The organism is Bacteroides sp. AR29 (genome assembly GCF_900217715.1).
GTDB classification, from domain to species: Bacteria; Bacteroidota; Bacteroidia; order Bacteroidales; family Bacteroidaceae; genus Bacteroides; species Bacteroides uniformis.
Genome location: NZ_OBMS01000012.1, coordinates 1 through 115,343, shown reverse-complemented (window position 1 = coordinate 115,343; position 115,343 = coordinate 1). Strand labels below are relative to the sequence as shown.

87 protein-coding genes, 2 tRNA genes and 2 pseudogenes (1 of these 91 running past the window's edge) are annotated in these 115,343 nt (G+C 45.7%); 37 read left to right on the top strand and 54 right to left on the bottom strand.

The window, feature by feature from the left end; all coding sequences use genetic code 11:
- Positions 1 to 478, bottom strand: partial view of an agmatine deiminase family protein gene (locus CSD97_RS09900; RefSeq protein ID WP_005837171.1) — the start only. Its footprint begins 638 nt before the window's first position; 478 of the gene's 1,116 nt are visible here — the first part of the coding sequence; its start codon is at positions 476 to 478; its stop codon lies beyond the left edge, outside the window.
- A 138-nt stretch (positions 479 to 616) separates the two neighbouring features.
- Positions 617 to 1,153: a DUF2148 domain-containing protein gene (locus tag CSD97_RS09895; RefSeq protein WP_098032343.1), complete on the bottom strand. Its 537-nt coding sequence runs from the start codon at positions 1,151 to 1,153 to the stop codon at positions 617 to 619.
- 92 nt (positions 1,154 to 1,245) lie between these two features.
- Here CSD97_RS09895 and CSD97_RS09890 point away from each other — a divergent pair, with 92 nt between their 5' ends.
- Together CSD97_RS09890 and CSD97_RS09885 are read left to right on the top strand one after the other, a co-directional pair.
- Positions 1,246 to 1,869 (top strand): ATP-binding cassette domain-containing protein, encoded by a 624-nt coding sequence (locus tag CSD97_RS09890; protein WP_005827815.1) that lies wholly within the window; start codon positions 1,246 to 1,248, stop codon positions 1,867 to 1,869.
- A gap of 11 nt (positions 1,870 to 1,880) precedes the next feature.
- Complete coding sequence (locus CSD97_RS09885; RefSeq protein ID WP_005827813.1) at positions 1,881 to 2,690, top strand: ABC transporter permease; 810 nt, start codon at positions 1,881 to 1,883, stop codon at positions 2,688 to 2,690.
- 2 nt (positions 2,691 to 2,692) lie between these two features.
- Here CSD97_RS09885 and CSD97_RS09880 read toward each other — a convergent pair whose 3' ends face one another.
- Both CSD97_RS09880 and CSD97_RS09875 read right to left on the bottom strand, forming a co-directional pair.
- Positions 2,693 to 3,103: a DUF4891 domain-containing protein gene (locus tag CSD97_RS09880; RefSeq protein ID WP_009038384.1), complete on the bottom strand. Its 411-nt coding sequence runs from the start codon at positions 3,101 to 3,103 to the stop codon at positions 2,693 to 2,695.
- Between the two features lie 24 nt (positions 3,104 to 3,127).
- Positions 3,128 to 3,904: a DUF4377 domain-containing protein gene (locus tag CSD97_RS09875; RefSeq protein ID WP_098032342.1), complete on the bottom strand. Its 777-nt coding sequence runs from the start codon at positions 3,902 to 3,904 to the stop codon at positions 3,128 to 3,130.
- 188 nt (positions 3,905 to 4,092) lie between these two features.
- Between CSD97_RS09875 and CSD97_RS09870 the strand changes: the two genes are divergently transcribed.
- The 8 genes from CSD97_RS09870 to CSD97_RS09835 all read left to right on the top strand — a co-directional run bounded on the left by CSD97_RS09870 (position 4,093) and on the right by CSD97_RS09835 (position 14,974).
- On the top strand, positions 4,093 to 5,187 hold the full coding sequence (locus CSD97_RS09870) for a Nif3-like dinuclear metal center hexameric protein (RefSeq protein ID WP_005827806.1): 1,095 nt from the start codon (positions 4,093 to 4,095) through the stop codon (positions 5,185 to 5,187).
- A gap of 5 nt (positions 5,188 to 5,192) precedes the next feature.
- Positions 5,193 to 6,032: a C4-type zinc ribbon domain-containing protein gene (locus CSD97_RS09865; RefSeq protein ID WP_005827804.1), complete on the top strand. Its 840-nt coding sequence runs from the start codon at positions 5,193 to 5,195 to the stop codon at positions 6,030 to 6,032.
- A gap of 145 nt (positions 6,033 to 6,177) precedes the next feature.
- Positions 6,178 to 7,344 carry a PCMD domain-containing protein gene (locus CSD97_RS09860; protein WP_098032341.1) on the top strand — a complete coding sequence of 389 codons (1,167 nt, stop codon included), beginning with the start codon at positions 6,178 to 6,180 and terminating at the stop codon, positions 7,342 to 7,344.
- A gap of 25 nt (positions 7,345 to 7,369) precedes the next feature.
- Entirely contained in the window at positions 7,370 to 8,152 is a 783-nt protein-coding gene (locus CSD97_RS09855; RefSeq protein WP_098032345.1) for a porin family protein, read from the top strand.
- Positions 8,153 to 8,245: 93 nt separating this feature from the next.
- Positions 8,246 to 9,679: an efflux transporter outer membrane subunit gene (locus CSD97_RS09850; RefSeq protein WP_098032340.1), complete on the top strand. Its 1,434-nt coding sequence runs from the start codon at positions 8,246 to 8,248 to the stop codon at positions 9,677 to 9,679.
- Positions 9,680 to 9,704: 25 nt separating this feature from the next.
- Positions 9,705 to 10,808, top strand: coding sequence for an efflux RND transporter periplasmic adaptor subunit (locus CSD97_RS09845; protein WP_098032339.1), 1,104 nt, complete (start codon positions 9,705 to 9,707; stop codon positions 10,806 to 10,808).
- A gap of 25 nt (positions 10,809 to 10,833) precedes the next feature.
- A complete protein-coding gene (locus tag CSD97_RS09840) occupies positions 10,834 to 13,947 on the top strand; it encodes a multidrug efflux RND transporter permease subunit (RefSeq protein WP_098032338.1) in 3,114 nt (1,037 codons plus the stop codon).
- A 136-nt stretch (positions 13,948 to 14,083) separates the two neighbouring features.
- Positions 14,084 to 14,974: a CblA family class A beta-lactamase gene (locus tag CSD97_RS09835; RefSeq protein ID WP_005837179.1), complete on the top strand. Its 891-nt coding sequence runs from the start codon at positions 14,084 to 14,086 to the stop codon at positions 14,972 to 14,974.
- A gap of 30 nt (positions 14,975 to 15,004) precedes the next feature.
- Here the strand turns inward: CSD97_RS09835 and CSD97_RS09830 are convergent, their stop codons facing one another.
- Positions 15,005 to 15,454: a type I restriction enzyme HsdR N-terminal domain-containing protein gene (locus CSD97_RS09830; protein WP_044467574.1), complete on the bottom strand. Its 450-nt coding sequence runs from the start codon at positions 15,452 to 15,454 to the stop codon at positions 15,005 to 15,007.
- Positions 15,455 to 15,518: 64 nt separating this feature from the next.
- Between CSD97_RS09830 and CSD97_RS09825 the strand changes: the two genes are divergently transcribed.
- The 5 genes from CSD97_RS09825 to CSD97_RS09805 all read left to right on the top strand — a co-directional run bounded on the left by CSD97_RS09825 (position 15,519) and on the right by CSD97_RS09805 (position 20,520).
- Positions 15,519 to 16,295 (top strand): AMP nucleosidase, encoded by a 777-nt coding sequence (locus tag CSD97_RS09825; RefSeq protein ID WP_005837181.1) that lies wholly within the window; start codon positions 15,519 to 15,521, stop codon positions 16,293 to 16,295.
- Between the two features lie 42 nt (positions 16,296 to 16,337).
- On the top strand, positions 16,338 to 17,357 hold the full coding sequence (holA, locus tag CSD97_RS09820) for a DNA polymerase III subunit delta (protein WP_005837183.1): 1,020 nt from the start codon (positions 16,338 to 16,340) through the stop codon (positions 17,355 to 17,357).
- Between the two features lie 908 nt (positions 17,358 to 18,265).
- Positions 18,266 to 18,727: a helix-turn-helix transcriptional regulator gene (locus tag CSD97_RS09815; RefSeq protein WP_098032337.1), complete on the top strand. Its 462-nt coding sequence runs from the start codon at positions 18,266 to 18,268 to the stop codon at positions 18,725 to 18,727.
- 117 nt (positions 18,728 to 18,844) lie between these two features.
- Entirely contained in the window at positions 18,845 to 19,621 is a 777-nt protein-coding gene (locus CSD97_RS09810) for a dihydroorotate dehydrogenase electron transfer subunit (RefSeq protein ID WP_098032336.1), read from the top strand.
- Entirely contained in the window at positions 19,609 to 20,520 is a 912-nt protein-coding gene (locus CSD97_RS09805) for a dihydroorotate dehydrogenase (RefSeq protein ID WP_005827775.1), read from the top strand. Before CSD97_RS09810 ends, CSD97_RS09805 begins: the two co-directional genes overlap by 13 nt.
- Positions 20,521 to 20,613: 93 nt before the next feature.
- Here the strand turns inward: CSD97_RS09805 and trmD are convergent, their stop codons facing one another.
- Positions 20,614 to 21,291 (bottom strand): tRNA (guanosine(37)-N1)-methyltransferase TrmD, encoded by a 678-nt coding sequence (gene trmD, locus CSD97_RS09800; protein ID WP_005837186.1) that lies wholly within the window; start codon positions 21,289 to 21,291, stop codon positions 20,614 to 20,616.
- An 89-nt stretch (positions 21,292 to 21,380) separates the two neighbouring features.
- Here trmD and ligA point away from each other — a divergent pair, with 89 nt between their 5' ends.
- Positions 21,381 to 23,378, top strand: coding sequence for an NAD-dependent DNA ligase LigA (ligA, locus tag CSD97_RS09795; RefSeq protein ID WP_098032335.1), 1,998 nt, complete (start codon positions 21,381 to 21,383; stop codon positions 23,376 to 23,378).
- Between the two features lie 103 nt (positions 23,379 to 23,481).
- A complete protein-coding gene (gene dapA / locus CSD97_RS09790) occupies positions 23,482 to 24,375 on the top strand; it encodes a 4-hydroxy-tetrahydrodipicolinate synthase (RefSeq protein ID WP_005827769.1) in 894 nt (297 codons plus the stop codon).
- Between the two features lie 494 nt (positions 24,376 to 24,869).
- Here the strand turns inward: dapA and CSD97_RS09785 are convergent.
- The 5 genes from CSD97_RS09785 to CSD97_RS09765 all read right to left on the bottom strand — a co-directional run bounded on the left by CSD97_RS09785 (position 24,870) and on the right by CSD97_RS09765 (position 32,283).
- Positions 24,870 to 24,943: transfer RNA gene (locus tag CSD97_RS09785), tRNA-Arg, on the bottom strand.
- Positions 24,944 to 24,966: 23 nt separating this feature from the next.
- Positions 24,967 to 25,040 (bottom strand) — tRNA-Arg (locus CSD97_RS09780).
- A gap of 75 nt (positions 25,041 to 25,115) precedes the next feature.
- On the bottom strand, positions 25,116 to 27,413 hold the full coding sequence (locus tag CSD97_RS09775; protein ID WP_057097898.1) for a patatin-like phospholipase family protein: 2,298 nt from the start codon (positions 27,411 to 27,413) through the stop codon (positions 25,116 to 25,118).
- 181 nt (positions 27,414 to 27,594) lie between these two features.
- On the bottom strand, positions 27,595 to 29,643 hold the full coding sequence (gene htpG, locus CSD97_RS09770; protein ID WP_005837191.1) for a molecular chaperone HtpG: 2,049 nt from the start codon (positions 29,641 to 29,643) through the stop codon (positions 27,595 to 27,597).
- A 111-nt stretch (positions 29,644 to 29,754) separates the two neighbouring features.
- Complete coding sequence (locus CSD97_RS09765; RefSeq protein ID WP_005837192.1) at positions 29,755 to 32,283, bottom strand: ATP-dependent Clp protease ATP-binding subunit; 2,529 nt, start codon at positions 32,281 to 32,283, stop codon at positions 29,755 to 29,757.
- 301 nt (positions 32,284 to 32,584) lie between these two features.
- Between CSD97_RS09765 and gyrA the strand changes: the two genes are divergently transcribed.
- A complete protein-coding gene (gene gyrA, locus CSD97_RS09760; protein WP_016273790.1) occupies positions 32,585 to 35,113 on the top strand; it encodes a DNA gyrase subunit A in 2,529 nt (842 codons plus the stop codon).
- 30 nt (positions 35,114 to 35,143) lie between these two features.
- The gene (locus CSD97_RS09755; RefSeq protein WP_005837195.1) at positions 35,144 to 36,385 is read left to right on the top strand and encodes a tetratricopeptide repeat protein; all 1,242 of its coding nucleotides are present in this window, start codon (positions 35,144 to 35,146) and stop codon (positions 36,383 to 36,385) included.
- Between the two features lie 187 nt (positions 36,386 to 36,572).
- On the opposite strand, the gene CSD97_RS09750 is transcribed toward CSD97_RS09755, so the two are convergent.
- The 19 genes from CSD97_RS09750 to tsaD form a co-directional block, all read right to left on the bottom strand.
- Positions 36,573 to 37,703, bottom strand: coding sequence for a universal stress protein (locus tag CSD97_RS09750; RefSeq protein ID WP_098032334.1), 1,131 nt, complete (start codon positions 37,701 to 37,703; stop codon positions 36,573 to 36,575).
- A gap of 80 nt (positions 37,704 to 37,783) precedes the next feature.
- Positions 37,784 to 38,059, bottom strand: a complete 276-nt coding sequence (locus tag CSD97_RS09745; RefSeq protein ID WP_085929906.1) for a DNA-binding protein — start codon at positions 38,057 to 38,059, stop codon at positions 37,784 to 37,786.
- A gap of 249 nt (positions 38,060 to 38,308) precedes the next feature.
- Complete coding sequence (locus CSD97_RS09740) at positions 38,309 to 39,154, bottom strand: tetratricopeptide repeat protein (RefSeq protein WP_022402395.1); 846 nt, start codon at positions 39,152 to 39,154, stop codon at positions 38,309 to 38,311.
- A gap of 10 nt (positions 39,155 to 39,164) precedes the next feature.
- A complete protein-coding gene (locus CSD97_RS09735; RefSeq protein ID WP_005837196.1) occupies positions 39,165 to 41,009 on the bottom strand; it encodes a BatD family protein in 1,845 nt (614 codons plus the stop codon).
- A gap of 21 nt (positions 41,010 to 41,030) precedes the next feature.
- Positions 41,031 to 41,741: a tetratricopeptide repeat protein gene (locus CSD97_RS09730; protein ID WP_044468212.1), complete on the bottom strand. Its 711-nt coding sequence runs from the start codon at positions 41,739 to 41,741 to the stop codon at positions 41,031 to 41,033.
- Positions 41,738 to 42,766 carry a VWA domain-containing protein gene (locus tag CSD97_RS09725; RefSeq protein ID WP_022402392.1) on the bottom strand — a complete coding sequence of 343 codons (1,029 nt, stop codon included), beginning with the start codon at positions 42,764 to 42,766 and terminating at the stop codon, positions 41,738 to 41,740. The genes CSD97_RS09730 and CSD97_RS09725 overlap by 4 nt, the downstream gene beginning before the upstream one ends.
- An 80-nt stretch (positions 42,767 to 42,846) precedes the next feature.
- On the bottom strand, positions 42,847 to 43,830 hold the full coding sequence (locus CSD97_RS09720; protein ID WP_005827750.1) for a VWA domain-containing protein: 984 nt from the start codon (positions 43,828 to 43,830) through the stop codon (positions 42,847 to 42,849).
- Positions 43,831 to 43,925: 95 nt separating this feature from the next.
- Positions 43,926 to 45,005: a hypothetical protein gene (locus CSD97_RS09715; RefSeq protein WP_016273797.1), complete on the bottom strand. Its 1,080-nt coding sequence runs from the start codon at positions 45,003 to 45,005 to the stop codon at positions 43,926 to 43,928.
- A gap of 7 nt (positions 45,006 to 45,012) precedes the next feature.
- Positions 45,013 to 45,882 carry a DUF58 domain-containing protein gene (locus CSD97_RS09710; RefSeq protein WP_005827747.1) on the bottom strand — a complete coding sequence of 290 codons (870 nt, stop codon included), beginning with the start codon at positions 45,880 to 45,882 and terminating at the stop codon, positions 45,013 to 45,015.
- 168 nt (positions 45,883 to 46,050) lie between these two features.
- Entirely contained in the window at positions 46,051 to 47,046 is a 996-nt protein-coding gene (locus CSD97_RS09705) for a MoxR family ATPase (RefSeq protein WP_005827745.1), read from the bottom strand.
- Positions 47,047 to 47,239: 193 nt separating this feature from the next.
- Complete coding sequence (locus tag CSD97_RS09700) at positions 47,240 to 48,421, bottom strand: HU family DNA-binding protein (protein ID WP_005837202.1); 1,182 nt, start codon at positions 48,419 to 48,421, stop codon at positions 47,240 to 47,242.
- Positions 48,422 to 48,447: 26 nt separating this feature from the next.
- On the bottom strand, positions 48,448 to 48,720 hold the full coding sequence (locus tag CSD97_RS09695; RefSeq protein ID WP_005827742.1) for an HU family DNA-binding protein: 273 nt from the start codon (positions 48,718 to 48,720) through the stop codon (positions 48,448 to 48,450).
- A 78-nt stretch (positions 48,721 to 48,798) separates the two neighbouring features.
- The gene (rimO, locus tag CSD97_RS09690) at positions 48,799 to 50,097 is read right to left on the bottom strand and encodes a 30S ribosomal protein S12 methylthiotransferase RimO (RefSeq protein WP_009038370.1); all 1,299 of its coding nucleotides are present in this window, start codon (positions 50,095 to 50,097) and stop codon (positions 48,799 to 48,801) included.
- Positions 50,094 to 51,053: a signal recognition particle-docking protein FtsY gene (gene ftsY, locus CSD97_RS09685; RefSeq protein ID WP_005827738.1), complete on the bottom strand. Its 960-nt coding sequence runs from the start codon at positions 51,051 to 51,053 to the stop codon at positions 50,094 to 50,096. Before ftsY ends, rimO begins: the two co-directional genes overlap by 4 nt.
- Before the next feature lie 250 nt (positions 51,054 to 51,303).
- A complete protein-coding gene (locus CSD97_RS09680; RefSeq protein ID WP_005827735.1) occupies positions 51,304 to 51,462 on the bottom strand; it encodes a DUF4295 domain-containing protein in 159 nt (52 codons plus the stop codon).
- Positions 51,463 to 51,476: 14 nt separating this feature from the next.
- Entirely contained in the window at positions 51,477 to 51,665 is a 189-nt protein-coding gene (rpmG, locus tag CSD97_RS09675) for a 50S ribosomal protein L33 (RefSeq protein WP_002560155.1), read from the bottom strand.
- Between the two features lie 20 nt (positions 51,666 to 51,685).
- A complete protein-coding gene (gene rpmB, locus CSD97_RS09670; protein ID WP_004291052.1) occupies positions 51,686 to 51,946 on the bottom strand; it encodes a 50S ribosomal protein L28 in 261 nt (86 codons plus the stop codon).
- Between the two features lie 121 nt (positions 51,947 to 52,067).
- A complete protein-coding gene (locus CSD97_RS09665) occupies positions 52,068 to 52,535 on the bottom strand; it encodes a CinA family protein (RefSeq protein ID WP_008664496.1) in 468 nt (155 codons plus the stop codon).
- Positions 52,536 to 52,548: 13 nt separating this feature from the next.
- The gene (gene tsaD / locus CSD97_RS09660) at positions 52,549 to 53,571 is read right to left on the bottom strand and encodes a tRNA (adenosine(37)-N6)-threonylcarbamoyltransferase complex transferase subunit TsaD (RefSeq protein WP_005827731.1); all 1,023 of its coding nucleotides are present in this window, start codon (positions 53,569 to 53,571) and stop codon (positions 52,549 to 52,551) included.
- A gap of 204 nt (positions 53,572 to 53,775) precedes the next feature.
- On the opposite strand from tsaD, the gene CSD97_RS09655 reads away from it, so the two are divergent.
- Entirely contained in the window at positions 53,776 to 58,248 is a 4,473-nt protein-coding gene (locus CSD97_RS09655; RefSeq protein WP_098032333.1) for a translocation/assembly module TamB domain-containing protein, read from the top strand.
- Between the two features lie 157 nt (positions 58,249 to 58,405).
- Here CSD97_RS09655 and dnaB read toward each other — a convergent pair whose 3' ends face one another.
- Positions 58,406 to 59,977, bottom strand: a complete 1,572-nt coding sequence (gene dnaB, locus CSD97_RS09650; protein WP_022402387.1) for a replicative DNA helicase — start codon at positions 59,975 to 59,977, stop codon at positions 58,406 to 58,408.
- Between the two features lie 297 nt (positions 59,978 to 60,274).
- Here dnaB and ispE point away from each other — a divergent pair, with 297 nt between their 5' ends.
- Positions 60,275 to 61,108, top strand: coding sequence for a 4-(cytidine 5'-diphospho)-2-C-methyl-D-erythritol kinase (gene ispE / locus CSD97_RS09645; RefSeq protein WP_022402386.1), 834 nt, complete (start codon positions 60,275 to 60,277; stop codon positions 61,106 to 61,108).
- 83 nt (positions 61,109 to 61,191) lie between these two features.
- A complete protein-coding gene (locus CSD97_RS09640; RefSeq protein ID WP_005837209.1) occupies positions 61,192 to 61,686 on the top strand; it encodes a PepSY-like domain-containing protein in 495 nt (164 codons plus the stop codon).
- 69 nt (positions 61,687 to 61,755) lie between these two features.
- Here the strand turns inward: CSD97_RS09640 and purT are convergent, their stop codons facing one another.
- Both purT and CSD97_RS09630 read right to left on the bottom strand, forming a co-directional pair.
- The gene (gene purT / locus CSD97_RS09635; protein ID WP_057089426.1) at positions 61,756 to 62,922 is read right to left on the bottom strand and encodes a formate-dependent phosphoribosylglycinamide formyltransferase; all 1,167 of its coding nucleotides are present in this window, start codon (positions 62,920 to 62,922) and stop codon (positions 61,756 to 61,758) included.
- Positions 62,923 to 63,060: 138 nt separating this feature from the next.
- Positions 63,061 to 64,578 carry a DUF4301 family protein gene (locus tag CSD97_RS09630; protein WP_098032332.1) on the bottom strand — a complete coding sequence of 506 codons (1,518 nt, stop codon included), beginning with the start codon at positions 64,576 to 64,578 and terminating at the stop codon, positions 63,061 to 63,063.
- 105 nt (positions 64,579 to 64,683) lie between these two features.
- Between CSD97_RS09630 and CSD97_RS09625 the strand changes: the two genes are divergently transcribed.
- A complete protein-coding gene (locus tag CSD97_RS09625; protein ID WP_005827714.1) occupies positions 64,684 to 66,903 on the top strand; it encodes a RelA/SpoT family protein in 2,220 nt (739 codons plus the stop codon).
- Positions 66,904 to 66,919: 16 nt separating this feature from the next.
- Positions 66,920 to 67,291 (top strand): diacylglycerol kinase family protein, encoded by a 372-nt coding sequence (locus tag CSD97_RS09620; RefSeq protein ID WP_005827712.1) that lies wholly within the window; start codon positions 66,920 to 66,922, stop codon positions 67,289 to 67,291.
- Here the strand turns inward: CSD97_RS09620 and CSD97_RS09615 are convergent.
- The 3 genes from CSD97_RS09615 to CSD97_RS09605 all read right to left on the bottom strand — a co-directional run bounded on the left by CSD97_RS09615 (position 67,267) and on the right by CSD97_RS09605 (position 69,770).
- Positions 67,267 to 68,244, bottom strand: a complete 978-nt coding sequence (locus CSD97_RS09615) for an MFS transporter (RefSeq protein ID WP_034523184.1) — start codon at positions 68,242 to 68,244, stop codon at positions 67,267 to 67,269. The genes CSD97_RS09620 and CSD97_RS09615 overlap by 25 nt on opposite strands.
- The gene (gene panB, locus CSD97_RS09610) at positions 68,225 to 69,046 is read right to left on the bottom strand and encodes a 3-methyl-2-oxobutanoate hydroxymethyltransferase (protein ID WP_034523185.1); all 822 of its coding nucleotides are present in this window, start codon (positions 69,044 to 69,046) and stop codon (positions 68,225 to 68,227) included. Before panB ends, CSD97_RS09615 begins: the two co-directional genes overlap by 20 nt.
- A 76-nt stretch (positions 69,047 to 69,122) precedes the next feature.
- On the bottom strand, positions 69,123 to 69,770 hold the full coding sequence (locus CSD97_RS09605) for an HAD family hydrolase (RefSeq protein WP_005827705.1): 648 nt from the start codon (positions 69,768 to 69,770) through the stop codon (positions 69,123 to 69,125).
- Positions 69,771 to 69,888: 118 nt separating this feature from the next.
- Here CSD97_RS09605 and CSD97_RS09600 point away from each other — a divergent pair, with 118 nt between their 5' ends.
- A complete protein-coding gene (locus tag CSD97_RS09600) occupies positions 69,889 to 71,244 on the top strand; it encodes an MATE family efflux transporter (RefSeq protein WP_005837216.1) in 1,356 nt (451 codons plus the stop codon).
- A 129-nt stretch (positions 71,245 to 71,373) separates the two neighbouring features.
- Here CSD97_RS09600 and CSD97_RS19235 read toward each other — a convergent pair.
- The 5 genes and pseudogenes from CSD97_RS19235 to CSD97_RS09575 all read right to left on the bottom strand — a co-directional run bounded on the left by CSD97_RS19235 (position 71,374) and on the right by CSD97_RS09575 (position 80,209).
- Positions 71,374 to 72,466, bottom strand: a pseudogene (locus CSD97_RS19235) (FtsX-like permease family protein).
- A gap of 19 nt (positions 72,467 to 72,485) precedes the next feature.
- Positions 72,486 to 74,810: an ABC transporter permease gene (locus tag CSD97_RS09590; RefSeq protein WP_087333140.1), complete on the bottom strand. Its 2,325-nt coding sequence runs from the start codon at positions 74,808 to 74,810 to the stop codon at positions 72,486 to 72,488.
- A gap of 50 nt (positions 74,811 to 74,860) precedes the next feature.
- A complete protein-coding gene (locus tag CSD97_RS09585) occupies positions 74,861 to 77,164 on the bottom strand; it encodes an ABC transporter permease (protein ID WP_098032331.1) in 2,304 nt (767 codons plus the stop codon).
- 21 nt (positions 77,165 to 77,185) lie between these two features.
- Entirely contained in the window at positions 77,186 to 77,869 is a 684-nt protein-coding gene (locus CSD97_RS09580) for an ABC transporter ATP-binding protein (RefSeq protein ID WP_057097889.1), read from the bottom strand.
- A 24-nt stretch (positions 77,870 to 77,893) separates the two neighbouring features.
- A complete protein-coding gene (locus CSD97_RS09575) occupies positions 77,894 to 80,209 on the bottom strand; it encodes an FtsX-like permease family protein (RefSeq protein ID WP_035448587.1) in 2,316 nt (771 codons plus the stop codon).
- Positions 80,210 to 80,492: 283 nt separating this feature from the next.
- Between CSD97_RS09575 and CSD97_RS09570 the strand changes: the two genes are divergently transcribed.
- From CSD97_RS09570 to CSD97_RS09545, 6 genes are all read left to right on the top strand, one after another.
- Complete coding sequence (locus tag CSD97_RS09570) at positions 80,493 to 81,299, top strand: metallophosphoesterase (RefSeq protein ID WP_008664467.1); 807 nt, start codon at positions 80,493 to 80,495, stop codon at positions 81,297 to 81,299.
- Positions 81,274 to 82,011: a hypothetical protein gene (locus tag CSD97_RS09565; protein ID WP_005827685.1), complete on the top strand. Its 738-nt coding sequence runs from the start codon at positions 81,274 to 81,276 to the stop codon at positions 82,009 to 82,011. Before CSD97_RS09570 ends, CSD97_RS09565 begins: the two co-directional genes overlap by 26 nt.
- 307 nt (positions 82,012 to 82,318) lie before the next feature.
- On the top strand, positions 82,319 to 83,689 hold the full coding sequence (locus CSD97_RS09560; RefSeq protein ID WP_057097888.1) for a sigma-54 dependent transcriptional regulator: 1,371 nt from the start codon (positions 82,319 to 82,321) through the stop codon (positions 83,687 to 83,689).
- Positions 83,679 to 84,986 (top strand): ATP-binding protein, encoded by a 1,308-nt coding sequence (locus CSD97_RS09555; protein WP_035448591.1) that lies wholly within the window; start codon positions 83,679 to 83,681, stop codon positions 84,984 to 84,986. The genes CSD97_RS09560 and CSD97_RS09555 overlap by 11 nt, the downstream gene beginning before the upstream one ends.
- A 94-nt stretch (positions 84,987 to 85,080) precedes the next feature.
- Positions 85,081 to 86,532 (top strand): potassium/proton antiporter, encoded by a 1,452-nt coding sequence (locus tag CSD97_RS09550; protein WP_005827676.1) that lies wholly within the window; start codon positions 85,081 to 85,083, stop codon positions 86,530 to 86,532.
- Positions 86,533 to 86,647: 115 nt separating this feature from the next.
- Positions 86,648 to 88,315, top strand: a complete 1,668-nt coding sequence (locus CSD97_RS09545; RefSeq protein WP_005837229.1) for a long-chain fatty acid--CoA ligase — start codon at positions 86,648 to 86,650, stop codon at positions 88,313 to 88,315.
- Between the two features lie 343 nt (positions 88,316 to 88,658).
- Here CSD97_RS09545 and CSD97_RS09540 read toward each other — a convergent pair whose 3' ends face one another.
- From CSD97_RS09540 to CSD97_RS09510, 7 genes are all read right to left on the bottom strand, one after another.
- Positions 88,659 to 90,812 carry a glycoside hydrolase family 97 protein gene (locus CSD97_RS09540; RefSeq protein ID WP_098032330.1) on the bottom strand — a complete coding sequence of 718 codons (2,154 nt, stop codon included), beginning with the start codon at positions 90,810 to 90,812 and terminating at the stop codon, positions 88,659 to 88,661.
- Positions 90,813 to 90,833: 21 nt separating this feature from the next.
- Positions 90,834 to 93,332: a TIM-barrel domain-containing protein gene (locus tag CSD97_RS09535; RefSeq protein ID WP_005837231.1), complete on the bottom strand. Its 2,499-nt coding sequence runs from the start codon at positions 93,330 to 93,332 to the stop codon at positions 90,834 to 90,836.
- A gap of 34 nt (positions 93,333 to 93,366) precedes the next feature.
- A complete protein-coding gene (locus CSD97_RS09530; protein WP_098032329.1) occupies positions 93,367 to 95,172 on the bottom strand; it encodes a glycoside hydrolase family 66 protein in 1,806 nt (601 codons plus the stop codon).
- Positions 95,173 to 95,185: 13 nt separating this feature from the next.
- Positions 95,186 to 96,682: a SusF/SusE family outer membrane protein gene (locus CSD97_RS09525; RefSeq protein WP_016273861.1), complete on the bottom strand. Its 1,497-nt coding sequence runs from the start codon at positions 96,680 to 96,682 to the stop codon at positions 95,186 to 95,188.
- Between the two features lie 19 nt (positions 96,683 to 96,701).
- Complete coding sequence (locus CSD97_RS09520) at positions 96,702 to 98,192, bottom strand: RagB/SusD family nutrient uptake outer membrane protein (protein WP_009038353.1); 1,491 nt, start codon at positions 98,190 to 98,192, stop codon at positions 96,702 to 96,704.
- A 14-nt stretch (positions 98,193 to 98,206) separates the two neighbouring features.
- A complete protein-coding gene (locus CSD97_RS09515; protein WP_098032344.1) occupies positions 98,207 to 101,209 on the bottom strand; it encodes a TonB-dependent receptor in 3,003 nt (1,000 codons plus the stop codon).
- 249 nt (positions 101,210 to 101,458) lie between these two features.
- Positions 101,459 to 103,117, bottom strand: coding sequence for a DUF6377 domain-containing protein (locus tag CSD97_RS09510; RefSeq protein WP_008664452.1), 1,659 nt, complete (start codon positions 103,115 to 103,117; stop codon positions 101,459 to 101,461).
- A gap of 206 nt (positions 103,118 to 103,323) precedes the next feature.
- Between CSD97_RS09510 and CSD97_RS09505 the strand changes: the two genes are divergently transcribed.
- From CSD97_RS09505 to CSD97_RS09495, 3 genes are all read left to right on the top strand, one after another.
- The gene (locus CSD97_RS09505) at positions 103,324 to 104,625 is read left to right on the top strand and encodes a GNAT family N-acetyltransferase (RefSeq protein WP_098032328.1); all 1,302 of its coding nucleotides are present in this window, start codon (positions 103,324 to 103,326) and stop codon (positions 104,623 to 104,625) included.
- 35 nt (positions 104,626 to 104,660) lie between these two features.
- Positions 104,661 to 105,128: a hypothetical protein gene (locus CSD97_RS09500; RefSeq protein WP_044467875.1), complete on the top strand. Its 468-nt coding sequence runs from the start codon at positions 104,661 to 104,663 to the stop codon at positions 105,126 to 105,128.
- Positions 105,129 to 105,374: 246 nt separating this feature from the next.
- Positions 105,375 to 105,818, top strand: coding sequence for an Hsp20/alpha crystallin family protein (locus CSD97_RS09495; RefSeq protein WP_005827646.1), 444 nt, complete (start codon positions 105,375 to 105,377; stop codon positions 105,816 to 105,818).
- A gap of 78 nt (positions 105,819 to 105,896) precedes the next feature.
- On the opposite strand, the gene CSD97_RS09490 is transcribed toward CSD97_RS09495, so the two are convergent.
- From CSD97_RS09490 to CSD97_RS09465, 6 genes are all read right to left on the bottom strand, one after another.
- Complete coding sequence (locus CSD97_RS09490) at positions 105,897 to 107,033, bottom strand: acyltransferase (protein WP_098032327.1); 1,137 nt, start codon at positions 107,031 to 107,033, stop codon at positions 105,897 to 105,899.
- Between the two features lie 312 nt (positions 107,034 to 107,345).
- A complete protein-coding gene (locus tag CSD97_RS09485; protein ID WP_098032326.1) occupies positions 107,346 to 108,461 on the bottom strand; it encodes an ABC transporter permease in 1,116 nt (371 codons plus the stop codon).
- Positions 108,462 to 108,573: 112 nt separating this feature from the next.
- Positions 108,574 to 109,677, bottom strand: a complete 1,104-nt coding sequence (locus tag CSD97_RS09480) for an ABC transporter permease (RefSeq protein ID WP_016273869.1) — start codon at positions 109,675 to 109,677, stop codon at positions 108,574 to 108,576.
- A 47-nt stretch (positions 109,678 to 109,724) separates the two neighbouring features.
- Positions 109,725 to 111,182 (bottom strand): ATP-binding cassette domain-containing protein, encoded by a 1,458-nt coding sequence (locus CSD97_RS09475; RefSeq protein ID WP_055288630.1) that lies wholly within the window; start codon positions 111,180 to 111,182, stop codon positions 109,725 to 109,727.
- The gene (locus tag CSD97_RS09470) at positions 111,160 to 112,050 is read right to left on the bottom strand and encodes an HlyD family efflux transporter periplasmic adaptor subunit (RefSeq protein ID WP_009038348.1); all 891 of its coding nucleotides are present in this window, start codon (positions 112,048 to 112,050) and stop codon (positions 111,160 to 111,162) included. Before CSD97_RS09470 ends, CSD97_RS09475 begins: the two co-directional genes overlap by 23 nt.
- Before the next feature lie 34 nt (positions 112,051 to 112,084).
- Positions 112,085 to 113,347 (bottom strand): TolC family protein, encoded by a 1,263-nt coding sequence (locus CSD97_RS09465; RefSeq protein WP_098032325.1) that lies wholly within the window; start codon positions 113,345 to 113,347, stop codon positions 112,085 to 112,087.
- A gap of 1,168 nt (positions 113,348 to 114,515) precedes the next feature.
- Here CSD97_RS09465 and CSD97_RS09445 point away from each other — a divergent pair.
- The 3 genes and pseudogenes from CSD97_RS09445 to CSD97_RS09435 all read left to right on the top strand — a co-directional run.
- On the top strand, positions 114,516 to 114,731 hold the full coding sequence (locus CSD97_RS09445; protein WP_098032323.1) for a hypothetical protein: 216 nt from the start codon (positions 114,516 to 114,518) through the stop codon (positions 114,729 to 114,731).
- An 11-nt stretch (positions 114,732 to 114,742) separates the two neighbouring features.
- Entirely contained in the window at positions 114,743 to 114,964 is a 222-nt protein-coding gene (locus tag CSD97_RS09440; RefSeq protein WP_098032322.1) for a hypothetical protein, read from the top strand.
- Positions 114,965 to 114,977: 13 nt separating this feature from the next.
- Positions 114,978 to 115,250 (top strand): annotated as a pseudogene (locus CSD97_RS09435) (PcfK-like family protein); the annotation flags it as partial.
- Between the last annotated feature and the right edge of the window lie 93 nt (positions 115,251 to 115,343).

The following is a 115,343-nucleotide window of genomic DNA, read 5'->3' as shown; positions in this document are numbered from 1 at the left end:
CCGACTCCACCGCACGACGCGTAATCAAATTATCCTTATCGGATGCAAACTTCAATCCCCACCCGTTGAACTTAAAGTCGAGCAGAGATACACCGTCAGCATCCAGTAGGGTGATGGCTCCATGGTCGCGTGCCCAAGTATCATTCGTCTCACACTTCAGGAAACGGACATTTTCCATATTCACCCTGCCGAGAATCTGTTTCTTCACCTCATCCGGTTCTGGGGTTACAATCAGCAATGTCTCCCGGGCGGCTATTTCGTGGGCAATGGCTACAAAACATTCCTGCACTTCGTCCAACATATAGGTCCAGTCTGTACCCGCATGGGGCCATGTAAGCTGTATGCCGCTTTGCAAAGCCCATTCGGCAGGCAAGTGGGGAGCACGTGTCTCTACCTGAAAAGTCATATTCTTGCCAAAACGCACCTGACAGTCCTTCTCTGCGGCACCACCCAGCGGCAGTCCTACAAAATATCCCATATTATTTATCTTTTCTAATTCGTTACTTTTTAAGTTAGCAGAGAGAGGGAGAATAAACCTTAGGTTTAGAATTGCCAAACCTCTACTTCAGACTTCTAAACCTCTACTCTATGATTGTAAACCTCTACTCGTCAATTATCACTTATCTTCCTTCGGTTTCCGGTCGAAGAACGGATTCTTGGAGGATGCACTCACCGGAATGGCAAAGACTGTCTTGCATTCTTTCAGCCAATCCAAACGCTGGGCGGCAAGTCCGGCAGAAAACATCACACGGGTATCCACCCTCAAATCGGCAGCCATGGCACAAGCCGAACCTACAGCTATCCCTACATCCACCGTATTCAAAGCACAAGGTACTCCCTCCGGACGACCGGCACAAGTGGGAAAACCGCAGTGTCCGCAATTCAAACTTTGCGTCTGCTCGCGCGTACCTATTATAATTACACATTCAGCCTGCAAAATGTTGTCCGCATCACGGAGAAAGAACTTCATACCGTGCTCTTCAACCATAGCGACCATCTTTTCAGACAGCTTCTTAATGTCTTCACCCGTAACCAGCGCAGCTTCAATCACATCAATACCTTTTCCTTTCGGTGCCGTGCGCGCAGCAGTCAGCATTTGCCTTGCCACGTCAAGCACATGTTCGTGGCGGCAATCCCGTTCATTCTGTATCATAGTCTTTCTTTCCTGAATTAATTAGTGCGTCAAAGATAGCACAAATATTTTTTTGCACTATCTTTGCGATACAGAAAGATTAAAGGAACACCATGCTGCAAATAGAAAATGCCAGTATCGCCTACGGCAACGATATACTTTTCTCGGGTTTCAACCTGCAATTGGAAAGGGGAGAGATAGCCAGTATCTCCGGCCCTTCGGGATGCGGAAAGTCGTCACTGCTGAATGCCATACTTGGATTTACTCCGTTAAAAGAAGGACGCATCGTCTTGAACGGCATTCTGCTGGATAAAGGAAACGTCGACGTTGTCCGTAAGCAGACTGCATGGATTCCACAAGAACTGGCATTGCCGCTGGAATGGGTAAAGGACATGGTACAATTGCCCTTCGGTTTAAAGGCAAACCGGGGTACACCCTTTTCTGAAACCCGTTTATTTGCATGTTTCGAGGATTTGGGTCTGGAACAAGAGTTATATTACAAACGGGTGAACGAAATATCCGGAGGCCAACGCCAACGGATGATGATAGCCGTAGCCTCAATGATTGGCAAACCACTGACCATTGTCGATGAACCGACTTCCGCTCTCGACTCCGGTTCCGCGGAAAAAGTACTCTCTTTCTTCCGCAGGCAGACAGAAAATGGAAGTGCCATACTGACCGTATCCCATGACAAAAGATTCGCCAACGGATGTGACCGACATATAATCATGAAATAACATACACACTATTGGGAACCATAGATATATCATACCTCAGCCTGGGCATCGGATTATTGCTATTATTAATACCGCTGTTTTACATCTGGAAGTTCAAGACCGGACTGTTGCGCGCTACTGTGATAGGTACAGCACGCATGATTGTCCAGTTGTTCTTCATCGGCATATACTTGAACTACCTCTTTTTATGGGATAACCCGTGGATAAACTTTCTATGGGTAATTGTCATGATATTTGTAGCATCGCAGACGGCATTGGCACGAACACAATTGAAGAGGAAGATTCTGCTCCTGCCCATATCCGCAGGTTTCTTATGCAGTGTAGTATGTGTAGGCTTGTACTTTATCGGAATAGTACTGAGAGTGGAAAACGTATTCAGCGCCCGGTATTTCATCCCTATTTTCGGCATACTGATGGGCAACATGCTATCCAGTAACGTCATAGCCCTCAACACCTATTATAGTGGACTGAAACGGGAACAACAGCTTTACCGGTATCTTCTCGGCAATGGTGCTACAAAAGCGGAAGCACAGGCACCTTTCATCCGCCAAGCCATCATCAAATCCTTCAGTCCGCTGATTGCCAATATATCCGTGATGGGGCTGGTTGCTTTTCCGGGAACCATGATTGGCCAGATATTGGGTGGCAGCAGCCCGAATGTGGCCATCAAATATCAGATGATGATTATGGTCATCACCTTTACCGCCTCCATGCTGTCACTGATGATTACAATCTCTCTGGCTTCCCGCAAGTCGTTCGATGCCTACGGCAAGCTACTGCCGGTGATGGTAGAGAAGAAGGGAAAAAAGGAGCATAAATAACTTCAACGGTGGTGGGCATCCAGTTTTCCGGGGAGATAGCGTAGCTGCACATATTGTACGCCCGGTTTCACAAAGCCGCTGTCCAACATCACTTTCTTTACACGGAATTCTTCAAGCCTATACTGCAGGTAACTTTTGATGCGTTGACTTTGCGGCTTGGTATATGCCAGCAGATTAACTTTTCCCAGCGAATCAATCTCTACCCTTGCCTTGACGGTGCGTAGAGAAAGAGGACCGTCTTTTTTCTTAGCCTGATAATCTTTATCCTTGTCTACCCAAAAGATAGCCGTAGCCTTGGGAGTAGTATCTACCGGCTCCTCCATATCCTCAGATACATCTTTACCGGAACGGTTCGTATCCTGACAAGACAATAACGATAAAAGGAAAAGAAACAAAACAAGTAATGTTTTCATAATAAAGGAGAATAATGTGTCCAACTAATCAAACGTACCCGATGAAGCATATATTATCGGATATATAAAATGTTCTTCACCTTCCGTTTGCGGTTGTTCAAACAATTGTTTGTAGATAGGTTCCGGCTCTGTTTCAGAGAAAAAATCTGCATCAGCAGGATAAATACCATAATACCACCAGGGAGTTCCTTCCATATTATAAGGCTCAATACCCTCGATTACAAACTTATATAATCCAACTGTATCACCATCTTTTATAATGCTTGTATAGGTTCCATAATTGGTCCCCATATTATATCTCAATCCTTTTAAAGGAGCATATTCTTCTTCAGTAAACTCGCCTGCTACATATTTTTTTCTTTTGCATGCAAAAGGAATCTCATATTTTCCTCCATCAGGAGAAAGAATAAAAGGATTGGGTCCATCAACCTCTATTGTATATTCATATTCTACTCCGAATTTTGATAACACCTCGACCAGTTCGTATGCAATATTACTGGCATCGGCGGGAGGGTTGAGCAAAGTTGTTTTTTTCACCAATAAGGTGTATTCATACCCCTTGCTATAATCAAACCCGGCAATTCCTAAAAAGTCCAACGCTTCATATTCATTTTTACCTTCCTCCTTTACCAACATACAATCAATGAAATGATCACTTCCCCAAGGCTGGTAAGTGCCAATCTCGGAAGAGACCTTCATTTTAATGTTTTCTACATTGTCTTGTGGAGTATCACTGTTACAAGAGGTCACACCAATTATAATCAAGAGCGATAAAATTCCGAATAGTTTTTTAGTTTTCATAGATTTAGTTTTATAATAATCGCTCGCAAAGATAGTCTTTTTCGTGATAAAACATTTTTCGATAAGAGTTTTTGTTGGAAGAAAACCGTCTATTACTCAAATTTGTTACTGATATTTTATAAAAAGAATAAAAAACATTCTCAATCCATTGCTTTTTACTATATTTGCAACCAAATTTTCTGTTCACAATGAAAATTAAGGAATTAGTAAGCGCCCTTGAACGGTTCGCGCCTCTGCCATTGCAAGACGGATTTGATAATGCCGGCCTGCAAATCGGATTGACAGATGCGGAAGCAACAGGGGCTTTGTTGTGTCTTGACGTTACTGAAGCTGTACTGGATGAAGCCATTGCATTGGGATATAATGTGGTTATATCACATCACCCTCTCATTTTCAAAGGGTATAAATCCATCACGGGCAGGGATTATGTGGAACGTTGTATCTTGAAAGCCATCAAGAATGACATCGTTGTTTATGCTGCGCACACTAACCTGGATAATGCACCGGGAGGAGTGAACTTCAAGATTGCCGAGAAAATCGGTTTGAAGAATGTCCGTATCCTGGAAGCCAAGGAAAATGCGCTGGTAAAGCTGACCACATTTGTACCGACCGCCCAAGCGGAAGACGTGAGGAAAGCCTTGTTCGACGCTGGATGCGGCAATATCGGCAACTATGATTTGTGCAGTTATAACATGGAAGGCGAGGGGACATTCCGAGCCCGGGAAGGTGCCACCCCATACTGTGGAGCGATAGGGGAGCTGCATACCGAACGTGAAGTACGTATTGAGACAATCATACCCGCCTACAAAAAAGCGGCAACTGTCAAGGCACTGCTTGCGGCACATCCATATGAAGAACCGGTCTATGATATTTATCCCTTGCAAAACTCATGGCCACAAGCCGGAGCCGGTGTCATTGGCGAATTGGAAGTACCGGAGACAGAACTTGAATTCCTGAAACGGATAAAGAAAACCTTCGAAGTAGGGTGTCTCAGACATAACAAACTCCTCGGGCGGGAAATACAGACTGTTGCATTATGTGGCGGCGCCGGCGCTTTCCTAATGCCGCTTGCCATCCGCAACCGTGCAGATGTCTTTATCACCGGCGAGATAAAATACCATGACTATTTCGGACATGATACCGATATATTATTGGCTGAAATAGGGCATTATGAAAGTGAGCAATATACGAAAGAAATATTTTATACAATAATCCGGGATTTGTTTCCTCATTTTGAGGTTCAGATGACCAAAGTGAATACAAACCCCATAAAATACATGTAAGTAAAATGGCTAAAGAAGCAAAAAAAGATCCTCAGGAATTAACCGTAGAACAGAAGTTGAAAGCTTTGTTCCAATTGCAGACAATGCTGTCCAAAATCGATGAAATCAAGACGTTGAGAGGTGAACTTCCACTGGAAGTACAGGACTTGGAAGACGAAATAGCCGGTCTGAGTACCCGTATAGACAGAATCAAGGCAGAAGTTGCCGAGTTGAAATCCTCCATTGCAGGAAAGAAAGTTGAAATTGAAACCGCAAAGGCTTCTGTAGCTAAATATAAAGACCAGCAGGACAACGTACGCAACAACCGCGAATATGACTTCTTAAGCAAGGAAATCGAATTCCAGACATTGGAAATCGAACTCTGCGAAAAGCGTATCAAGGAATTTGCCGCACAAGAGGAAGAAAAATCTCAGGAAGTAGCAGAAAGCACTGCTGCTCTGGAAGAAAGACAAAAAGACCTCGACGTAAAGAAGAGCGAACTGGACGAAATCATCTCCGAGACCAAGCAAGAGGAAGAGAAGCTGAGAGACAAAGCCAAAGAACTGGAAACAAAGATTGAACCCCGTCTGCTTCAGTCCTTCAAACGTATCCGTAAGAATTCACGCAATGGACTGGGTATTGTATACGTACAGCGTGATGCTTGCGGTGGTTGCTTCAACAAGATTCCGCCCCAGAGACAATTGGACATCCGCTCACGCAAGAAAATTATCGTTTGCGAATATTGTGGCCGTATCATGATTGACCCGGAATTAGCAGGTATAACTCCCGAACAGAAAGTGGAAGTTGTAAAGGAAAAGCCAGTAAGAGCCAAAAGAAAAATCGTACATATCGGCTCAGATAATTAAAAATAGAACATTTTCTATATATAAAACGGCAATAGTAAAGCACCTATTGCCGTTTTTTTGTTAAATAAGCTCATAAAAACCTGCTATTAGAGAAAAAAGAAGTAGTTTTGTTGCTTGAAAAATTAATAGAATTAAATTAAAAAGCATGAGACTAAACAAATTATTCATACTCTATTCACTTTTCGGAATATTGATGGCATCGTGCATAAAAGATGAAGCACCCAATGCTGAAGCTGATATAACAGGCATCTCTTTTGAAGAAGATGTACTGGCAAGCGCTCGTTTCAATTTAAATCCGTCTTACAATGATAATCTGCAGGCCTACCCCATATTAGTAAAAGTAAAAGAGGGCACTCCTTTAAACAAACTATCCCCCCTGTTTGAGTTGACGCCGGGCGCTACCATTAGTCCGGAAAGTGGTAGTGAACACGATTTCTCTGACGGAAAAAGGGTAAAGTATACCGTAACTTCCGAGAACAAGGCTTGGCAGCGAGTATATTCCATCGGTGTACGCGAACAATCGGTATCAGACATCCCAAATGAATTCCATTTTGAAGACATACGACTTATCAATGGAATTAACCCCAAATACAAATATCAGGAGTTCTATGAAGAACAAGACGGATTGGAACTGACATGGGCCAGTGGAAATGAAGGATTCAACTGGGCAGCCAGTTCATCAGCTACTGAAAATTACCCTACGTCACAATATGACAATGGTAAAAACGGAAAGTGTGCCAAATTAGAAACTCGGCTTACCGGCTCTCTGGGAGCAATGGTAGGTATGCCGATAGCTGCCGGAAATTTGTTTATCGGTGAGTTTGATATGACGAATGCTCTCACCAGCCCATTGAAAGCCACACATTTCGGCACTCCTTTCTGTTATAAGCCCTCACGTCTAAAAGGTTGGTACAAGTACAAAGCCGGTGAACGTTTTTATGAAAACGGCGGATACACCGACCGTAAAGATGTGATGAACATCTATGCAATCTTTTATGAAGGCGAAAGTTACAACGAAGCAGGAGAAGTTACGGAAGTAATATTGGATGGAAATCTGCCAAACCAGAACTATGAACATCCCAGTATGGTAGCTTTAGCTCTAATATCCAATCCCCACGAAACCGATGATTGGGAAGCTTTCGACATTCCTTTTGACTATCAGAGATATGGAAAAGAAATAGATGAAACCAAACTGGCAAAAGGAAAATATAAACTAAGTATCATTTTTGCATCCAGCAAGGACGGGGCAACTTTTGAAGGTGCGCCCGGAAGTACCCTTTTAGTGGATGACGTGGAACTGATTTTCGAATAAGAACCATATAGAATTGGAATACAACATGATAAAGAAAATATTAGCATTCATCGCATTGGTAGGTTGTATGCAAACTGCCATATACGCTCAAGAGAATCAGAATCGTACGCTTATAAACGCTGCCCTGCACGGATGGGAATATGAGATAAGAGCCGGTGTCAGCATCGGTGGTACTTCTCCGCTTCCATTGCCCGTAGAAATACGGAGTATCGATGCCTACAATCCTACTTTAGCTCTTATGCTGGAAGGAAATGCCATCAAGTGGTTGGGAAAAACTAAAAAATGGGGAGTAATAACCGGTGTAAGACTGGAAACCAAAAATATGATTACCAAAGCGACAGTAAAGAACTATGGCATGGAAATCATAGGAAATGACGGTAACCGCTTGAAAGGTAACTGGACGGGAGGAGTAAAAACCAAAGTACGCAATGCCTACATTACTGTCCCCGTACTTGGAGCATATAAAGTCAACTCACGATTGCGAGCCAAAGCAGGTGCATATGTATCCTACCTGATGGATGAGGAATTCTCCGGATATGTATATGAAGGTTATCTGCGTGAAGGTAATCCTACCGGAAAGAAAGTCAACTTCTCCGACGGTGCCATTGCCACTTACGACTTTTCGGATGATTTGCGCAAGTTTGCCTGGGGCGTGCAAGCTGGTGTAGACTGGCGTGCCTTCAAACATCTGAGTGTATTTGCCGACCTTACATGGGGATTGAATGATATTTTCAAGAAAGATTTCAATACAATTACCTTTGCCATGTATCCCATCTACTTGAATGTGGGTTTCGGGTATGCCTTCTAAGATACTCGGGTATACCGAGTAAATACTCATAAACAAATAAAGGTTTAGGTTGTTATCAATCCCATAAAAAGATAACCACCTAAACCTTTATTTATGAATATAAAAGTTTGGAGCACTGCGTTGCTCATATTATGCCTATGTCCTGCGGCTATGGCACAGAAAGCCAACCGCTATCTTGAGAAACCACTCCCACAAGGCTGGGGAAAGGACGCCTCCCATGCCATTCCCGGAGATGACAATCTGTTCAGCGGACAGATACCACCCATTGACGACAAGTGGTGGAAAGCATTCGATGACCCGATGCTGGATTCACTGATTACAGTAGCCTCCACTCAAAACTATTCCGTACTTTCTGCCATGGACCGTATGGATATGGCCAAAGCCAACCTGCGGATAGAACGCGGCGGCTTTTTCCCTTCCATCTCATTGGACGGAGGATGGGCACGGCAGCAAAGCAGCAGCAATGTCAACGCACTTCCGCAATCCATTACCGGTGCATACAGCACCTCGCTCAACGCCAGTTGGGAACTGGACGTATTCGGAAGTATCCGCCAACGGGTAAAGGCACAGCGGGAAACCTTCATGACAAGCAAGGAGGAATATACCTCCGTCATGATTTCCCTCTGTGCCCAGATAGCCTCTGCCTACATCGGACTCCGCGAACTGCAGCAAGAACTAAGTGTAGTGACCCACAATTGCCATACCCAGGCAGCCGTACTCAACATCACCGAAGTACGCTACAAAACCGGACTGGTATCCAAGCTGGACGTCTCGCAAGCCAAATCCGTATATTACAGTACCAAAGCCTCCATCCCACAACTGGAGGCAGGCATCAATCAATACATCACGACACTCGCAATCTTACTCGGTACTTACCCCCAGCATATCCGCCCCATATTGGAGAAGCCCGGCAAACTGCCCGACTATATGGAACCCATAGGCATCGGTATTCCTGCCGACCTGCTGCTCCGCCGCCCCGATATACGGCAAGCCGAACGCCAAGTCAACGCGCAGGCGGCAACACTTGGCGCATCCCAAAGTGACTGGCTGCCGCAAGTGTTCCTGAAAGGTTCCATCGGCTATTCCTCCCATGACTTGAAGGACTTGACTAAACGGAACAGTATGACATTTGAAATTGCTCCAAGCATCAGCTGGACCTTATTCAGCGGTACCAAACTGGTGAACGCTACCCGTCTGGCACGTGCCCAGCTCGATGAATCCATTCACCAGTTCAACCAGACAGTGCTTACCGCCGTGCAGGAAACAGATAATGCCATGAACTCCTACCGCAACTCCATCCAACAGATTGTTGCCATGCGCGAAGTATGCAACCAGGGAGAAGAAACGCTAAAGCTCTCCCTCGATTTGTACAAACAAGGGCTTACTCCCTTCCAGAACGTACTGGACGCACTACGCTCACTCCTGACATACGAAAATCAACTGGTGCAGGCACAAGGCAGCTCCTTGCTGCATCTGATAGCCTTATACCAGGCATTGGGAGGCGGATATGAAATGAATCAGAAATAAGAATATAAACTAAACCGAACCGTATATGAAAAATCAAATGTACATCACCCTGCTCATCCTGCCATTGCTGGCAACGGGATGCGGGGGAAGGAAAGAAACGGCACAAACGATGCCCATTCCCGAGATAAGCGTGGCCCGTCCGACAGTGCAGAACATCACGCTGACAAAAGAATATCCGGGCTACCTGACTTCTGAAAAGACCGTAGACCTGGTAGGCAGAGTCAGCGGAACCTTACAGACCATCTCTTACGCTCCCGGCAGCCGGGTACGCCAGGGACAAGTGCTTTTTGTCATCGAACCGACAGTCTATCAAGACAATGTGCGGCAGGCAGAAGCAGAACTCAACACTGCCCGCGCCAACCTGGAATACGCCCAAAACAACTACACACGTATGCAGGAGGCCGTGAAAAGCGATGCTGTAAGCCGTATACAAGTGCTGCAAGCACAATCCGACGTGGCAACCTCGCAGGCTGCAGTGAGCAATGCGGAAGCAGCCCTGAACACGGCACGCACCAATCTGAGCTACTGCACCGTCCGTGCCCCCTTCGACGGCACCGTAAGCCGTAACCTGGTGGATGCCGGAGGCTATGTAGGCGGCAGCGTGCAGCCCGTCACACTGGCAACCATCTACAAAGACGACCATTTGTACACGTACTTCAATGTAGCAGACAACCAATGGCTCTCCATGCTGATGCAGCAAGGGGACAGCATTCCCCGGCAAGTAACCGTCAGCCTGGGCAAAGACGGGCTTCTCACTTATCCTGCACAACTGGATTATCTTTCGCCCAACGTAGACTTGAACACCGGAACTCTGAACATCCGCGCCCGTCTCGACAATCCTAAAGGACTTCTGAAAAGCGGCCTCTACGTCAGCATCATCTTGCCCTACGGAGAGCAACAGCAGGCCATCCTGCTGCCGGATGCCTCCATCGGCACCGACCAGCTGGGGAAATACATATACGTAGTCAACGATTCGAATATAGTGCGCTACCGCCATATAGAAACCGGACAACTGATAGGGGACAGCCTACGCCAGATAAGGGCAGGCATCACTCCCCGGGAACGCTACGTCACCAAAGCGCTGATGAAGGTAAGGGATGGAATGAAAGTACATCCCATCGACAACTAATATGAATTGATTAATACCAAAGCCTATGTTTTCAAAATTCTTCATAGACCGTCCTATCTTTGCTACCGTATTGGCGCTGCTCATCGTCGTAGCAGGACTGGTCACACTGGGTATCCTGCCCATTGCCCAATATCCGGACATCACACCACCCACCGTGCAGGTCAGTGCCGTATATCCCGGAGCCAATGCGCAGACGGTAGCACAAACCGTCGGCATTCCCATCGAGCAGCAAGTCAACGGAGTGGACGGAATGCTTTATATGTCCTCCAACTCCAGCTCATCGGGCGCTTACTCGCTTACCATTACTTTTGCCGTAGGCACGGACATTGATATGGCTACCGTACAAGTTCAGAACCGGGTCAGCGTGGCCCAGTCGTCACTGCCTACTCCCGTTGTGGTACAAGGTGTCACGGTGCAGAAACAGTCATCGAACATCGTGATGTTCCTCACGATGACGTCGGACAGCAAAGACTACGACGGACTTTACCTCAGCAACTATGCCAAGCTGAATCTTGTGGACCAACTGACGCGTGTGCCCGGTGTGGGTGCCGTCAATGTGATGGGAGCAGGGGACTACTCCATGCGTATCTGGCTCGACCCTGCCGCCATGCGCATCCGCTATCTTTCGCCGGCCGATGTATACCAAGCCATCCAATCACAGAATGTGGAAGTCAGCGCAGGTAACGTAGGGCAACCCATCGGCACAGACAATAAAAATGCCTATCAATACAGCCTGACCGTAAAAGGGCGCCTTACCTCGCCCGAAGAGTTCGGCAACATCATCCTGCGTACCGAAGCCGGAGGGAAGATACTCCGTCTGCGCGACGTGGCGCACATCGACCTAGGCTCGGCCTCTTACAGCGTAGTATCCCAACTGGACGGGAAACCCACCGCTGCCATCGCTATCTATCAGCAACCTGGCAGCAACTCGCTGGACGTTTCCAAAGGAGTAAAGGCAAAAATGCAGGAACTCTCGCAAAATTTCCCTGCAGGCATACAATACAATGTAACCCTGGACACTACGGATGTCATTCATACTTCCATAGACGAAGTGATGGTGACGTTCCTTGAAACAACCCTGCTGGTAGTTCTCGTCATCTTCCTGTTCCTGCAGAACTGGCGGGCGGTCGTCATTCCCTGCATCACTATTCCGGTATCACTCATCGGCACACTGGCCGTCATGTCCTTGTTCGGCTTCTCCATCAATACGCTGACACTATTCGGACTGATACTTGCCGTGGCCATCGTGGTGGATGATGCCATTGTGGTGGTGGAGAACTCCACGCGTCTGCTGGACACGGGGCGCTACACCTCCCGCCAGGCTGTGACCGAAGCGATGGGAGAGATTACCGGACCCATTGTCGGGGTAGTGCTGGTGCTGCTTGCCGTATTTATCCCGACAACACTCGTCAGCGGCATATCAGGACAACTGTATAAACAGTTTGCCTTGACCATTGCAGCCAGCACCGTACTTAGCGGATTCAACTCACTGACCCTTACTCCGGCACTCTGTGCCTTGATGCTGCAACCTACCCGGCCTTCCAAAAATCCCCTATATCGGGGGTTCAACCATCTGTACGACAAGACACAAGGAGTCTACGACCGGATAGTGGAGTACCTGCTCCAACGCCCTGTCGCTTCCATCGTTTCATATGCGGTTTTCACATTGATTGCTGTCCTGCTGTTTGTCAAATGGCCGTCCACATTTGTTCCGGAAGAAGATGACGGCTATTTCCTCGCAGTGGTACAGCTTCCCCCTGCATCGAGCCTGGAGCGCACCCAAGCCGTAGGAAAGCAGATAAATAAGATTCTCGATTCTTACCCCGAAATAAAGGACTACATCGGCATATCCGGCTTCTCCGTGATGGGAGGTGGAGAGCAAAGCAATGCGGCCACTTACTTCATCGTACTGAAAAACTGGAATGAACGCAAGGGAAAGGAACATACGGCTGAAGCCGTAGTACAGCGCTTCAATATGGAAGTATATGGCATCCAGGAAGCAGAGATATTTGCCATGGTCCCGCCTGCCATCCCCGGACTGGGAGCTACCGGAGGCCTGCAACTCCAATTGGAAGACCGCCACAACCTCGGCGCCACCGAGATGCAGCGTGCTGTAGAGACCTTGATGGAGCATTACCGCAATTATCCGGCACTGGCATCGGTCAGCAGCCAGTACCAAGCCAATGTACCGCAATATTTTTTGAATATAGACCGCGACAAGGTACAGTTGATGGGTATCCCGCTGAACAGTGTATTCACCGCCTTGGGTTACTATATGGGGGAGGCCTACGTCAACGACTATGTACAGTTCGGACACATCTACCAAGTGAAATTGGGGGCGGGCGACCGTGCCCAGCGTGTCATCGACGATGTTCTGAAATTGAGCGTTCCCAATGCATCGGGAGAAATGGTACCTTTCTCTTCCTTCACCCGGGTGGAAGAGCAGTTAGGCATGGACCAGATAAACAGATATAACATGTACTCCACAGCAGCCGTGACCTGCAATGTGGCTCCGGGCAGTAGTTCGGGAGAGGGTATCCGGCAAATGGAAAGTCTAATCAAAGAGCATCTCGGAGACGAGTTTGGCTATGAATGGACTTCGGTAGCCTATCAGGAGACGCAGGCGGGAACCACGACGACTGTCGTATTCGTCATGGCACTGCTGGTTGCCTTCCTTGTACTCGCCGCACAATACGAAAGCTGGACCAGTCCGGTAGCTGCCGTAATGGGACTTCCGGTTGCACTGCTCGGTGCCATGCTGGGATGCTATGTCATGGGGACTCCGGTCAGCATCTACACACAAATTGGAATCATTCTGCTTGTCGCCTTGTCTGCCAAAAACGGTATTCTGATTGTGGAGTTTGCACGTGACTTTCGTGCACAAGGCAATTCAATCCGCGATGCGGCATTCCAGGCCGGACATATCCGCCTGCGACCTATTCTGATGACATCGCTTGCATTCGTATTCGGGGTTATGCCGCTGCTTTTTGCAACCGGAGCAGGGGCGGGAAGCCGTATTGCACTGGGAGCCGCCGTAGTGTTCGGTATGGCACTGAATACCTTGCTTGCCACGGTCTATATTCCTAATTTCTACGAATTGATGCAGAAGTTGCAAGAGAAGTTCAGTAAGAAACAATAGGGAGGATGAGCTACAAGTTATGGATTATGGTTATAAGCTATCACACTTATAGCCCATAATCCATAACTCATTTTAGCAACTTGCTGCTAAAAGTTGTATCTTTGCGTGCGAATTGCCTCTTAAAGAAATTGAAGTTATGAAAGCATATTTCATCGCCATACTTACCTTATTCACTTGTATAGCTACCGTCGTCCGGGCGCAGCAAATGTCTGAACTTAAAAACCGGATTGACAGTCTGCTCAATGGCAAGAAAGCCACCGTTGGTATAGCCGTATGGACAGACAAAGGAGACATGCTCCGGTATAACGACCATGTACACTTCCCCTTGCTCAGTGTATTCAAATTCCATGTGGCACTGGCCGTACTGGACAAGATGGATAAGCAAAGTATCAGTCTGGACAGCATTGTTTCCATAAAGGCATCCCAAATGCTGCCCAATACCTACAGCCCCCTGCGGAAGAAGTTTCCCGACCAGGATTTCACGATTACGCTTAGGGAACTGATGCAATACAGCATTTCCCAAAGCGACAACAATGCCTGCGATATCTTGATAGAATATGCAGGAGGCATCAAACATATCAATGACTATATCCACCGGTTGAGTATCGACTCCTTCAACCTCTCGGAAACAGAAGACGGCATGCACTCCAGCTTCGAGGCTGTATACCGCAACTGGAGTACTCCTTCCGCTATGGCCCGACTACTGAGAACGGCCGATGAAAAAGAGTTGTTCTCCAACAAGGAGCTGAAAGACTTCTTGTGGCAGACCATGATAGATACTGAAACCGGTGCCAACAAACTGAAAGGTATGTTGCCAGCCAAAACCGTGGTAGGACACAAGACCGGCTCTTCCGACCGCAATGCCGACGGTATGAAAACTGCAGATAATGATGCCGGCCTCGTTATCCTTCCCGACGGCCGGAAATACTACATTGCCGCCTTCGTCATGGACTCATACGAGACAGATGAGGACAATGCGAACATCATCGCCCGCATATCACGCATGGTATATGATGCGATGAGATGAGAGAGGCAAGGGGGCTATTGGTAGCTCCTCCTATAAGTTTTGATACTCGGGTATATCCTGCAGAAAAGTATAGCTGTTGTGCTCGTAATCTATGCGGCAACAATAATGCTGAAGCCCGTTGCTGACAATCAGATAATCCACTTTCAGCACCATGTTGTAGCGGGTAATCTGGTCGAAAACCTTTTGGGTGATTTCTATTTCAGGTGCCTTGTATTCCACAATCATCCGGGCGGTAAGGTCGCGCCGATAGAGCACTGTATCACAGCGTTTCTTTGTACCGTTCAGCTGTACCTGCACCTCATTTGCCATAAGCGCCTGCGGATACCCCTTGTGAGCAAGAAGAAAGTGGACGAAGTGCTGCCGCACCCATTCTTCAGGGGTCAAGGCGACATAACGACGACGGATTATATCGAAAATAACATTTTTTCCGTTCCTTGCGGCAATTTTAGCATCGAATGCTGGTAGGTTTAACGATAACATTTACTACATTTGTAAGTTAAATAATGGTTCCCGTCTTTTGGGAACACAAATTTAATGAAATCTTATGAAAACAAAAGAAGAAATCGTAGCCAATTGGCTGCCCCGTTACACAAAGCGTAACCTGGAGGATTTTGGAGAGTACATTCTGTTGACCAACTTCAACAAGTACGTAGAGATTTTCGCAGAAAAGTTCAATGTTCCCATTCTCGGTAAAGATGCCAACATGATATCTGCCAGTGCAGAAGGAATGACCATCATTAATTTTGGTATGGGAAGTCCTAATGCCGCCATTATCATGGACTTGCTGAGTGCTATCAGGCCCAAGGCATGTCTGTTTCTGGGTAAGTGCGGCGGTATAGACAAGAAAAATAGAATAGGGGACCTCATCCTTCCCATTGCCGCCATCCGTGGCGAGGGTACCTCCAACGACTACTTCCCACCTGAAGTCCCGTCACTCCCGGCATTTATGCTGCAACGTGCCGTTTCTTCTGCCATCCGCGATTATGCCCGTGACTACTGGACCGGTACCGTATACACCACCAACCGCCGCATTTGGGAACATGACGAGGAATTCAAAGAATATCTGAAGAAAACCCGTGCCATGGCTGTCGATATGGAAACAGCAACCCTATTCAGCTGCGGTTTTGCCAATCATATTCCCACGGGAGCCCTTCTGCTGGTTTCAGACCAACCGATGATTCCGGAAGGTGTAAAAACCGATAAAAGCGACAATCTGGTGACCCAGAATTATGTAAAGGAGCATGTTGAAATCGGCATCGCATCCTTGCGCATGATTATTGATGAAAAGAAAACCGTAAAACACTTGAAGTTCGACTGGTAATCCGTTACGGGACATCCCCTCGTATAGCATTTACTTTATTATATGGCAAAACAAGAAACAACCTGTGATGATATTCTAAAAGAGTTGAGAGCCAAGCAATACCGCCCCGTCTACTATCTCATGGGCGAGGAATCGTATTACATAGACCTCATCTCCGACTATATTGTAGACAACGTTCTCACTGACACCGAAAAGGAATTCAACCTGACCGTAGTCTACGGTGCAGATGTCGATATAGCCACTGTCATCAATGCGGCCAAGCGCTATCCGATGATGTCCGAACGCCAGGTCGTAGTCGTAAAGGAAGCGCAGGCCATCCGCAACATGGAGGAGCTTTCATACTACCTGCAAAAACCGTTGAACTCCACCATTCTTGTTCTATGCCACAAACATGGGGTGCTGGACAGAAGAAAGAAGCTGGCGGCCGAAATAGAGAAGGTGGGAGTTCTATTCGAATCCAAGAAGGTGAAGGATGCCCAGTTACCGGCATTCATCACCTCATACATGAAGCGCAAAGGTGTAGACTTGGATCCTAAAGCCACCTCCATGCTTGCCGATTTCGTAGGTACGGACCTCAGCCGCCTTACAGGAGAACTGGAAAAACTGATTATAACTCTTCCAAAAGGTCAGACACGCGTCACCCCCGAACAGATAGAACGTAACATCGGAATCAGTAAGGATTATAATAACTTTGAACTTCGCAGTGCCATTGTAGAAAAAGACATACTAAAGGCCAATAAAATAATAAAATATTTTGAAGAAAATCCGAAAACAAACCCTATCCAGATGACTTTATCTTTACTTTTCGGCTTCTTCTCCAACTTGATGTTGGCTTATTATGCACCCGAAAAGACGGAGCAGGGTATTGCCAGTTTCATAGGATTAAAGACTCCCTGGCAGTCGCGCGAATACCTAAGTGCCATGCGCCGTTACAGCGGAGTAAAGACCATGCAGATAATCGGAGAAATTCGATATGCAGATGCCAAATCCAAAGGAGTAGGAAATTCCTCCCTAAGCGATGGAGATATCCTCCGGGAATTGGTCTTTAAGATTCTACATTAACTTCCATACAGCATCCTTTTCCATAAAAGGGGAAAAAGCATAAAACAGACTGATTTGATATCATTATGTCATTTTTAGGGGGATTTATCCCCCTTTTTCTATTTCGGTCCTTAGCATAGACAGTAAAATAGGAGATAATAATCATATTTACAGCAAATTACGTTCATTTATAAGCTCTGAGAATCGTGTTTTTATAACGAATCGACCAATTATACAGAAATAAAGCAAGGATTTAAGTCTTGAAGACTAGAAAATAAATAAAGCATCTTATTTTCTTATTTATGTCACATCTTTTCTCCTTTAGTAAAAAGAAGAGATGGAGCAATTCAGCTTTAAATCGTCATATATGAAATCTGTTACACTTTTCAAGAGTACAATAGTTGTAATACACAACTAGGATAATTGACTATTGTGAATTTAATACATTACATAAATATCTATATGACGGACGTATTATAACATATGTAATATTATACTTGAAAACACAAATGTAATAAGTAATATTTAATATCGCAAACTGATGGTTTACAAAATAATAGAGTAGGGGTTAACCCATATAATTATAAGCAATAAATATATATATATCAATTACATACGACGATTAATCAAATTATTAAATTATATATTATATAAAATGAGCGACAAACAAATGTAATACAGCATTTACCATCAAAAAACAACTATATAATATGCTAATAACTAGACAAATATATTATTTTATTAAACTTACGATAAACACCTATTTTACTCGTAATTTGTATTATAGCATTTGTAATGATGAATATTGTAATAACAGCATTTCATTTGTGAACTTTAAAATATTACATTTTTAATTTGCTTTTGTGATGTCGTTTTTTTACTTTTGTAATCCAATAAATAACATGTACAATTGTAATAACACATAAACCATGAGTATAAAAGACAGGTTCAAAATGGTTATGGACCGGGAGAAACTGACAGCAGGAGCTTTTGCCGAGAGTATCGGCGTGGCCCAAGCCACCATTTCTCACATCTTGGGTCCGCGTAACAAATATCCAAGTACGGAAGTCATTCTCCGATTGCATCAACGATACAACGACATAAACTTGGAGTGGCTGCTTACCGGAAAAGGTAATATGAGTAATAATCCGGATTCACCCGAAAACGATGGATTCGACTATCCTTTATTCGCCGAGAATCCGGAAAATCTGTCCAACGGGCCGGAAGAATCTAAAAATCGCAAGGAAATTGCATTAGAGACAGCCCTAAAATCGCCTAAAGAGATTGTAAAACAAGAGATTATCTACAAAGAAAGACCTCCCAGAAAAATCACAGAAATAAGAATTTTCTTTGATGACAATACCTACGAGACTTTCAAATCGGAAAATTAAGGAATGAGAATGGAAATAGACTAACGCCCCGGCATAAAAAAGAAACGGGTTCATTTTATTCTGCACTCGGTTTACACTATCTTTGCACCCGAAAGAAAAACATCCCTCTTTATAGATATGAAAAAGTATATTTTAGATCTGACAGTGACAGAGAACCTCCGCTTGCATGCCAACTACGTGTTGTTGAAGCTGACTTCTCCATCCCCACTTCCGGAAATGCTTCCGGGACAATTTGCAGAGATTCGCGTGGACGGCTCGCCTACCACTTTTTTGCGCCGCCCCATCTCCATCAATTATGTAGATAGACAACGGAACGAGGTCTGGTTCTTAATCCAACTTGTAGGCGACGGAACCAAGCGATTAGGAGAAGCAAAAGCAGGCGATATAATCAATGTAGTGCTTCCGTTGGGAAACTGCTTCACAATGCCTGAAAAGCCCTCAGACAAGCTCTTATTGGTAGGTGGAGGTGTAGGTACAGCTCCTATGTTATATTTAGGCGAACAGCTCGCCAAGAAAGGTTGCAAGCCAACATTCCTGCTGGGTGCCAGAAGTGACAAAGATTTGCTTCAATTGGAACAATTTGCCGCCTATGGCGAGGTGTATACCACCACCGAAGATGGCAGCCACGGAGAGAAGGGATACGTAACACAACACTCCATATTAAATAAGGTGTACTTTGAGCAGATATATACTTGCGGCCCCAAACCGATGATGATGGCAGTAGCAAAGTATGCCAAAAGTAAAGGCATCAGTTGCGAAGTATCTTTGGAAAATATGATGGCGTGTGGCATAGGCGCTTGTCTATGCTGTGTAGAAAATACCACGGAAGGTCATTTGTGCGTATGTAAAGAAGGTCCGGTTTTTAATATAAACAAACTATTATGGCAGATTTAAGTGTAAATATTGGTGAATTACAAATGAATAATCCGGTGATGACTGCATCCGGAACATTCGGATATGGTGAAGAATTCGCCGATTTCATCGAACTATCGCGAATAGGCGGTATTATTGTAAAGGGAACCACTCTTCACAAACGTGAAGGCAATCCATATCCGCGCATGGCAGAGACTCCTTCGGGTATGTTAAACGCTGTGGGACTGCAAAATAAGGGTGTTCATTACTTTGTTGAACACATCTATCCCCGCATCAAGGACATTCAGACCAACATGATTGTGAATGTTTCGGGTTCTGCCATCGAAGACTATGCCGAAACAGCCGCAATCATTAATGAGCTTGACAAAATTCCTGCCATAGAATTGAACATCTCTTGCCCCAACGTGAAGCAAGGAGGAATGGCATTCGGTGTTACCGCCAAGGGCGCCGAAGAAGTGGTGAAAGCCGTGCGCTCAGTTTACAAAAAGACACTTATCGTAAAGCTCTCCCCGAACGTTACCGACATCACTGAAATAGCCCGCGCAGCCGAAAATGGCGGTGCAGACAGTGTTTCCCTCATCAATACCCTGCTGGGAATGGCTATAGACGCGGAACGCAGGCGTCCGATACTCTCCACTGTAACCGGTGGCATGTCCGGTGCGGCCGTGAAACCCATTGCCTTACGTATGGTATGGCAAGTAGCCAAAGCGGTAAAAATCCCCGTCATAGGCTTGGGAGGTATCATGAACTGGAAAGATGCTGTGGAATTCATGCTTGCAGGTGCCTCCGCCATCCAGATTGGTACGGCAAACTTCATTGATCCGGCGGTTACAGTGAAAGTGGTAGAAGGAATAAATGACTATCTTAACAGACACGGTTATCAGTCTGTAAAGGATATTATCGGTGCACTCGAGGTATAAAGAATAACAAGAGATCGCCATTCGCAATATATATTCATAAAAAAGGACATTCATTGACGAATGTCCTTTTTCTTTTTATTTACATCAGTAAACTTACTCTCCCAACAAATCCGGACGCAATCTACGGGTCCTTTCCAACGACTGTTGCAGCTCCCATTCCTTAATCTTGGCCTCATGTCCGGAAAGTAAAATATCCGGAACCTTCCATCCATTGTAATCAGCGGGACGTGTATAGACCGGTGCGGCCAGCAGATTGTCCTGAAAAGAATCTGAAAGTGCAGACTGCTCATCGGAAATCACTCCCGGAATGATACGGACGATGGCATCTGCCATGACAGCCGCCGCCAGTTCTCCGCCAGTCAACACATAGTCGCCGATACTGATTTCCTTGGTAATGAGATGCTCGCGAATCCGGTAATCTATCCCTTTGAAATGCCCGCAGAGAATGATGAGATTCTGGGCAAGGGAAAGAGTATTTGCCATCGGCTGATTGAACTGCTCACCATCGGGGGTCGTAAAGATAACCTCGTCATAATCCCGCTCGGCCTTCAAGGCGTTGATACACCGCTCTATCGGCTCTATCTTCATGACCATTCCGGCAAAGCCGCCAAACGGATAATCGTCTACACGACGGTACTTATCTTCCGTATAATCACGAAGATTATGGATATGTATCTCTGCAAGCCCTTTATTTTGAGCACGTTTCATAATGGAACAGTTGAAGAATCCCTCAATCATCTCCGGCAAAACTGTGATAATGTCAATACGCATATAACTTTATTTTAGCTATTTCAAGCTGCAAAAGTACAAATATTCGGGGAGAAACCCGTATTTTTGCGTTCAAACAATCCGGAAACCCTATGACTGTAAAAGAAAAAATAGACCGGCTCCGTGCGGAATTACACCAGCACAACTACAATTATTATGTGCTGAATGCTCCTGAAATATCCGACAAGGAGTTTGACGACCTGATGCGCGAGCTACAAGACTTAGAGAAAGAACATCCTGAATACCAAGATGATAATTCGCCCACGATGCGTGTAGGAAGTGATTTGAATAAGAACTTCACACAAGTGGCACACAAATATCCCATGCTTTCATTGGGAAACACTTATTCCGAAAGTGAAGTGACCGACTTCTACGAACGGGTAAAGAAAGCGTTGAATGAGGATTTTGAAATCTGCTGCGAGCTGAAGTATGACGGTACTTCCATCTCGCTGACTTACGAGGATGGCAAACTGGTGCGTGCCGTCACCCGTGGCGACGGCGAAAAGGGCGATGACGTGACGGACAATGTAAAGACAATCCGAACGATTCCACTGGTCCTCCATGGGGATTATCCTAAATCATTCGAAATCAGAGGGGAAATCCTGATGCCCTGGGTGGTTTTCGAAGAACTGAACCGGGAAAAGGAAGCACGTGAGGAACCGCTTTTCGCCAATCCGCGCAACGCTGCTTCCGGTACCTTGAAGTTGCAGAATTCCGCCATCGTAGCATCCAGAAAGCTGGATGCTTATCTCTACTATCTATTGGGAGAGGAATTGCCCTGCGACGGCCATTACGAGAATCTGCAAGCCGCCGCCAGCTGGGGATTTAAAACATCAGAGCACACCAGAAAAGCCCACAGCCTGGAGGAAGTCTTCGAATACATCAATTATTGGGACACGGAGCGTAAGAACCTTCCGGTAGCTACTGATGGTATTGTACTAAAAGTCAACAGCTTGAGACAACAAAAGAATTTGGGATTCACAGCCAAGTCCCCCCGGTGGGCCATCGCATACAAATTCCAGGCAGAACGTGCACTGACACGCTTGAATAGGGTTACCTACCAAGTAGGACGTACCGGCGCAGTCACTCCGGTTGCCAATCTGGCCCCCGTACAACTGTCCGGCACCATTGTGAAACGTGCCTCCCTGCACAATGCAGATATTATCGAGGGGCTGGACCTGCATATAGGCGACATGGTGTATGTGGAAAAAGGCGGTGAAATCATCCCCAAAATAACCGGTGTCGATAAGGATGCCCGCAGTATGCTTATCGGTGAAAAAGTGAAGTTTATCACCCATTGTCCCGAATGCGGCAGCAAACTGATACGTTTTGAAGGAGAAGCAGCCCACTATTGCCCCAATGAAACCGCTTGTCCTCCGCAGATTAAAGGGAAAATAGAGCATTTCATCAGCCGCAAAGCCATGAATATAGACGGACTGGGACCTGAAACAGTAGATATGTTCTACCGATTGGGACTGATAAAGGATACTGCAGATTTATACCAGCTCAAAACCGATGACATCAAGAACCTGGAACGGATGGGCGAAAAATCGGCAGAAAACATAGTCAACGGTATTGCGGCAAGTAAAGAAGTGCCATTCGAAAGAGTGCTCTTTGCACTGGGCATACGCTTCGTGGGAGAAACGGTTGCCAAGAAAATAGCCAAGTCCTTTACGGACATCGAAGAGCTGGAAAACGCAGACCTCGAAAAGCTGAAAAACATCGATGAAATCGGTGAAAAAATAGCGCAAAGCATTATAACCTACTTCTCCAATCCTGCCAACAAAGAGCTGGTGGAACGGCTGAAATCGAACGGTCTGCAACTCCACCGGACGGAAGAAGACCTCAGCGGATACACCGACAAACTGGCGGGCCAGTCCATTGTCATCAGCGGCGTATTCACCCACCACTCACGGGACGAATACAAAGAGATGATTGAAAAGAACGGTGGGAAAAACGTCGGCAGTATCTCCTCCAAAACCAGCTTTATCCTGGCCGGAGAAAATATGGGACCTGCCAAACTGGAGAAAGCGCAGAAACTGGGGGTAAAGATTATGAGCGAAGATGAGTTTTTGGCATTGCTATCCTAACAAATTTCCACAAAAAGCTTTTTTATGGCTTATATTTGTAGGGTAAATCGAAAAAATTCGTACTTTTGCGAGTCATTTAATTAGAGATTACTTTATAATACTCATGATACAGACAAGATTGAAAGGAATGGGGGTAGCGCTGATTACTCCATTTAAAGAGGATGAAAGCGTTGATTACGATGCGTTGATGCGTTTGGTAGACTATCAACTTCAAAACAATACCGACTTTTTATGTGTGCTCGGCACCACGGCAGAAACTCCGACTCTGACTGAAGAAGAGAAAAAGAAAATCAAGAAAATGGTCATCGAGCGAGTGAACGGAAGAATTCCTATCCTGCTGGGCGTAGGTGGAAACAACACCCGGGCCATAGTGGAAACACTGAAAAATGACGATTTCACCGGAGTAGATGCCATTCTATCCGTCGTTCCATATTACAACAAGCCATCGCAAGAAGGTATATATCAGCATTATAAGGCCATTTCTGAAGCAACGGATTTGCCGATTGTGCTTTATAATGTCCCCGGTCGTACCGGCGTGAACATGAAGGCAGAAACAACCCTGCGCATTGCACGTGATTTCAAGAATGTGATAGCCGTCAAAGAAGCTTCGGGCGACATCACGCAGATGGATGACATCATCAAAAACAAACCGGCCAATTTCGACGTTATTTCGGGCGATGACGGCATCACCTTCCCTCTGATTACCCTGGGGGCCGTCGGCATTATCTCGGTCATCGGAAACGCGTTCCCACGTGAGTTCAGCCGTATGGTACGTCTGGCACTGCAAGGGGACTATGCCAATGCATTGACCATTCACCACAAATTTGCCGAATTATTCAAGCTTCTGTTTGTAGACGGCAACCCTGCCGGAGTAAAAGCCATGCTGAATGTAATGGGAATGATTGAGAACAAGCTCCGCCTGCCATTGGTGCCGACCAGAATCACTACTTTCGAAGCCATGCGCAAGATTCTGGATGAATTGAACATCAAATGCTAAGGCCTTATACCGCCCCTATAGGATATTAATTTCCAGCATACAACATATTAATATCAGATATGCAAGGAGTTAATTTTGTGGAAACACGGAATTAACTCCTTCTTTTTTTCCTATGTGACTATATTTATCAGTACAATAATCCCAAAACAGTCTACTGATTACGTTATAAAGCAAAAAGACATCTGGTTAAATCGAGAAAAAGACGTCTCTAGCTCAATCAAGACAAGACTATTATTTCAGCTAATCTATTAGTTCACAACACTGAACACTTTGTTTCAGCAGAGAAAAACACTTTGTTTTTATATGATGGAACAAAGTGTTCTGTCAAGGGAAACAAAGTGTTCTCCATAATGAAACAAAGTGTTTAGTTAAGGGAAACAGTTTGTTTCATTATAGAGAACACGCGCCAGTGCCATACAAGGGGAGAACATCAACTATATGCCATTGCTGTAAAAACAAAGAACCTCCGCAAGTTTTCTTGCGGAGGTTCTTTGTGATCGCGACAGGATTCAAACCTGTAACCGGCTGATCCGTAGTCAGCTACTCTATTCAGTTGAGCTACGCGACCCTTAAAAAAATTATGAAAACTTGTGACCGCGACAGGATTCAAACCTGTAACCGGCTGATCCGTAGTCAGCTACTCTATTCAGTTGAGCTACGCGGCCTCTTTGTTTAACGGGTGCAAAGATACGTACTTTTTCCGAATTAGCAAACGATATACAAACTTTTTTTGAAGAAATTTATTCGACAAAGCGATAATTAAACAACTGCCAGCCAATGGTCATCCCCACATTCCACTCCCTTCTCGGTGAGCTATAATGATTTACATAAGCAGAGATGGCTCCGAAGGGCAAATGACAAATAACAGAAACTTCTCCCATATACTCAAAGCGGGAGAATGCTTTTCCATAATATGCTTTATTCAATGCATTCTTTTTTATCGGAAAAATCGGTGTAAAGCCATAAAATTCTGTCCGGAACTGGAACATGTCGTTCAAAACATATATGGGTTTGATACCGGCAGCCACATACTGGTTGGCACGAAAAGCTTCATTGTACATCAGTTTACTATGCGGAGTCGGTGCAAATTCTCCTGCCTGCATCATGGTTGCCGTATAATTCTCAGAGAAATTCTTCGATGAATACAGTGCTTCTGCCATCCATCCCAGGGTGAATTTCGGCCCCATCGTGTGATATGCCTCTTTCATATAAGAGATTTGTAACCATGATTGCCGCTCTTGCGGAGAAGGACTGTACCCTTCTTGCGGATTCCCCGGTTCAAATCTTTCCCTCCCGGTAAATACCTGGGCTATCAGTTTCTCCAGATAACCTTTTGTCGCGTATTGCCGCGTATTTAGGGTGCTCCCATAGAAACCGATGGAACCTCCCAAAAGTTTGTAGGTACTTCTGTCCGAACGGTCCTTATCGAAATCTATTACGCTGGATTGAAAGTAGTTATCTTCCAGTTGGCCATATCCCAGACTGAACTCCGCACGCTTATTGGCCAAAAACGGCAAGGCAACCATCAACTTCACAAAACGTTCGTCCTTTGAATTGAATGAAGGTTTGTCATTCCTGGAAAACAGCTTGTCCTTCTTGTAGTAATCGAAGGTACTGATTGAAGCAATAAAACGAAAGGACGTAGGTATGTTGGTAGGCAAATCAATCTTACCCATCAACTGGGCATTATTATAAATCTTACCCAACTGACCGTCAAAAGTGATTTCCTTGGAATAATAATTCAAGTTCTGATATCCTATTCCCAAATAGATTTGATTTGAGCTCGTGGTAGAGACACTGCCCCCCAGACGCACGGAAAAATTATCCTCCATCTTCACCTTCAAATGCAGCTCATACAAATCGGATTCCGAATCATACACAGCATGAGGAACTATTTCCGAAATCATATTATCTGCCAGCAAACGAAAATACCCGCGCTTCAAGTCTTCATAAGTAAAGACTTCATGCTCTTCATCATGGAACTCTTTTTTGATGTAGGCTTGCTGTTGGGCATTCGCCCCTTCAATAATAATATCCCGAAAACGGAATTGAGGCAGGTTACTCCGGAAGACAAGGCGCCTCAAACGCACATTATCAGCATTCACCCTACGGTGAACACGGCTTTTGATGGAATCCATCATATTAAGAGTACGGTTGTAGCCTATATCGTGCAATTCCTGCAGACGGTCAAAATCCAGCAGGTTGACATCATCGTACTTGAAGGTCATGACTATGCCCAATGAGTCCGGAATGGAATAATCGGTCTTCTGCATAATCATATTCTCCAATTGGCTCATCAGGTCATTCTCCTTCGGCTTACCGGGATTTGCCGCCACCACACTGCCAATGATGACATCCGGATGAAAATCCTCCCGCATCACATCCGTAGGGAAATTATTGTAAATGCCGCCATCATAAGCAAGCGTACTGTCTATTTCTATCGGTTTGAAGACAAATGGAAAGCTCATGGAAGCACGTACCGCATCTCCCAAATCCCCTTTACTCAATACCAATGGCTTTTTATTGTACACATCGGATGCTATACAGCGAAAAGGAACAAACAGTTTGTTGAAATTACCGCCACATGCAGCCGTAGCACGTGCAAACAATTCCACAAATACCAGGTTCATCTGTATGGGGTTGACCATGCTTGTGGGAAGTATCTGGGGCTTTATATGCAGCGAGTCCCTAAAAGCAAAACGGATATTAAAAAATTCCGGTGAAGGACGATTCTTCTTAAAATAATACTCGTATTTAGGCTCCACTTTGCCCGAATACCAACGCTTAAAGTCGGGAGAGCGCAACAGCGCCTCCATATCGTCCGGGGAATACCCCATAGCATACAGAGAACCGATGATAGCTCCCATAGAGGTTCCGGTTATATAATCAATGGGGATATTATTCTCTTCCAAAGCCCGGATAATGCCTATATGAGTCATGCCTTTTGCTCCACCGCCACTCAGTACAAGCCCCACTTTCTGAGCTTGTAAAATAAAGCCACATAGAAGAAACGAAAAAAACAATAAAACTCTTTTCATAACTATGCTATTCCGAGTAAGATAAATGTTCATTGCCCCAAATATAAACAATAGTTTCTAAAAATGCCGTATTCAACGAAGAAAATCACACCCTAATTGGTGAAAATGAATAAAAAAAGGGTATTGCGACTCCGAAGAATCACAATACCCTTGCATATATTAAATGCAAATTTAAAGGGGCTTATTTTATCAGGTCAATGCTTCTCTTGACAAAGTTGTTCAAAGCTTCACCTTTCAACATACCATTCTGCAGCAGTGCCAAATCTATCAGTTGACGGACAACCTTATTCTTGGCAGCATAATCGGCGAAGATGCCTTCTTTCTGTGTTTTCAGTTCGTCCCACTTCTTATCCAGCTCATTCACTTTATCCTTTTCGGCAGTCGGTATATCCTCATCTTTCTTGCCTTCCTGCTTCTTTTTCAGGTCAGTACGCTGCTTGTTCACTTCATCCATCTCTGCCTGAACCGGAGCAACGGCAGCAGCACATTCCTTATCTTCATCTGCCAGAACTTCTTTTACCAGCTTATGGTCTGAATTCAATACCAGGTTAAACATATCCGGCATTTCGCCATAGAAGCTCATTCCAGCCTGGATATTCGCCATTTCCTTCATACGGCGCATGTACTCGCTCTGAGTTATCATGATAGGAGTGGCATTTTCGCCCAAAGCCTGCGCCGTGATGTTGAACTCCGTCTTATCCATCTTGGGCAACTGGCTCTTGAAGATGGAAGAAAGAACTTCCTGCTTGCCGGCTTCCAACGCTTCATTCTTCTTGTCTTCCTTGACAATCAGATTATCAATAATATCGCTGTCTACACGAGTGAAGCGAACCTTTTCGAACTTCTGTTCCAACATGCTCACCACCGCAATGTCCAGCTGTCCATCCATCAACAGCACATTGTATCCTTTATTCGTAGCGGCCTCTATGTAGCTGTATTGTTCATCTTTATTGTTGGCATACAGATAAATCAGATTTCCATCCTTATCCGTCTGGTTATCTTTAATCAACGTCTTATACTCTTCGAAAGTATAATATTTGCTGTCTGTATCGGTGAAAAGGGCAAAATCCTTGGCTCTATCATAGAAATCTTCCTGCGTAAGCATTCCGTAGTTGATGAAGATTTTCAAGTCATTCCACTTTTCCTCAAACTGTTTACGGTCATTCTTGAAGATAGACTGCAAACGGTCTGACACCTTCTTCGTGATATATGTAGAAATCTTCTTCACGTTGGCATCGCTCTGCAAATAAGAACGGGAAACGTTCAATGGAATGTCCGGTGAATCGAGCACACCATGCAGCAGGGTCAAGAAGTCGGGAACAATACCTTCCACCGAATCCGTCACATATACCTGGTTGCAATAGAGCTGAATCTTATTCTTGTTCAACTCGATGTTGCTCTTCACTTTGGGGAAGTACAGAATACCGGTAAGGTGGAACGGATAATCCACATTCAGATGAATCCAGAATAAAGGTTCGTCGGACATAGGATAAAGGTCACGGTAGAACTTCTTATAATCTTCATCTTTCAATTCGCTGGGTTTCAGCGTCCACAACGGGTTGGAATCATTGATGATATTATCCTCGGCAGTTTCAACCTGCTTGCCGTCTTTCCATTCTTTCTTCTTGCCGAATGCAACCGGGATAGGGAGGAAGCTGCAATACTTCTTCAACAAAGAGGAAATGCGCGCTTCTTCAAGGAATTCCTTGCAGTCATCGTCTATGTAAAGAACGATATCCGTACCACGTTCTGCCTTATCAGTGTCTTCAATCGTAAACTCCGGACTGCCATCGCATGTCCACTTTACAGCCTGGGCGCCTTCCCGATAGGATTTAGTGATGATTTCGACTTTCTTGGCAACCATAAAAGCCGAATAGAAACCCAATCCAAAATGGCCGATGATGGCGTTGGCATCGTTTTTATATTTCTCAAGGAAGTCATTGGCGCCAGAGAAAGCTATCTGGTTAATATACTTGTCTATTTCTTCAGCCGTAAGACCTATACCATGGTCGGACACCGTAATGGTATCTTTTCCCAGCGAGACATGTACGGTTAAATCGCCAACTTCACCCTTGAACTCACCGATAGAGGAGAGTGTTTTCAGCTTCTGTGTAGCATCAACCGCGTTAGAAACCAACTCACGGAGAAAAATTTCATGATCACTATACAAGAACTTTTTAATGACGGGGAAGATATTCTCAGTAGTTACCCCAATATTACCTTTTTGCATACTACATTTATATTTTTTAGATTTATATTTTTAATTATTCCGGCAGATATAGCACAAAAAAAATGCCAGCCCATAAGGACTGACATTTTGACGGTTTTTATAAAGAACAGCTTATGCCTTCCTGATGCTCAGCTCGTCTTTTTCTTTGTCTACTGATACGTTTACCGTATCACCCGGCTGTAACTCCTCCGCCACTATCAGCTCGGAAAGTCCATCCTCCAAGTGGTTCTGAATGGCGCGCTTCAATGGGCGCGCACCAAACTGTACATCGTACCCTTTCGAAGCAAGGAATGTCTTTGCATCATCCTCCACAACCAGCTTGTAACCAATTGCTTCAACCCGTTCGTACAAACCTTTCAGCTCAATGTCCACAATCTTTGTGATGGCCTCCAAAGAGAGCTGGTCGAAAGTAATGATTTCATCCAAACGATTCAAGAATTCGGGAGCAAAGGTCTTGTTCAGAGCCTTTTGTATCACGCTGCGCGAATGTTCATTGTCATCCGTGCGGTTTTGCGCCGCAAAACCTACGCCACGGCCAAATTCCTTCAACTGCCGCGTACCGATATTGGAGGTCATAATGATAACCGTATTCTTGAAATCGATGGTTCTGCCATAATTGTCAGTCAAACGGCCTTCATCCAGTACCTGAAGCAAGATGTTGAACACGTCCGGATGGGCTTTCTCAATCTCATCCAGCAAGACAATGGAATACGGCTTGCGACGCACCTTTTCAGTCAACTGGCCGCCTTCCTCATAGCCCACATATCCCGGAGCGGCACCAATCATACGAGATACGGTGTATTTCTCCATATACTCGCTCATATCGATACGTATCAAGGCATCGGCAGAGCCAAACATATATTTTGCCAATTGCTTTGCCAAATGCGTCTTACCCACACCAGTAGGGCCAAGGAACATAAAGGTTCCGATGGGATGGTTCGGGTCTTTCAACCCTACACGGCTACGCAAGATTGCTTTGGTAAGTTTCTCTATCGCAGCATCTTGAGCTATCACCTTCGCCTGTAGTTCTTCCTTCATTCCGGCCAGTTTAAGTCCTTCTGCCTGCGCCATGCGCTGTACGGGTACACCGGACATCATTGAAATAACATTGGCTATTTCCTCTTCACCTACCGTTTGGCGGTCATCCTTCAAACGGGCTTCCCACTCAACCTTCATCTCCTCCAAGCGGACAGAAAGTTCCTTCTCACGGTCGCGGTAGCTGGCAGCCAGCTCAAAATTCTGTGACTTTACAGCTTCAGCCTTCAGGCTACGTGCCTCTTCAATCAGCTTTTCCTGTTCCTCAATTTCTTTCGGAACATTAATATTCGTCAAATGCACACGCGAACCCGCCTCGTCCAAAGCATCAATAGCTTTATCCGGGAAGTTGCGGTCGGTTATATAGCGTGCTGACAACTTGACACATGCTTCCAGGGCTTCATCCGTGTAGCTCACGTTATGATGGTCTTCATACTTCTCCTTGATATTCTTCAATATCTGAAGCGTTTCTTCAGCTGTGGTAGGCTCTACAATCACCTTTTGGAAACGACGTTCCAAAGCACCGTCTTTCTCGATATTCTTTCTGTATTCATCGAGAGTGGTAGCTCCAATACACTGGATTTCACCACGCGCTAAAGCTGGTTTCAGCATATTGGCAGCATCCATGGAACCGGCAGCAGCACCGGCACCTACAATCGTATGGATTTCATCGATGAAAAGGATGACATTCGGATTTTTCTGCAACTCGTTGATGATAGAGCGGATACGTTCCTCAAACTGACCACGGTATTTTGTTCCCGCCACCACAGAGGCCATATCAAGCATCACCACGCGCTTTTCAAACAAAATGCGCGAAACTTTCTTTTGCACAATACGCAATGCCAAACCCTCTACGATGGCAGATTTTCCGACTCCAGGTTCACCGATAAGCACTGGATTGTTCTTCTTACGGCGGCTCAAGATTTGCGCCAGACGTTCAATCTCGCGTTCGCGACCCACAACCGGGTCCAGCTTGCCTTCTTCGGCAGCCCGCGTCATGTCTACGCCGAAATTGTCCAGCACAGGAGTATCATTGGACGGCTTTCTGGATGCAGCCTGTGCAGCCGAAGCCGAACCAGCCCCCCCAGTACGGGAGGAGCGGGACATATTCATATCTTCTTCATCCTCTTCATCATCCTCGGTGAATCCCATTCCCGCATTCGGATTGGTCGATTTCATCGAAAGCTGTTCAAATACAGCCTGATAATCCACCCGGTGTTCTTCCAAAACAGTTGCAGCAAGATTGTCGCCATCTTTCAAAATAGCCAGCAATACATGTTCCGTATCGGCAGTTGCACTTTTCAGCAAACGCGCTTCAAGCATACACATCTTCAATATCTTAGCCGTCATCGGGGACAAGGGCACTTCAGCGTCCGGCAAGAGAGTATCGTCCTCGGCATCCTTTAGGAAACCCTCCAGACGACTTTTTACTCGTTTTAAATCTATATCAAGTTTCAACAATATTTCAATAGCTTTTCCTCCGCCATCACGCAGCATGCCGAGCAGAAGGTGTTCCGGACCAATATAGCGATTTCTCAATCGATTGGCTTCTTCCTTGCTATAAGTAATTATGTCTGAAACTCTTTGTGAAAATTGATTGTTCATATTTTATAATTCTCCTCAATTAAAAAGGTTATCCACGACAAAGATACGCATTTATTAATTCAGCGTATCATATTTAACTGATTTAATAGTATACAAATCCCGTGCCATAAATTTCAAATCTGTTTTTCCACTTTATACCTTATATATTAATAGCAATTTGGTGAGGAATGGAGGGAGTACTTCCATATTTATGTTGCAGGCAACAAAGTTTATGGAGGAAAACTTTTGTATATCGTAAAAAAGCAGTACTTTAGCGTGGTTTTTCACGAACCCGAAAATGTATAATTAATAATCTTTTTAAATGCTTGAACAAGACAGAATTATAAAGATTAACATCGAGGAGGAAATGAAGTCATCGTACATTGACTACTCTATGTCGGTCATTGTTTCACGTGCCCTTCCGGATGTTAGAGATGGTTTTAAACCCGTTCACCGAAGAATTCTTTTCGGAATGATGGGATTAGGAAATACCTCCGACAAACCTTATAAAAAATCAGCCAGAGTTGTAGGTGAAGTATTAGGTAAATATCACCCTCATGGCGACTCGTCCGTTTACGGAGCTCTTGTACGTATGGCTCAGCCTTGGGCAATGCGTTACATGTTGGTAGATGGACAAGGTAACTACGGTTCAGTAGACGGTGACAGTGCTGCTGCCATGCGTTATACAGAGTGTCGTTTGCGAAAAATTGGTGAAGACATGATGACAGACCTTGAGAAAGAGACTGTTGACATGCAGAACAATTTCGATGACTCTTTGCAAGAGCCTACCGTCATGCCGGCCCGTATTCCGAATCTTTTGGTAAATGGTGCATCTGGTATTGCCGTAGGTATGGCTACCAATATGCCGACCCATAATCTATCTGAGGTTATTGACGCTTGTATTGCATACATCGAAAACAATGACATCGATATAGAAGAGCTGATGACGTATGTCAAAGCTCCTGATTTCCCGACCGGAGGCTATATATACGGTATGAGCGGTGTTCGCGAAGCCTATCTCACGGGACGCGGACGTGTCATAATGCGTGCTAGAGCCGAAATTGAGACTGGTTCGACGCACGATAAAATCGTTGTGACAGAAATTCCCTATGGTGTCAACAAAGCTGAATTGATTAAGAATATAGCCGATTTGGCCAACGAAAAGAAAATTGAAGGTATTGCCAATGCTAATGACGAATCCGACCGTGAAGGTATGCGTATCGTTATTGATGTAAAACGTGATGCAAATGCCAGCGTTGTACTCAACAAGCTCTACAAGATGACAATGCTGCAGACATCTTTTGGTGTGAACAATGTTGCATTGGTACATGGCCGTCCACGTCTGCTGAATCTGAAGGATTTGATAAAATACTTCGTTGAGCACAGACACGACGTAGTCATCCGCCGTACTCAGTATGATTTGCGCAAGGCCAAAGAACGTGCACATATTCTGGAAGGATTAATCATTGCATCTGATAATATCGACGAAGTAATCAAGATTATCCGTGCTGCTAAAACCCCGAATGATGCTATATCAGGTTTGATGGAGCGATTCCAACTCAGTGAAATTCAGTCACGTGCCATTGTTGAAATGCGTTTGCGTCAGCTCACAGGATTGATGCAAGACCAGCTGCACGCCGAATATGAGGAAATTCAGAAGCAGATTGCTTATTTGGAAGAAATCCTTGTCAATGACGAACTCTGCCGCAAAGTCATTAAAGATGAACTGATTGAAGTAAAAGAGAAGTATGGTGACGAACGTCGCTCGGAAATTGTCTATTCATCAGAAGAATTCAATCCGGAAGACTTCTATGCAGATGATGAAATGATTATCACCATCTCGCACATGGGATACATCAAACGCACACCGCTGAGCGAATTCCGTGCGCAAAACCGTGGTGGGGTAGGCTCCAAAGGTACCGAAACCCGCGATGCAGACTTTGTAGAGCATATTTATCCTGCAACCATGCATAATACCATGATGTTCTTTACACAGAAAGGTAAGTGTTACTGGCTGAAGGTATACGAAATCCCCGAAGGTACTAAGAATTCGAAAGGTCGTGCCATCCAGAATTTGTTGAATATCGACTCTGACGATGCTGTAAACGCCTATTTGCGCGTGAAGAACTTGAACGACCAAGAATTTATCAACAGCCATTATGTATTGTTCTGTACTAAGAATGGTGTCATTAAGAAAACATTGCTTGAGCAGTATTCACGTCCTCGCCAAAATGGTGTAAATGCTATCACTATCCGTGAAGACGACCGTGTAATCGAAGTGCGTATGACAAACGGCGACAATGAAATCATCATTGCCAACCGTAACGGACGTGCCATTCGTTTCCATGAAAGTGCTGTGCGCGTTATGGGACGTACTGCCACCGGTGTACGTGGTATGACATTGGATGAAGACGGTCAAGACGAAGTAGTAGGTATGATATGCATCAAAGATCCTGAAGCGGAAACAATTATGGTTGTATCGGAACAAGGATATGGCAAACGTTCGGATATTGAAGATTATCGCAAGACCAATCGTGGAGGTAAAGGTGTGAAAACAATGAATATCACCGATAAAACGGGTAAATTAGTAACTATCAAGTCTGTTACAGATGAAAATGACTTGATGATTATTAATAAATCCGGTATTACCATCCGTCTGAAAGTCGCCGATGTTCGTATCATGGGACGTGCTACACAAGGTGTGCGTCTAATCAACCTTGAGAAACGTAATGACGAAATCGGCTCTGTATGTAAAGTCACTTCAGAAAATGAAGAGGAACTTATAGAGGAGGGGGAAGAAAATACCCTTGAAAGCCCTCAGAACGAGGTAAACAATGAAAATGAAGAATAGACATAATATTAATTTAAATTTTCTACAATCATGAAAAGAGTATTATTTTCAATGGTTTTACTACTTGTCGCAAGCTTTACTTTCGCCCAAGAAAAGAACGTAAAAGAGGCTAAAAGTATTGCTAACGGAGTAAATCCTGACTTTGCCAAAGCAGAGGAACTGATAAATCAGGCTTTAACCAATCCCGAAACAAAGGACAATGCCGAAACGTGGGATGTAGCAGGTCTTATCCAAAGAAAAAGAAGTGAGAAAGAAATGGAAAATGCCTATCTGAGAAAACCTTATGACACTCTTCAGGTATATAATAGCGCATTGAACATGTGTAAATTCTACTTCAAATGTGACGAATTGGCACAAATTCCCAATGAAAAGGGCAAAATCAAGAATAAATATAGAAAATCTAATTCTGCTACAATTTTAGCAGAACGCGGTAATCTGATCAATGGCGGTATCCAATTCTTTAATTTGGCCTCACAGAAAGAAGGCGATGCAGCCAATGAAGACAATAAAAAAGCATTAGATTTCTTTGCAACATACATTGATATTGCTATCAACCCGATGTTTGAAAAGGAAAATCTATTACAAACAGATACTGTATTACCCCAAATAGCATATTATGCAAGTTTAGCAGCTGCTAAGATGGAAGATTATCCTAGTATTTTGAAGTATGCTCCTTATGCGCAAGATGATAAAGAAGTTGGGAAATACGCAATGGAATTTATCTCTACTGCATTGAAAGCTGAAGGTGATACTGTTAAATGGATTGCTTCTTTAAAAGAAGGTATCCAGAAATATCCTGAACATTCATTCTTCTTCGGTCATTTGATTGATTATTATAGCAATAACAACAAATATGACGAAGCTATGCAGTTTGCTGATGATATGTTGGCTAAAGATCCTAACAATACATTCTATTTGTATGTAAAAGGCTACCTTTATCACAATATGAAGGACTATGATAAAGCTATTGAATTCTATAAAAAAACTATAGAAGTAGATCCTAATTATGCAGAAGCATACTCTAATTTAGGCTTAATTTACTGCTTACAAGCACAAGATTTCTCAGAAAAAGCAACTACAGATATTAATGATCCGAAGTATAAAGAAGACCAGGCTACTCTGAAGACTTTCTATGAAAAGGCAAAACCTTATTATGAAAAGGCAAGAGAACTGAAACCTGATCAAAAAGATTTGTGGTTAAATGGTCTGTATAGAGTGTATTATAATTTGCAAATGGGCCCTGAATTCGAAGAAATTGAAAAGTTGATGTAATACTTTCATAATAATAAAAGCCTAATTAAATTATTAATTAGGCTTTTATTATTGTTATATCATTAAGTAAAGAATGTTATTTCTTAAGTGAGGGAGAGAAGAAATTAAAATTAGATTAAATTATTCCAGCGCTATATTAAACATAATACTGATATTGAACAGAAACCATATTATCCATATTCAACACCTAATTCGGTCTTCCATAAATTACCAACAATGGTGTATCAGAATGGAAAATCATCTTTCTGGCAATGCCAGGGTTAAATAAGCGCGAAAATATATTTCTTTTATAAGAAGTTAATGTTATAATATCAATATGATTACTCTTGATATAACTGTCTAAACTACTAAGCAGATTATCGTTCTTTACCACATCATAGTGTATTTCCAATTGTGGATATTGTTTTTGAAAATATTCCTTAATACCAGCCAGTTTTATTTCATTCCATGTATTCTGAACATCTGAAAGATGTATCAGAGACACTGAAAACTTAAATGATTTCAGATTATTTATTAGTGAATCAAAAGCTATTAAATCACGTTGATCAAAATTAGTAATGAATGCAATACGCTTAGCCTCAGAAAATTGCTTGAATGGAGTATTTTCAGGAATGGCCAATACCGGTACACGGCTACGTTCAATCACTTCAGCCGTTACACTACCGATCAAATCAATATCCTTCTGACTTTTACCACGAGTTCCCATTATGATAATGCGTGGTCGATATTCCTTGGTATAGCGGAGTACCTCTTCTTCAGGAATACCTTCACGCAAGACACAAGTATATTTAATATCTGGAAACTCGCCGGAAGCTACCTTCTCTTTTACTTTATTAGATAATGCATTCAAATCAGCATGAACTTTTTGTAAGATACTCCTTACATTCTCCTCATCACTTAGCTGATAGTTAAATACGTCTCCGTATGGCAAAGAAGTTGCATATATAGGAGTAAAATAAACATGTAGCAAAACAACTTCTGCACCTATATTCTGAGCGAAATTGAAACCGAACTCGCAAGCCTTCAAAGAATAATTGGAAAAATCCACTGGAATCAGCACTTTATTACTAACCTTCTCCAGTTTAGGTGACTTCCCCCCCACTACCTCTTCAGATAACCACGCAGAGCTTTCAGTAATTTTCAGAGCATGAGGTAAGTCACTCTCCTTAATACGTACACGTACGCCAGAAGAAACAACCGGTTGTATCTGGTTTACATTGTGAATATAAGTCTCAATACCTTCATTTTCAAGAACATTTTTCAATATTTGAGCTTTCGCGTACGTTAAGATTGCCAAAGTAACTAATTTATCTTCCATATATCATTGATTTTGAGATTAAAACAAACAAGAAATCCCAATTGTTGTCAGCAATTGGGATTCTATCTAACTTTCTCTTCTTAAGCTCGAACAGCTTCTTCAGTCTTACCTGCCATTTCATCTAAAATTTTTAAAGCTCGCTCTAAAACAGTAGTATCATCAATCATAACCAATCCACCATCTGGTCCAGGTTCCAAGTGAATCCCAACACTTTTCCCCTCCTTAAAATTGTGTCCACCGAAAAAATTTCTTACAGTGTCAACATTCAGTCCAAGTTCATCGGCTATTCTATGCATACTACCACTAGGCAATGAGTCTTTAATCTTACGTAATTCATTAAATGTTATTGTTCTCATATTCATAAATTTAATGGTTAATACTCTGTACTTTTTATTATCACGCTATAAACTTAAGGAAAAAAAAGGATAAAACAAACTATTTCTTTATCTTTTTTCAAAAAGAATATTGCCTCTCCAAAAAATAATCATTTTCAAGTATGCAGAATTATAAGTACAGAGAAAAAGCTCCTAAAAATAGACAGAAACAGCTCGTATAAAGCAGAATTATCGGGTTTATACGAGCTGTTTTTAGAATACAGGGAAAATTTAAATACCTTCTATGGCAGAAGCTGGAACCCACCCTACTTTACCATCTTCCAAACGAATTTCTTTCCATTCACGCATAGAGTTGTCTTTTATCTCAACTTTACGTCCCTCATGAAGAATGAACAGACTTGTACCACTTTCACTGGGAGTACTACGCACTGTGACACTAGGTGCCAACACTATAGCTTCGTTACGTTCCATCAGTTCGCCTTTTTGCTGAGCAGCAAACACATTACTCAATATAACAAGAACCAGGAATACTATTCCTGCAATAAATCCCACTTTCTTTCCCGTAATCTGTTTTGAAAAGAAAAAGAGATAGAACGAAACGAGTAATAGTACAAAGAACACAATCCCCAACTTAGCCCATGCGTCTACGCTAAGACAATTAATCAACGATTTAGTCCAAGATACAAAGAAAACCTCAGGAATTGGGATTACCTTATCGATTGTCTTAGAACGTGCTATCTCCAAATTTGCACGAATATCAGCATTACCAGGTTCCAACAACAAGGCACGCTCATAATTCAATATAGCTCTTGCTATATCATCTGCCTTATAATAACTGTTGCCAAGATTATAATAGACCTCTGCAGCCTCTCCCTTCTTTAACAGATTCTCATATATTTGAATGGCAGAAGCATAATCATTCCGTATATAAGCGCTGTCACCTTCAGCCTTTGTCACATTGCTTTCTTGCCTTGCAGCAGAGAATTCCGCATGTGAACCGACGGATGTAGAGTCACTAGCAGTCTGTAATGTATCTACAGATGCAGAATTCTGCCCATAGGCAGTAATTGCCATCACTAGACTAAGAGTAAAAAACAATATTTTATTCATTACCATTTCCTCCTGATTAATGTTTTATCGAGTTTTCCATTTTACTGATAACTTCCAAAGAAGCTGAATATACCTTATCCATAGCCTGGTTATCATCACCCGGAGCAAAGCGGGCAAACTCACAGTTATTCAATGCATCGAGGAATTCCTTTATCAACGCATCATTCACACCATAATTACGAAGTTCCTCTTCGATATTATCCTTAGACAAACGGGATACCGGAATGTTCAGTTTATCACTGATATACCCCCAAAGAGCCTTCAAAACCTCATCATAAAACGCATCTTTCTTATTCTCAGCCAATAATTTACCAGCTTGTTTCATACGTTTCACCGCCACTTTATTGGCTTTCTTGGTACGCATCTTTGCTACATTTGCATTGGCTGCTATTTGCTTACGATAGATGATAAAGAATGTAATGAATGCAATACCCGGTATCAAATAAAGCAACCAATACGTCAACGAACCGAAGAAGAAATCACCTTTGGGAGACAAAGTAACATTATTCTGCTTGATAAAACGAATATCCTCGTTCAATACTTTCAACTCTTCCTTGCTTGTAAAGTTTGCAATAGTCTGAGCAGCATTGCCTGCTCCCTTTTCCACATGCAATTCATACTCTTCCGTAGTCAACGTTTTATACGAACGGGAATTAATATCAAAATAACTGAACTTTACGGCAGGAATCTTATAAGTTCCCGCATTACGAGGAATTGCCAGATACTCAATGACCTTGCTACCGGAGAGGCCCGAATTTGTCAGACGGAATTTATTGTCCACCTTCGGATCATATACTTCAAAATCCTCGGGGAATTTAACTTCCGGATTAGAGAGCAATTTCAGATTACCGGTACCAGAAATGACAAGTTTGACAGTAACAGCATCATTGGTCTTGACATTTGTACTATTGATAGAAGAAGTTATATTGAACTCTCCCACTCCTCCCGAAAAATCGGCTGGCTTACCTGCCGGCAAGGGCTTTACGTCAATTGTCAGTTGCGGAGTCAAAATTGTCTTTTTAACTTCTACGTAATTGCTTCCTCCATTGAAAAATGCCTCGAACGGATCAGCAACTTGTGTAGCCTTTGCAATGGAAGCATCAAAGCGTGCTGCATCAATTGTCAGCTTACCGGCTTGTTGCGGGAACAACACAAACTGACGATAGATTGTAGACTGATAATTTCTACCTTTATAATGCTCCAATCCCCATCTTCTGTCATTAGGCAATTCTACTTCCTGAGAATGGAATCCTTTGAAGTCGGGCAATTTCACATTATCAAACATACGTAAGTCCACCAAGGTATATATCTTGTATGTCAGCAGAAAAGCCTCTTGTTCATACACCGTCATCTTACTGGCAGTAGCTGTAATAAACAAATCACTATTCGATACAGATGTCCCGGAAGAAGCGCGGCTGGCAGTGCCCTCACTCTGTTTGCCACCATTTCCAGAAGCTCCATTAGCAGCCTGATCTGCCGGAAGAACCCTTACTTGTACAGAATTCGAAACCATTTGGTTACCATCAGCAGTGATAGTGGCTCCTGGAATAGTAAAATCACCTTCTGCAGTCGCCATTAAAATATAAGTGAACGTAATACTGCTGGTTGAAGTCGTCTGCCCATTAATCATCTGCACGCTACTCTGTTGCGAGCGGCTAGGCCCCATCAACACATCAAATCCCTTCATAGAAGGAGCACGAAAATCCCTTACCTTTTGTGTAGTCACCGTATACGACAGTCTGAACTGGTCTCCTACCGCCACAGCGTCAGGAGCGGACGCAGTAAACGATACCTTGCCATCGGCAAAGGCATTCATACTGACTGCAATCAGTGCTATCCATAAGAAAACTATTTTTCTCATATATTATTCCTATTATGTTTGTTACCAATCTTTTTCCAGACGACCTCCTTGAAGTACCTGCTGCTTTTTCACTTTATCCTGCACATCCTTCTCGTCTTGCATGACAGAGTTCAATAGCTGCTCGGCATTTTCCTTAGACATCTCATTATCTTTCTTTTCCGGCTGAGAAGGTTGTTGTTGCTGGTCTTGATTCTGTTGCTGGTCTTTCTGCTGATCCTGCTGTTTATCCTGCTCCTTCTGTTGGTCCTGTTTATCCTGATCTTGATTCTGATCCTGGTTCTGCTGCTGGTCTTGCAACTGTTTCTGTGCCAAAGCAAGGTTATAGCGCGTTTCATCATCTTTCGGATTATTGCGTAACGACTCCTTATAGGCTTCTACCGCCTTTGCATAATCCTTCTGAGAATGAAAGATGACTCCCATATTATGATAAATCTGTGCTAAGTTCGATTTGTCCTTTTCTATCTTGGTAGCTCCCACATATTGCTCCATCGCTTCCTGCAGCTTGTTCTGCTGGGTCAATGTATTTCCCAGGTTGAACATGGAAACCGTTGACTTCGGGTTTACCTCCAAAGCCTTCCGATAGTTCACTTCTGCATCCACATATACGCTATCCTTAAAAAAACGGTTTCCCTTACGGATATAATCGCGTTCCGCCTTCTGTGCAGAAGCTGAAGCTGCCACTAACAGCAGCAAAACTATTCCAATATATTTTTTCTGTAACATACGCATCATTTCTTATTAGAGAATAAATGAATGTTGCGGAACAGAGGATTCTTGCGCTCCAATATCAACATCTCAGTCAGTAACAACAGCAGAATAATCCATGCCACTGCCTGAAACTGTTCATTGAATTCCGTGTACACCTGTGTTTCCACATCTGCCTTTGCCATCTTGTTGATTTCCTGACTAATCGCTTTCTGTGCACCATTGGTATTGTCTACGCGCACATAAATACCATTTCCTGCCTGAGCAATTTCCTGACACATCTGCTCATTCAAGCGAGTAACGATTACATTACCTTCACGGTCACGACGATAATCATTAGTACCCTCTATTGGAATGGGGGCACCCTCAGGCATACCTACCCCTAATACATTGACCTGGATACCTTTCTCAGCAGCAGCCTTAGCAGCTTCTACGGCACCACCTTCATGGTTTTCACCGTCGGTGATGACAATAACAGTACGTCCCACTCCTTCTTGAGGTGTAAAACTCCGGGCAGCCAGATTTATTGCAGCTCCAATTGCCGTACCTTGCTTGGAAATCAGCGAAGGATCGATGGACTCCAAAAACATCTTGGCAGAAATATAATCACTCGTAATAGGCAACTGGGTAAATGCGTCACCTGCAAAAACAATCATACCGACCTTGTCATTCTGCATCTTATCTACCAACTGCGCCACCAGCCGTTTTGCCTTCTGCAAGCGGCTTGGCTGTACGTCTTGTGCCAGCATGGAATTGGATATATCCAACGCAATCATCACTTCCACTCCCTGGCGTTTTACCGTCTCCAGTTTGGAACCAAACTGCGGACGTGCCAGCAGTACCGTGAACAACCCGATAGCCGCAAAAACCAACCAAAACTTCACATCCGGACGGTATTTGGAAACATCCGGCATTAGCTGTGCCATCAGTATAGGGTCACCAAATTTACGAATGGCTTTCCTCCTCCGATAATTGGAGTACAAGTAGAAGGCCGCCAATAAAGGCAGCAGCAGCAACAAGTACAAATATGCAGGTTCTTCAAATCGAAACATCTTTTTATTTACAATTTAGCAATTTACAATTTACAATTTGGCTACGCAATGACTGATACACTAAAAGACATTCTCCGTTTTTACGGTATCTTCTTCAATATAGAGTTGCGTAACAGTACCTCCAGTAATACACACAAGAAAGCAGCCAACGCAAACCAGCGGTACTCTTCCTGGCGCTTGCTGTATTCTTTTACATTCAATTTTGTTTTCTCCAGCTTGTCTATCTCCTCGTACACTTCCTTCAACTTCGAGTTGCTGGTGGCACGGAAATAGTTACCTTCCGTTGTTCCGGCAATCTGTGTCAAAGTCTTTTCATCAATTTCGACGGGCATATTGACATATTGCACTGTTCCGCCTACCGGATAAGGATAAGGAGCCATACCATTGGTTCCTACCCCAATAGTATAAACGCGAATGCCAAAACTCTTGGCTATTTCAGCAGCCGTCAAAGGAGAAATATCACCTTTATTATTGACACCGTCCGTCAGCAGAATAATGACTTTCGACTTTGCCTTGCTATCCTTCAAACGGGTAACGGCATTGGCAATACCCATACCGATTGCCGTTCCGTCTTCAATCAGCCCACACTTCATATCTTTAAGCAAGTTCAACAATACGGCATGGTCTACTGTCAACGGACATTGCGTAAAGCTTTCTCCAGCAAACAAAGTTATACCTATATTGTCATTCGGACGTCCGTTAATAAACTCTGCCGCCACATCCTTCGCCGCTTCCAACCGGTTAGGTTTCAGGTCTTCGGCCAGCATACTGGTAGAAACGTCCATAGCAAGCATGATATCAATACCCTCAATCTCACTGTTCTGCCAGCTATCGGTGGTTTGCGGACGTGCCAAAACAAGAATAATCAGTATCAAGGCAATTATCCGCAATACAAACGGTACATGCAACAAATAGTTCTTATAGCTTTTAGGGGTATGGGCATACACACGGGCATCCGAAATCTGAAGCGTAGCTTCACTATTCTTCCGCTTCATAATATACCATACTATATAAGGTATAAGCAACAGCAGCAAAAATAAATATTCAATATTGGCAAAAACCATATTTATGTACGATTTAACGATTTACAATTCAGCTTCGCTCCAAACATCCCTCACTTTTCACTCATGTATATCCGATTGAAGTCACTTTTCCTGTATTAAGCAAAATAATTATACAACTCCAATCCGATATATATCAATGAACTGACAAGGGCTACAGCCAACACTACAATACCCGTTCCCAGCAAAATCTTGGTACGCAAAGAACGTTTCTCGATAATGGTAATCTCCGTAGGCTGCGGCTTGGCATTCTCCTCTTCTTTCTCCTTGGTTTCATTAATAAAGTCAATGGCATTAATCAGGTTAGCGTCATTTTCGTTCATCAATGGATTATGCTTGGCAAATTTCACCAAATCAGCAGTCTGGAACAATTCACGCAAATCCGATATTGCTTCCTTATCTTTCATTTCCAGCAACTTATCTATGATTTCCGTAGAAGTCATTTCCAAAGCATTGAAACCAAAACGGTCTTTTATATATGTACGAAGAGCATCGGTCAATTCCGTATAATATTCCTTCGGTTCCCCTTTCTGCCATACCTTCTCATTCTTGATACGTTCTATCTCCTGCATAGCCAACTGATGGGGAGGCAGCTTAGGTTCTACCTTCACCTTACGGATAATAGGCTTATTGTCGAAGAAGCGCATTATCAGATAGACAAGTAATATCCCTATCGGGATAATCAGCGCACCACAAGCCATAAGACCATACCAGTCTTCCCAGGCAAAAGGCGCTTGCATCACTGTTTTGGGACCGAAGAACTGTTCCGGATTCTCCGGGTCTAACGGGACATTCACCGAATATACTTTCAAGGCCAACGCTTTGGAGCGATACTTCTCATTATCCACCGTCACTTCCATAGGCGGCAGATAATAAAGAGCCGAGTCGAAAGAGGTAACTGTATACTCTTGAGTTATCAATGCACGCCGGCCATCATTCAGCAGTTGCGTATCAGGCTTGGCCACATCAATAATTTCAACCCCATTCACCAGCGTATCGGTATATACCGGGAATATGGCACGCTTATCGGCATCCAGAGATACTTGAAGCTTTATCTTTGCCTGCTCTCCAATAAGAATCTGCAAAGAGTCAATCGTAGCATCTACCGTTACCGACTGGGCTACTACCCTTCCCGACCATGCTATCAATAACGCTATCAGAAATAAATATCTTTTCATTTTCCGATTAATTTCGTTTCGCAAACAAATTCATCAATGCCTTGACATAATCCTGGTCGGTACGTACCGACACATTGTCGACATTACTCTTGGTAAACGTTTCATTCAATTCCGCCTGCTTGTTCACCCACCAATCATGATGGGCACGGCGCACGGCACGCGAGGAGGTGTCAATCCACTGCTCATGTCCCGTCTCGGCATCCCTAATCTTCATCAGTCCCACGGGTGGCAATTCTTCCACACGACGGTCGTACACCTGAACGGCAACCAGGTCATGCTTACGATTGGCAATGGTCATGGCGTTCTTGAAACTTTCCTGGTCGATGAAGTCGGACAAGACAAATGCCGTGCAACGGCGTTTCATCACATTCGTCAGATATTCCAATCCCAAACGGATGTTCGTCCTCCGGCTTTCCGCATGAAAATCTATCAGTTCGCGGATGATGTAAAGTATATGCTTACGTCCCTTCTTGGGCGGAATAAACTTCTCAATCCGGTCCGAAAAGAAGATGACACCAATCTTGTCATTATTCTGAATGGCAGAGAATGCCAGTGTAGCGGCAATTTCCGTCACCATATCCTTCTTCATCTGCTTTACCGTACCGAACTCCAAACTACCGGAAACATCTACCAACAACATCACTGTCAATTCGCGCTCCTCCTCAAACACCTTGACGTAAGGCTTGTTGAAGCGGGCGGTCACATTCCAGTCAATGTCGCGTATGTCATCGCCAAACTGATACTCGCGCACCTCGGAGAATGCCATACCTCTACCCTTGAAGGCAGAGTGATACTGCCCGGCAAAGATATTGTTGGACAATCCGCGCGTCTTTATCTCAATCTGACGGACTTTCTTCAAAAGTTCTGTTGTTTCCATTGATTTATTTTAATAATCTCATTTAAGCACACAAGCGCAATTTAGTTTATAACAGAAACTTCCCTATGAAAAGGGGTGAGGTTTTCGGTACTCAACCCTAAGGTTTACGACGCTAAACCTCAGGTATAGGATTGTAAACCTCAAGTTTACGAAAACCTCTATTATGCGTTAGGGCACTTCAACCTTGTTCAGTATCTTGCTGACGATTTCATCAGATGTCATATTGCTGGCTTCCGCCTCGTAAGTCAAGCCGATACGGTGGCGAAGTACGTCGTGTGCCACAGCGCGCACATCCTCCGGAATGACATAACCGCGACGCTTGATGAACGCGTAGCTACGAGCAGCCAAGGCCAAGTTGATGGAAGCACGGGGCGAACCGCCGAAACCAATCATGTCTTTCAGTTCTTTTAAATCATATTTTTCCGGATAACGGGTAGCAAATACAATATCAACAATATATTTTTCTATTTTCTCATCCAGATACACCTGGCGAACCACTTTACGAGCCTCAATAATTTCGTCTGCCTTCAAAATGGGCTTCACTTCAAATTTATCACCATTGATATTCTGACGGATAATCAGTTTCTCCTCTTCCAGCTTCGGATAGTCTATTACGACTTTCAGCATGAAACGGTCCACTTGCGCTTCGGGCAGCGGATAAGTACCTTCCTGCTCGATAGGATTCTGTGTGGCAAGCACCAGGAATGGTTTGGGCAACCCGAAAGTTTCATTGCCGATAGTAACTTGACGTTCCTGCATGGCTTCCAGCAAAGCACTCTGTACTTTGGCCGGAGCACGGTTGATTTCATCGGCCAAAACAAAGTTTGCGAAGACCGGACCTTTTTTTACTTGGAACGTTTCATCCTTCTGGCTGTAAACCATTGTACCTATTACGTCGGCAGGCAACAAGTCAGGCGTAAACTGAATGCGGCTGTATTGCGCATCAATCAACGAAGCAAGCGTCTTGATAGCTAAAGTCTTTGCCAAACCGGGCACACCTTCCAACAACACATGTCCATCGGACAACAAACCAATTAACAACGACTCTACCAGATGCTTTTGTCCTACAATGACCTGGTCCATACCTGTGGTAAGATTGGTAACGAAAGCACTTTGTCTTTCAATCCGCTCATTCAGTTCGCGGATGTCAATTGTTTCAGCCATAAATCAATCTATTTTTTAATGTTTAATTTCTTCATTTATCCGGTTTTGAACCGGCAATTATTTTTTTCGCTCCCAAAAGTACGGGAATAAATTAACCATACCAACTAATTTTTATTAAAAAACTATGCGAAACCTTTTAGATTAAACTACTTTCATAGAGTTTAGTATTTAACAAAAAAGAAGCAGTAATTTTTTACTGCTTCTTGGCTAATTTCGGTATCTTGATAGTGGTACCATAAGGTACATTATCCGGATTCTTGATTACGCCGGGATTATGCTTCACGATATAAGGCCAAAGAGCTTTTGTCCCATAAAAACGAAGCGCTACCCTAGTCAGCGTTTCCCCTTCCTTGATGGTATAAGTGGTTTCTGTTCCCACAATCGTATACCCCACAGAATCCGGTTCAAACGGTGCAACTGTCTTTTTCTGCTCTTTTTTAGGAGCGGGAGACTGTGCCTGTACATTTTCCTTTGGAGTTGTTGTAAGCGCAGGAGTTGTTGTAGCAACAGTTTCTGCCACAGTATCTGTCCGGGCAGGAACTACAACATCTTTTGAAACAATGCTGTCTGTCAAGGCAATATTGTCTTGACCGGCAGGGACATCCACCTTTTCAGTAACAGATTCCTTCACATCCGAGTCTGCAACCTCTTCTACAAGAGGCTTTGCAGTAAGTTTGTCAAGCAAGTCCGGATAATACATGAAAGCTACGGCACCACCACACAACAACACTACAAATACAACGATGCCTATAAAATATTTCATAGTCGAAGAATCTGCCGTATCTTTTATCACTGGCTCAGACGGTTCCGGTTCAACAGCAACTATATTTTCAGGCATTGCTTCAGGTTCAGTTTTTTCCGGTTTCTCCTCTTCAACTTCCGGTTCGGGCTCAACTAACGGCTCTTCGACTACAGTTTCCACCAAAGGTTCTTCTATCGTGGCTTCTTCCACTAAGGCAACCTTCTCCTCCACCTCTTGTTCCGGAGTTTTGATTTCAGTATCTTCATCATCTTCACTGTCATTTTCCTGCAGGGTGTCCTCAAGCACCGTAGCGTCATTCAAAACTACAGTTTCAAAATGCGAAAATGGTCTATTGATAATATCTTTCAAAGCCGGTTCCGGTGTAAACGACACTTTTGTATGCCCTTGTATCTCAAACCTTTCCCCCGTATTCACATTAACGCTTTCACGACTCCCGACATCTATCAGCTTGAAAGTCCCCAAACCTCGTATCTTCACATATTTGTCCTTCTCCAAAGACTCCTCAATCAGCTGGAAGAATTCTTTCACAAAACTATCCGCATTCTTCTTGCTCATGCCATGCCTTTCAGCCAGCGTGTCAATCAGGTCTTGTATGTTCAGTTTCTCATTCATAATACGGGAGATTTTTTAAAAGCCGGTTACTTAAACTTATCCTTTAACAATGTACTCGGCTTATAGGTCAACACCAATTTGGGAGGCACCAGCATACGTTGCTTTGTAGTCGGATTCACAGATATACGCTCTGCCTTCTTTTTCACTTCGAATGTACCGAACCCTTGTATAGAGATAATATTCCCCTCCTCCAACTGCCGTGTCATATCTGCCAGCAATGAAGCAACCAGCTCAGAAGTATCTTTCAATGTGTACCCTAACCTCCGCGACAATTCAGAAGTAAACTCTTTGTTATTCAAAATGTAAGCCTTTAAATTGAACTACGGTGCTATATTAGCAAATCTTCTTCACATATGCAAGAAGATAAGGAAAAATCTTTAAATTATTCGTCCAAAAAGGTCGAAATCATCGGAATTTACTATCTCTACGTGGTAAAAGTTACCTATATGCAACGCCCTGTCTCCACGCTCAATCAAAACCTCAGGATCCACTTCGGGAGAATCAAATTCTGTACGTCCAATATAATATTCGCCTTCCAGCCGGTCAATGATTACTTTCATCTGCCTGCCTACTTTCTCCGCACTCAACTCCCCTGAAATGCCTTGTTGAATAGACATTAACTCATCCAAGCGCGCTTGTTTCACTTCCTGGGGAATAGAATCCTCATATTCAGCAGCGGCATACGTCCCTTCTTCTTCCGAATACGCAAAAGCCCCCATTCTATCGAAACGCACTTTACGGACAAACTCTTTCAGCTCCTCAAAATCGGCTTCAGTTTCTCCTGGATGCCCCACCATCAGTGTAGTACGGAGATGAATACCGGGAACCTCCTCACGGAATTGTTCTATCAGCTTATACGTCTCATCCTTCGTCACATGGCGACGCATCTTTTGCAGCATATTGTCACTGATATGTTGCAGGGCAATATCCATATATTTGCATACATTGTCACGCTCGCGCATCACACGGAATAAATCAGTCGGAAAATGTGCCGGATAGGCATAATGCAAGCGTATCCACTCCACTCCGGGAATATCCGAAATCCGCTCAACAAGCTCGGGCAACATTTGCTTCTTATATAAATCTACTCCGTAATAGGTCAACTCCTGGGCTATAACCTGGAATTCCTTTACACCCCGTGCAACCAAATACTTCACCTCGTCAAGTATCTCCTCCATCGGGCGCGACACATGCCGTCCCGTAATGATGGGAATAGCGCAATAAGAACATTTACGGTCACACCCTTCGGATATCTTCAAATAGGCATAATGCTTGGGAGTGGTCAATGTGCGCTCTATGTGCAGCTCGTCATGATAGGCCTTTCCCAAATCCTGCAACAACTCTCTCCAATTGAATTTACCATAGAATTTATCCACCTGGGGAATTTCAACGGCCAATTCCTTCAGATAACGTTCCGAAAGGCAACCCATTACATAAAGCTTCTCCAAGTTTCCTTCCTCCTTGGCCTGCGCAAATTCCAGAATCATATTAATGGATTCCTCCTTGGCGTCACCGATGAAACCGCAAGTATTGATTACGGCAATCTGTCCCTTCGGTCTTTCCGCATCATGTGTCACATGGAATCCCACTTCCTCCAACTGACGCATCAAATGTTCCGAATCCACCAGGTTTTTAGAACATCCTAAAGTGATGATATCTATAGTCTTCCGTTTCATGCATTCTCCCCGAACAGTGAATCAACAAATTCCTTTTTACGGAACACCTGCAAATCTTCCATGCCTTCACCCAATCCAATATATTTAACCGGAATTTTAAACTGGTCTGAAATGCCGATGACTACGCCACCCTTGGCTGTTCCGTCCAACTTTGTAACAGCCATTGCCGTAACCTCCGTTGCCAGAGTGAACTGCTTGGCTTGCTCGAATGCATTCTGCCCGGTTGAGCCATCCAACACAAGCAACACCTCATTCGGAGCATCAGGGACAACCTTCTTCATCACATTCTTGATTTTCGTCAGTTCATTCATCAAACCGACTTTATTATGAAGGCGTCCTGCCGTATCTATAATTACCACATCGGCATTATTGGCAGTTGCGGAACTCAGTGTGTCAAAAGCGACAGAAGCCGGGTCAGCACCCATTTTCTGCTTCACAACAGGCACACCTACCCGTTCACCCCATATCACCAACTGCTCCACAGCAGCAGCACGGAAAGTATCGGCAGCACCCAGATAAACAGACTTTCCGGCTTTCTTGAACTGATAAGCCAGTTTGCCAATCGTAGTAGTCTTCCCTACACCATTGACGCCCACTACCATAATGACGTATGGTTTCTTCGCAATCGGTGCTTCAAAGTCATCCACATCCTCCGAATTATTCTCTGTAAGCAACGCTGCAATTTCATCACGTAAAATATGATTCAGCTCAGTGGCATTCATATATTTGTCGGCTGCTGCACGCTTTTCGATACGTTCAATAATTTTCAGTGTCGTTTCCACGCCCACATCCGAAGTTATCAACACCTCTTCCAGGTTATCCAATACTTCATCATCAACTTTTGACTTTCCTGCCACGGCACGCGCAATCTTGCCAAATACACTTTCTTTGGTCTTAGATAATCCTTTATCTAATGTTTCCTTTTTTTCCTTGGAGAAAAAACTAAAAAATCCCATACACTAATTATTTTTATGCAACCTGTTTTCGCATTCCCTGCAAAGATAGTGCAAACCGGATGCAGAATAAAATGAACCCGTTCATTTTTTATGCTGAGGTGCAGCCTATCTTCGCATTTTCAGCAAAGATATAACAAAACTGACGAATATTAAAAACTTCGTCCTCTTTTTAAAAAGAAATCCCCTTACCGGAAATACCGACAAGGGGATCTTTATAAGTCATCAGCGCTTTACAGCCACTGTATTTATCTTATTTCTTAAAGAAGTTCTGAACATCTTCATTACGGACCATCTGTTCATCAAAGATGTAAGCACCAGTCTTAGGAGACTTCACCATTTTGATAACCTTTGTATAAGAACGTCCTTCTTTGCTTCCTTCGTGCAAGGTTGCTACCGCTTTCTTTGCCATAAGTTATAGATTTATTATTTAATTTCTTTATGTACTGTCACTCTCTTCAGAATCGGGTTGTATTTCTTCAACTCCAATCTCTCTGTGGTATTCTTTCTGTTCTTCGTCGTAATATAACGAGAAGTACCCGGCATACCGCTATCCTTGTGTTCTGTGCATTCCAGAATCACCTGTACTCTGTTACCTTTTGCTTTCTTTGCCATAATCAGTATTCTCCTCTACTTTAGCCAATAACTTTAATGCTTTTCCAATCACAATAACCTTTAGCTACCGCATCTTTCAAAGCAGCGTCCAGTCCTTTCTTATTAATAATGCGCAAACCATTAGCGCAAATGCTAAGGCTGATCCAGCAATCCTGCTCTACATAGTAGAACTTCTTGTTAAACAAGTTCAAATCAAAGGTTCTCTTTGTTCTTCTCTTTGAGTGTGAAACATTGTTGCCAATCATGGCCTTCTTTCCGGTAATTTGACAAATCTTTGACATTTCTATCTTAATTTTATAGTTTTCTTTTTTGCCTATTTCAAACAGAGCGCAAAGTAAGCACTTTTATCGTTACCAAACAAGTTTTTCTTAAAATAATTCACTGTATGATAGCATTTTTTCCTCATTTCAGCTTCTCACAAAGCAACAAAAGGGCATTTTGAATTGCTTTTTCCACATTTCCCTTTCTTCCCTCGTCTCCCTCCTGCTTCATGGTAACGATTTCATTTTTATAGGCAGCGGCTATCCACACCGTACCCACCGGTTTTTCCGGAGTCCCACCTCCAGGACCTGCAATACCGGAAGTAGCCACTGCACAATCTGTTTTCAGCGTTTTCATCGCACCTTTCACCATTTCTGTAACAGTTTCGCGACTTACTGCTCCATGTTTTTCCAAAGTTTCGGCAGATACATGCAGCAAAGACATCTTTATTTCATTGGAATACGCCACTATACTACCATTAAAGTATTCCGAACTGCCGGGAACGGAAGTAATCAGAGCGGCAATCCCTCCACCCGTACAACTTTCTGCGGTGGAAAGGGACAATTTCTTTGCTTTCAGCAGCTCTCCTACCTTTTCTTCCAACTTCATACCTTATTATATATTATCCTAAAGTTACGCGTGAATAAGCAGGTGCTTCCATCGGACAAAAATCCTTATCCATATACTTGAAGTATCCGGTAATGGCAATCATGGCAGCGTTATCCGTTGTGTAGCTGAACTTCGGAATAAATATTTTCCAACCATACTTCCCGGCATGCTCACGGAAAGCATTACGCAATCCGTTATTGGCAGAAACGCCTCCTGCAACAGCCACTTCCTTTATTTTATATTGTTTGGCAGCTTTGCGCAACTTATCCATCAAGATATCTACAACGGTAGCTTCCAGTGATGCCGCCAAATCCGTCTTGTGATGTTCGATGAAATCGGGGTCGTCCTTCATCCAGTCGCGCAGAGAGTAAAGAAACGAGGTCTTAAGTCCGCTGAAACTATAATCCAACCCTGGAATATGCGGTTTGCTGAACGAGAAGGCTTTAGGATTACCTTGCCGAGCCAGTTTGTCAATAATCGGACCACCCGGATATCCCAATCCCATTACCTTCGAGCATTTGTCAATGGCTTCACCGGCGGCATCATCAATGGTCTGCCCCAAAATTTCCATATCGTTATAGGCTTTCACCAAGATAATCTGTGAGTTTCCACCGGAAACCAGCAAGCAGAGGAAAGGAAATTCCGGCTGCACATTATCTTCACCTTCTGCTTTAATGAAATGAGCTAACACATGACCAGTCAAATGATTAACATCAATCATAGGAATACCTAATGAACGGGCAAACCCTTTGGCGAAAGATACCCCCACCAACAACGACCCCATCAATCCCGGTCCACGCGTAAAGGCCACAGCACTCAATTCCTCTTTGGTTACTCCGGCGCGTTTCAATGCCTCATGCACTACCGGAACTATATTTTGTTGGTGCGCGCGGGAAGCCAGTTCAGGCACTACCCCGCCGTATGCTTCATGCACAGCTTGGCTGGCCACCACATTCGAAAGCAGATAACCATCTTTGATGACAGCTGCAGAAGTGTCATCACAAGAAGATTCTATTCCCAAGATTATTGTACTCATAATGTTTATTTACGTTTAAACGCTGCAAAAGTAGTGATAAAAGTACGATTCATAACGTATTATTTCATATTTTTGTTGGCTGATTATAAAAATTAACCGCCTATCAGAAAGCTAAAAAAAACAGTACGCTGGGTACTCGGTATTGTATTGGGATTGTATATCGGTACCATATTGTTGCTAAACATTCCATCCGTTCAGCGACAAATGTCTGTATTTGTTGCCAATGAACTGGCTTCCATACTGGACAGCAAGATTTCCATCGGGCGAATAAACATAGGATTGCTGAACCGCATCATCATCGACGATCTGCTCCTGGACGACCAGTCCGGCAAGGAAATGCTGAAGGTGACCCGTCTTTCCGCCAAATTCGATATTCTCCCCCTATTCAGCGGCAAAATATCCATCAGTAACATACAATTGTTCGGCTTTAACATCAATCTGAGCAAGCAGACTCCCAAGGATAAACCTAATTTTCAGTTTGTACTCGACGCATTCGCATCCAAAGATACGGTTCAAAAGAAAAATAACCTGGATCTCCGTATCAATTCCTTACTGATACGCCGCGGAAAGGTTTCATATGATGTGCTGTCCGAGAAAGAGACTCCGGGAAAGTTCAATCCACAGCATCTCCGCTTGCGTAACATTATTGCAAACATCTCCCTAAAAGCATTGCAAAATGATTCTATCAATGCTGCCATCAAGCGTCTGAGCATCGAAGAAGAACATTCCGGATTTGAATTGAAGAAACTAAGCCTAAAGGTTATCGGCAATGACCAACGGATGAAAATCGAAAATTTCGCCATCGACCTCCCCAACACCTCTTTGGCAATGGATACTATACACATGGATTATGACAGTCTGGGGGCGTTTGACAATCTTGCCCAAGATGTCCGTTTCTCATTCCATTTGCTGCCCTCTCAAATCGCCTTGCAGGATTTATCGGCTTTTGTTCCGGCTTTTGGTTCCTTCAAGGAAAAATTGCAAGTAGAGGTACAGACAGACGGCACCATCAATCAACTGAATTGCCCGCACCTTTCCGTCTCTGTCGGAAATCATTTTTATCTGAGGGGAGACGTATCTCTACAAGACCTTTCCCATCCGGAAAATGCTTATATATTCGGTAATTTGTCCAATTTGTACGCAGACCCGGAAGGAATTGCCTTCTTTGTCCGGAATTTCAGCAAGAACTATAATGGAGTACCTCCCGTCCTGCAACACTTAGGAACGGTTTCCTTCCGTGGAGAAGTCTCGGGCTACTTCACAGACCTCGTAACTTACGGACAAGTACGCACTGACATCGGAACCATCCAAACTGACGTAAAACTAAGTTCTAACAAAGATAAAGGTTATTTTGCCTATTCCGGTGCAGTGAAAACCAAAGAGTTTGAGCTGGGCAAGATGCTGGGTAACAAAAAACTGGGTAAAGTAACTTTCAATCTGGATGTCAACAGCAGCCATTACGAAAACCAATACCCGTCCGTACTGCTGAAAGGGCTGGTTGCCTCCATTGATTACAGCGACTACAATTACGAAAATATCACCCTAGATGGAGAATACAAGCAGGGAGGCTTCACGGGAAAAATCGCCTTGGATGACACCAATGGTTCTGTTATTTTGAACGGTACCATCAATACCGCCAGTCGGGTACCGACTTTCAACTTTCAGGCAAGCATCGACAAATTTCGTCCTCATGCCCTACATCTGACACCCAACTATGAAGATACGGAAATATCAGTCAAAGTCAAGGCGGACTTCACCGGCGGTTCCATTGACGAGATGAACGGTGAAATCAACATTGACAGCTTATCGTTCGCAGCTCCGGAAACACAATACTTCCTGGACAACCTGAAGATATCCGCCATAAGAGAAAGCGAAAACCAGAAACGGCTGACCATCCAATCCAACTTTCTCCAAGGTAGCATAGAAGGCGATTATTCTTATCGTACCCTGCCTGCCAGTGTACTGAATATCATGCGTCGTTATATCCCCGCCTTGATTCTGCCAGACAAGAAACCCATAGAGACGGAGAACAATTTCCATTTCGACATGCACATTTACAATACGGAACTGCTCTCCACCGTCTTTCAGATTCCGGTAAAAGTATATACCCATTCCACCATTAAAGGATACTTCAATGACAAGGCACAGCGGCTCCGTGTAGAAGGCTATTTTCCCCGTCTCCGCTATGAAAACAAATTCATCGAATCCGGAATGTTCCTTTGCGAGAATCCCGGTGACCAGTTCCATACACGCCTACGCTTCAGCAACCGCAAATCAAGCGGCGCTGTCAATATAGCTTTAGAAGCGCAAGCCCAGAACAACAGCATACAGACCACGCTGAACTGGGGTAACAGCAGCACTGTAACCTACAGCGGGAAACTCGCCGCCGTCGCCCACTTCATCCGTGAACAGAAAGAAGCGAATGAAAACAAGAGGAAACTTCCCCCCTTAAAAACCGTCATTGATGTCCAGCCCACCAACGTGATACTGAACGATACGCTATGGGATATACATCCCTCCCAAGTGGTACTCGACTCCGGCAAAGTGTATGTCAATGATTTCTACTTCAGCCATAAAGACCGGCACTTGCGTATCAATGGTATCGTTTCACCACAACCCGAAGATACAGTACGTCTGGATTTGAAGGAAATCAACATCGGTTATGTGTTCGACATTGCAGACCTCGGAGTCAATTTCAAAGGAGAAGCCACCGGTCCGGCTTTCGCCAGCGGAGTACTGGAAAAACCCGTCATGAGCACCGATTTGTTTATCCGCAACCTCGGATTGAACGAAGGCTTGCTGGGGGACGCCAACATACACGGAGAATGGCATCACGATGTGAAGGGCATCTATCTGGATGCCCATATCCAGGAGAAAGATATCGCCAAAAGCCATGTGTATGGCTATGTCTATCCCTTGAAGCCCACCAGTTCATTGGATCTCCAAATTGAAGCGGGCGGTACCAACTTGAAGTTTATACATCATTATATGAGCAGCATCACGCCCGAATTCAACGGACGTGCCACCGGCCATGTACATTTCTATGGCAAATTCAAGGCTCTCACCATGGAAGGGCGTGTATTCGGCGATGCTTCCATGAAGGTAGACGTGCTCAACACCACTTTCTCCGTCAAAGACAGCATCTACATCGAGCCCGGCGGGTTGACCTTCCGCAACAACCGCATTTTCGACACGCAAGGGCATCAAGGCAGCATGAGCGGCTATCTGCACTATCAGCATTTCAAGAACCTGGAGTACCGTTTCAATTTCAATGTCAACGACATGCTGGTGATGAATACCAAAGAATCACCGGACTATCCCTTCTACGGCACCGTCTACGGTACGGGAAATGCCACTATTGCCGGTAATGCCCAAGATGGCGTTAACATTGACGTTGCAATGACTACCAATCGCAACACCACCTTTACCTATATAAAGGATAACGTATCTACAGCAGTCAGCAACCAGTTCATCAAGTTTGTGGACAAAACGCCACGCCGTGCCGTACAAGACTCTGTCCGCCTTTCCGACTACGAGATTGCCCAAAAGGAAATCGAGGAAGAGAAAGAGAGCGACACTGACATCCGGTTGAATCTCTTGGTAGACGCCACTCCCGACGCTACCATGAAGATTATCATGGACCCTATCGCTGGCGACTATATCAGTGGACGGGGAACCGGAAATATCCGTACTGAGTTCTTCAATAAAGGAGATGTAAAGATGTTCGGCAGTTACCGGATAAGCCAGGGAGTCTATAAATTCAGTCTGCAAGAGGTTATCCGAAAGGACTTTATTATCAGGGATGGGAGTACCATTACATTCAACGGTTCGCCGCTGGATGCCACTCTGGACATAAAAGCAGGCTATACGGTCAACTCAGCATCCTTAAATGACCTAATGCCCAACGAGGCAACCTCCGGCTACATCAGCCAGACAAATGTAAAAGTGAACTGTATGATGGACCTTACCGGACAATTGACTTCACCCGATGTAAAATTCGACATCGAGCTGCCCAACGAACGCGATGAAGTGCAGGCCATTGTCCGTAACTATATTCCTACCGACGAGCAAATGAACATGCAGATACTCTATCTGTTGGCTATCGGCAAGTTCTATACCCCGGAAAACTTAGGAGCCACCCAGAATTCGAATATGATGTCCAGTGTTGTTTCATCCACCCTTTCCGGACAGTTGAATAACGCTTTATCGAACATTCTCGATGTCAATAACTGGAACTTCGGCACCAATTTCAGTACCGGTGAAAGAGGCTGGACAGACATGGAGTTCGAGACTATGCTTTCAGGACAATTATTGAATAACCGACTACTTATCAATGGTAATTTTGGTTATCGTGATAATCCGATGGCAAATACCAATTTTGTGGGAGACTTTGAAGCGGAATGGCTCGTCAACCGTTCCGGAGACATCCGCCTGAAAGCGTACAACGAAACGAACGACCGCTACTACACCCGGACAAATCTGACAACACAAGGTATTGGCATTATCTTCAAAAAGGATTTCAACAAATGGAGTGAGCTCCTTTTCTGGAACAGATGGAAACTCAAGCGGCTGAGAAAGGAACAAGAAATAAAGCAAGATACCCTATCCACTGATAAAATAAACACAGAACAGCAGATGCCCGAGGCACAATCAAAACGGAAAAGGGAGCAAAAGTAAGATTGACGTTCTTACTGTCCACATTGAAGGTTTTAGAATAAGCAAATAGGCCCGAATACAGCATTTTAAATGGCTACACCCTTTGTACCTAAAGGTGTAGCCATCACTCTACGATAGTATAGGCATTCAAGGCAAAGGGTGTAGCCATAAAAATACATCAGAAAGGCAATGGCCCGTCCGCCCCCACACCTCCAAACGGGTTGTCCGTCTGTGGCGGAAAATCAGCAGCCGATGGAGGTGGCGGTGTTGCCGTACTTCCGATAGGCGCATTCATACGTGAACCAAATGTAGCTCCTCCACCCTCCGTCGGAGGTGGAATAACCATATCATCCTCGGGATTCTGGAAACGGGTGTACTGTCCGATAAACCTCAGACGCACATCCCCCACGGCACCGTTACGGTGCTTTGCTATGATGATTTCCGCCATACCGCGCAAGTCACTGCCATCGGCAGAAGTATAAATCTTGTAATATTCGGGACGGTGGATGAAGCAAACCATATCGGCATCCTGCTCGATGGCACCGGATTCACGAAGGTCACTCAACTGGGGACGCTTGCCTTCCTCGCCTTCACGGTTCTCCACACCACGGTTCAACTGCGACAGAGCGATGATAGGAATGTTCAGCTCCTTGGCCAAACCTTTCAATGAGCGCGAAATGGTACTAACTTCTTCCTGACGGCTACCGAAAGACATTCCGCTTGCATTCATCAGCTGAAGGTAGTCGATGATGATAATCTTTACTCCGTGCTCACGTACCAAACGCCGTGCCTTCGTACGGAGTTCGAATACCGACAAAGAAGGCGTATCGTCCACATAAAGCGGAGCATCCAGCAAGTCACGCAGTTTGTAATCCAACTGCTGCCATTCATAGTCCGCCAACTGACCACTCTTGATTTTCTCACTCGGAATCTCGCACACGTTGGATATCAAACGGTTCACCAGCTGCACGTTACTCATTTCAAGCGAGAACAGCGCTACGGGATTGCGGAAATTCACGGCAATGTTTTTCGCCATGGAAAGTACGAACGCCGTTTTACCCATGGCAGGACGGGCTGCAATAATGATGAGGTCGGACTTCTGCCATCCGGAAGTCATCTTGTCCAGCTTGGTATACCCACTTTCCAAGCCACTCAAACCATCGGTACGGGCAGCAGCTTTCTGAATCAAATCATAGGCTTCGGCAATGACAGGATTAATTTGTGTATAATCCTTCTTCATGTTCTGCTGGGAAATCTCGAACAGTTTTCCTTCGGCCTCCTGCATCAAATCGTCCACATCCAGCGTCTCGTCGAAAGCCTTGCTCTGGATATTACTGGTAAAAGTAATCAATTCACGTGCCAAAGCTTTCTGCGCAATGATACGTGCATGATATTCGATGTGTGCAGAAGATGCCACCTTACTGCTAAGTTGGGTAATATAGAACGGGCCGCCCACTTCCTCCAATTCTCCCCGCTTTGAAAGCTGCTCCTTCACGGTGAGGATATCGACCGGCTTCTGATTCACGGCCAAATCGGTAATAGCGGAATATATCAGCTGATGTCTATGCTCATAGAATGACTCCGGACGAAGAATTTCACTTACCAGCGAATAAGCGTCCTTCTCAATCATCAAGGCTCCCAAGACTGCTTCTTCCAGCTCCGGCGCTTGCGGCTGGATACGTCCGTAGTCTGTTACGGGCTGTGGTGCCTTTCCTTTCGGAGTACGGGATGTTCTTCTTTGTTCTGCCACTTTAAGAATTAAAAATTGAAAATTAAAAATTAAATGAATTTCCCTTTTAGAAAGGGAAAGCAAAGATAGTGCAAACCGAATACATAACTTTCATGCTTGCATGAAAAAGTTATGTTGAGGTGCAGCCTATCTTCGCTCGTATGGCAAAGATAAGCGAATTTATTTATGAGCAGTAAATAAATCATTGTTAAGTTTTCAATCTACTATGAACAGAAATCACTAACTTTGTCTTCGGAAGCTGCACTCCAATAGCTTCTCCTTTTAATTTTAAATTATTAATTCTTAATTTTCAACGCCATGCTGACTTTTCCAAATGCCAAAATAAACCTGGGACTGAATATCACAGAAAAGCGTCCGGACGGATACCATAATCTGGAAACCATTTTCTATCCGGTTCCCATAGAAGATGCTTTGGAAATAAATATCTTGAACGAAGGAAACGGAAAGTTCCGTCTGCATCAAGCAGGTCTGGAAATTGAGGGAGAAGCAGAGAGTAACCTGGTAGTGAAAGCCTACAAGTTACTGGATGACCGGTTCAACCTTCCTCCGGTAGATATTCATCTCTTCAAGCATATTCCCTCGGGAGCCGGACTGGGTGGCGGTTCGGCCGATGCAGCCTTCATGCTGAAGCTTCTGAATAATAAGTTTGAACTCGGACTGCCGGATGACACTCTGGAAGAGTATGCCGCCAAGCTGGGTGCCGATTGTGCCTTCTTCATCAAAAACCGTCCGACTTACGCAGAAGGTATCGGAAACATATTTTCTCCCCTTCCCCTCTCACTGAAAGGATATCGGATATGGTTGGTGAAGCCGGACATTTTCGTCTCTACACGGGATGCCTTTGCAAAAATAAAACCGCATCATCCGGAAATGTCCCTGAAAGAAATTGCCCAACTTCCCGTAGAAGAATGGAACGGACGAATGGTCAATGACTTTGAAGAAAGCGTATTCCCCCAATTCCCGGCTATTGGAGAAATCAAGGAAGAGATGTACCGGCAAGGAGCTGTATATGCCTCCATGAGTGGTTCGGGGTCATCTGTTTACGGATTATTCAAGGAAGATGCCGTATTACCGGAAGTGGATTTCGGAGAAAAAGCTTTTGTATACAAAGGCCAGTTCACTGATATTTAAAAATGCATCAACCAATATACTGATTTCCGGAAACAAAAACACAACAAGGTTGTTCTTACAGAAAACTCAAAACAACCTTGATTATGAAAAAATTAAAATTCGGTATTCTGGCAGGACTACTTATCTTGTTGTCAGTGTCCGCCTTTGCGGAAGGGCGTCTTCCTGCAAATATACAAACAGCTTTTCTAAAGCTCTATCCTCAAGCAACGGATGTGGAATGGGAGCAAATGGCCGGTTGCTACGTGGCAGAATTTATTGCAGATGGTCAGGAAATTGATGTCTGGTTCAATAAACAAGCGGAGTGGGTTATGACTGAAACGGATGTAGAGTCACTGGAAAAAGTGCCGGCTCCCGTGGCAGAAGCATTCATGAGCAGTACAATGACCGGCATGAGATTAAGGGATATAAGAATCATCACCTTTCCCAAACATCCCACAGTGATAATAATTGAGGTGGAACAATACAATTCCGATGAAGAATTCCAACTGTTCTATGCTCCGGATGGAAAACTATTACAAAGCCTCGATGTAACAGAACTTGGAGGAGAGATTTATCCCGGACTCTTTTTCAATGATTAATACTGACGATTGGTGATTTGTTGATGGTATCCATTCATCAACAAATCACCAATCATTCATCACTAATCATTAATATACCTCTACCCTATCAGCAATACGCTTCGCTTTGTCGCGCAGCGTGTCAAGATCACTGTCAAGAGGTGCATAACACAGCACTACACCCATACGGCGGTTTACGCGGGTAGTAGGCTTACCAAAAATACGCAGATAAGTATCCTCTTCTTTCGTAACCTCTTCCATGCCACGATAATTGGGACGTTCCTGACTGGCTATCGGAGAAAGGATGACAGCACTGGCTCCTATACGCTCCTGCTTGATGCCAGGGATAGGCAGACCAAGCACCGCACGACAGTGCAATTCAAACTCATTCAGATTCTGGGTTCCGGCCAGGGTTACCATACCCGTATCGTGCGGACGTGGAGAGAGTTCGGAGAAATAGACACCGTTCTCATGGCTGAGAAAGAATTCCACTCCCCACAATCCGGCACCGGTCAAGGCACGGGTCACTTTCTCTGCCATATCCTGCGCCTCCCTTAGATGGGCAGGGTCAATATGGGCAGGCTGGAAGCTTTCACGATAGTCCCCACCCTTCTGTACATGGCCGATAGGCGGGCAGAACAAGGTCGGACCATTCTTCTGCGTTACGGTGAGCAGTGTTATCTCACTGTCGAACTTGATGAACTCTTCAATGATAAGTTCTTTGATGTCTCCACGGCTACCATTACAGCCATACTCCCAAGCATGCTCCAATTCGTCGGCACTCTTTACGAGAGACTGGCCTTTGCCGGAAGAGGACATCAGCGGTTTCACCACGCATGGGAAACCTATCTTTTCAGCTGCAATTTTCAGTTCATCCAGAGATTTGGCATAAAAATATTTAGCTGTTTTCAGTCCCAACTCTTTAGCTGCAAGGTCGCGTATAGCCTTACGGTTCATAGTAAAGTTCACAGCGCGTGCACTGGGCACCACTTGAATGCCTTCTTTCTCGAAATCGTACAGACGTTCTGTACGGATAGCCTCAATTTCCGGAACAATAATATCCGGCTGGTGTTTGCGTACTACACGTTCCAAAGCATCTCCATCGAGCATGCTGAATACCTCACATTCATCTGCCACTTGCATGGCAGGCGCTCCGGCATACGAGTCGCAAGCAATGATATACTGGCCCTTACGTTGGGCGGAAATAACAAACTCCTTGCCCAACTCACCGGAACCTAACAATAAAATCTTTTTCATCAATTCTTTTATTTACAATTTTATATATTTACGATTTGACGACGTACGATGTACGATTAGAGTTACTTTAGACAATAAACCGCCACAAGCCAAAGCAATCCCAATCGTACATCGTAAATCGTCTAATAGTAAATCCTCTTATTGGTGTTGTTCTCTCAACAAATCATTCACCGTCTTTACCGGATTGAATGTAGTCAGAGGCACTTCTACAAATACAGTATTCCAATCACTCATGGCGCCGTTCCACAAACCGGGAAGTTCAAGCGCCTTCAGGTCCTTGCCGTTCTTGGACTTATAGGAGATGAACCCCGTGGCTTTATCCACATACTTCACAAGATTGAACTTATGTCCTTTATAGTCACGTACAGCGCAAACCAAATCCACCGGATTGAAATGGGTACCCTTTTCAAACATTTCCTTCTTTTCCGGATCGTCCATATCAATCTGCGAACTTTCCAGAATCTGCAGAGAGATAGTGCCGTCACTGTTGTATGCCAAGAACGGACCTCCACCTGGTTCGCCTACGTTCTTCACCATACCGCAGACGCGCATCGGACGGTTCAGTTTTTCTTTCAGGTATATCACCAGTTCGGCATCTTCCAGATTCTTCGTCTCCGGGTTCTTGCAATAGAGTTGCTTCTGCAGGAATTGCAGGATTTCAAGAATTTGTTCGTGTGTATATTTCCCGCTTTCAAGCAACTGCAAATAGGCAAATACCTTCTGCTGCAAAGCTACCAGTACACCGGCAATCAGCTTTTTATATAATACGGTGTCACCCTTCAGTTTGTCGGGTACCACATTGTCGATATTCTTTATGAAGATAATATCCGCATCAAGGTCGTTCAAGTTTTCAATTAATGCACCATGACCGCCCGGACGGAACAAAAGTTTGCCATTGTCACGGAACGGTTTGTTTTCCATATCGGCGGCAATGGTATCGGTGCTCGGCTTCTGTTCCGAAAAAGAGATGTTATAATCCACCCCATACTTCTTTGCATAAGCGGCAGCCTTTTCGTCTACCAAAGCCTTGAACAAGGCACGATGTTCGGGCGAAACCGTGAAATGCACATTCACCTTACCGTTCTTATTGGCAGCATACAATGCTCCTTCTACCAAGTGCTCTTCCAGCGGCGTGCGGCTACCGTCTTCATACTTATGGAACTTAAGCAATCCTTTGGGCAGAGCACCATAGTTCAGTCCGGCCCCTTCGAGTAAGGCAGCAACAACCGCCTTGTAGTTTCCAGCGGCAACCAAAGTCGGTATATCCTTTCCGGCAGTCCTCTGGCAAGCGGTATTCAAGTCATCATAGAAGGCAAACTTCTCTATTTTCTCAAAGAAAGTCTTTTCAAAGTTTGTCTGGGGAGTGTCATAGTCTGCCCCGAGAAATTCAAACAAGTTCTTGAACATACGGCTGGCAGCACCCGAAGCAGGCACAAACTTCACCACCACTTTATCGGTTTGTGTATATGCCTCCCAGGCATCCAGGTATTTCTTCTGTTCATCCGTATTCGGAGCCAGTATACCCTTTTCTACAGAAGCGGCGGCAGACAGCTTCAAGTATGGAAAACCTTTTTCGAAACAAGCCAACTGTTCGGCTATTTGTTCTTCGGAGATGCCTTTATTTTCGAGCAACTCTTTGTCTTGCGGTGTTATCATAATATCTTGTTTTATTAATTCATGCCCAAAAATACAAAAAAAGCAGAACTGCCGTCAAGAAAATGAAGAAAAAACTTACCTTTGAAGCATAAAATACGGACGATTATGGAAACTGATGAATTTTTCACTATCAAAGAGAAAGATTTACTCTTCTCGCTCTACCGCAAACTGTTGCAACTTTCCGGAGAAACCCTCCAGAAGGGGGACTGCAAAAAGCTGAAAACACATCTTGTCAATACTATACAGAACAACCGTATCCAGCGTGATATATTCGGTTTGAATCCCGTCATCAAAGATATGCAGACGGCTGTCATTGTAGCGGAAGAAATCGGAATGAAGCGTGCTTCTATCCTGGGGCTCATGCTGCACGACTCCGTGCGCTGCGGCACTTGCACCGCTCTGGAAGTGGAGCAAATCTATGGCGAGGATGTGGCAGGCATCATCCGGGGATTGATACGTGTAAACGAACTTTATTCCAAAAGCCCTACCATCGAGTCCGAGAATTTCCGCAACTTGTTGCTGACTTTCGCCGAAGACATGCGTGTCATTCTCATCATGATTGCCGACCGCGTAAACATCATGCGGCAGATAAAGGATTGCAAGAACGATGAAGCCCGTCGGCAGGTAGCCAACGAAGCGGCTTATCTCTATGCGCCCCTTGCCCATAAGCTGGGTCTGTACAAATTGAAGTCGGAACTGGAAGACCTCTCATTGAAATATACAGAAAAGGAAGTTTACTACCATATCAAGGAAAAACTGAATGAGACCAAGGCATCGCGTGACAAGTACATTGCCGCCTTCATTGCACCGGTACAGAAGAAGCTCGAAGAAGCCGGACTGAAGTTCCATATCAAAGGACGCACCAAGTCCATCCACTCCATCTACCAGAAAATGAAGAAGCAGAAATGCCCCTTCGAAGGCGTGTATGACCTGTTCGCCATCCGCGTCATCCTGGACTCTTGCCTGGAAAAGGAGAAACTGGAATGTTGGCAGGCCTACTCCATCGTAACAGATATGTACCAGCCTAACCCGAAAAGGCTACGCGACTGGCTGTCCGTACCTAAAAGCAACGGATATGAATCACTGCACATCACCGTGATGGGCCCCGAAGGCAAATGGGTGGAAGTACAAATACGTACCGAACGCATGGATGATATTGCCGAACGAGGCCTGGCCGCCCATTGGCGATACAAAGGAGTGAAAGGTGAATCTGGTCTTGACGAATGGCTGACTTCCGTACGCGAAGCCTTAGAGAGCTCGGACAGCAACGGACTGGAAACGATGGACCAGTTCAAACTGGATTTGTACGAAGACGAGGTATTTGTATTTACCCCCAAAGGTGATTTGTTCAAACTTGCCAAAGGCTCCACCGTGCTCGATTTTGCGTTCCACATCCATAGCAAACTGGGCTGCAAATGTATCGGTGCAAAAGTGAACGGCAAGAATGTACAGCTGAAGCAAATGCTGCATAGCGGTGACCAGGTGGAGATAATGACATCGAATACGCAGACGCCCAAGCAGGACTGGCTGAACATCGTAACCACCTCCAAGGCACGCACCAAAATACGCCAGGCATTGAAGGAAATGGCTGCACGCCAGCACGCCTTCGCTAAGGAAACCCTGGAACGCAAGTTCAAGAACCGGAAGATAGAGTATGATGAAGGAACCATGATGCGCCTCATCAAGCGCCTCGGTTTCAAGATAGTGACCGACTTCTATCAAGCCATAGCCGATGAAGAACTGGATGTCAACGAGATTATAGACAAATACCAGGAACAGCAAAGACGGGAAAATGATACGCGCGACGATATTGTCTACCGCAGTGCTGAAGGCTATAACCTTCAACAAGGCATACCGGAAGAGATAGGTACCAAAGAAGATGTACTGGTCATTGATCAAAATCTGAAAGGATTGGATTTCAAGTTGGCACGCTGCTGCAATCCCATCTATGGAGATGATGTATTCGGCTTTGTCAGTGTGACGGGAGGTATCAAGATACACCGTTGCGATTGTCCCAATGCCAGTGATTTGCACTCACGTTTCGGCTACCGTATCGTGAAGGCACGCTGGGCCGGAAAGTCACAAGGTACACAGTACCCCATCACCCTGCGCGTAGTGGGACACGATGACATCGGCATCGTGACCAACATCACTTCCATCATTTCCAAAGAAACGGGTATTACTTTGAGAAGCATCGGCATTGACTCGCATGACGGGCTGTTCTCCGGAACACTGACCATCATGGTGAGCGATACGGGACATCTGGAAGCACTTGTCAAGAAACTGAGAACAGTAAAGGGAGTGAAACAGGTTTCAAGGAATTAAGCAACAACTATAATCCATGAAGTACGACTTTAAAAAGCAGTTGCGCAGTTTCGGATATGCCTGGAAAGGTATCCGGTGTTGCATAGGAAAAGAACAGAACCTGAGCTTCCATCTGATAGCTACGGCTGTGGTAGTCATTGCAGGATTCGTTTTAGGCATTACCCGCATGGAGTGGATGATAATCATTCTCTGCATCGGAGTGGTGATAGCAGCCGAACTGTTCAATACCGCCATTGAGAAGCTGGTCGACCTGGTGTCTCCCCAACAGCATCCCGTGGCAGGGCAAGTAAAAGACATAGCCGCCGGAGCAGTACTGGTATGTGCTGCAACGGCGGCCATTATAGGATTGATTGTATTTATCCCTTACCTCACCCGCTTCTTCTTATAATAAGGATAGGTCAGCAGTACAAAGAAAAATACGGCAAGCATAGCAGCAACAGACGCCACATGGTATATCTGCGCTTTGTCCATCAGGTGGCAAGCCACAGTCATGCCCACCAGCAGCCCTGCCTCCATAGACAAATGACAAGTGGTGTTTGCCGTTCCACGCTGGCAATGGTGCGACAGCTTGACGAACATCTTCATGAACGGGACTGTAATGAACACCAATACAGCCAATGCCGCCAATGACCAGTAATCGCCCACAAACATCAGTGGCAGCAACGCTCCCGGTACAAAAGCAATCAACAGCATATTGATGGCAGGTACCCATGCACGCGGCAATAAGAAGCGGTCCATATTGCACAACGACACGCCTATCGGAGCACGGAAAGCCACATATACCCTCGATGCGAAAAATATGCTAGCCAGTCCGGCCGCTACGGACAGATAGGTCACCATACGGAAACCATACATCTTATACATTCCAATGCCCAACACAACACCCACCAGCATGCCCAAGCGTGCAGCCCATGCATATACCATGTTTCCTGCGCTGCGGCGCGCGGAAGTCGTTATGTCGATGGCCACCGTAATGCCCGCTGTGGTTGCCAGCCCGAAACATGCTCCCTGCACAGCGGCAAGCAGCAGAAATTTCGTATAACCATCCACAAAGGCATATCCCAGAACAGCCGCCAGCATAATGAGTGCGGAGTAAAGGAGCACGTGTTTCCTTTTATATTCATCGACCAGATAGGCATGGAAAGGACCGACAGCAAACATGGCCACCACAAAGACCAGAAACATGCTGCCCGCCTGCCCGACGGAAACACCCAACTGCTCTCCCATCACAAAAGGAAGCAAAGGGAAAAGCATATAGACGGATATGAACAGCAACAGATTTGCCGTACACATCCGCCAAAAATTGAGTGTCATGAGTTTGTTAGTACTGTTCTTTCTCATTCGGGAAATCTAAATTCTTCACATCGGATACATAACGGCTGATGGCATCCGTCATCACTGTATGCAGGTCGGCATAGCGACGCAGGAAACGGGGACGAAAACCGTTATTCATACCCAGCATATCCTGAACCACCAACACCTGGCCGTCCACATCGCCACCGGCACCGATGCCTATAACGGGTATAGTCAGCTCGCTTGCCACGCGGGCAGCCAATGCGGCAGGAATCTTCTCCAATACCAGTCCGAAGCATCCGGCTTCTTCCAGCAAATGCGCATCGCGTACCAGTTTCTCGGCTTCGGCATCATCCTTGGCACGGACCGTATATGTTCCATACTTGTTGATGGATTGGGGCATCAGTCCGAGATGTCCCATGATGGGAATACCGGCGCTGAGGATACGCTTCACCGTACCGATGATTTCCTCGCCTCCCTCCAGTTTGAGGGCGTCGGCATGGCTTTCTTTCATAATACGGATAGCGGAAGCCAATCCCTCCAGTTCGTTGCCCTGATAAGAGCCGAAAGGCATGTCGACAATGACCATGGCACGCTTCACACCGCGAACCACGGATTTGCCATGATAAATCATCTGGTCGAGCGTGATGGGAAGCGTGGTGACATTGCCTGCCATTACATTGGAAGCGGAATCTCCCACCAGAATCACGTCTACCCCGGCACCGTCCACAATCTGCGCCATAGTATAGTCGTATGATGTCAACATTGATATTTTTTCGCCTCTCTGTTTCATTTCGATAAGGCGATGTGTAGTCACTTTACGAGTGTCGTCTGAAATATAACCCATGATAGTATTTACAATTTGGCAATTTACAATTTACAATTACTCAATTTAATTTTCGGCGCAAAGGTAATCCTTTTTCTGATTACTTGTGCAATTGAGTTAATTTATCGTAAGTGAATCCCTGAAAGTCATCCAATACATAATGACACAACGGAGCTATGTCTTCACGGGAATTGGTGGTTGCCAACCCTATAACGGTAGCTCCTGAAGCCATGCCAGCTTTCAGCCCGTTGAAAGAATCCTCGAATACATATGTGGTGTCGGGAGTTGTGCCGAAAACCTCCATACCCAACAGAAAACAATCCGGTGCAGGCTTGGAAGCCGTAAACATCTCGGCCGTAAGGATACGGTCGAAAAGAGTCTTTATTTCGGGATGAACCCGATAGACAGCTGCCATCTTCGCTTCGTTGGAGCTGGTCACTACGGCAGTCTTCACCCCATTCCGGTGTAGGTCGGCAATGAAGTCAAGCACTCCGGGAATAAAGTCGAATGACATTTCCTGTTCAAAGCGGTTCAGCCGTTCGGTAATTTCGGCCTGTTCCTTCGCCATGCCCGGAAAAAAGGTATCATAAATATAGACCAGCGTCTGGCCCTTCACCCTGCCTTCAATATCATCCATACCCAAATACTGCTTTCCCATTTCATGCCAGAAGTGACTGTACTGTGTTTCCGTGTCTACCACCACGCCATCAAAATCAAAAAGTACGGCGGTTGCTTTTGTTGTGTCCATAAACTTTCTTTTACCTAAATCTGTTAATACCAAAACATTATAGCGTACAAAGGTGGGAATAATCTGCGAATCAAACAAATATTTTATACCTTTGTGCTCCTTAATTGACTCATATCAAATGAACAACGCGCATATATTAGGAACCGAACGTATTGGTAAACTGCTTGTGCAGTACTCCATTCCGGCCATTATAGGCATGACGATTACTTCGTTGTACAACATCATCGACAGCATTTTCATCGGTCATGGCGTAGGTCCTATGGGCATTGCCGGACTCGCCATTACTTTCCCTCTGATGAATCTGGTCGTGGCTTTCTGTACGATGGTATCGGCAGGCGGTTCCACCATTTCGTCCATCCGTCTGGGGCAGAAAGACCTGGACGGAGCAACGGAAGTATTGGGAAACACACTGATGTTCTGCCTGGTCAACGCATTCATATTCGGCAGTGTTTCATTCATCTTTCTGGATGACATCCTGCGCTTCTTCGGTGCCAGCAATGATACGTTGCCATATGCCCGCGACTTTATGCAGGTGATATTACTGGGTACCCCCGTCACTTATACCATGATTGGCCTAAACAATATCATGCGTGCCACGGGATATCCCAAGAAAGCGATGCTCACGTCTATGGTAACGGTAGTCTGCAACATAATCCTCGCTCCCATTTTCATCTTCCAATTTGACTGGGGAATACGGGGAGCTGCAACGGCAACGGTCATCTCGCAGTTCATCGGCATGGTGTGGGTAGTGAGCCATTTCCTGCAAAAGACAAGTGTGGTACGTCTGCAACGGGGGTTCTGGAAGATGAAGAAACGTATCATCAGTAGTATATTATCCATCGGTATGTCACCGTTCCTGATGAACGTCACGGCATGTGTCATTGTGATTATCGTAAACAACAGCCTCCAACAGTACGGAGGCGATATGGCCATCGGGGCATATGGCATTATCAACCGACTGCTGGTACTCTATGTAATGATTGTATTGGGGCTGACGATGGGAATGCAACCGATTGTAGGCTATAACTTCGGTGCGCAAAAGCACGACCGTGTGAAGGCTACCCTGCGCCTGACCATCATTGCCGGAGTATGTATCACCAGTACCGGCTTCCTTATCTGCGAATTGTTCCCCCATGCCATATCTGCCATCTTTACCAGTGATGAAGAGTTGATAGATATTGCTTCCAGAGGCGTACGCATTGCCGTAGCCATATTCCCGCTGGTAGGTGCACAGATTGTCATCGGCAATTTCTTCCAAAGCATCGGGAAGGCGAAAATCAGTATCTTCTTGTCGCTGACACGCCAATTACTGTATTTGTTGCCGGGACTACTGATATTCCCGCATTACTTTGGGCTGGACGGCATCTGGATATGTATGCCGGTATCGGACTTCTTTGCTTTTGTGACGGCGGCGGTGGCACTGTGGATATATAATACCCGGTTATCTGTCAAGAGCAGATTTACGAAAGATTAAAAGATTATAGGAAAAAGAAAAGGAGAAGCCATACCTCTCCTTTTACGCTAATTTAAAATTGAAGTGTTTATAAAATCACTTTATAAAGATACAGCATCCAGAAGCCGATGTCAAGTATTTCGGGATATTTCATTCACTCTTGATGCTATTTACCGGATTCTCATTGGCAACATGCCATGATTTCATCACTACACATCCCACGATAAATGCAAGCAACAAAAAGCCGATACTGATATATCCGACGATAGGCAGTAGCACCACATCACTAAACTGGCTGATCCAGATTTGCCCTACCTCGTAAGCTACAAGTGTTCCAAGCACTACAGACGGTATGGAAATCCAAAGCACATCACGCGACAGCAATCGCAATATACCGGATGTTTCCGCTCCATTCACCTTACGAATGGCAATCTCTTTGGAACGTAAACGTATTTCATCATCCACATATCCCACCAGCCCCATCAAAATGATAAAAAGAATGGTGACAGATGCCCATAAAGTGACATCACGGAAGACACGCACAGATTCGGCATAATTGTCCAACATTTGCTCCATAGAACGAAATACAAGGTCATCTTGCGGATATAGACGGCTCATATCCTCGTTCAATCGGCGCAGGTTGTCATCAAACGGTTCTTTAAGGCGGGCCTCCAGACAAAAGGCTGTGAAAGATGCCTTTAACAAGCAAAGTAGCTTCATGCCTCCAGAAATCGTATGACACAGTCTTACCTATGGGATTTTCATCACCAAATACCTGCCGTACTGCCGTTTCTGAAAGGAAAACTACATCTGGATTCGCTAAATCCTGCGGATTTCCTTTCACTACATCCAAACCGAGAACAGAAAAATAGAGCGTATCAGCAACCACAGTCTTCAATTCCAACGGACGGTTGCCCAACTTATATTTGTCACCAAACAGTGAACAACTGACCGTAGCTCCTTGTACCTTATCAGAAAATTCTTCAGCTATCACATTAGGAACCGGAATAATAGTGTAGGAACTTTCTCCCCCTTCCAACACTCCATTTTTCAACCAACCCGTCTTCACAATATAAAGGTTATCCGAATCATGATAAAAGTTATCAAAACTCAACTCGAATGCAATCCGTGCAAATAGAAATACAGACATCAGCAGTCCCAATGCCAAAGATACAATCTTAATGGCATTGGAGCCTTGCTTGTGCAACAAGCTTTGTAATGTATAATAAATGTGCCGCCTCATAATTTCCTGAAGTTATTTTTTATTCGCTCTTAATGCTCTTTACCGGATTCTCATTGGCTATATGCCATGCTTTGACTACCACCACCAATACAATGAGTGCCAGCAAACAAATGCCCAACAGCACAAACCATCCAACGGAAAGTAAGGAGCTGTCCGGAAACTGCTCCATCCAGATACCCGAAATATACCAAGCAAAGACAATTCCAATAATCACAGCACCGACAGCTACCTTTAGAATGCCTACCGATAGTAAACGGAGAATATCAAAAGCCTCTCCTCCATTCACCTTACGGACGGCAATCTCTTTGGAACGGCGCTGTGTCTCGTCACTGACGTAGCCTATCAAACCCATCAGGACGATAAACAAAATGCAAATACTCGTAGCACACACTATGTTCCGAAACCGCAATACACTTTCATTCTTCACTTCACGTATCCGTTCATAGGTCTCAAACTCCAACGAGCAAGTAGGGAATGCCTCGCTCACCATTTCGTTCAACCGCTTTACATTCTCCTCCACCGGTCCCTTCATACGGACGTTGAACACGCGTACACCTTTTTCATTATAGATAAAAGCCGTATTTGTCAGTTCTTCAAAGAAACCCATATTGCGAATATCATCTACCACTCCTACCACCGTAATCGGTCCGTCCATTTTCATCCAAGAGAGGTCGATGGGTATTTTCTTCCCTATGGACTCATTACTCCATTTCATCGTTTCCACCATCTTCCTGCCTACCACCGCTTCACCTTCATGCTGCGGCCACGAACCCTCTACCAATTCCATACCCATTACCTCCGGAAAATCTTTTCCGATGAACTGATAATGCAGTAGGTCAATGGAATTGCCTTGTACATCCCTCAACATAGCGGTATTGTACGTTTGCAGCATACCGAATGTTGTGAATGCTACAGCTTCCACATAAGGCTCCCTACAAATGGCATCGGCTACATTCCTACCCAGTTTCATATCTCCCGACAAGTCCGCCATGACAAGTCCGGACGTACGGAACCCCACACTACGCTTCATCAAATCGCGGTACTGCAAAACGGTAGTAAACAGCATGCCCAATATAAAGGCAACACCCGCAAACTGCACAAACAGCAGTCCCCGCTTCCACGAACGCTTGTTTTCCGTATAACGGCGGAAAACCTGTGTCACGGGGATGCGGGCATACATATATCCCGGCAGAACACCTGCCACCAGAAAAAGCAGCAATACCGTCAATACCGGCACATACATGTTCTCCATAGTGAATACATCAGCCAGACGGGAACCAACCATATCCTGAATAATGTCACTGAACAAGTGCATCAGCAACACACAACAGCCCACAGACACCAACACAATCAATCCCGTTTCCCACATGAACAAACCTAATATATGCCCGCTACTTGCACCACAGCATTTATGTACTCCTACAGATTTGGCACGGCGATTTATGGAGGCAATGGCAGCCAGCACATAATTCATGATGGAAACAAAGAAAATGGAGAAACCCAATACCCCCAGAATCAATAGCCTACGTATATTATCCGGATAACTGAGATAGACATCGGGCAATGCCATTACACTGAATTCCAGATATTCCGTATCTCCCAGACGAGTGTCCATAAACTGCTCCACAGCTTTCTGTATTCCTTGATTCATAATGGACACGTCCTCCGCATGCTTCAAACGGAAAAGAATATAATAAATATTGTTCTGCTTCCACGTTCCTCTACCGTAACGCCACTCAAAGGCCTCCAATGAAAGTAATACATTATGCGGCAATATAGTATTCCCCGGTACATCCTGGTAAACACCCCGCACTGTCACATTAAACTCTTTCTCCACCGAAATTTCTTTCCCTATAGGGTCCTCATCGCCAAATAATTCATGAGCCTTGCTTTGTGAAAGAAAGGCATTGTTGCCGTTTATCAAGTCATGCGGGTCTCCTTTCAGTACTTGCAGCCCTACTGTCTGCAAATAAAGTGTATCAGCAAACAAAACTTGCACATCGTCCAGATGCTTATTGTTTACGTACAGCCTTGGCTGCCAAAAATCAACAGCCCGGCTGGCACATTCCACCAAATCCGGAAACGTCTCCCAAATGTCGGTAGCAGCCGGACGAAAAGTACCATTGTCATATTCCTCAGACGGAACACCGTCCTTCACACTTTGCAGACGCAGCAACGCCACCCGTTCCGGCTCTTTGTAGAAGCTCTCGTAACTCAGTTCATAAGCAATCTGAGAAAAAAGAAGAATGCCCACCAACAAGCCCAAGGTCAGAGAGAAGAGTTTGACGAAATTTCCCCCGCGACCGCGCAGCAATGTTTGTATCGTATAATATAGTTGTCTCATAATATCATTTCAATTTACTCTTCTCGTCCATAATCAAATATAATTAAAGTTTATTCACTCTTGATACTGTCTACCGGATTCTCATTGGCAATCCGCCATGCCTTGAATACTACACAACCGATGATGAACAATAGTACAATGCATGCAATAAGCAAGAATCCGCAGATACCAAAATCCACTCCCTCCACAAACTGCTCTATCCAGACACCGCCTATATACCAGGCTCCCAGCCCTCCAAGAAAAACGGCCGGCAAGGATATCCAGAATATATCCTTCGAGAAAAGCCGGAGAATGGATGACGCTTCCGCACCATTCACCTTGCGGATGGCAATTTCCTTGCTGCGGCGTTGTATCTCGTCATTGATGTAGCCAATCAACCCCATTAACGTAACAAAAAGGATGGTTATGGCAGCCAGTAAAGCTGCATTACGGAAATCCGTGACGGTACTGTTCTGGTCGTCAATGACCTTGTGAAACGAGGAAAATACAATGTCACGGGTAGGAAACAGCTTTTCCATGTCTTCATTCAAACGCTTGAGGTTATCGTCAAAAGGCTCTTTCAGACGTAATTGGATGTTTCCGGAAAATCGGTCAAGATAAGTTGCATACATAGGTTGCACCGCCACATAAGCGGCATTGGATGTGGCAAAGTCTTTCAGTACACCTACAATATTGCCCGCTATGCGATCGCCGTTGCGCACTTGCCTGCCTATCGGTTTATCTTCCCAATGCATCATTTTCAAAAATGTTTCATTGACCAATATCTGCCCAGGGGCATCCATATTCTTGCCTTCCGCAAATTCCAACTTCATAAACGGGGCATAGTCCTTGCCAAATTCCACCCAACGCATGCTCATCCACTGCCCGTTATCAGTCGTAACCCCTTCTCCACTCAATCCGTCTGTAAGAAGATTACCGCTACAAGCTCCATCTTCCACATAAGGCAAAGAAAGCATCACACTACGATTTGCATCGCTTTCCGCATCCGAGTCAAAGGATACACCCGAAGCATAAGCCACCCGGTGGTAATCGAATCCACGTTCTTTATTGGTGATGTAATGGCTCTGCATAAGCACCAGCCCCAACAAACCGAAAATAAAGGAGGTACCGGCAAACTGCACAAACAAGAGCGGACGTTTCCAGCCTTTCTTGCCTTCGGTGTACCGGCGGAAAACCTGCGTCACCGGAATGCGGGCAAAAAGCTGCCCGGGCAACATGCCGCCTATCATAAACAAAATGACTATCACTGAAAGCGGTGCCCAAATGTTTTCCCAAGAGAAAAGACCGGCAAGACTAACGTCGAGCATGTCCTCCAACGGCTCACGGAAATTAAATAGAAGCAGCGCTACAAGCAGCAAGGAAGAAAGCATGATGACTCCGGTCTCCCATAAGAACATACCGAAAATAGTTCCCGTATTTGCCCCACTACATTTATGTACGCCTATAGCTTTGGCACGACGGTTCATGGCTGAGATGGAAATAAGCACATAATTCATCGCCACAATAAAAAGTATGGCGGTTCCCAGCGTCAACAGAATCCATACCATACGCATGGTACTGATACCAAATTCCATACGGTAGTCCTTTATCGGAACCAGACTGATAAACACATCATCGCTCTTGCGCACCTGCTCGGCAAGTTTCTCTATTCGGGTGTTCACATCGTCCAATTGCACCCCCGGGCGCAGACGGACAAAGGACATATAGCTGTCTCCACCTCCCCACCCCCAGTATCCCCAATGATGCTTGAAGGAGGTAGCCAGAGACATCACGACACCACTTCCATAGAAACTGGAGTTTTCGGGGAAATCTTCAAAAATGCCCTTCACGGTCATTGACATCTGTTTGTTATAGACCACCGTCTGCCCGATGGGATTCTTATCGGCAAACATGCTGCCGGCCAGCTCCCTGCTGATGAAGACCACCTCCGGATTATTCAGCTCGCGAGGGTCTCCACTGACAACATCAATGCCCATAGTGGCAAAGAAACAAGAATCGGCCGTCATGGCATTGGTCTGGAAACGGCGTTCATTGGCAAACCAAGCCGAATTGCTCCACCATTGCTGGGTGACGGTAACACTCTCCACCTCGTCAGGCAGGTTTTCGGCAATGGTACCAGCCACCGGTCCAAGAGTTATATGCGAAGGATGATACTCGTTGTTGTAATACCATACTGTTTTGACAAGACACAAACGTTCATGGTCCTTGTAGCAGGTATCATAATTGAGCTCGAATGCCTGACGGGAAAAAATGAGGATACTGACTGCCAACCCCAGTCCCAAGGAAATAATCTTGATGAGGTTGGAGCCTTTTCCTCGTATCAGTGTCTGAAGAGTGTAATATAGTTGTCTCATGGAAGTTGTTTTAAAAGTCTGTTACAAATCCTGCGCTGCCACACTTGCCACCACACTACCGTCGAAAAGATGTATCGTGCGGTGTGCAAACGAGGCGTCGTGCTGGCTGTGGGTCACCATAATAATCGTAGTACCCTCTTTATTCAGTTCTGTCAACAGATTCATCACCTCAGCTCCGTTCTTGGAGTCCAAGTTACCGGTAGGCTCATCGGCGAGTATCAGCTTGGGATTGGTTACGACCGCACGGGCTATCGCCACACGCTGCTGCTGACCGCCGGAAAGCTGTTGCGGGAAGTGTTTGGCACGGTGGCTGATGTTCATCCGCTTCAGAATATCCTCTACCATGCGTTTGCGCTCACTTGCCTTCACGCCGAGGTACGTAAGGGGAAGTTCCACATTCTCGTAGACGTTCAGTTCGTCTATCAGGTTGAAGCTCTGGAACACGAATCCCAGTTTCCCCTTACGTACGCGTGTACGTTCCTTTTCTTTCAAGTCCGCCACTTCCTGGCCGAGTAGCTTGTAACTGCCCTCAGTAGGATTGTCCAGCAGTCCCAGAATATTCAGCAAGGTGGATTTGCCGCAACCGGACGGCCCCATAATGGCTACAAACTCTCCCTCCTTTACATCGAGGTTTACGTGATTCAATGCTACCGTCTCTACTTCCGAAGTACGGAATACTTTGCTGATGTTGTTAATCTCAATCATGATATTTAATGTTTTAATATTGTTTTATTCGCTCTTAATACTATTCACCGGATTCTCGTTCGCTATCCGCCAGGACTTCCAAAGTACGCAGGCTACGATAATCACCAAATTGGCCATCACTACCAGTACGTATACTGCCCAACTGATGTGAATACGCTCCGCAAACTGTTCCATCCACATTCCGTTGACATACCATGCCAATACCGTACCGATGACAACTGCCGGAGCCGCCACCACAAGTATATCCCTCGACAGCATTTCCAAGATACCGGAAGCCTCTGCCCCGTTCACTTTACGGATGGCAATCTCCTTACTGCGGCGGCGCACCTCGTCGGTGGTATACCCAATCAGCCCCATCAGCATAATGAAGAACATGGTCACTGCCGCCATCAAAGTGGCATTGCGGAATACACGGACAGAATTATAGCTGTTCTCTATCCTTTTCTCATAACCGGTAAAGTCAATGGTCTGGTCATGGAAAGCCTCGGCTACATCGTGGTTCAACTTCTGCAGATTTTCGGTAAAGGGTTCTTTCAAACGAACATGTACCGTTCCATAAAAATTCTTGTTCCCACGGGCTATGAAAGGCATCTTCTCGGTTCTGAAACTCTCTATCTGGAAATCCTTCAACTGCCCTACGACCTTGAATGTATTCCCTTCGGTATATACCGTACGGCCTACGACGTCGTCTCCCCAACGCATCATCTCGGCAAAGGTCTCGTTCACCACGACTTCCTCTTTATCGCGCGCCATACGTCCCGTCTTCATAGTCATGCCCATCAAAGCAGGAAAATCCTCGCGCATGAAATAAGAAGAACGGCAAGAGAAAAGTGCCTGCCCGCTCTCACTATGAATCATCGAACCGCTATATCCGCTAATGGGTGTGCTGTTGGCGCTGGACACCGCTTCCACGTAGGGCAATCCCTTGAAGAACTGATAAGCCGCGTCACGCGTCGCTTCATTATCCCAGTAGGCATTACCTATGGCTATCTGCTTGGGATTATACCCCATATCCTTTTTCAGTACATACTGATATTGCGACATCACCACACACATCAATCCACTGATGAATGCCACGCCTGCAAACTGCACAAACAGCAACGGACGCTTCCAGCCCTTTTTCCCCTCGGTATAGCGGCGGAACACCTGCGATACGGGAATACGCGCAAAGAGCCGGCCCGGCAACACGCCTCCCACTATAAACAGCAGAAGCACTACCGACAACGGTACCCAGATACGCTCCGGAGCCAACAAGGTGGAGAGCTTTACAACGACCGTGTCTTCCACAAAATCGCGGAAGTTGAGCATTATCAACGCCATCAGCAGCAATGCTGCCGCAATGATGATACCCGTTTCCAGCAAAAACATGCTGAAAACCGTGCCACCGCTCGCACCGCTGCATTTATGTACGCCTACCGACTTGGCGCGGTAGCTCAAAGAGGAAATGGAAATCAGCACATAGTTCAACGCCGCAATGAAAAGAATGGCAAAACCAAGAATGCTCATGATGACACGCATCCGCTGCACATCATCATAATTGCGGTATGTATCACGGATGGGCTGCACAAAAGCCGTGTAACCGTACTCTTTCTTATCTTCTGCCGGGCGATATTTGTCTATCATGGCATCAATACGCGCATTGACAACAGATTTGTCGGCACCGGGACGGAAACGGATAAACTCTACCCAACTGTCTCCCCCGCTCCACGAGTAGTTATTCCAGTTGCGGCTCCACAAGGTAGGCATCGAGATAACCGCTTCCGGATTGATTGTGGCGTTCTCAGGCAAATTGGCATAGATTCCCTTCACCGTCAGGTCAAACTGATGGTCATAATTAAGCGTTTTCCCTATAGGATTCTCCTCACCGAACACTTTCCTTGCAAAGCGTTCACTCAAGAAAATAATATCCTTCTGCACCAAGTCCTTTTCGGGATTCCCGTTCAGGACGTCGATGCCCATAGTACGAAAGAACAGCGAATCGGCTGCAATCTTCCTGTCATCAAGACGCACGCTTCCATTGTAAAGAGGAGCAGATACCATAGACGTGCTCAAACTTACTGCCGACTCCACCTCTTTGGGGAAATTCTCCAAAATAGCTCCTGCCACGGGACCGCAATTCCACTCCTGAGGCTCAAACTTCTCTCCTTTCACCGAGAATATCGACCATACCTGATACAAGTTATCATAATCCTTGAAGCAAGTGTCAAAACTCTGTTCATATGCCACGCGGGAGAAAAGCAGAATACTCATCGTCAATCCCAATCCCAAAGAAATGACCTTGATGATATTCGAACCGCGTCCCCGCAGTAAAGTCTGAATTACATAATAGATTTGTTTCATTCCGTTTATCGTTTATTAGATTTATTTTCTTGCTTTTCATATTGCAGAAAGCGTGCCAAAGAATACACAAACCTGATTATCAGCGCATATCGTATTTCAGAAGAAGACAAAGGTGTCTAATTTTTAGACGGGAGTGTCTAAAAATTAGACAGAGGCCGAATCTCTGTTCAGCCTCATAGAACAAAAAAAAGGGAAATTAGAAAAGAATCATAAGAATGAAAACTTTACCTTTGCCCACAGTTTTCTAAAGATAGAGTATAAACGTAAAATGAAGCACCTGCACATGAAATTCCCCAAACTCTTATATCCTTCATTCCTATGCCTGCTTATAGCCGGCTGCGACATGATAGATTATCACCCTTACGATGTACACATCAGCGGTGAAACCGATGTCAATGCCCACAACATTGCCCAAATAGAGCAGAACTGCCAGAACAAGACAACAATCCGGTTCGTAACAATGGGTGATTCCCAGCGCTGGTATGACGAGACCGACGACTTTGTAAGCCACCTCAACAAGCGGGACGACATAGATTTCGTCATTCATGGCGGAGACGTCAGTGACTTCGGTGTAACAGACGAGTTCCTTTGGCAACGGGACATTATGAACAAACTCAAGATACCCTATGTGGTACTTCTCGGCAATCACGACTGCCTGGGCACGGGCGAAGAGACTTATCGTGCAATATTCGGAGACCCCAATTTCTCCTTCATTGCAGGACGGGTAAAGTTTGTCTGCCTGAATACCAACGCCATCGAATTCGACTACTCCCGCCCCATTCCCGACTTCGAGTTTCTTGCCGCACAGATACGCGACCATGAAGAGGAATTCGATAAAACCGTTGTGTCCATGCATATACGCCCGTTCTGCAACGAGTTCAACAATAATGTGGCACACGTATTCCAGCGTTACATCAAGGAATTTCCCGGACTGCAGTTCTGTACATCCGCACACGAACACCATCGCTTCGAGAAAGACCTCTTTGAAGATGGGATAATGTATTACATGAGCGACTGCATGAAGAACCGCAATTACTATATATTCACCATAACCCCCGACGGATATGAACGCGAAGTGGCATATTATTAATCACCTGGCATGCGCCGTCGTCTTCTTGTCGGTATGCTCTTTTTCTGCTTTTTCACAAGAGAGAGATACCATCTTCATCATAGAACACGATACCGTATGGATGGACCTGCAACCGGATGCCGTCATTGAAAGCCAGACCAGAGAGAACCGTTATGACCGCCGCGTACACCGCTACCGCAGGCATTGGGAGGCCTTGATTCCGACGCACACCAAAATTCAGTTTGCCGGCAATATGGGGTTGCTGTCATTCGGTACCGGATGGGATTACGGCAGAAGAAACCAATGGGAAACAGACGTATTCTTCGGAGTATTGCCCAAATATGACTCCAAACGTACCAAGCTGACATTCACCGTCAAGCAGAACTACCTTCCCTGGAGCCTGCAAATCAAGCAGAGCCGTTTTTCTGTAGAACCGCTGGCTTGCGGCATGTATCTGAACACGGTATTCGGCGATGAATTCTGGGTCAATGAACCGGAACGCTACCCTAAAGGATATTATGGTTTCTCCTCTAAGGTACGCATCCATGCATTCTTAGGACAGCGCATCACTTACGACATCGACCCGCAACGACGGTTCACGGCCAAAGAAATCACTTTCTTCTATGAAATAAGTACATGTGACCTATATGTAGTCAGCGCCTTCACCAACAAGTATCTGAAACCCAAGGATTATCTGAGCTTGTCATTTGGCATCAAACTGCAACTGCTATAAATTTTTTCAGTACCGCCATGAGCTCTTACTGAAGTTGCTACAAACTAATTTCTGTTTTACTTAAATCTATTCGTCCCACAATCGTTATATTATCGTCCGACAGCTGTTGAATTATCGTCCAACAGTTATCGGACGATAATTCAACAGCTGTCGGACGATTAATTCTTAGCAAGCAAAAATATAAAATAAAGCGGCATAAGGATTTGCTAAATGAGAAGGAGAATCTTAATACTTTGAAAACTGAGAGATTTACCGAATATAATGCAGATAAATCATTAACTTTGCCTGCAGAAAACAGAAATAGTTTATGGCAAAAAAAAATGGAAACATCCTGATTGTCGATGATAACCGAGGCGTACTTACCGCCTTGCAGCTTTTGTTGAAGCCATATTTTGAAGGGATAATCACACTTCCCTCTCCCGTAACCCTGCCCAGCGTATTGCGGGAAAGGTCATGGCAAGTGGTTCTTCTTGACATGAACTTCACCTCGGGCATCAACACCGGCAACGAGGGACTATACTGGCTCCATAAAATAAAGAAGCAATGTCCCACCCTGCCCGTAGTGCTGTTTACCGCCTATGCCGACATTGACCTTGCCGTACGGGGAATCAAGGAAGGAGCCACAGACTTCGTCGTGAAACCCTGGAACAACCAGAAACTGGTGGAAACCTTACTGAATGCCGTATCAGCTTCTGAAACAAAATCTCCGGCCAACGGCCCAAATGCCGGACGTACGGCAGAAAGCAGCCACCTGTTTGCAGATACCCGCAACATGTATTGGGGAAACAGCCCCGCCATGCAGCAGCTCCGCCTTTTGGTGGAAAAAGTGGCCTCTACCGATGCCAATATCCTTATTACGGGCGAGAACGGTACCGGTAAAGAGATGCTGGCACGCGAAATTCACTCCCTTTCACCGCGCAACCGGCAGGAGATGGTAAGTGTGGATATGGGTGCAGTCACCGAAAGCCTTTTCGAGAGCGAACTGTTCGGCCACATGAAAGGCTCTTTCACCGATGCCCATGCCGACCGTGCCGGCAAGTTCGAAGCAGCCAGCCGCAGCACCCTCTTTCTCGATGAAATAGGCAATCTCCCCTACCATCTGCAAGCCAAACTGCTGACCGCCATCCAACGACGCAGCATTGTCCGTGTAGGCAGCAACACTCCCATTCCCGTAGACATACGGCTGATTTGCGCTACAAACCGCAATCTGCCCGAGATGGTGGCAAAAGGCGAATTCCGCGAGGACCTGCTATACCGCATCAACACGATACATCTTGAGATACCCTCGTTGCGCGAGCGGCCCGAAGACATCATCCCCCTTGCAGAACTTTTCATCGCCCGCTTCTGCAAGCAATATGACAAGCCCCCCGTCCGCCTGACGGACGGCGCTTGCGAGAAACTTACGCTCCACCCCTGGTACGGCAATATCCGCGAACTGGAACATGCCATCGAAAAAGCCATTATTATCTGTGACAACGAAACCCTTCCCGCAGAACTGTTCCAGCTGGCACGGCGAACCGGCACTCCCGAAGCAGCCGCATCCACGCTCGAAGAAATGGAAATGCAGATGATACGGAAGACGCTCGACAAATGTAGCGGAAATCTCTCTGCCGTCGCCGCACAGCTGGGTATCACCCGCCAGACGTTGTACAACAAAATGAAGAAGTATGGCCTTTAATTATTCATTCCGCGTTGCCGTCAGTCTGGCAGTAGCGCTCCTTGCAGGGGTGATGTGGACTGTGGACGTATTTTGGGGCGCGCTCTGTACTGCGCTGCTTCCCATAGCCCTGTACTGGCAGCAGAAGCTATACCGCCATCATGTGCGGAAGGTGCTTTTCATGCTCGACGCCATCGAAAACAACGACAATGCCATCCACTTCTCCGAAACGGAAAACACTGCCGACGCACGCCTCGTGAACCGTGCATTGAACCGGGTTGCCCATATACTTTATAATGTGAAAAGTGAAACAGCCCAGCAAGAAAAGTACTACGAACTCATCCTGGACTGCGTGAATACCGGTATCCTTGTCCTGAACGACAATGGTGCCGTATATCAGAAAAACAGCGAAGCCCTCCGTTTGCTGGGCCTCAATGTCTTTACCCACGTCAGTCAGCTGAACCGCGTAGACCCGCGTCTTTCGTCCCTTCTTGCCAATTGCCGCCCGGGAGACAAACTGCAAATGCCTTTCAACAACGAACGAGGCACTGTAAACATGTCTGTCCGCGTCAGCGACATCACAGTCCGTAAAGAGCATCTGCGCATCCTCGCCTTGAACGACATCAACAACGAGCTGGATGAAAAGGAAATAGATTCCTGGATTAGGCTTACCCGCGTACTGACGCACGAAATAATGAACGCCGTCACTCCCATAACCTCCCTGAGCGATACACTGCTGGGACTGACCGAGGCACAAGCCTCCAAAGAAGAAATCAGAAACGGCCTGCAGACTATCAGCAGTACGGGCAAGGGCCTGCTCTCTTTTGTGGAATCATACCGGAAATTCACCCGTATTCCCACCCCCGAACCATCCTTGTTCTACGTAAAAAGCTTTATCGAGCGGATGGTCGAACTCGCCCGTCACCAGCACCCCGATGTCCGGGTCACCTTTCATACGGACATCGCGCCAAGCGACCTTATTCTATATGCCGATGAAAACCTGGTATCACAAGTGGTCATCAACCTACTGAAAAATGCCATACAAGCCATCGAATCGGATAAAAATACAGATAAAGAAGGACATATCAACATACGTGCCTACTGCAACGAAGCGGAAGCCATACTGATAGAAATTTCCAACAACGGACCTGCCATTCCCAATGACATTGCCGAACACATATTTATCCCCTTCTTTACGACCAAAGAGGGTGGAAGCGGTATTGGATTGAGTATTTCCCGGCAAATAATGAGGCTTTCCGGCGGAAATTTATCCTTATTGCCTGGTAAAGAAACCACCTTTATTTTAAAATTCAATTGAACTATTTTAGATTTGTATTTGTTAAACACATTGCATATCTTTGTACTATTAGACATAAGAAACATCACATTTCAAACTATATAGCATAGAATTTATGATATTTACAGCAGGAAACATACTACTTATAGGTTCCATATTACTTTTCGTCAGCATCATTGTCGGCAAGACCGGCTACCGTTTCGGAGTGCCTGCGTTATTGCTTTTCCTTGTCGTCGGTATGCTGTTCGGCAGTGACGGATTGGGATTGCAGTTCCACAACGCCAAGGAAGCACAGTTCATCGGCATGGTTGCACTCAGCATCATTCTGTTCTCCGGTGGCATGGACACCAAGTTTACGGAGATAAAGCCCATATTGACTCCCGGCATTGTTTTGTCAACTGCAGGAGTGCTGCTCACGGCCCTCTTTACCGGATTATTTATCTGGTGGCTGTCCGGCATGAGCTGGACCAACATCCACCTGCCGTTGATAACCTCCCTTTTGCTTGCATCCACCATGTCATCTACCGACTCAGCCTCTGTATTCGCCATTCTGCGTTCACAAAAAATGAACCTGAAGCATAATCTGCGCCCCATGCTGGAACTGGAAAGCGGTAGTAACGACCCGATGGCATATATGCTGACAATCGTGCTGATTCAATTCATCCAGTCCTCCGGAATGGGAGTTCCCCAGATATTGGGCTCTTTTGCCATACAGTTCATTGTCGGTGCCGCAACCGGTTATTTCCTCGGAAAGCTGGCCATCCTTATGCTGAACCGGCTGAATATAGACAACCAGGCACTCTATCCTATCCTGTTGCTGTCCTTTGTATTCTTCACCTTCTCCATCACCGACCTGCTGAAAGGCAACGGTTACCTGGCCGTGTATATCGCCGGAATGATGGTAGGCAATAACAAAATCATGCACCGGAAAGAGATTTATACTTTTATGGACGGACTGACCTGGCTTTTCCAAATCATCATGTTCCTCTGCCTCGGTCTGCTTGTCAACCCCCATGAGATGCTGGAAGTTGCAGTCGTGGCATTGCTCATCGGCGTATTCATGATTGTCGTGGGACGTCCTCTCAGCGTTTTTCTCTGCCTGCTGCCTTTTGGCAAGAGAATCACCCTCAAGTCACGGCTATTCGTATCGTGGGTAGGATTACGTGGCGCAGTACCCATTATCTTTGCCACCTATCCCGTGGTGGCTAATGTGCCCGGCGCCCATGTCATCTTCAACATCGTATTTTTCATAACCATCGTCTCACTGGTCATCCAGGGTACCACAGTCTCCTGGGTAGCCCGGCTGCTTGGCCTCTCCACCCCGCTGGAAAAGACCGGAAATGATTTCGGAGTTGAACTGCCCGAAGAGATTGACTCCAACTTGCACGACATGACCATTACACAAGAAATGCTGGAGCAGGCAGACACCCTGAAAGACATGAACCTGCCCAAAGGCACACTGGTGATGATTGTAAAACGTGGCGATGAGTACCTCATTCCGAACGGAACATTAAAACTTCATGCCGGTGACAAGCTGCTTCTTATTTCGGAAAATAGCAAGGAATAAGAATTACAGATAAGTTTCTATCCGTTCCAGGGTAAGAAAAAAGTGGAAACTATTTGCTTTGCATCACTATAAGACCTATCTTTGCGCAGTTTTAACTAAAGTGTGCAACAGCTGAATGGAACAAGAACAAGGGTTCATCGATTATATAGAACAAAGCATTATTAAAAACTGGGATCGCAACGCCCTGACAGACTACAAAGGAATTACACTGCAATACAAAGATGTAGCACGGAAAATAGCCAAATTCCATATCGTATTGGAAAGCGCCGGCATCAGGCCCGGTGACAAGATTGCCGTTTGCGGACGTAACAGTGCACATTGGGCAGTCGCTTTTCTGGCGACGGTTACCTATGGAGCTGTCATTGTTCCCATTCTGCATGAGTTCAAGGCCGACAATATCCACAACATCGTCAACCATTCCGAAGCCAAGCTGCTGTTTGTCGGCGACCGGGCATGGGAAAACCTCAATGAAGAGGCAATGCCCCTGCTGATGGGTATCGTACTGCTGACGGACTTCACTCCGGTAGTTTGCCGCAACGAGCAGCTGATGGAGGCTTTCGAACATCGCAACGTCCTCTATGGCACACGTTTCCCCAAGAATTTCCGCCCCGAGCATATCAGCTACCGCAAGGAGGAATCACCCGAAGAACTGGCTGTCATCAACTATACTTCGGGCACCACGGGATATTCCAAAGGGGTCATGCTCCCCTATCGCAGCCTTTGGTCCAATGTTGCATATTGCCATGAGATGCTCCCCGTACGTCCGGGCGACCATATTGTATCCATGCTGCCTCTGGGACATGTATTTGGTATGGTGTACGATTTTCTATACGGTTTTTCCGCAGGCGCCCATCTGTATTTCCTTACCCGTATGCCGTCTCCCAAGATTATTGCACAGTCATTCTCCGAAATCAGGCCACGGATCATTTCGTGTGTACCGCTTATCGTAGAAAAGATTATCAAGAAGGATATCCTGCCCCGGATAGACAATAAAATAGGCAAGCTGCTATTGCGGATGCCCATTGTCAACGATAAAATCAAGGCTGACATGCGCAAAAAGGCAATGGAAGTATTCGGCAGTAATTTCGATGAAATAATCATCGGAGGAGCACCGTTCAATGCCGAAGTGGAACGCTTCCTGAAGCAGATAGGCTTCCCCTATACCATTGCATACGGAATGACGGAATGCGGCCCCATCATTTGTTCCAGCCGCTGGGAAACATTGAAACTGGCCTCTTGTGGCAAGGCAACCACCCGCATGGAAGTAAAGATAGACTCTCCCGACCCTCAGAACGTGGCAGGAGAAATAATCTGTAAAGGTGCCAATCTGATGCTGGGCTATTACAAAAATGCCGAAGCGACTTCCCAAATCATCGATGTAAACGGCTGGCTGCACACCGGTGACCTTGCAACGATGGATACCGAAGGATATGTCACTGTCCGCGGACGCAGTAAGAACATGTTGCTCACAGCCAGTGGCCAGAACATCTACCCCGAGGAGATTGAAAGCAAACTGAACAACATGCCCTATGTGTCCGAATCACTTATCGTATTGCAGAACGATAAGCTCGTGGCTCTTATCTATCCGGATTTTGACGATGCATTCGCCCATGGTATGGAACAATCGGACATCGAAAAGGTTATGGAGGACAATCGGAATGAATTGAATCTGCAATTACCGGCCTACTGCCAGATAACAAAAGTCAAGATACACTTCGAGGAGTTCGAGAAAACGGCAAAGAAGAGCATTAAAAGATTTATGTATCAAGAAGTAAAAGGGTAAGGGGAATGTGTCAAAACCTTCTTTAACGCTTTATTTTAGGCGCGGATGACGCAGATTTCACGGATTTAGTTTATTGAATCCGCATTATTCCGCGTAATCCGCGCCTAATATTATAACATTATAAAAGTCTTCATGTGCTTTTGACACATTCGCATCCTTTTTGTTAACAAAAATAGAAGCAAAGGAATAAACGGCTAATAAGTGTTATAAAACATACTTTTTTAGTTGGATAATTTGCAGATTTATCAAAAGTACGTATCTTTGCAATGTGTTTTTCATAGTATTAGATTTAAGGTTAACAAAGGTTGGAGTACAGCGGTACTCCTTTTTTTATGCCCGTAAATCAGATATTCCCGGAAAGCCTCTTCAGTCCCTTCAATACAGATTTATCTTTCACCTCCATGATGCTGATGGCATAGCCACCACCGGAAGCAGCTTTCAGTTTCAAGACCGTTTTGGGAGAAACGATACCTTTACGGATAACATAAGCTTGCGGATTTGTTTTATAATCGGCATCTTTTGCATCGGCATAGACGGTTGCAATATACTGCTTGTCTGCATCCAGGAAGTCCAGTTTCAGAGTTGAAGCATGTCCGTGCTCACTGCTGGTACAACCGATAAACCAGTCATTCGTACCTTTTGCCTTACGGGCAACAGTGATGTAACGTCCCGGCTCAGCTTCCAGATAGCAGCTGTCGTCCCAATCCACAGCCACATCTTTGATGAACTGGAAAGCATCCATGAAACGCTCATAATTCTCAGGAAGGTCGGCAGCCATTTGTAGAGGGCTGTACATAGTGACATAAAGTGCCAGCTGACGCGTCAAGGTAGTATTGGCATGCGTATGGCTGTTCGGATTCAACTTATTGATGTCCATTTCAAAGATACCGGGCGTATAGTCCATCGGACCACCCTGCAAACGGGTAAACGGAAGTACCGTTGTGTGGAAGGGCTTGTTACCAGCAAAAGCCTCGTACTCCGTGCCTCGGGCAGATTCATTGCCTATCAGATTGGGATAGGTACGGCATAAACCAGTCGGACGTACCGCTTCATGGGCATTGACCATTATCTTGTGTTTGGCAGCTTCGGTCACGGCGTATAGGTAATGGTTGTTCATCCATTGTCCATAGTGATGCTCGCCACGGGGAATCATATTGCCTACGTAGCCACTCTTTACCGAATTATATCCATATTTATTCATCAGACGGTAGGCAGCTTCCATGTGCCGCTCATAGTTACGGACGGAAGCCGATGTTTCATGGTGCATCATCAGACGGACACCCTTGGAATGAGCATATTCATTCAGATACTTGATGTCAAAATCGGGATAAGGAGTCACGAAATCGAAAACATAATCCTTGGAATTACCGAACCAGTCTTCCCAACCCGTATTCCAACCCTCCACCAATACCTGGTCAAAACCGTGTTCGGCAGCAAAGTCTATGTACTTCTTCACATTAGCCGTGTTGGCCGGATGAATGCCGTTCGGTTTCACCTTGGAATAGTCCGTATCATCCAGTTTCACAGAAGGGAGGTCAAAAGTATATGCCCAGGGCTTTCCCCCTGCAATCATTTCCCACCATACGCCGACATATTTCACCGGCTTAATCCAGGAGGTATCATCATACTTGCAAGGCTCATTCAGATTGAGAATCAAATTGGAGGCCAGTATCTCGCGGGCATCATCACTGACTATGACCGTACGCCAGGGAGTATGGCAGGGAGACTGCATATACCCTTTATTTCCTTGGGCATCCGGAGTCAGCCAGGATTCAAAAACGAGGTTCTTGTCATCCAGGTTGAGATGCATGCAAGAGTAGTCTACCAAGGCTGCCTCGTGCAGGTTAAGGTACACTCCATCAGCTGTTTTAAGCTGTATGGAAGTCTGGACACCCGTCGGCGAAAAGACAGTTTGTGACGCATTGTCACTCACAGCTCCCTGCAGCAGTCCACGGATTTCAGAGAGTTTGGACTCCGTGTAATCATATTCCTGGGTATCATAATCTCCCGGAATCCACCAGGCAGTATGGTCGCCGGTCATGGCAAACCGGGAATGCTCTTCCTTTATCACAAAATAAACCAGATTCTTCTGTTGCGGAAACTCATAACGGAATCCCACGCCGTCATCATATACCCGAAAACGGATATTCATAAAACGAGTGGTAGACGGTTGTTCAAGTTCTACCAGCAATTCGTTGTAGTGGTTGCGGATATCTTTTGTTTCCCCCCACACCGGTTGCCAGGTTTCATCGAAAGTGGAAGTAGAAGTCCTTACTACTTTGAAACCATCCATCAGGCTGGTAGCTCCTTTCAGTTCCAATCCCAACGTACTGGGATTGATGACAGGAGCCCCTTTATAATCCACCTGATAGGCTGGTCTCCCGTCTTTTGTCAGTTCAAAATCCAGCTTCACCATGCCCGAAGGGGATGAAATGCCTTCAGCATTCCCCGCCAGGGCAGAAAAAAGCAAAGCCGCGCTAAGTACAAATTTCTTCATAATAATGATATGTTTTTTGTGTTAATAGATAAACTCAATGATATGTTCCTTTCCATCATCCGGCAACCTCAGCAGGCAAGTCCCCAGCTTCTTGTCAGGACACCAGGCAGTTATCGTAAACTCTGTCTCCCGATTTTCTTCCAGCTTTCCGACATTCGTTTTCTTGATTTTCTGACCGTCCAGCAAAGCTGTTTTCGGCATCTGTTCCGTATAGATGCAGAACATCAGGTTTCGTTGGCCGGGTAAGCTATATTTCTCACCGGTCCGTGTACCTACTTTCAGCGTATAGCCTTTGTCGGTAGTCTGGCAAGTAATAGGAGTGCGCATGAACTCTCCACGCAAATATCCTAAATCAGTTCCTGCATCTTCATAAAGCGAGAAGGTAGTTTCACTGCCCGCTGCAGCAGGAAATATCTCAAACGTAACCGGATAGACCGGTTTCTCATCCGTATAGTTCATGACCGGCATTTGAGGTATGATACTTCCCTGCTTTACAAACATAGGAATAGTATTGAGGGGAGCATCCACCGTCATCCATTGCTCACCGCTATATGCTGTGTGTTTGTTGTTGTAGTCAATCCAAGTTCCTTCAGGAAGATACACATTCTTGTTTCGCGCTCCTTTCTTCACCACCGGAGCAACCAGCAGTTCGCTGCCAAACATGAACTGGGCATCCGTAGAGAACGTTTCCATATCTGCCGGATATTCCAGAAACATCGGTCGCATGAGAGGCAACCCCGTTTCGTGTGCTTCGCGGGCATACGTATAGATATAAGGCAAAAGACGATACTTCAATTCGATGGCTGCCTTGGCATTCTTCTCGGCCTCTTCGCCGAACAGCCACGGCTCCACAGCCACGTTGCCCTCATGATGAATGCGGCTCAGGGGATTGAAAGCGCCCATCTGTATCCACCGCGTATAAAGTTCAGCCATCGCAGGATAATCCTCTATATCTCCGCAATAACCGGTAATGTCACAAGTAGTAAAAGGAATAATTCCCAAACCGGCAGACAACAGTACCGGAATCTGATTGGCCATCTGTCCCCAACCCTGCGTCACGTCATCACCGTTTCCACAGTCACCGGTCCAGCCGAAAGTATAGCGTTGCAAGCCCGCAAAAGCGGCACGTGTCATCTGGAATACGCGACGGTCAGGATTCCTTTTCTCAAACTGCTCCTTCACCACTTTATCCCACGTAAGGCCATAAACATTGTGAATCTCATCATGCATGCCCAAATGGTGTTTCATCACCAGGCGTTCCGTCTGCTCCTCATTGCTCCAGGCAGGTTCACCCATATCAGTCCAGAAACCGGCAATACCATCATCAATGGGCTTCTGCTGATAAGCTCCCCACCAGTCTGCCACAGCAGGAAGGGTGAAGTCCACTACGCCACAATTACCGCCCCAGGGCCAGGGCATGTCATAACTCCTGCCGTTGGTGGAGTCCTTTACCAGATACCCTAACCTATCGGCTTCCTCCCATTGCCGCTTATTGGCTTGTGAAATGACCGGATCTTGCGAAACCACCACCTTGAAGCCCATATCCTTGAGGTCTGCAAGCATCTTTTTCGGATTCTCGTAGTTCCCTTTCCGCCACTCAAAATCCTGCAAATACTGTGTCCAGCCTATGTCCTGGTAAATAACATCACAAGGAATTCCGCGCTTACGATAGCCTTCAGCTATTTCATAAGACAATTTCTCGCTCGTCAGCAGTCCCCGGCATTGTGCAAAGCCCAATGCCCATTTAGGAGGCATTATGGGTTTTCCCGTCAGGTCGACATATTGTTTCATGATTTCCTTATAATCCTTCCCGAAGATGAAATAATAAATCATCTCTCCCCCAGGAGCCTCGAAACTGTAGTAATCGCGGCTTTCCGTACCAAACTTAAATTCGGTCTTATACGTATTGTCCAGGAAAATACCATAACGATAACTGCTCATAAAGAACGGAATACTCTTGTAGAGCGGGTCCTCAACGGTACTATAACAAGGCTTGTCACTGTTCCACATCTTGTAGGCTTCGCCGCGACGGTCCAGCTTGCCGGTCTTTTCTCCCAAGCCGAAGAAGTGTTCGTCACGACGGAGGGTCTTGTATTCCAATTTGCGCTGCCCGTTACTGATATGCCCCTTATCGGCATAATCACTGAACAGCAGTTTCTGATACTTGTCGAATATCTGTAAGTTAAACGGAGACTTGTTTACCCGGATACGGAGTTTAGGGGTAAAAATCTCGTAGCAGGCATTCTGTTCGTCCACATGGACGGTACCGACATCCTCCAGGTCCTCATTGACGACGGCAAAGGAAGGATTATTCCGCTGGAAACTACCGTCGGGAGAAAACCATATACGTACCGTAGACTGACTACACAGACGTAATTGTATGGCAGAACTGTCATTTAAATAGAAGGTCACACTCCGGTCGTCACTGGTATAGGAAGTGCAGTCTCCGGTGCGGTTCTGTGCATTCGCATATACTGAAAATGCACAGACGGCAAAAAATAAAAATATATATTTCTTCATTACTATAATTTGTTTGTTCCTTTATTGGATATTCTTATTCCATCACAAGCATGCTCCAGTACTTCAGCAAGGGCAAGGTAAAGGTAACCGTGCCGTCCTTCTGTTCGAATGCCAGTTCCTGCGAAGCACCGGCATGGAAATCGGGCGATGCAACCCATATCTTGTTCACTTTACCGGAAACATTCATCTTCAACGGCACGTCGGACACCAGACGCGGTTCGGGCATTGTTCCGTTCAGATCCCTCCAGCTTAAGTTATCCGCATTGAGGAAGTTGAGCAGATGAATGACTTGCCTGCCATTTACATTCTTGGCATATACAGTGATGGCAGACTTCTGCGGCGGCCATGCATTCAGAGAAAGATTCCGCGCAGCATCCGTACAGTTCAGAGAAACGGAAATCTCCGCCTCCGTATCTTTATCACGAAGCAGGTTCTGATAAGCCGTCATAAAGTCATAATAACGAATCATGGCTATTTTCAGTACATCGTTCATCTGCAAAGCCGTGCTTGGAAAGTACTCGCGGCATAGCATGTGGTCACCCAATTCCAAATGAGAGCCTCCCAAAGCAAATATCACAGCATCCGTCAGCAGCACACCCGGTGTATTGAACTCACCGGTACCGCTACCTGCCTTGTCATAGTTCATATATGCGGCAAACACCGTTTTCAAGGCATGGTTGCCATACTGGTCGTTCGCTTTGATAATGGTGTGCAGATCCTTGAAGCCTGCCTCATCGCCCCATACTTCATTATAAAGGAAATCCACTTTACCCGTACCAGCTATCTGGGAAGCTCCATAGCTGGAGACGGCATTCATCACCAAACGCTTGTCCGGATGCTTCTGTTTCATGGCTTCGATGAACGAGGCATATCCCTTAGGCAGATTTACCTTATTGCCATCATAGTCATAGCGGTCACCCCGGTTTCCCAGTTGGTCTATCTGATAACCGTCAAAGTCCAGATTGGCATAAACATCATCGTTTTTCTGGGCAATATATGCCTGCCATTCCGTATTGGCGGGATTGAGCAGGAAGATATTACTTTTCCAACTGGAGGGCAAGTCATGCGAATCCTTATCCATGCGTCCCGTGTTCTTGAATATGTACCATTCTTCCTTTACCCCGTCGGAAACGGCATCGTCCAAAGCTCCGAAACATAGATTGTAAAACATGGACTTCATGCCCAGGCTGTGTTGTGTAGAGATATACTTCTCCACTACCTCGGTATAGACCTCCCGGTTGGCAATGTCCTTATAGACCTCGTCCAGATGCTCACGCGTACCGCCCAACGGCCAATGATGCTTGTTGTGCCAATCCTGAAACTGTACTCCGTTAATGTGGCAACGGTTCAGGAAAGCCATCTCCTTCTCTATCACTCCATCCATCTTTTTCGAAGCATCAAAAGTGGCAACGAAACCATAACGTGGAAAACGTGTCCAGTCACTGGATACATCTACGGCAATAGTACCAAGAATAACCTCTGTTCCATTCTCTTTCGTACGGTACACATCCACCAGATAACCGGTATAATCGGTTGCCGGAGCAGTCCAAGTCCAAGTAGTACCGGCAGCAGCCTGCTCCGATACAACCTTGTCCATTGTCCGGTAGCGGATTTTAGCTCCGGCAGGAAGGGCGTCAGCTGTAAAAGAAACACTCTCGCCCGGCCGGTAACATGCCTTGTCGGTAGTGAGGTTGACCGTCAAGTCCGAGGTGACTGGGGTTACTTCCGTAACCCCTCCACTCTCTCCGCCTCCACCGGTACCGCTGCCGGTATCATCACTCTCCTTGCTGCATGCAACCAGCAGCAAGGCTACCAGTGTTGTATAAACTATCTTCTTCATCTATTGTAGATACCTATTGTTTCACGATTGAAATTGTCTCTTCCAGCTGATTCAAAGTAATCAGATAGGAACCTGCTGTCGTAATCTTCCACTTCTGGTCGATGCCGCCTACCATCACGTCCAGATATTGCGCTTTGAACGCTTCGTCTGATTTATCAAGGAAAAGCATCGGTTCTGTTTCTCCTGCAGGCTGTTTGTCTGCTACAGCCGGCATGAACCAGGCTCCATTCCAATCTTCCTGCTTATCACAAGTAAATTTCAACTCACCGGCATTCAGCGTACCTTTCCAAGTAAACACATACGGATTATCCGTTGTCTGCATCGGCGTAGCATCACCAATCGTCCAACCGGCCGGAGTAGCATCACCTACCATATAAATCATCTCATACGGAGTAAATTCGCTCATCATCATGCGTTCCTTACCACTACGGATATCCATGCAAATCTTGTAGGCCTTGCCGCATTCCCCGTCTTTCAGCACCCATTTATTGTCCGGGTCGAACCCTTTCACAAACACCACTTCTGTATCGGTATAAGCAGCATCGGCATTCTTGGCCTTATACATGTTCTCCCAACTTCCATCGGAGGTTCCGAACTTGAATTCCCCTCCTTTGCCCACTTCAAAGAACTTGCCGAAGCGGAACAAGTATGGGTCGAGCACATCTTGTTTCATCTTCACGAATCCCCAATCCGTAGCGTTACCCACAAAATAAAGCTGGTCGTAGGCAGGTGCCAACGTCTCTGTCTGGGTCAATGTAAGAACACCGGTAAACAGATTGGCCTCGACGATGTAATTATGGTCTTCTTCGACAACAAAAGGTTCATCCGGCTGGTCATCACTGCTACGAAGAACCAGCAATCCATCTGTTCCTTTGTTGTAAGAGGGCAGGAATGAGCCTAAGGTCGTGATGAACTTAAATTCACCGGCCACAAGCCGGCCCGTCCATGTAAAGATACCATTGTCCTTGCGGGTCATCTCTGTCGCATCATCGGCACTCCAGCCGCCCGGAGTGGCACTACCTATCAGATAAAGGGTGGATGTGAGCGGTTTATAGGCTGTAACACTGAAAGCAGTGGTAGACACCTGTTTTTCGTCCCGTTCCGTTACAGTAGCTGTCAAGCGCGCTTCCAACGAAATGTTCTCCCCGGCAGTTGCCCCAAAATGGTTGCGCAGGATGTCATTCAATTCCTCCACGCTCTTTTTCCATGAGTATTCTTGTACGGCATTCTCCACAGCTACATAAGAATCTGCAAAATCACTGCCGGTCTTGGCCAATTCCAGCGTATAAGAAATTTTATTACCCGTCCCATAATTGGTTCCCGTAGTCCAGGAAAGCTCCAGGGCATCATCGGCATGTGCCTGCTCATTCAAAACAACTTCCGTCTTGCTGGCCGTCAGTACAAGTTCATTCTGTCCTTTATCCAATTCCATGTAATCATCATCTACACAAGCAGATAAGGCTGCACAGCCCAGTAAGGCAAATACAAGGTGTGAAATATATTTCTTCATATTCTTCTGATTAAATTAATTAATAACCCGGGTTCTGCACCATTAAGGTATTAGCATCCATCTCCGTCTGCGGAATAGGGAACAGCAAGCGGTTCTTGTTCACGTTGCTCTTTCCAATGGAATGCAGGAATTTAATGGCATACTCTCCATTGTTGACACGAATCATGTCGAACCAGCGATGCCCTTCGAAAGCTAGTTCCATGCGGCGCTCATGGATAATCTTTTCACGCATGGTTTCCTGTGACAAGCCCGAAACCTCCGGCAGTCCGGCACGCTTACGTACAATATTCAAAGGCACGGCAGCCTGGTCAGGGCGTCCCATTTCATTCAAAGCTTCGGCCTTCTTCAGCAGGACGTCCGCATAACGATAAATCACGAAGTTGGCAGGATTGGTATTGTATTCCGGAGAAACCGTTTTCGACACCAGAAACTTGCGTACATTGTATCCCGTATTGGAATAAGAGCTTTTGTAAGCCTTACCGTCAAAATCCGGACATCCGGCATAAAGCACGGTCAAATCCTTACGTTTGTCACCGCTCTCATATTGACCCACAAATTCTTCTGTAGGCTGGTTCCAGCCATAACTGCCGGCAACAAAGTCCGAATTACGGGGACCCATGAAAGTAGAAAGCCAGGAAGACTGCGGATTGTTTCCCCAAAAATCATATTCCGTATTGCCCGAATACTGGACCTCGAACAAAGATTCCGGCCCGTTATTGACCAATGCATCGAAATTGTCCTCATACTTGCAGGAAGAAAGGTCATACCCCAAATTTGTTATCTCATCACACAAATCAGACACCTCCTGATAATATTCCGTATGATTAGGAGCCAGCGTCAGATAAATATCTGCCAACATGGCCAAAGCTGCATCTTTGCAGGCACGTCCCACGTTCTCGTCGTCGTAAGAAGACTTGGCAGGAAGCAGGTCAACCGCATTCTTACAATCGGAAATTATCTGGGCATAAGTCTCTTCGACTGTAGCGCGTGCAATGTCTGTCGGTTCTCCCGGATTATAAGGAGCCAAACGCAGTGGAACACCACCGTACAGACGTACCAATACATAGTAATAATGTGCACGGAGAAAATAAGCCTCTCCCAGACAGCGGTTCTTGATTTTCTCTGACACGGCTTCAGCCTCCAGAAGACTATTCAACACAATGTTGCATTGTCCTATCCCCACCCAGGGAGAACGCCACATGTACAATGCCATGCCATTGTCGCTCTGCGTTATGAAGTTAGAAGCTTGTATCGTTTCAAGGCCGTCGGTACCGCCACCGGCACCCACCAGACTGTTACCCGCCACAATATCCAGTGTCCAGATACGCTGGTTGTACATATTGGAAGACTGAAGGGTGCGATAGCAGGCATTGGTCAGAGCAATGGCCACATCATCGGTCACCGTCGTTTCCGGGTCAACCGTATTTTTAGGAGACTTGTCCAGAAAGTCGCTGCAGGAAGCCAGCAGCAATACTGCCAGCATATATAGTAAATTTGTTATCTTTTTCATATCCGAGTCAATCATTAAAAGTTAAAGTTTAATCCTAAGCTGAACGTACGGGAAATGGGGTAACGGTTCTGGTCTATTCCGTTAATACCCACTTCAGGGTCGAAACCGGAATATCCGGTGATGGTAGCCACATTCTCACAAGATAGGGAAAGGCGTGCATTCTCAATCTGGGCTTTCTGTAACCACTGCTTCGGGAAAGTGTATGAAAGTGTGATATTCTTCAAACGCAGATAAGAACCATTCTCCACAAAGCGGTCCGACACGCGTGTATTCTGATTGGGGTCGCCGAACACGGCACGCGGCATCGAATTGCTGGTCCCCTCTCCTTGCCAACGCTTCAGTACGTCGGTAGTCTGGTTATAGGCAGCTGCCATACCGGTATTGTCGATATTGTTGGCATTGTATATCTTATTTCCGGCTATACCTTGTAAGAAAACAGAAAGTTCGAAACCCTTATAGGAAAGGCTATTGTTCATGGAGAACAGCCAACTTGGGTTCGGGTTACCGATGACGGTACGGTCACTATCATTGATGACACCATCGTTGTTCAAATCCCTGAAACGGATATCACCCGGCTCAGCTCCCGGCTGCACGGCATGTGTATTCACTTCAGACTGGTTCTGGAAGATTCCGTCCGTAACATAGCCGTAGAAGACATTAATGGGATAGTCCTTTGTCAGCATCGTTACATAGGAGTTATTGATTTGGTTAATGTAATAAGGAACGTCGCTGTTCAAATCCTTAATTTTATTCTTGTTGTAAGTGGCGGTCAGGTTCGTTTCCCATCCCAGTTCACCGGTAAGATTGATGGTATGCAGACTCATTTCAATACCTTGATTACGTACTTTTCCGGCATTGGTATACGTGGTTGTAGTATCTTCAAATCCCGATGTGATGGGGATAGACGCCTTTACCAGCATGTCTCTCGTCTCCTTCAGATAAGCATCGAACGAGAACATAACGCGTGAATTGAACAGTGAGGCATCAAAACCGATGTTGGTTTGTGCCACCTCTTCCCAATGGATATACGGGTTGGCGAGAGTAGAAGAAACCAGCGCTGTCTGATTGCCGCTCGAAATGCCGAAAGGATATACACTGGTATTGTAGGATGCCAGATAGCTGTAGTTTCCAACACTTGCCTGGCTACCGGTCACACCGTATCCCGCACGCACTTTCAGGTCATTGATATAGTCGTTTTTTGGAAACCACTTTTCCTGAGAGGCACGCCATGCCACAGATACGGAAGGGAAAGTACCCCAGCGATGTTTCTTACCGAAACGGCTGGAACCGTCACGACGAATGGTTGCAGTCAGCAAATAGCGGTCTTCGTAAGAGTAGTTGACACGTGCCATGTAAGAGAGCAATGCCCACTCTGTCTCGTTTCCACCGATGGCATACATTTCCTCGCCATTATCCATTTCGTGCACATTGTCGAACATAAACACATTCTTCTGCGCATTCAGGTAGTCGTTGGTGTTCCATTGGGCAGACATACCGGCCATCAATCCCACACGATGTTTTTCTGCAAAAGTATGGTCGAATAGGAAATAGTTGTCCCACAAATAAGTGAACGACTTGTTATCGCTCTTATAACGTGAAGTCTCCTCTGTGGGAGTGGGTTTCCAGTTATACTTGGGGGTAAAGTTGTCTATGAACCAGAATTTGGCATCATAGCCGAAAGTACTTTTAAACTTAAGCCATTTGGTAAAAGTAAGTTCTGCCGTCAGGTTGGCCAGGAAGTTATATCCATCAGTCTGACTCTTGTTCAGTTCCGTCGGTCCAATGGGGTTGCGCGTGCTGCCATACCATTCCGAGTTACCATCAGGACCACTCCAACTGCCATCTTCATTCTTCACCGGATAAATGGGGAGCGCTTTCAGCGCATCACCTATATTATAGCTGCCCGACTTCTTCGTATCGGCACTGAACGTAATGTTATTGGAGAACTTCAACCATTTCAAGACTTGCGCATCACTGTTGGACTGGAATGTGAAGCGACGGTAATTCACACTCTTCACGATACCGGACTGATCCAGAAAACCACCGGACACATAATAATGGGATTTCTCGTTACCGCCGGAATAACTTACCGTATAGTTCTGCATCACACCCGTACGGAGCAATTCATCCATCCAGTCGGTACCTGCACCCAATTCAGAAGGATTGGCCCATTCCGGATTAGGATTGCGTCCACTGTTCACCATCATGTCATTACTCAACTCGGCATACTGCGCCGCGTTCAATAAAGAAGGTACGTTCGTAGCATTCTGGAAAGAGTAATTGGCAGATACAGCAAGTTTTCCTTTTCCTTCCGTACCGCGTTTGGTGGTAATCATCACAACTCCATTAGCTCCCCGGGAACCGTAGATGGCTGTGGCCGAAGCATCCTTCAATACATCCAAACGTTCCACATCGGCCATATTTAAGGAAGACAAGCCCAAGTCGGTAGGCACTCCGTCAATCACGACCAGCGGGTCGCAGTTGTTGATAGAACCCAAACCACGAATCTTGATGGATACATTGTCTCCCGGTTTACCGGCATCTACAATCTGCACACCTGAGATTTTTCCCTGGATGGCTTGTCCCAAATTGGATACGGGGGAATCCTTGATATCCTTGTTACCGATGGAGGACACTGCTCCTGTAAGGTCGCTTTTCTTCATGGTGCCATACCCTATCACCACCACTTCATCCAGCATTTCGGCATCTTCAGACAAAACTACCTGAAGCTGTTTCTGTCCCTTCACCTGCACCTCTTGAGTCTTATAGCCTACAAATGAAACGACAAGAGTACCGTTCGGAGACATGTTCAAAGAGAAATCACCGTCAATACCGGTTATTGTCCCATTTGTGGTTCCTTTTTCCATTACACTGGCGCCAATAACCGTTTCACCGGTCTGGTCTTTCACTACACCTTGTACTGTAATTTGCTGTGCGAACATGCACATCGGAAGTAACATTCCTATCAGACAAACCATCATCCGTAGCCTGCTGATTGGCATTTTGTACTTTTGCATAATATAAGAATTTAAAGTTAATAATAAAAACATAAATCACATGTGTCACTCTTTCCGAAGAGGAACAATGCAAATGTATCAGATAAGAGAAGCCAATAGTGGAGGAAAGAGTAAAAAAGTAGTGGTTTACATCATTCAAAAAGGCTTAAACCACTATATACCAATAATATATAAAATTATTGCCCAACTAAAAAAGTAGTGAAAATATAAGCGTAAAAGAGACACTTCCAAGCTTCAAAACCCCTATTCTCAGTTCTTCGACTTGCCAATTGTCATCACTTCCTGTTCCAACAAGTCGCGGTCACCGGCAGCCTTGTTGCGAACCTTCGTACGATAGTTATAAATGGTGGTAACAGAATATCGAAGGAACTGGGCTATCTTCACGCTGTCAGTAATACCCAAACGTATCAATGCAAAGATGCGCAACTCTGTATTCATCCGTTCGCCGGCTTTCAAGGATATTTGCTCATCATCGGCAAGCAGGGCATTGAAGTCTTCTACAAAAGTAGGAAACAGCTGCAGGAAGGTATTATCAAAGTTGGTATAGAATTCCTTTAATTCCCCCTCTATGAATTTAGAAGACTTGATGTTCTTGTAGAGTTCCTCCACATTTCCGGTAGCGGCAATCTTTCCCAGCGACCGGCGGTAATTGTCCATCTTTTCCAAATAGACCGAGCACTGGTCCATATAACGGCCGATATACTCCTCCTTCAGATAGGAGTTTTCGGCAATGCTGTGGTTGGCCTCCTTGAGTTGTGCATTGGAAAGGTGAAGCTCATCATTCAGCTCCTTCAACCGTTTGTTGGCGTCAATCACTTCCCTGCGGGCGGCAGCCACTTTCTTCATCTGCTTGTATACATAAAATATGGCAAGCAACAGAAAAAGTGAAAGCAGGCTGATAGATACCAGTGCCCATTTCATCTGCTCCTGCTGCTTCTCCGTCTTTTGCTGGTAAGCATCATTAATGATAGGAAAGATTTCCAGAATCTCCAGCTTGCGCAACCGGGCATTGCAGGCGGCTGCATCTTCCATACATATCTTTACATAAGAATAGGCACGCTCGATGTCTCCTTCCTGGTAAAGCAGTACGGCGAGCTTGCGTAAAGAGATATATTCACGGACAGCGGTTTTCATATCCGCCATAGCAGATACAATCAGGTATTCCTTTTCCTTCTCTTTGTCCCCTTTCAGCCGGTAAGACTCTGATAAAGTATAGGCACAAATCGCAACGTCGTGTTCATAGTCCTTCTGCAGCGCCAGATAATCCGTCAGCAAACGGATGGCCTTGTCATATTCATTGCGTACATTATACTGGTCGGACTGAATCAAGGTATGTATCAGAAGATTATCTTTATTGACCAACAGCAACGAATCACGATATTTGTCCGTAAGCTCCGTATAAAGCTTCTTTTCATATGCCGTCACGGCATAATCGGCCATAAGGCCATAGACCGTACGGTAGATATGGTAATAATATGGATGGATATCCACCGGTAACCGGTCTATATGGATATTCCGCATCAAATCCATAACTTCCTTATACATACCGGTCATTCCCAAAACATCTGCTTTATTCATGCGGGCATTGTCTATGTATTCCCGGTTTCCAAGACGTATGGCTATCTGTTCCCTTTCCTCGGCCATGTGCAATGCAGAATCCGTATTGAACGAACGGTACTCATCCAGCAATGTGCCAAGAATGGCAAAACGTTCTTCATCCGGTATCTGCCGATGCAACTGTCTTTTCAATTCCACCAGTTTCAGCTCCTTCTGCTCCATATATATGGGACGCTCCTTTATCGCCTGGTCCAGTTTCAGCAGCAAAGAATCCGCCCGGCTGCTGTCTGCAGCATGAAGGCGGCACATACAGATGGTACAAAGACACAAGAATATGATTATATTTTTCATCCGGCTTTCCGATTAGTTAAAGGCAATACTTTTTGAGAATCCTCATGCAAAAGTAATTAAAATACCATAAAAACCTATTCTACTATCATTAAAAGCTCGAAAGCAGAGTGATAAAAAGGCATACTGCAAGCAAAAGAATCAAAATATTGAATTACCTTTACGGAAAATCCAAAGAAAGACCATATCATAAATATCATCCGAGCATCATGGATATACACACATTTATTGCCAATTATCAGGAAGCTTTCGGCCAACACGCCGAACTCCCCATCGCCTTTTGGTATTCAGACCGAATGGAGGCATCTACAGAGAAAGTAACCGGTTGTCTCTTCAAATGCATGAAACAAGTCAGAGACGGCAAAACCGTCAGTCTCAGCAACGAAACAATCACCTGCGGAGGAGGCAAGTTCTATACCGGATTTACAGAAATGCCCGAGCGCGTCCCGGGTTTTGTCTCCTTGAAAGAGAAATACAAGAAAACTCCCGAAATGGTGGTAGATTTTGTCAATGAGCTACAGATTCCCAAAGCGGACAAAGCCTATCTGCATTTTGCCCGCATAGACAAGATACCTTCCTTTGACGAGGTGGAAGGCGTGCTGTTCCTGCCAACTCCCGACATTCTATCCGGACTGGTGACATGGACCTTCTTCGACAACAATGCATTGGATGCCGTGGCAGCCCCATTCGGTTCCGGCTGTTGCTCCGTCATTACCCAAACCATCATTGAAAACCGGAAACAAGGGAAACGCACTTTCCTGGGATTCTTCGACCCCTCCGTCCGCCCATACTTCGAAGCGGACTTATTGAGCTTCACTATCCCCATGTCCCGGTTCAAGGAGATGTATCACACCATGCGTGAAAGCTGTCTGTTCGATACACATGCCTGGGGAAAAATCAAGGAAAGGATACAGCTTTCCCAATCAGGGGACGTACATATCCTCTCCTCTCCCATTTCCTTCCCCATCCTTCCGGACATTTATCTGCAGGAAATCAGAATAGAAGATGCTGCAGCCATCTACCATGCCATCGACACACACCGGGACTACTTAAGAACATGGCTGCCATTTGTGGATAATATGCGCACAACAGCTGATGAAGAAGCTTTTTTACGTCAGGTACTATCTGCTCCTGCCGAACGAAATGAACCTATATTCGGTATTTGGAACCAGCAGCATGAAATCTGCGGACTGATAGGTTTCCATTTCTCCGATTTCGACAACCACCGTACAGAACTCGGCTATTGGCTACTGCCGGAATACCAGCACCGGGGCATCATTACTGAAAGTGTCCGCAAGCTGTGTCTGTGGGCCGTACAAGAAAAAGAGATAAAGCGGATACAAATTCGCTGTGCCGTGGGCAATGCAGCCAGTAACGCGGTACCAGTTCGCCTCGGTTTCGTCCATGAGGGAACAGAACGTTGCGGAGAACTGCTGGCTTCTGGAGAATATACAGATATACATATATACAGCATCTTGAAAGAAGAAGTGCTGGCCAACCTCAAACGATAAAATATCAAATTATATATCAACTATTGAAATTATACATGGAACAACAACCTCATCTCAATGACCACAACAAGCAGGAGTACCCTCCTATGCATACAACGGAGCACATCATCAACCAAACCATGATAAGGTTATTCGGTTGCGGCCGCTCCATATCAGCACACATAGAACGGAAGAAAAGCAAGCTGGACTACCGTCTTGCCGCCTGCCCCACGGAAGAAGAAATAAAGAAGCTGGAAGAGGTCGTAAACGAGGTAATCGCCCGACAGCTGCCCGTCACAACAGAATTCATTACGCAAGAGGAAGCGCAAGGACGTTTCGACTTGGAACGCCTGCCCGATGGTGCTTCGGAAACGGTACGTGTCGTAAAAGTAGGCGATTACGACGAATGCCTCTGCATCGGAGTACATGTGGAGAATACATCAGAAATCGGAACCTTCAAAATCATCAGCCACGATTGGAACGAAGAAGCCAAGCGTTGGAGAATGCGTTTTAAATTAGTCTGAAAATCTATCAATTTTAAATAAATAAGATAGCAAAATGGCATTAAACAAGCAAATAAGTCAGATTTTTAATGACAAATAGTCAATAGAGTCAACAAAAACCGGTTGGCATAAGGTTTGCAATATAGTTAGCGAACGACGGTTCAAGAAACGGACGGTGAAAAGCCCAAAAGGCAGACACCCGAAGACAAAGAACCGGAGTTCAAAACTAAATAGCATGTTTAACTTAAACAATAGGAGACTATAACTATGATGCCTGTAAGAAGAAACCAAAATTGGTTACCGAGTATTTTTAATGATTTCTTTGACAATGATTGGATGGTAAAAGCAAATGCCACCGCCCCTGCCATCAATGTATTCGAAACAGCAAAAGAGTACAAAGTTGAATTGGCTGCTCCCGGTATGACAAAAGAAGACTTCAACGTTCACATCGACGAAGAAAACAACCTGGTCATCAGCATGGAAAAGAAAACAGAAAGCAAGGAAGAGAACAACAAGGACGAAAAGAAGGAAGGCCGCTACTTACGCCGCGAATTCTCATACACCAAGTTCCAGCAAACCATGATTCTTCCGGACGATGTCGATAAGGAAAAGATTGGTGCCCATGTAGAAAACGGCGTGTTGAACATTACATTGCCTAAGTTTACAGAAGCAGAAAAAGAAAAGGCCAAGAAATTCATCGACGTAAAATAACGCCCGACCATTAAAGAAAATCTCCCGCTGCACAAGATAATGCAACGGGAGATTTTTTATATCCATAGCCATACGGAACTATTTCTTCTTCCCTTTCAGAAAACGGTCTGTCAGCCACTTGCGCACCGGTTCGTCGTATAGTTTCAAACAAGCATAAGCAAGGACAACGGCTCCCACGAAAGTAAGTATCATATAAGGGATACCTTCCACCATTGTAGCGTTATTGTTGCATACCCAAGCCGTATAAGTATATACCAATGGATAATGGGTAATATAAATCGGATAGGAAATGTCTCCCAGGAACTTGCATACGGCAGTAGAGCGCTTACCGGTCACCTTGCCGCCCGCTCCCATTGAAACAATGACCGGGAAGACGCAGATAATGCAGAAAGCCTCGTAAAGCCCGTTCATCCAGTAGCCGTCCTCACCTCCGATACGGGGAATGGAAAGAACCACCACAATCAGCAGGCTGCACCACCAGAAAGCACGCTTTTCAAGCCGTATCAGCCAGCCGAGGCGTGACAGAAGTAATCCGCCGAAAAACGGATACATCAGCCGGACCATACCCACATACTGCTGTTCCCAGTTCAAGGCCCAACCACCCACAATATCGCCGGCAGGAGCAGTCAGACAACGGTATACCGTAAAACACCCTGCCACAAATACCAGCACCGACAGGGCCACCTTATTGAACTTGCGTACAAACAACGCATACAGAATATTACCGATATATTCATAATAGAGCGACCACGCCGGGCCATTCAACGGATGCATTTCCGTCCAGCCACGAATGTCAAACTTCAGCGGAAGGGGAAGCAAAGTACAGCCCAGTAACATTACCAGCAGCATGGTTCCAACGGACGTATTCTCGATAGGTGGAAAACAAGGCGACTCCTGAAAATAGAAAAAGGCAGCGCCCACAATGCTTCCCATAATCACCATAGGATGCAGGCGAATGATACGGCGTTTGAAGAAAGTGCCCACGGTCATCCGGTTCCAACGGTCATCATAAGCATAACCGATAACAAAACCGGAAAGCATGAAAAAGAAATCCACTGCCAGATAGCCATGATTGATAATTTGAGTAAGATGACTGCCGCCTGCATGTGCTTCAAAAAGATGGAAGATAATAACCATGACAGCCGCCACGCCACGAAGTCCGTCAAGAATCTCATAATGCGGTTTCGAGGCAAGATAAGTAGTCTGTGTATTCATTTTGGTATAAGATATTTATTTATTCGCGTGCAAAGATAAGAGTTTTTTCCAATAAGGGAACTGATAGATATCATATAAACTCTATCAATTAATTGACAAGTATAACAGTTGTCTTTATCATTAGATACATATCACTACTTGCACCTTTTTTTCCGCACAAAAAACAGCTTTTATTATCCATAATAAAAGGGCTACACCTTTTCCTTCTCATGGTGTAGCCTTAAACACAAAAGGGTGTAGCTATCCAAGGCAAATGGTGTAGCCCTTCTTCAAAAAAGAGAGCCAAATAGGATAATAATAAAGAAAAATCAGTTAACTACTTTTCTTATAACTTTTTACCGCCCACAGATTGAAGACCAATGCAAAGACCAACACGGCTCCCAGTTGCGGAAGCAGTTCGGCAAATCCGCCACCACGGAGATAGATGGTACGCATCACCTCTACAAAATAGCGTAGCGGATTGATGCGCGTAATCCATTGCGCCCACTCAGGCATACTGTGGATAGGGGTGAAAAGACCACTCATCAGAATAAGGATAAGCATGAAGAACCACATGACAAACATGGCCTGCTGCAACGTGGTCGAATGATTGGATATGACCAGCCCGAACCCCGACACCACCGGTAGAAAAAACAGCGCCATGCCGTAGATAGTGAGGAAATGTCCCGCCGGCAGAATGCCGTAAAGTACCCATGCCAGAACGAAACAGATGGTCAGCACCACAAAACCTATCAGCCAGTAAGGTATCAGCTTGGCGGCAATGAAAATGAACTTGCCGACGGGGGTGACATTTATCTGCTCGATGGTGCCCGCCTCCTTCTCGCCCACCACATTGAGGGCAGGGAGAAAACCGCAAATCAGCGTCAGCAGCATCACCATTAGGGCAGGAATCATGAAAAGCTTGTAGTTCAGCGTGGGGTTGTAAAGATTCTGCGTAGTGATGTCCACCCGGGGAAGCGGCTTCCCGGCAAGCCCTTGCGAAGACGACTCCGAACCCAGTTCACGGGTATAGTCACTGATGATGGAAGACAAGTAGGATCCTCCCAGACTGCCCTTCGTGCCGTTCACGGCATTGGCCGCCACCAGCAGGCGGGGCGCCTCTCCCTTCACCCAATCCTTTTCGAAATCACGGGGAATCTCCAGCACGACATCTGCCGAACCTGCTTCAATGGCCAGCAAAGCCTCATCATATGTATCGGGAAGCGCTGTCAGGCGGAAATAAGTGGATGCACCGATTTTATCTACCAGACGGTGAGACAAGACGCTGTGGTCATTGTCCACTATATTCAGATTGATGTTCTTTATCTCCAGATTGGCGGCCCAGGGCATCAGTATCATAATCATGCACGGGAAAATGAAAATCAGCTTGGGCAGGAAGGAGTTGCGGAACAACTGCTTGAATTCCTTTTCAATGAGAAACTTTATCATAAGACGATATTTTAAAGATTTTAGACATAAGAACAAAAGAACAGATTTCCCGTATCCTTTTGTCCTTATGTTCTTCTGCCTGAATAATTAATATAAAATTCATATCCGCTCTTTACTCAAGCCGATGCTTGAATTTCTTGAAACTCACCGTTATCAGCAATACCGCCATCGTGGCAAGTATGCCGACCTCCATCAGCACAAGCGAAACATCCACTCCCTCAATCATCAGCTTACGCACCGCCTGGATATACCAGCGTGCAGGAAGCACAGCTGAAATGGCCTGCAAGATAACGGGCATACTCTCAATGGGGAATATCATGCCCGAAAGCAACATGGTGGGCATCATCAGCATCAGTCCGGACACCAGCATGGCGGCAACCTGCGTCCGGGTGACCGTGGAAATCAGCAGCCCCAGCGCCAGGGAGACAAAAATGAATAGCAGCGACACCACCACCAGCCAGAACAAGCTGCCCGCCACGGGAACATCGAGCACATAGACCGAAAGCAGAAGAATGGTGGTCAAGTTGACAAACGACAGCACAAAATAGGGCACCGCCTTTGCCAGAATGATGAAAAGCGGTTTGACGGGAGAAACCAGCAGGACCTCCATCGTCCCCGTCTCCTTCTCGCGCACAATGGAGATGGAGGTCATCATGGCGCAAATCAGCATCAGAATAAGTCCCATGACACCCGGCACGAAGTTGTAGGCACTCTTCATCTGCGGATTGTACAGCAGCTTGAGCTGGGGTACAATGGCAGCGGCATGCACTCCCGGCGGAAGCATCTCCTGCCCGGCAGAGGAGATGATGTTTGCGGCATAGCCTGCCTGCATAGTCGCCATATTGGGGTCTGTGGCGTCGGAGACAAGCTGCACGCGCGCCTCGCCGGTATAAAGCTTGTCCGAGAAACGCTCGCTGAAAACAAGCGCCATGTCAATCTCCCCTCTTCCGAAAGAAGCCTCCATATCGGCGGGAGAATGCAGGCGGCAGATGACGGTGAAGTATTCGCTTGCATCCATGCGGTCGATGATACGGCGGGTAACTACGTCATTCGACGGGTCGAGCACCGCCACACGCACGTTCTTCACCTCGGTGGTGATGGCAAAACCGAAAAGGATTATCTGCACGATGGGCATGCCCAGCAGAATCAGCATCGTGCGCCGGTCGCGGAAGATATGGAAGAACTCTTTTCGGATGAAAGATATGAATTGTTTCATTGTCTATATTTATATTTAGGCTCGGATAATGCGGATTTCACGGATTTTCAGTCGGCGGTTCGCACGGCTTGACGAGCCAGTTGTTGGAATACATCGTCCATCGTAGTGGCATTGAACTGCCGTTTCAGCTCCCCGGGAGTGTCGAGTGCACGGATGACGCCGTCTACCATGATGGAGATGCGGTCGCAATACTCTGCCTCGTCCATAAAGTGGGTGGTGACAAAGACGGTGATGCCCTCGTCGGCAGCCTGGTAAATCAGTTCCCAGAACTGGCGGCGCGTGGCGGGGTCTACCCCACCCGTAGGCTCATCCAGAAAGACAATCTTGGGACGGTGGAAGATGGAGACGGAGAAGGCCAGCTTCTGCTTCCAGCCCAGCGGAAGGCTTTTCACCAGTGTATCCCGTTCCTTTTCCAGCCCGAGGTGGAGGAGCAGCTCATCCGTCTTGGGGGCAATCTCCGCTTCGGGGATGCCGTAGATACCGGCAAAGAGGCGGATATTCTCCCACACCTTGAGGTCTTCGTAAAGGGAAAATTTCTGGCTCATGTAGCCGATGTTCTTCTTCACTTCTTCGGGTTGGGAAGCCACATCGAAACCTGCCACACATGCCTTGCCGCCGGTGGGGCGGCTAAGTCCCGTAAGCATGCGCATGGCGGTGGTCTTGCCTGCCCCGTTGGCTCCCAGGAAACCGAAAATCTCGCCCCGATGGACTTGGAAGGAGATGTGGTCTACGGCGGTGAAGTTACCGAAACGCTTGGTCAGCCCTTCCACTTCAATCACATTGTTTTCGTGGTTTTCCACTCGTTCGTGCTGCAAGCCCGGAGGGCAGAGGATGCCCGCAAAGCGTGTCAGGATACGGTCGGGGGTATCGATGCCTTTTATCTCTCCTTCGTTGATGAAGGCGATGCGGTCGCATTGGCGCGCTTCGTCGATGATGGGGGTGGAAGCAATGATGGTGATACCCTGCTCCTTCAGTCGGCGAAGCATTCCCCAGAATTCCTTGCGGGACACGGGGTCGACGCCCGTAGTGGGTTCGTCCAGAAAGAGGACATCCGGTTTATGGATAAGGGCACAGCTAAGGGCGAGTTTCTGCTTCATGCCGCCGGACAACGCTCCGGCGCGGCGCTTGCGGAAAGGTTCTATCTGCCGGTAAATGTCGCGCACCAAATCATAATTCTCCTCGATGGTGGTGTGGAAGACGGTGGCGAAGAAATTGAGATTCTCCTCCACCGTCAAGTCCGGATAGAGGGAGAAGCGTCCGGGCATATACCCCACCCGCCTGCGGATGGCTTTGTAGTCCTTCACCACATCCAGACCGCAGACCGAAGCCGAGCCTCCGTCGGCAAGCAGCAAAGTGGTGAGGATGCGGAAAAGCGATGTCTTGCCCGCACCGTCCGGCCCGATGATGCCGAAAAGCTCACCGGGAGCCACTGACAGAGAGACACCCCGCAGGGCTTCCACGCCGCCGTAACGTTTGGAGATATTAGTTAAAGTTACAGCCTCCATACATTCCTATTTTCAGCATCCCGTCATTCTTCACGGCAATCTTTACAGCATAGACCAGATTGGCGCGCTCGTCTTTCGTCAGGATAGTTTTTGGAGTGAATTCGGACGTATCGGAAATCCAGGTGACGATGCCGGGGTATTCTTTCCGCACTTCCTTTCCATAATCCGCATAAACCTTCACTTGCTGCCCCAGCTTGATTTCGGCAAGCTGCTCGGAGGTGATGTAGGCACGGAGGTAAATCTGCTCCATATCCGCCACTTTGAAAAGAGGGGTGCCGGGAGCAGCCAGTTCTCCGGCTTCGGCATATTGGGCAAGGACGGTTCCCGTCAGCGGAGAGGTGATGTGGCATTTGCGCAACTGGTCTTCTATCTGCGCCACCTGGATGCCGACAGAGGAACTTTGCCACGTCAGGCTCCGGTCACTGTTGCGCAGGGTGGAGTTCTGTGCGTCGAGCTGCTTGCGGAGGACTTCGAGAAGGGACTCGGCATCATCCAGTTGCTTCTGGTTGGCGGCACCCACACGGAGCAGATTGGACACACGGTCGCGTTCGCGTCGAGCCTGCACAATCTGTTCCTGAGTGGCGGCTACTTGTTTCAGGATATCAGGCCGCTGGCCTTCCACGGACTTGACACTGGCCTCCAACTGGAGTTTCTTCAGATAGAGTTGGACGGTATCTATAATGCCTACCTCCTGCCCGTCTTTCAGTGTCGTGCCTTCCTCGATGTCGAAACTCAGCAGTTTTCCAGACGCCTCGGCAGAAACGATGACTTCGGTAGCCTCGAACGTTCCCGTCGCATCATATTTCGGAGTACCGCCGGTACAGGCGGCAAGGAGAAATAAAAAAGGAAATAATTTCAATGATTTCATACTATTTCAAGTTATAAATTACGGATTATAGTCATTAATTGTTCAGCGTATATTTCAGCTGCCAGATGTTCATCAGCAACTGCACCTCATGCAATGCCTTGGTCTGTCGTGCCATACTTTCGTTGGTAATCTCCCGCAGCATATCGGTCACGGTCATTGTCCCGTTCTGTACCTTGGCCTCGGCTGCACGGCGGATATTCCCACGCAGACGGATAATCTCGTCATCATCCGCCATCTGGCGGCGCATGGATACAATGCCCGCATCCTGCTGCGTAGCCTGCAGGCTAATGTTGAAAAGGAACACATCCCGGCCGGTCTCTATCTGTTGGCGGGTATTGTCTATCCTGCGGCGGTCGTTCTTCAACGTATACAGACTGCCGAAATTCCAGGACATGCGCACCCCCGCCATGTAATAGGCGTTGAATTCATCTTTCAGCATATTCAACCCCGGATTGCCGTATGCCCCTTGTACAAAAAGGCCGAAACGCGGCATCAACCGGGTGTTCAAGGCTGCCTCCTGCTGGTGGAGTTGCTCTCCCTGCGCATCGTACCAACGAAGTTCGGGGCGGTTGTTCATCTGCCGGTCTATGTTTTCTTCGGCAGCCGGTTTCAATAAAACCGTTTCGGAAGAGAGATCCTTGCCCGTAAAGGCAGCAAGCATGCTGAGGTATGCACGGCGGGTGGTCTCCAATTCCACACGGTGCTGCCTGGTGTTCAGTTGCTCTACGCTGACTGCATCCAGGTCGCTCAGGGTGGCGATGCCATTGGCTATATAGTCGGCTACCTGCTTGTGGGTTCTTCCTAAATCTTCTTGCAAGAGGCTGTTCTGTTTCAGCTGTTCGTCCAACAGCAGGATGCCGAAAAAGAGCTGGTTCACCCGGTCAGTCAAGGCATACATGTCTACATGCTGTTTTTCCAGTTCCACTTCCGAGGCGGCACGCGTCAATCGTTTTCTGGAACGTATATCCCCACCATCCCAGAGGACCTGCTGCACTTCGAGCATCACCTGATATTGGTCTTTCGAAGCAGTCTTGATGTCGAGATTAGGGATTTCGACCGGTAGCCGGGTGATGTCACTCTGGTACGTGGCCTTGCCGGATAGGGAAAACTGGGGCAAGTAACCTTTTCCGGCATTGGAGAGGTCGTACCCGCGTGCCTTTTCTATCAGTCCGTATTGCCTGACCAACGGATAATTGTCTTGCGCCCGGCGCTGGCACTCTTCCAACGTGAGCTGGGCATGTGCCAGCATGGCGGCAAAAGAAAGGGTAAAAAAGAAAACGGTTCGTTTCATATCCATTCTGTTTCTTGTTTATTCTACATGGTTTTGTTCTATACACATGCAAAGATAAAGGCATAACCCTATAACCTTACAATCCATTTGTGCGCAAAGATGTTCTAATAGTACGACATTTCGTATAAAAAGACAAATAATAGGAACACTTTATTATCTTTGCGGTGGGAAGTTACGAAAAGAGTGTAATTTATTGGAAATGAGCGTAGGTTAGTCGCTCTTGATAGTAATAGGTTACGAATTAGTTAGTTATCTACTGCATTATTCCTCTGTGCGTTGCGTAACCTTCAAAGAACTCTTCGTATGCAAAAGTAGCTATTTAATCCGAGATTTTGAAATAAACTCCCGGATTTTTTATTCTCTCATTCATAAGGTTTTCCGTAAAAGCGGTTTTATCCGTCGTTACATAATCGCAGCGGACAAGTCCTAACGAATATGTGCCGACTATCGCATAGCCGGAGAAAAGGGCATTGCCTCACGCCTAAACGAAGTTTAGACTGATGATGCAATGCCCCTTTCTTTTGTGGCTATGCCAAGAGGTGCTTTTACGAGTTTTCAGATGATTTTCTTTTTAGCTGTCCATTTGTGCCGGAAGCGGAAAGGATGCCGAGTGTGTCAGCTTGCCCCATGAATGAAGCAAGCGGCCACACACAGCCGGACAAACCGGGAAGAAAGACTGTTTCCACCCGACTGGACAAGTACAGTCGGATCGGAAACTGTCATACTTCCTTGTTGATGGTTTGCCCTTTTCACGCTTCCGGTGATGTCTTTTTCTTTCAGTCGGTTCTTCTTTTTTACGGATTTTCCCTGAAGTTTTTGTATTCCAATCTGCCTCTGTTTTCGTTTACCTCCATCTTGCGCCTTTCAGTAGAATCGCATCAGGCAGTCATTTTCGTTCTGGGCGCAAAGGTAATTCCGGGATTGGACGGGAAAGCAAGGTCAGGCCTCCTGTTTTCGGCAAAAATCTCCAGCCCTTCGGGTAGTATTTTGGCCGAAAAACCTTGCATTCCCTAATCCCTACATTCAAAAAGCACCCGAAACGAAAACGACCGACGCGAAAGAAAGACGCATAAAAAAAATGTCGGATAAACGAGAGGCAGATAAGATAGTTAGAAACCAACTCCCTCAGCTCTTGAATCCGCATAAAAAACAAAAAATCAAAAACAGCGAAGATATGACAGCAACGGCAGATTTCAAACAAACGGCGCAATACATCGGGCTTGCTATATGCGGTTTGATAATGCGCACCGCCTTCGGGGTGTCCGGCATCCTTTGGGGCATCATAAGAGAGATTGTAAACGGAGTGTTCCGAGTGGCGATAGGTGTAATCGTGGCTATCCTTTCCACCATTGCCTTCTTCGGCTTCATCCTTTGGTTATTCACCCTTTAACCCTTACCGATATGGCAAAGAGAAACAGCAAGACGGCAGCGCAGCAGTGCAGATATTACGAGGTGGACAACATCTTCGAGTATATGGTGGAAACGTACATCAACGGCAATTTCAGCACATTCCGTGAACTATACCACGAACTGAACAAGGACGCACGGAGGGACTTTATAGATTTCCTTCTCAGCGAGGTAGAGCCGACCTATTGGAGAGAGATACTGAAACAGACAATCTAAAAACAACAGCGATATGAAAGGGACAGACCATTTCAAGAGAACGATAAAGATGTATTTGGAACAGCGTGCGGAGGAAGATACGCTCTTTGCGAAGAAGTACCGCAACCCTGCCAAGAACATGGACGATTGCGTGACCCACATTCTGAACTATGTGCAGAAAAGCGGTTGCAACGGCTTCACTGACGGAGAGATTTTCGGGCAAGCCATCCACTACTATGAGGAAAACGAGATAGAGGTGGGCAAACCGATGAACTGCCAAGTGGTAGTGAACCACGTTGTAGAACTTGGAAAATCCAGTGTAAGCTGCCCCCTAAAACCAAGCGATTCTGCCCCCTTAAAACATTCAACAATGCCCCCTTAAAAAGTCTTGACCGATGGG

Bases quoted from the DNA above. Each gene is read 5' to 3' on its own strand.
- CSD97_RS09895 (WP_098032343.1), bottom strand. From the start codon at position 1,153: ATGATACAGAATGAACGGGATTGCCGCCACGAACATGTGCTTGACGTG.
- CSD97_RS09890 (WP_005827815.1), top strand. From the start codon at position 1,246: ATGCTGCAAATAGAAAATGCCAGTATCGCCTACGGCAACGATATACTT.
- CSD97_RS09880 (WP_009038384.1), bottom strand. From the start codon at position 3,103: ATGAAAACATTACTTGTTTTGTTTCTTTTCCTTTTATCGTTATTGTCT.
- CSD97_RS09875 (WP_098032342.1), bottom strand. From the start codon at position 3,904: ATGAAAACTAAAAAACTATTCGGAATTTTATCGCTCTTGATTATAATT.
- CSD97_RS09870 (WP_005827806.1), top strand. From the start codon at position 4,093: ATGAAAATTAAGGAATTAGTAAGCGCCCTTGAACGGTTCGCGCCTCTG.
- CSD97_RS09865 (WP_005827804.1), top strand. From the start codon at position 5,193: ATGGCTAAAGAAGCAAAAAAAGATCCTCAGGAATTAACCGTAGAACAG.
- CSD97_RS09860 (WP_098032341.1), top strand. From the start codon at position 6,178: ATGAGACTAAACAAATTATTCATACTCTATTCACTTTTCGGAATATTG.
- CSD97_RS09855 (WP_098032345.1), top strand. From the start codon at position 7,370: ATGATAAAGAAAATATTAGCATTCATCGCATTGGTAGGTTGTATGCAA.
- CSD97_RS09850 (WP_098032340.1), top strand. From the start codon at position 8,246: ATGAATATAAAAGTTTGGAGCACTGCGTTGCTCATATTATGCCTATGT.
- CSD97_RS09845 (WP_098032339.1), top strand. From the start codon at position 9,705: ATGAAAAATCAAATGTACATCACCCTGCTCATCCTGCCATTGCTGGCA.
- CSD97_RS09840 (WP_098032338.1), top strand. From the start codon at position 10,834: ATGTTTTCAAAATTCTTCATAGACCGTCCTATCTTTGCTACCGTATTG.
- CSD97_RS09835 (WP_005837179.1), top strand. From the start codon at position 14,084: ATGAAAGCATATTTCATCGCCATACTTACCTTATTCACTTGTATAGCT.
- CSD97_RS09830 (WP_044467574.1), bottom strand. From the start codon at position 15,454: ATGTTATCGTTAAACCTACCAGCATTCGATGCTAAAATTGCCGCAAGG.
- CSD97_RS09825 (WP_005837181.1), top strand. From the start codon at position 15,519: ATGAAAACAAAAGAAGAAATCGTAGCCAATTGGCTGCCCCGTTACACA.
- holA (WP_005837183.1), top strand. From the start codon at position 16,338: ATGGCAAAACAAGAAACAACCTGTGATGATATTCTAAAAGAGTTGAGA.
- CSD97_RS09815 (WP_098032337.1), top strand. From the start codon at position 18,266: ATGAGTATAAAAGACAGGTTCAAAATGGTTATGGACCGGGAGAAACTG.
- CSD97_RS09810 (WP_098032336.1), top strand. From the start codon at position 18,845: ATGAAAAAGTATATTTTAGATCTGACAGTGACAGAGAACCTCCGCTTG.
- CSD97_RS09805 (WP_005827775.1), top strand. From the start codon at position 19,609: ATGGCAGATTTAAGTGTAAATATTGGTGAATTACAAATGAATAATCCG.
- trmD (WP_005837186.1), bottom strand. From the start codon at position 21,291: ATGCGTATTGACATTATCACAGTTTTGCCGGAGATGATTGAGGGATTC.
- ligA (WP_098032335.1), top strand. From the start codon at position 21,381: ATGACTGTAAAAGAAAAAATAGACCGGCTCCGTGCGGAATTACACCAG.
- dapA (WP_005827769.1), top strand. From the start codon at position 23,482: ATGATACAGACAAGATTGAAAGGAATGGGGGTAGCGCTGATTACTCCA.
- CSD97_RS09775 (WP_057097898.1), bottom strand. From the start codon at position 27,413: ATGAAAAGAGTTTTATTGTTTTTTTCGTTTCTTCTATGTGGCTTTATT.
- htpG (WP_005837191.1), bottom strand. From the start codon at position 29,643: ATGCAAAAAGGTAATATTGGGGTAACTACTGAGAATATCTTCCCCGTC.
- CSD97_RS09765 (WP_005837192.1), bottom strand. From the start codon at position 32,283: ATGAACAATCAATTTTCACAAAGAGTTTCAGACATAATTACTTATAGC.
- gyrA (WP_016273790.1), top strand. From the start codon at position 32,585: ATGCTTGAACAAGACAGAATTATAAAGATTAACATCGAGGAGGAAATG.
- CSD97_RS09755 (WP_005837195.1), top strand. From the start codon at position 35,144: ATGAAAAGAGTATTATTTTCAATGGTTTTACTACTTGTCGCAAGCTTT.
- CSD97_RS09750 (WP_098032334.1), bottom strand. From the start codon at position 37,703: ATGGAAGATAAATTAGTTACTTTGGCAATCTTAACGTACGCGAAAGCT.
- CSD97_RS09745 (WP_085929906.1), bottom strand. From the start codon at position 38,059: ATGAGAACAATAACATTTAATGAATTACGTAAGATTAAAGACTCATTG.
- CSD97_RS09740 (WP_022402395.1), bottom strand. From the start codon at position 39,154: ATGGTAATGAATAAAATATTGTTTTTTACTCTTAGTCTAGTGATGGCA.
- CSD97_RS09735 (WP_005837196.1), bottom strand. From the start codon at position 41,009: ATGAGAAAAATAGTTTTCTTATGGATAGCACTGATTGCAGTCAGTATG.
- CSD97_RS09730 (WP_044468212.1), bottom strand. From the start codon at position 41,741: ATGATGCGTATGTTACAGAAAAAATATATTGGAATAGTTTTGCTGCTG.
- CSD97_RS09725 (WP_022402392.1), bottom strand. From the start codon at position 42,766: ATGTTTCGATTTGAAGAACCTGCATATTTGTACTTGTTGCTGCTGCTG.
- CSD97_RS09720 (WP_005827750.1), bottom strand. From the start codon at position 43,830: ATGGTTTTTGCCAATATTGAATATTTATTTTTGCTGCTGTTGCTTATA.
- CSD97_RS09715 (WP_016273797.1), bottom strand. From the start codon at position 45,005: ATGAAAAGATATTTATTTCTGATAGCGTTATTGATAGCATGGTCGGGA.
- CSD97_RS09710 (WP_005827747.1), bottom strand. From the start codon at position 45,882: ATGGAAACAACAGAACTTTTGAAGAAAGTCCGTCAGATTGAGATAAAG.
- CSD97_RS09705 (WP_005827745.1), bottom strand. From the start codon at position 47,046: ATGGCTGAAACAATTGACATCCGCGAACTGAATGAGCGGATTGAAAGA.
- CSD97_RS09700 (WP_005837202.1), bottom strand. From the start codon at position 48,421: ATGAATGAGAAACTGAACATACAAGACCTGATTGACACGCTGGCTGAA.
- rimO (WP_009038370.1), bottom strand. From the start codon at position 50,097: ATGAAACGGAAGACTATAGATATCATCACTTTAGGATGTTCTAAAAAC.
- ftsY (WP_005827738.1), bottom strand. From the start codon at position 51,053: ATGGGATTTTTTAGTTTTTTCTCCAAGGAAAAAAAGGAAACATTAGAT.
- CSD97_RS09680 (WP_005827735.1), bottom strand. From the start codon at position 51,462: ATGGCAAAGAAAGCGGTAGCAACCTTGCACGAAGGAAGCAAAGAAGGA.
- rpmG (WP_002560155.1), bottom strand. From the start codon at position 51,665: ATGGCAAAGAAAGCAAAAGGTAACAGAGTACAGGTGATTCTGGAATGC.
- rpmB (WP_004291052.1), bottom strand. From the start codon at position 51,946: ATGTCAAAGATTTGTCAAATTACCGGAAAGAAGGCCATGATTGGCAAC.
- CSD97_RS09665 (WP_008664496.1), bottom strand. From the start codon at position 52,535: ATGAAGTTGGAAGAAAAGGTAGGAGAGCTGCTGAAAGCAAAGAAATTG.
- tsaD (WP_005827731.1), bottom strand. From the start codon at position 53,571: ATGAGTACAATAATCTTGGGAATAGAATCTTCTTGTGATGACACTTCT.
- CSD97_RS09655 (WP_098032333.1), top strand. From the start codon at position 53,776: ATGTCTGTATTTGTTGCCAATGAACTGGCTTCCATACTGGACAGCAAG.
- ispE (WP_022402386.1), top strand. From the start codon at position 60,275: ATGCTGACTTTTCCAAATGCCAAAATAAACCTGGGACTGAATATCACA.
- CSD97_RS09640 (WP_005837209.1), top strand. From the start codon at position 61,192: ATGAAAAAATTAAAATTCGGTATTCTGGCAGGACTACTTATCTTGTTG.
- purT (WP_057089426.1), bottom strand. From the start codon at position 62,922: ATGAAAAAGATTTTATTGTTAGGTTCCGGTGAGTTGGGCAAGGAGTTT.
- CSD97_RS09630 (WP_098032332.1), bottom strand. From the start codon at position 64,578: ATGATAACACCGCAAGACAAAGAGTTGCTCGAAAATAAAGGCATCTCC.
- CSD97_RS09625 (WP_005827714.1), top strand. From the start codon at position 64,684: ATGGAAACTGATGAATTTTTCACTATCAAAGAGAAAGATTTACTCTTC.
- CSD97_RS09620 (WP_005827712.1), top strand. From the start codon at position 66,920: ATGAAGTACGACTTTAAAAAGCAGTTGCGCAGTTTCGGATATGCCTGG.
- CSD97_RS09615 (WP_034523184.1), bottom strand. From the start codon at position 68,244: ATGAGAAAGAACAGTACTAACAAACTCATGACACTCAATTTTTGGCGG.
- CSD97_RS09605 (WP_005827705.1), bottom strand. From the start codon at position 69,770: ATGGACACAACAAAAGCAACCGCCGTACTTTTTGATTTTGATGGCGTG.
- CSD97_RS09600 (WP_005837216.1), top strand. From the start codon at position 69,889: ATGAACAACGCGCATATATTAGGAACCGAACGTATTGGTAAACTGCTT.
- CSD97_RS09590 (WP_087333140.1), bottom strand. From the start codon at position 74,810: ATGAGACAACTATATTATACGATACAAACATTGCTGCGCGGTCGCGGG.
- CSD97_RS09585 (WP_098032331.1), bottom strand. From the start codon at position 77,164: ATGAGACAACTATATTACACTCTTCAGACACTGATACGAGGAAAAGGC.
- CSD97_RS09580 (WP_057097889.1), bottom strand. From the start codon at position 77,869: ATGATTGAGATTAACAACATCAGCAAAGTATTCCGTACTTCGGAAGTA.
- CSD97_RS09575 (WP_035448587.1), bottom strand. From the start codon at position 80,209: ATGAAACAAATCTATTATGTAATTCAGACTTTACTGCGGGGACGCGGT.
- CSD97_RS09570 (WP_008664467.1), top strand. From the start codon at position 80,493: ATGAAATTCCCCAAACTCTTATATCCTTCATTCCTATGCCTGCTTATA.
- CSD97_RS09565 (WP_005827685.1), top strand. From the start codon at position 81,274: ATGAACGCGAAGTGGCATATTATTAATCACCTGGCATGCGCCGTCGTC.
- CSD97_RS09560 (WP_057097888.1), top strand. From the start codon at position 82,319: ATGGCAAAAAAAAATGGAAACATCCTGATTGTCGATGATAACCGAGGC.
- CSD97_RS09555 (WP_035448591.1), top strand. From the start codon at position 83,679: ATGGCCTTTAATTATTCATTCCGCGTTGCCGTCAGTCTGGCAGTAGCG.
- CSD97_RS09550 (WP_005827676.1), top strand. From the start codon at position 85,081: ATGATATTTACAGCAGGAAACATACTACTTATAGGTTCCATATTACTT.
- CSD97_RS09545 (WP_005837229.1), top strand. From the start codon at position 86,648: ATGGAACAAGAACAAGGGTTCATCGATTATATAGAACAAAGCATTATT.
- CSD97_RS09540 (WP_098032330.1), bottom strand. From the start codon at position 90,812: ATGAAGAAATTTGTACTTAGCGCGGCTTTGCTTTTTTCTGCCCTGGCG.
- CSD97_RS09535 (WP_005837231.1), bottom strand. From the start codon at position 93,332: ATGAAGAAATATATATTTTTATTTTTTGCCGTCTGTGCATTTTCAGTA.
- CSD97_RS09530 (WP_098032329.1), bottom strand. From the start codon at position 95,172: ATGAAGAAGATAGTTTATACAACACTGGTAGCCTTGCTGCTGGTTGCA.
- CSD97_RS09525 (WP_016273861.1), bottom strand. From the start codon at position 96,682: ATGAAGAAATATATTTCACACCTTGTATTTGCCTTACTGGGCTGTGCA.
- CSD97_RS09520 (WP_009038353.1), bottom strand. From the start codon at position 98,192: ATGAAAAAGATAACAAATTTACTATATATGCTGGCAGTATTGCTGCTG.
- CSD97_RS09515 (WP_098032344.1), bottom strand. From the start codon at position 101,209: ATGCAAAAGTACAAAATGCCAATCAGCAGGCTACGGATGATGGTTTGT.
- CSD97_RS09510 (WP_008664452.1), bottom strand. From the start codon at position 103,117: ATGAAAAATATAATCATATTCTTGTGTCTTTGTACCATCTGTATGTGC.
- CSD97_RS09505 (WP_098032328.1), top strand. From the start codon at position 103,324: ATGGATATACACACATTTATTGCCAATTATCAGGAAGCTTTCGGCCAA.
- CSD97_RS09500 (WP_044467875.1), top strand. From the start codon at position 104,661: ATGGAACAACAACCTCATCTCAATGACCACAACAAGCAGGAGTACCCT.
- CSD97_RS09495 (WP_005827646.1), top strand. From the start codon at position 105,375: ATGATGCCTGTAAGAAGAAACCAAAATTGGTTACCGAGTATTTTTAAT.
- CSD97_RS09490 (WP_098032327.1), bottom strand. From the start codon at position 107,033: ATGAATACACAGACTACTTATCTTGCCTCGAAACCGCATTATGAGATT.
- CSD97_RS09485 (WP_098032326.1), bottom strand. From the start codon at position 108,461: ATGATAAAGTTTCTCATTGAAAAGGAATTCAAGCAGTTGTTCCGCAAC.
- CSD97_RS09480 (WP_016273869.1), bottom strand. From the start codon at position 109,677: ATGAAACAATTCATATCTTTCATCCGAAAAGAGTTCTTCCATATCTTC.
- CSD97_RS09475 (WP_055288630.1), bottom strand. From the start codon at position 111,182: ATGGAGGCTGTAACTTTAACTAATATCTCCAAACGTTACGGCGGCGTG.
- CSD97_RS09470 (WP_009038348.1), bottom strand. From the start codon at position 112,050: ATGAAATCATTGAAATTATTTCCTTTTTTATTTCTCCTTGCCGCCTGT.
- CSD97_RS09465 (WP_098032325.1), bottom strand. From the start codon at position 113,347: ATGGATATGAAACGAACCGTTTTCTTTTTTACCCTTTCTTTTGCCGCC.
- CSD97_RS09445 (WP_098032323.1), top strand. From the start codon at position 114,516: ATGACAGCAACGGCAGATTTCAAACAAACGGCGCAATACATCGGGCTT.
- CSD97_RS09440 (WP_098032322.1), top strand. From the start codon at position 114,743: ATGGCAAAGAGAAACAGCAAGACGGCAGCGCAGCAGTGCAGATATTAC.